The following is a 113,555-nucleotide window of genomic DNA, read 5'->3' as shown; positions in this document are numbered from 1 at the left end:
AAAAGCATTGAAACTTGCAGGTCTGACAATTGACGATATCGATGTTTGGGAATTAAACGAAGCATTCGCTTCACAATCTCTGCAAGTTATCCGTCATTTAGGACTTAATATGGATAAAGTGAACTTTAACGGCGGAGCGATTGCTCTTGGGCATCCGCTTGGTGCAACAGGTACGATTTTAACGATTCGTATGATGAGCGAACTAAAACGTCAAGGCAAGCAATTCGGCGTCGTTACAATGTGTATCGGCGGAGGAATGGGCGCGGCGGGTGTATTCGAACTTCTATAAAGAAAAGCGGAGAGCAACCTGCAGGCACAATTAAAAGGAGGAAACTATAATGACTGAAGTACAAACAAACGAATTGATCAAAGGTGGAGCTTTCCTAACAGAGGATATTGACGCAAATCGCGTATTTACACCGGAGGATTTTTCAGATGAACAGAAAATGATTGCCAAAACAACAGAAGACTATGTGAAAAACGAAGTGCTTCCTGTTGTAGAAAATCTAGAAAACCATGAGTTTGAGCACTCGGTCAGACTGCTTAAATCTGCTGGAGATCTTGGTCTTCTAGGTGCAGACGTACCAGAAGAATATGACGGTCTAGGTCTTGATAAAATCTCATCTGCTTTGATTGCTGAAAAAATGTCAGTTGCAGGTGGCTTCTCGATTACACATGGTGCACATGTGGGTATCGGAACGTTGCCAATCGTTCTGTTTGGTAATGAAGATCAAAAGAAAAAGTACTTGCCGAACTCTGTAACAGGCGACAAAATCTCTGCTTATGCATTGACTGAGCCAGGTTCTGGTTCGGATGCACTTGGCGCGAAAACAACTGCCAAGCTGAATGATGCAGGTACACATTATGTCCTAAATGGTGAAAAACAATGGATTACGAATGCTGGATTTGCGGATGTATTTGTTGTCTATGCAAAAATTGATGGCGACAAATTTACTGCGTTTATTGTAGAAAAAGAATTCGCAGGCGTATCAGTAGGCGCAGAAGAGAAAAAGATGGGTATTAAATCATCCTCAACACGCACGCTAATTCTTCAAGATGCACAAGTTCCAGTTGAGAACTTACTAGGTGAAATTGGCCGAGGTCATATTATTGCCTTTAACATTTTGAACATTGGTCGTTACAAATTGGGAGTAGGTACAATTGGTGGCTCAAAACGTGCACTTGAATTAGCAATCTCTTATGCGAACCAACGTCAACAGTTTAAAACACCTATTTCTTCATTCAACTTAACGAAACAAAAACTAGCGACAATGGCTGCTAAATTATATGCAACAGAAAGCCTAATCTATCGTACAGTTGGCTACTTCGAGGAACGTCAAAGCCAGTTGAGTGCTGAAGAACAAAAAGATGGTAAAGCAATTGCAGCAGCAATTGCCGAATATGCTATCGAGTGTTCAATTAATAAGGTTGTCGGTTCAGAGGTCCTAGATTATATTGCTGATGAAGCCGTTCAGCTCCATGGTGGATACGGCTTCATGCAGGAATACGAAGTGGAACGCATTTACCGTGATTCCCGTATTAACCGTATTTTTGAAGGGACAAATGAAATCAACCGTCTGATCGTACCAGGCACATTCCTGAAAAAAGCAATGAAAGGCGAATTGCCACTTCTGCAACAAGCGCAAGCATTGCAAGAAGAGTTGCTCATGATGATGCCAGAAGAAGTTGGTGACGAAGCATTGGCACAAGAGAAAGTACTTGTGAAAAATGCGAAGAAAATTGGTCTGTTGGTAGCAGGTCTTGCTGCACAACGTTTCGGTACGAAATTAGAAGCTGAGCAGGAAGTACTTGTGAACATCGCGGATATTGCCAACAATATCTTTGCTATGGAATCAGCATTGCTACGTGCAGAAAAAGCAGTAGCACGTAACGGTGAAGAAAAAGAGCAACAGAAGATTCTTTACACACAAATCTTCTGTCAAGAAGCATTTGAAGATATTGAAAGAGATGCAAAAGAAACACTATTTGCAGCAGTCGATGGCGACAACCAGCGCATGATGGTTTCTGCACTACGCAAATTGACACGCTCAAATCCATATAACATCATCGCGAAAAAACGTGAGGCTTCGGTGAAATTGATTGAAGCTGAAAAGTACATCGTTTAATCGTATACAAATCATCCAGGTGCCAATAGGTGTCTGGATGATTTTCTGTTATAATTGCGATAATGGAGGTGTTGGATATGGGACTTACATATTACGGATATCCGAAATGTAGCACGTGTAGAAAAGCAAAGGCTTGGCTTGCAGCGAACGATTTGAATTTTCAAGAGGTCAATATTGCTGAAGCTCCCCCTTCGGCAGAGGAACTAAGTAAAATCATTACAACGTCCGGACTAGAATTGAAGAAGTTTTTCAATGTCAGTGGGATGAAATACAGAGAACTTAATTTGAAAGACAAACTACCGGAAATGTCAGATGATGAGAAAATTAGTTTACTTGCATCAGATGGTATGTTGATAAAAAGGCCACTTGTTTTCGGCGATGATAAAGTGACAGTTGGATTCAAGGAAGAGGAATTTGAAAACGTTTGGACAAAGTGATTCCTTCCTTGTTTTTATGAACTAAATATGCGAATATTGAAGTGAATGAAATTATATATTTGGAGGGGTTACGGAATGAGCACACCAAAAGATCTGCGTTATTCTGAAGAGCATGAATGGGTAAAAGAAGAAGGCGGTAACTACCGTATTGGAATTACACATTTTGCACAATCTGAACTTGGCGATATCGTTTTCGTTGAACTTCCATCTGTAGGTGACGACATCAAAGCAGACGAGCCTTTCGGAAGCGTTGAATCCGTTAAGACAGTATCGGAACTTTATGCACCAATTAGCGGTAAAGTAATTGAAGTAAACGAAGGTCTAGAAGATAGCCCTGAATTCGTGAATGAATCTCCATACGAAAATGCATGGATGATTGTTGTTGAACCATCTGATGCATCTGAATTGGATGCATTAATGTCCGCTGAAGCATACGAAAAAATGACAGTCGGAGAATAATGTAATCTAACTAAACGCCGGTCTTATCACGGCGTTTTTTTGAACCATAAAAAATGAAGCGTGGGAGGATCCTTTGTGCTATATGACAGAGTGATTGTTGTTGAAGGGGGCCAAGATAGAAAACGTCTTGCACGAATTCTGGCTGAGTCCGTTGATATCATTTGTACGAACGGGACAGTTAGCTCCTATCGGCTGGAAGAATTACTGGAACCTTATGAACAACATGAGCTGTATGTCTTTGTCGATGCGGATGAATCAGGTGAGCAGATTCGAACATTAGTCAAAAGGGGATTCCCTAACGCGATTCATTTATATACAGAAAAAGTTTATAAGGAAGTGGAAACGACTCCATACAAAGTGCTTGCAACAATATTACTGGATGCAAATTTTAACATACACCCCGAATTTTTGACTTGATTCGGCAGGAAGCCCAAATTCCCTGCCGAATCAAGTCAAGCCTCCGGTGGATGTCACAAATTTTGAAGGGAGTTAATTGCAGGCAGTCTAAGTTCGCGACGTCCTGTCGCAACGACTGCATACCCACGTCCTGTGGGCACAATTCAAAATTTGGACGCAATTACGCCGAGGCGTAATTGATTATAAAAGGATGGTTTATAAACAATGGAAACATGGACACGTGAACAATGGGAAGCAACTGTGAAAGAGTCAGACGTTGCGGTATATTATCTCTATACACCGATGTGTGGGACCTGTGCTGTCGCATCGAAAATGATGGAAGTTGTGTCAGTAATGAAGCCAGACTTACCAATTGGGAAAGCGGATTTGAATTACGTACAAGACTTGGCGATGGATTATGAAATCGAAAGTGTTCCTTGCTTACTCATTCAAAAGGATGGCGTTGTGCAGCATAAAATCTATGCATTTCAGTCAGTTCCTTATCTACTTGAAAAAATAAGTTGACATAGTTTGAGAAGCTATGCTATACTTCGTTTTAACATTTAATTGAATAGGTCGCTCTTATTAAGAGAGGTGGAGGGATAGTGCCCTTTGAAGCCCGGCAACCGTCACGAAAGTGAAATGGTGCCAAATCACACAAAGCATTTGCTTTGGGAGATGAGAGATTGGACGAACGTTTATTTATGATAACGTCAAGCCTTTCTGCCCGTCTGCAGGAAGGCTTTTTTATATTTTCGGCTTTATATTATCAACATAGTGTAAAGAAAATGATCCAGAGGTGAAAGAAATGATTCATTTATCAAATATAAATAAACGATACGGTGATGGATCAGCTAGTATTACAGCTGTCAAAGATGTATCGCTTGAAATTGCTGATGGCGAGATTTTCGGAGTCATTGGTTATAGTGGGGCAGGAAAAAGTACGCTAATTCGCTTGCTGAATGGTCTTGAAATGCCTACATCTGGCACTGTGCAGATTGGGAAGTTAGAAATTTCAGCTATCAAGGGAAAAGAACTAAGGGAAGCACGACAAAAAGTAAGTATGATTTTCCAACATTTCAACTTACTATGGTCTAGAACTGTTAAAGAAAATATCGCTTTTCCGCTGGAAATCGCAGGAGTACGAAAAGTAGACCGTGAAAAGAAAGTGACAGAGCTGATTGAACTTGTAGGTTTGGCTGGTCGTGAAAATGCCTATCCATCCGAATTATCAGGCGGTCAAAAGCAGCGTGTGGGAATCGCCCGCGCGCTGGCAAATGACCCAGAAGTTCTGTTATGTGATGAAGCAACTTCAGCCCTTGATCCAGAGACAACAGATTCAATTCTCGATCTTCTAACGGGTATTAACGAACGATTAGGCTTGACGATTGTGTTGATCACACATGAAATGCACGTCATTCGTAAAATTTGCCATCGGGTTGCAGTCATGGAAGCGGGCGAAGTTGTCGAGTTGGGAGATGTCCTAGAAGTATTCCAATCACCGCAAGCGCCGATTACGAAACGATTTGTTTCTCAAATAACGGAGCCGGTAGAAGTGAAGCAGGCATTGGCGCATATTAAAGAAGAGGTATCTTCTGGTACGCTTATCAAGCTTGTATTTGTAGGGGAACGGACAGAACAGCCCGTTTTGGCAGGCCTGATACGTAAATTTGATGTAGATGTGAACATCGTTCAGGGGAATATTTCACATACGCATGGCGGGGCATACGGTTCGTTAATCCTTCAGCTTGTGGGAGATGAGGGGACCATTAAAGAAGCCATTCGTTATCTTCATGAAAAAGATGTGCAGACAGAGGTGATTAGTAATGATTGAAACCCTATTTCCGAATGTGGACTGGCCGAAAATGTGGGAAGCAACAGTTGAAACTATTTATATGACAGTATTATCTACATTTTTTACGTTAGTAATCGGATTAGTGCTAGGTGTCCTTCTGTTCCTTTCAAGCCCTGGACAGCTGTGGGCCAATAAGTTCGCCAATATTGTGACGGGGGCATTCGTCAATATTTTTAGGTCGATACCTTTTATTATATTAATTATTTTACTGATTCCCTTTACGAAGTTCCTACTAGGGACGATACGTGGACCTGATGCAGCATTGCCTGCACTTATTATTGGAGCAGCTCCTTTCTATGGAAGAATGGTATTAATTGCACTTCAGGAAATTGATAAAGGCGTCATCGAAGCTGCCAAGTCGATGGGAGCGAAAACGCGCACAATTATATTCAAAGTTCTATTACCTGAGTCGATGCCTGCGCTTGTTTCGGGCATTACTGTCACATCTATTGCACTCGTCGGCTATACGGCAATGGCGGGAATCATTGGAGCAGGTGGTCTTGGAACGCTAGCGTTTTTAGATGGATTCCAGCGCAACCGTGGAGACGTTACGCTTGCAGCAACGATTATCATCTTAATTATTGTTTTTATCATTCAATTCATTGGTGACTTCGCTGTGAAAAAATTAGACAAGCGGTAACTTACTATTGGGAACAACAGGCATTGCCTGTTTTATAAAACAACAAAGAAAAAGGGGAGTACACAACATGAAAAAGTTATTAACAGGTATTTTATTTGCAGTGCTTGTATTGGCGCTTGCGGCATGTGGAGCAAAAACAGTTGAGGACGATAAAACAACTGGAAGTGGTAGTGAAGATATAGGTGAAGTGGAAGTAACAACACTCAAAATTGGCGCGTCAAACGTACCGCATGTGATTATCCTTGAAGAGGCAGCACCATTGCTAAAGGAAAAAGGTATTGAACTCGAAATCGAACCATATCAAGATTATGTATTGCCTAATCAGGATTTAGCATCTGGTGAACTTGATGCAAACTATTTCCAACATATACCTTACTTTGAAAGTCAAATTGCAGATTTTGGTTATGAATTTGCGAATGCAGGAGCTATCCATATTGAACCAATTGGTCTTTATTCGAAAAAGTACACGTCCATTGACGAATTACCAAATGATGCAGTCATTCTAATTAGTAACTCAGTAGCTGACCACGGTCGTGTATTGGCGATGTTGGAAGCGAACGGACTTATTAAATTAGCTGACGGAGTCGAAAAGGTCAAAGCTGAAGTGAAAGATATCGTAGAAAATCCAAAGAACATCCAATTCGATGCGAATTATGAAGCTGCTCTTATGCCACAATTATATGCAAATGATGAAGGTGATGCGCTGTTGATTAACTCAAACTATGCAATCGATGCTGGTTTAAACCCACTTGAAGATTCAATTGCGATTGAATCTTCGGATTCACCTTATGTAAATATTATCGCTGTTCAAGAAGGCGATGAAAATAATCCAGCCATCCAAACGTTGGTTGAGGTATTGAAGTCACAGGAAATTCAAGATTTCATTCTAGCAGAATGGGGCGGCTCGGTCGTTCCAGTAAAATAAGTAATATGAACTCCGTCGACCAGAAAATGGTCGACGGTTTTTTGACTTGATTCCGTGAATATCAGAAATTATGAGATGGAATAGATTACGCGGTGTGATTGGTATTCTCAATAAAGAGAGGCAAATGAAAATGTGGATTGTCTAAAAGAATAGAGAACTGCAAGTATTGAATTCAGGGCAATCAAGTCTGAATCTTGTAGTTCTCAATGATTTGCAAGGCATTGCTTAATGGGGTAAGATTAGAATGATACTAAACAGAGGGCGGTATTCCGTTCATCTTTATTATATTGGAGGTATTTGAATGGCTACTTTGGAAATAAAAGGCCTTCACGTTGAAATTGAAGGCAAGGAAATATTGAAAGGCGTCGATTTGACGATCAACACAAACGAGATCCACGCAATTATGGGTCCAAACGGTACAGGAAAATCTACACTCGCGCAAGCGATTATGGGGCATCCCAAATATGAAGTGACAGCAGGTACAGTGACGCTTGATGGCGAAGATGTGCTTGATATGGAAGTTGACGAACGTGCTCGTGCAGGAATTTTCTTAGGTATGCAATATCCAAGTGAAATTACTGGTGTTACAAACGCTGATTTCCTACGTTCTGGTATTAATGCAAAGCGTGAAGAAGGCGATGAAATTTCCTTGATGAAATTCATCCGTGAATTAGATAAAAAAATGGACTTTCTTGAAATGGACCAAGATATGGCAACGCGTTACTTGAACGAAGGTTTCTCTGGTGGAGAGAAAAAACGTAACGAGATTCTTCAGTTACTTATGTTGAAACCAACATTTGCAATTCTAGATGAAATTGACTCAGGTCTTGATATAGATGCATTGAAAGTTGTTTCAAAAGGCATCAACGATATGCGCGGCGAAGAATTCGGTTGCCTTATTATCACACATTACCAACGTCTCCTTGACTATATTACGCCAGACCACGTTCACGTGATGATGCAAGGTAAAGTTGTTAAATCCGGTGGAGCTGAACTAGCACATAAACTTGAAGAACAAGGTTATGACTGGATTAAAGAAGAGCTTGGCATCGAAGACGAGACAGTCGGGCAGGAAGTTTAAGAGAGGAGGACGATTCAAAATGACGGTTGAAACTAAAGTGGCATTGACCGAACAGGACGTCCGCTCCTATTCAGCTCAAATGAATGAAGCCAATTGGATGGCAGATTTCCGTGCAGATGCATTAGCGAAAGTGGAACAGCTTGCAATGCCAAAACCAGATAAAACAAAAATTGACAAGTGGAATTTCACGGAATTCCCTGTCCATGTAGTAGAGTCTGCGACTTATGACTCGCTGGACAAGCTTCCAGAGGAGGCACTTGCTTTAATTGATAAAGAGCAGCAAAAAAATATTTATGTTCAGCATAATAACACGCCTGCTTACCTTTCATTATCAGATGAATTGAAAGAACAAGGTGTTATACTGACAGATATTTTCACAGCGTCACGTGAGCATAGTGACCTTGTGAAGAAATATTTCATGACAGATGGCGTAAAAGTAGATGAGCATAAGCTAACTGCACTTCATGCAGCGATGATGAATGGCGGCGTATTTGTTTATATTCCAAAAAATGTTGTTGTGGAAGAGCCACTTCAAGTGTTGTTCTTACATGATGATGCACAAACTTCTTTGTTTAACCACGTTCTTGTGGTAGCAGAGGCAAACAGCTCAGTGACGTATGTCGAAAACTATTTGTCTACTGTAGAAGAAGCGCAAGGATTGGCAAATATCGTTGCTGAAGTATTCACAGGCGATAACGCTCAAGTTACTTATGGTGCAGTGGACGTGCTTGCAAAAGGATTCACGACGTATGTGAATCGTCGTGGAGTAGCTGGACGCGATAGCCGTATCGATTGGGCACTTGGACTGATGAATGATAGTGATACGATTTCAGAAAATATTACACATCTTGTGGGCAATGGCTCACATTGTGATATGAAAACTGTTGTTGTTGGTCGCGGTACACAACGCCAAAACTTTACAACAGAAATTGTTCACTGGGGTATGGATACAGAAGGTTTCATCTTGAAGCACGGCGTTATGAAGGATGCTGCATCTTCTATCTTTAATGGAATTGGACGAATTGCTAAAGGTGCAACGCGATCGAATGCTGTTCAAGAATCACGTGTTTTGATGTTAAGTGAAAAAGCGCGCGGAGATGCAAACCCAATTTTGTTAATTGACGAAGATGATGTAACGGCAGGACACGCTGCTTCAGTTGGGCGTGTAGATCCATTGCAATTATTCTACCTAATGAGTCGAGGAATTACAAAACAAGAAGCAGAACGTCTTGTCATTCATGGTTTCCTTGCGCCGGTTGTCAGCAAATTGCCGATTGAAGGCGTTAAGAAACAATTGACGGAGGTTATTGAAAGGAAAGTGCGCTAATGCTCAGTAAAGAGATCCGCAACCATTTTCCCATATTGAACCAAGAAATAAATGGGCATCCGCTTGTTTATCTAGATAGTGCCGCGACTTCACAGAAGCCAAGGCAAGTCATTGAAGCATTAAGTAATTATTACAACCTCAATAATTCAAACGTCCATAGGGGTGTGCATACACTTGGTAATCGTGCGACTGATGAATATGAGGGTGCTCGTGAGAAAGTGCGTAAGTTCATCAACGCAAAGTCAACCGAGGAAGTTATTTTTCTCCGTGGGACGACAACTGCATTGAATACAGTCGCACAAAGTTACGGGCGGGCCAATGTTGAGGAAGGCGATGAAATCGTCATTACTTACATGGAGCACCATTCGAATATTATTCCTTGGCAGCAGCTTGCGAAGGAAAAAGGGGCAGTGTTGAAATACGTCGACCTTGAGGAAGACGGGACATTATCACTTGAAAAAGTGCGTGAAGTCATTACGGATCGGACAAAAATTGTATCAATTATGTACGTATCGAACGTGCTTGGTACAATGAATCCGATTAAAGAAATTACTGAAATAGCACATGCACATGGTGCTGTTATGGTCGTAGATGCTGCACAAGCCGCGCCGCATTTAAAAATAGATGTCCAGCTACTTAATTGTGATTTTTTAGCTTTCTCAGGGCATAAGATGTGTGGACCAACAGGTATTGGCGTCTTATACGGTAAAAAAGCGTTACTCAACAACATGGAGCCAGTCGAATTTGGTGGCGAAATGATTGACTTTGTCGGTCTATATGAATCTACGTGGAAAGAGCTCCCTTGGAAATTCGAAGGAGGCACGCCAATCATTGCTGGAGCAGTTGGTTTGGGTGCAGCTATCGACTTCTTAGAGGAAATTGGCCTTGATCATATTGAACGACATGAGCATGAATTGGCAGGTTATGCAATGGAACGAATGTCGGAAATCGACGGACTAACGATTTATGGTCCGCTGGATCCCGAGAAACGTGCAGGATTGGTGACATTCAATTTGAATGATGTCCATCCGCATGATGTCGCAACAGTGCTTGATATGAACGGTATTGCCGTTCGAGCAGGTCACCATTGTGCACAGCCGCTCATGAAGTGGCTGGATGTATCAGCCACGGCACGCGCTAGCTTCTATGTTTACAATACGGAAGCTGACGTAGATCGCCTCGTGGACGGACTCCGTATCGCAAAGGAGTATTTCAACGATGTCTACTAATAATCTAGATCAGTTATACCGATCAGTCATTATGGATCATTATAAAAACCCGAGGAACAAAGGTGTCCTTGCGGATAATACTGTTACGATTGATATGAATAACCCGACTTGTGGGGACGTTATTCATTTGACACTCCAAGTAGAAAACGACATCGTCCAAGATGCGAAGTTTGAGGGGGAAGGCTGCTCAATTTCTATGGCCTCCGCTTCGATGATGACGCAAATTGTTAAAGGGAAACACGTGGACGAAGCAGGTAAGCTCGCACATGTCTTTTCGGATTTAATGCTAGGGAAAGAACTCGATGATTCCATCGATTTAGGGGATATCGAAGCACTTGCGGGTGTAGCGAAATTCCCCGCGCGTATCAAGTGTGCAACACTTGCATGGAAAGCGATGGAAAAGGGAGTCGGAAATGACTCTGATACTACAGACTAAAGGAATGGAGGAATAGTAAATGGCTAAAAAAATGCCGGATATCGGTGATTATAAATATGGTTTTGCTGATAAAGACGTCTCTGTTTTCCGTTCTGAACGTGGTTTAACAAAAGAAATTGTTGAACAGATTTCAAATATGAAGGAAGAGCCGCAGTGGATGTTAGATTATCGTCTAAAGTCATTGGAATTGTTCTATAAAATGCCAATGCCTCAATGGGGTGGGGATCTAAGCCCACTTAAATTTGACGAAATCACTTATTACGTAAAACCATCTGAAGGAACAGAACGTTCTTGGGATGAAGTGCCAGAAGAAATTAAGCGTACGTTTGATAAACTCGGCATTCCTGAAGCAGAGCAGAAGTATCTTGCAGGTGTTTCTGCACAGTATGAATCAGAAGTTGTTTATCACAATATGAAAAAAGACCTTGAGGATCTTGGAATTGTTTTCAAGGATACAGATTCAGCTCTACGAGAAAATGAAGAGTTGTTCAAAAAGCATTGGGGAACAATTATTCCAAACTCCGATAACAAGTTTGCAGCACTGAACTCTGCTGTTTGGTCAGGTGGATCATTCATCTACGTACCACCAGGTATTAAAGTTGAAACCCCACTACAAGCCTATTTCCGCATTAACTCGGAAAACATGGGACAGTTCGAGCGTACACTTATCATCGTTGATGAAGGAGCGAGCGTACACTACGTCGAAGGATGTACAGCGCCTGTCTACACAACAAACTCACTGCATAGTGCAGTTGTTGAAATCATCATCAAAAAAGATGCGTATTGCCGCTATACAACTATCCAAAACTGGGCAAACAACGTTTACAACCTTGTAACGAAGCGTGCGGTTTGTGATGCAAACGCAACGATGGAATGGATTGATGGCAACATCGGTTCAAAACTAACGATGAAATACCCAGCAGTCATCCTTAAAGGTGAAGGCGCACGCGGTATGACATTATCAATTGCACTCGCAGGTAAAGGGCAACACCAAGATGCAGGAGCAAAAATGCATCACCTAGCACCAAACACATCTTCAACAATCGTTTCTAAGTCGATTTCACAACACGGTGGTAAAGTAACATACCGCGGAATCGTTCACTTCGGACGTAAAGCAGATGGCGCACGTGCGAATATCGAGTGCGATACGCTGATTATGGATGATAAGTCTACATCAGACACGATTCCATATAACGAAATCTTAAATGACAATGTATCACTTGAACACGAAGCAAAAGTATCGAAAGTTTCAGAGGAGCAGCTCTTCTACTTGATGAGCCGCGGAATTCCTGAGCTAGAAGCAACTGAAATGATCGTTATGGGCTTCATCGAGCCATTTACAAAAGAATTGCCGATGGAATATGCTGTAGAAATGAACCGTCTTATTAAATTCGAGATGGAAGGTTCAATCGGTTAAAAGATAACAAAACCCGTCACATCAATACTTGTGACGGGTTTTTCTTATAGTTGCCTTTGGATTGTTTTGGATTAAACGAATTCTATATGATCACCGTGATGTGTTTTATATGCCAGGATGCAACTTCGCCGCATCCTGGCATATTTTTTCGGTAATTGTATGGTAGTCGTTCATCCGACGCTCTCCAAGGGCATAGACACACGAATTGCAAATGCTTTCGGGAACGAGAAGAATAGACGGCTTCTTACTAGATAAAAGCAGCTAAAGACAAAATTTTGGCTGCTGAAGTCTTTGCTACTAGAATCATGTATAGAAAACATACTTTCCGAAAATAGGGGTATTATGTTTATTATGCAAAGGTAACCAATTTTCAATAAGATTAATCTTCTGCAAAGCGTCCATTTTACGGAATGAACTATGTTAAAATTGAATCAACTTAAAAGTGACAGGGAGGAGGGTCTATAATATGGGGTTAGCATTGGATATTGCGCGTACTGTATTGCCTCTTGTAATAGTGGGTGGGATTGCAGTATTTGTAATTCTAAGAATGAAACATAAATATGAGAAAGGCACCCTGGCTAAGAAAAAAACAAAAGGTGCTCAAAATTTATTGGATAGTTTAATACCATTCGGAATGATGATTGGTTTTGCTGTTGCTGTACTTTTAAGCATATTTTCACCAATTTCCTTACTATCTGCAATGACCTGGGGACCTGGGATAGGTTTTTTATTTGGATATTTTGCTTATGAAATTTATAGCAAGAGGGAAGAAAGTTATTCATAATAACTTTCCTACAGAAAAGGGCGCATTTGTGGAAGATCATAAGCCTAATTCCTCGTTTAAGATACGAGGAGTTAGGCTTTCTTTATCTTTCAAAATCCTTAACGTTGAAATTTGTATTTTTTTGACGTTACCACATTGGCAACGGGTGGTATATCTTGCGGCAATCGCTGGTGAAAAACGTGGTAGAAGTGTACGTTCTTCCAGTGGTAATTAACCCTTTTGATATTCTGGTTCATCTAAAAAATAAACGTTCATAATATAAATTATCACTTGAACTTCATCCTGCACATCATAGAAATTTTATAGTGCTTTTCAACTCATAAGTACTTATCACATACTGACAGTAACGCTTTCTTAAAATAAAGATAGAGATACTATTAGAGAAATCCTCAGCGTCCAAAATTGAATCTTTGGACGCTTATCTCTAGTTAGGAAGCCTTCTATTCCCTACATATCATGACATCTTGATCATCGTATAGAAGTCGTTCAATCCAAAGCGATCAAAAGGCAATTGAACACGAAACGGTTTTACTAGATGCACTGTTTGTCGTTTGCAATAAAATTTTCATCAGCATATGTTAGAATAATACTAACGTTGTATTTGAAAGGGGCGAGGTGGATGATTCAAATCGGATTGACAGGCTGGGGGGACCATCCCACCATCTATGATCCATCTTCAACGGCAAAAGAAAAGCTACTTGATTATAGTGCTCACTTTCCGATTGTTGAGCTGGACTCTACGTTTTACGCTATCCAACCTGAAAGGAATATCCGTAAATGGATTGCCGAAACACCGGATAATTTTCGTTTCGTGGTGAAGGCATATCAGGGAATGACTGGACATAATCGTGAACCACTGCCCTATACTTCGATTGACGAAATGTATGAGTTATTCAGATTATCCGTGACACCGTTACAAGAAGCGGGTAAACTCGCAATGATTCTCGTGCAGTTTCCACCTTGGTTTGATTGTACAAAGGAAAATGTCGAAGAAATTAGCTTCGTTTGTGAAAAATTGCATGGTTTTGATATTGCCATCGAATTCAGGCATCAGTCGTGGTATTCATCGGAATACATTGATGGAACATTAAAATTTTTACGTGATTTTAATCTAATCCACTCCGTTTGTGATGAACCGCAAGCAGGTGATGGAAGTATACCGCTTGTATCAAATTCAACGAGACCCGATAAAGTACTCGTTCGACTCCACGGTCGTAATATCCATGGCTGGCGTAATACGACTGGAGACGATCAAGCATGGCGTAAAGTGAGATACCTGTATAATTATAATGAGGCTGAGTTGAAAGAAATTCAGCAAGCAGTCGCAACATTAACAGCCGAAACGAAGGAAGTATTCGTTATTTTTAATAATAATTCCGGCGGACATGCAGCACGAAATGCGCAGCAATTTCAAAAAATGCTCGACATCAACTATGAAAGTCTGACGCCCAAACAGCTCAACTTTTTTGAGGGAGATTGGTAATTGTAATGGAATATTTACTATTGGCCGTAATTGGTCTAGCTGCAGGAGTAATTGGGGCGCTCGTTGGCCTTGGAGGCGGTATTATACTTGTGCCAGCAACACTTTTTGTCGGTATTAATCTAGGAATGATTAGTGGGATTACACCGCAAACGGTCGTTGGTTTGTCAGTCATCATGATGATTTTTACAGGACTCGCATCGACGTTATCGTATATGAAAACAAAAACGATTGACTATAGAAGTGGTCTTATATTTTTCGCCGGAAGTGTTCCGGGGACGCTTGTCGGAGCCTTTGTCAATAAAGGGCTCGATTTACCATCATTCAATTTATATTTTGGCATTTTACTTATTCTTCTATCAACATTGCTACTTGTACGAAAATATTTAAAGCCAGTCAATTGGTTCGTTAATCATGGCAAAAAGAGAACATTTGAGGATAATATGGGACAGACTTTTGTTTTTGGCTATCCTGTTTGGTTTGCGTTACTTTTAACATTTGGCGTTGGGTTTGCTTCAGGGCTATTTGGGATTGGGGGAGGCTCTATCATCGTTCCAGCTATGATTCTCCTGTTCCTATTCCCACCACATGTCGCAGTGGGTACGTCGATGTTCATGGTCTTTTTATCGGCTATGGTTAATTCAGTTACACATATATCACTTGGCAATGTGCCATGGCTTTACACAATACCCGTCGTTCCGGCTGCTTATATCGGGGCAAAATTAGGGGCAATGCTGAATCAAAAGATGAAATCAGAGACACTAGTCATTGCTCTACGAATTATTCTATTCATATTAGGGGTTCGGGCCATTATTGAAGGAATAGCGGGGTGAATTCCGATAAGTAAAATAGAAACGCTTTACTTTTATCATACGAATGATATCCATAGTCACTTTGAAAATTGGCCGCAAATCAGTCGTCTGTTACGTGAGAAAAAACGAATGCATCATGCTAAAAGTGAAGCTTGCTATGTATTCGATATCGGGGATCACGTTGATCGTTCGCATCCTTTTACGGAAGGGACGCAAGGTCAAGGGAATGTTCGTTTATTGAATGAAGCGGGATTCGATGCGGTTACGATTGGTAACAATGAAGGCATTACGATGTCGAAAGAAGCGCTTACTTTACTTTATAAAGAAGCGGAATTCAACGTGATTGTCTGTAATTTATTTGATCAAGGGCGTCCAGCATGGGCTTTGCCCTATACGATTTACGTAACGGAGCAAGGGACGAGAATTGGCGTGGTTGGTGCGACGGCAGAGTATACGACGTTCTATTCAAAGCTAGGATGGGAAGTGACATCACCTAGTGCTGAATTGCAACGTATTGTAGAGGAGATTGAGGAACAAACGGATGTCATCGTTTGTCTATCACATTTGGGAATAAAAGAAGATGAGAAATTGGCGCGTGACTGTCCTGCAATCGACGTTATTTTCGGTGCGCATACCCATCATCTGTTTCATGAAGGCAAGCTCATCGGAAATACGATGCTAGCTGCAACAGGAAAATATGGTGAATATGTAGGGCAAGTGATGGTGGAAATCGATGTCGACACAAAGAAAGTGGTCGAGATGGCTGCGAAGCTGTATAGAGCGGATCAGCTGACACGTACTGAGGATGACGTCAGACAGGTGACTGGACTTATTGAATCGGGGAAGCAGGCAATGAAGGAAAGGGTTTTTTATAATCCAACAGCTTTACCGCAAAATTTATTTGGAGAGAGTCCGTTAGCCTCTTTTTTCGGTCGAGCGTTAATTGCCTATACAAAAGCGGATTGTGCATTGTTTAATGCGGGTATTTTTCTTGGCAGCTTAGACAAAGGATGGGTAACGAAAGAAAGCCTACACACACTACTTCCACATCCAATAAACCCATGTATTATCACGTTAGACGGAGCGGAGCTGCAAGAAGTGTATGAGCTATCAATGAATGAAGAATGGCCACAGATTGAGATTAAAGGACTCGGCTTCCGTGGTACGCTGATGGGGGCGATGATACATGAAAGATTGTATGAAAATCGTCATGGTAAGCTCTACGTGGGGAATCGAGAGGTCATCAAAGGACAGTCTTATACGCTTGCGACATTAGATATGTTCACATTTGGATTTTTCTTTCCAACCCTTAAAGAGGCGAAAAAAGACTATTGTATGCCAGAGCTGATCAGAGATGTGTTGGGCTGGTATGGCACTGAAATGAACTGAATAAACGGCTCCTTTTCTGCATATTGTAACAGCAGGAGGAGTCGTTTTGAGATTTCAAAGTCATATTACTCGAAAATCTAGGAAAAAGAAACGAAGATTGTTACCGCTCCTTATTCCAGCGTTTCTAATTGCGATTGCCCTATCTCTATACATTGTCAATATGAGATTGACACCTATCTATGTTCGATATGCAGAGGCACAAACACGTATTATCTCTGCGCATGTCATTAACAAAGCGATTACATCACAGGACCTTACATTTCCTAGTGTTGAAGAAATGTTTCCTACCAGTTCAAATGAGTCTACTGGAGTAATAAAGATTAATGCGGAAGCCGCCAACCGTGTAGTGGGAGAGATACACGCGCTCGTTGCTACTCATCTTAAGCAGGCAGAAGCCGGTAATTTTGACGTGTTGCCAGTGCGCGATAATATCGAATACGATTCAAAGGCGATGGAAAACCAAGAAGGAATTGTCTTTTTTGTGCCAGTTGGTCAGGCGCTCAATATTCCTTTGCTTGGAAATCTAGGACCTAAAATACCTATCCGATTTCATGTCATTGGAGAAGTACACACTGATATAGAACCAACCATCAAGGAATTTGGAATAAACAGTGCATCTGTCGAAGTAAATGTTATTTTGACAGTGAACGTTCAGATTATCGTGCCGCTAGCTACGCGAGAAAGTAAAGTGGAACAAAGAATTTTGGTTGCAATGGGGATTATTTCGGGGACGGTCCCTCCAGTTTACAGTGGTGGTGGAGGAGCAGCGCCTAATGTCGAAATTCCAGTTCAACTCCCAAAATAAGAATAAGAAAAGCGCAAGATACCTAGAACATAGACATTATTTTAGGAAAAAAATAAATACTTTTATCCTTTTGGAAAAAGACTTGAAAGTACTGTGGTTTATTGTTACGCTAGTATAGTTAATAAAATACCGATTGGGTAGAGGCTGCATTGCTTATGAGTCGCATACGAGAGATTGACATCTATGACCGTGTGTAAAAGGAAGCTTTGCCGAAGTTTGTTGGGGTTGTCAAGTTCAGCAGGCTGGGGTTATTCCGAATAGGGATAACACTGTCATGCATCATTGTGATGTATGATGAGCTACAAGTCGTAAGTTAGATAAGCCAATTCATTTATCAAACAAACGCAATGTAGATAAGGTCGACTCCCATTACACTTAGCAAAGTGTCGATAGGAGTCGGTTTTTTTATTCCCCCATGACGGGCCTCGACCCAACAATATGGAGGATTTTTAGAATGATTGGAACTTGGGTATCAATTTTGCCGCCACTAATTGCCATTGTGATGGTATTGGCGACGAAACGTGTTTTGCTATCACTTGGATCGGGGATTGTCGCTGCCGCTATACTAGCCGCATCCTTTTCGCCGGGTGAATCTGTAAAGTATATATGGAATGGAATGATTGTCTCCTTCTGGGACGGAGGGGCATTGAATACGTATAATATTTATATCATGTTATTCATTCTTTTACTTGGAGTGATTACAGCATTCGTTAGTTTGTCTGGTGGCAGCCGAGCGTTTGCAGGGTGGGCTGAACGCCGCATCAAGACAGCACGCGGCGCGAAAATGCTAACGACTCTTTTAGGAATCGCTATTTTTGTAGATGATTATTTTAATGCATTAGCCGTTGGACAAATTGCTCGTCCGATTACAGATCAGCATAAAATTTCACGTGCGAAATTAGCTTATTTTATCGATTCAACATCAGCACCTATTTGTTCGATTTCTCCTATTTCAAGCTGGGGGGCATTTTTAATTGGGCAAATGGCTCTTATTTTTGCAGGGTCTACTGCTATCAGTTATTCGCCGTTATCTGCATTTATCATGATGGCGCCAATGAATTTTTACGTTGTCGCCACATTAGCAATGGTCTTCTTCTTTGCATGGACGGATATTGATTTGTTCACGATGAAGAAGCATGAAAAACTGGCAAAAGAAGATGGCCAATTATTTGATCCGAACAAAGAGATTCCTGGTCAATTAAAAGAGGATTTTCCTGTACATGCATATGGCCGGGTACGCGATCTTGTGGCACCCATTGTGTCGCTCGTAGTTGTCACGTTTACCATGATGTTTTGGACAGGTTATGTAATTGGTGGTTCGCCGAGTATATGGTCTATATTTGAAAATACGAATGTGCCTTTGTCCTTGCTGGCAGGTGGAGTCGTTGGGGCTTTAGTTGCCGCAATTCTATATGGAGTACAGATGAAACATAATGAAACAGCCACTATGCAGCTAATGGGTCGCGCCTTTGTTAGTGGCGTACAATCAATGATGCCTGCGGTGCTGATACTCATTTTTGCATGGGCATTAACAGACTTGATTGCTATTTTGGATACGGGTACTTATTTATCAGAGGTCGTGATGAAAGCAAATATGTCAGTTGCATTTTTACCAGCTATTATCTTTATATTAGCAGGTCTGATGGCATTTGCTACGGGGACATCATGGGGATCTTTCGGGATTTTGATGCCGATTGCGGGGACGATTATGATTGACGCTGCGCCTGAACTATTATTACCGGCACTTGCAGCTGTTCTAGCAGGTTCTGTGTTTGGTGATCATTGTTCGCCAATATCGGATACAACGATTTTGTCTTCAACGGGTGCAGGTAGTAACTTGATGGACCACGTTACGACGCAATTACCTTACGCGCTCATTAGTGCTATTGTCGCAGCTATAGGCTATTTTGTATTAGGGGTAACAGGCTCTGTGTGGGTAGGTCTGGTTGCTGTAATTATCATTCTCATCGTATTATTTACGGTTTGGACGATAGGGGCAAGAAAAGAAATAGCTAAGCAAGCCGCATAATCATAGGTTGTAACAGGGGAGCGATGAAATTTCATCGCTCCTTTTATTATATTGAAACAATTTTTGAATAAAAAAATGTTTTGACAATAGTCAGTTAGGTATATATACTAATCAATAAGATTACAAAGATAATCTGAAAGTAGTAATCACTCAATTCTTAGTTTTAAAAATACTATGAAGGAGAAAAACTGGGGGATCTGATATCTACGTTTAGAATTATTGGAATTTTAAATCACAGGGGGGATTTCAATTGAAATTAAAAAAATTCGCAGGTATATTCGCCACAGCAACTCTTGCAGTTGGACTATTGGCAGGGTGCGGCGCAGGTGAAAAGGCAGATGGAGACAGTTCAAGCAGTAAGGGTGGCGACACGATTAAAATCGGCGTTAACCTAGAATTGTCTGGAGCAGTTGCTTCATACGGAACATCAGAGCTATCCGGGATTGAATTAGCTGTTGAAGAAATTAATGCAGCAGGTGGCGTGGATGGCAAGGATATTGAACTAGTCAAGGTCGATAACAAGTCTGACCCTGCAGAAGCAACAAGTGCAGCGCTTAAATTGATTACACAAGATAAAGTTGTAGCGATTATTGGTGCAGCGACAAGTGGTGCTACAGTTGCACAGGCAGAAATTGCTAACGGTAATGAAGTACCACTTATTAGTCCATCTGGTACAAGCCCAACGGTAACAGTGAAAGATGATGGAAGCGTCAACGAATTTGTCTTCCGTACATCATTCATCGATCCTTTCCAAGGAACAGTTGCAGCCAACTTTGCAGCAAATGACCTAGGTGTGAAAAACGTTGCGATTTACTCAGATAACTCAAGTGACTATTCAAAAGGTCTTGCAGCTTCATTCAAAAAAGATTTTGAAGCAGCGGGCGGTACGGTTGTAGCGGAAGAATCATATGTTGGTAAAGACACAGATTTCCGTTCTACATTAACGCGTATCAAAGCAGCAAACCCAGAATTTATTCTGATCCCAGGCTACTATGAAGAAGTCGGGCTAATTGTTAAACAAGCACGTGAAATGGGTATCGATGTTCCACTAATGGGCGCAGATGGCTGGGACTCTCCGGTTCTAATGGATCTAGCTGGTGCAGAGGCGTTGAACAATACGTTCACGACAAATCACTACTCTTCTGAAGACCCAGATGGTATCATCCAAGACTTCAATGATAAATTCGAAGCAAAATATAGCAAAGCGCCAGATGCATTTAACGCACTTGGTTATGACACAGTTTACCTACTAGCTGACGCTATTAAACGCGCAGGTGGAGCAGATTCAGTTAAAATTAAAGACGCTTTAGCTGCAACAAGTGGACTTGAACTTGTTACGGGTCTGTATTCAGTAGATGAAAATCATCACCCAGTTAAATCAGCAACAATTCTTGAATACAAAGACGGCGAACAAATCTTTAAAACTAAAGTAAATCCTTAATTCAAAAACCTGGAATGGGGGGAGGTCATCCTCTCATTCCTTTTCTATGTAGAAAAATGAAAATAGCGAGGGTGTCTTTCAAGGCACGTAATCAGGACGTATCGAAATTAGACTGGCTTCCCTTGAAGGCTCGGCAATCGATGAGTTTTCTAATGAAAACAAAGGAGTGAAAATTGCATGGAATGGTTACAACAGCTGGTAAATGGTATTTCACTCGGAAGTATATATGCGTTAATAGCTTTAGGCTATACGATGGTTTATGGAATCATAAAGCTTATTAACTTTGCGCACGGGGAAGTTTTTATGATTGGGGCATTCATCGGCTATTTCTGTATAGCAGGATGGGGACTTGGCCTTTTTCCAGCATTGGTCATTGCAATGACAAGCTGTGCAATCATAGGAGTTGTCATTGAGCGTATTGCTTATAAAAGATTGCGAAATGCCACGAGAATTGCAGTATTGATAACGGCGATTGGGGTATCTCTTCTGATTCAAAATGGTGTCATTTATATGCGTGGGGCACAACCAGAAGCCTATCCAGCAGTATTAGCCAACAAATCATTTGACTTTTTGGGTGTTCAAATTAGTAGTCAATCAATCTTGATCCTTTCAGTTTCTGTGGGGCTAATGATTATACTTCAATTTATTGTACATAAAACAAAAATTGGAAAAGCGATGAGAGCGGTTTCTTATGATAGCGAAGCGGCAAAATTGATGGGTATCAATGTAGATAACACAATCTCGGCTACGTTTGCGATTGGTTCAGCACTAGCTGGAGCTGCGGGCGTTATTTTCGGTATTTATTATACAAAGATCGATCCGTTAATGGGTGTTATTCCAGGTTTGAAAGCATTTGTTGCGGCAGTTCTTGGTGGAATTGGTATTATTCCGGGAGCGATGGTCGGTGGACTTGTGCTTGGAGTTGTTGAAACGTTTGTAAGTGCACTCGGTTTCTCACTATGGAGAGATGCTGCGGCATTTATCATTTTGATCTTAATACTCATTTTCAAACCATCAGGCATCTTTGGTAAAAATACACGTGAGAAAGTGTAGGTGACAGACATTATGAAAAAGCTGAAAAAGTCGAAACAGTTCTGGATATTTATCAGTTCATCTATTGCGGCTTATGCAATTGTTCAAGCTCTCATCATGGTGGGAATATTGGATGATTTTTATATTAATACAATTGTTTTCATGTCCATCAATATTATGTTGGCGGTCAGCTTGCATTTGGTCATTGGGATTACTGGGCAGTTCTCACTTGGACATGCCGGATTTTTAGCAGTCGGTGCATATGTATCGGCCATTGTCACGATGAAATTGAATCTACCATTTCCAGTTGCCATTTTGGCTGCCGGTGTGATGGCAACCATTGCAGGTTTAATTATCGGAATTCCGAGTTTACGCCTAAGAGGGGATTACCTGGCGATTGCTACACTGGGATTCGCGGAAATCATTCGAATTATCTTCTTAAATATTGAGTATGTTGGTGGAGCGGCAGGTATGCAAGTCGACCATTTAACAAATTGGACCTACACATTTATTTGCTTGTTCGCTACAATTGTGATCATTGTTAACTTTACGAATTCACGACATGGTCGTGCATGTATATCGATTCGGGAGAATGAAATTGCAGCAGACGCTATGGGGATTAACACAACTTACTATAAGGTGTTAGCGTTCGCAATAGGTGCCTTCTTTGCTGGTATTGCTGGTGCATTGTATGCGCATAATTTCTATATTATACAGCCTGTCAACTTCGGGTTTTTAAAATCAATTGATATTTTAATTTATGTTGTATTGGGTGGATTAGGAAGTTTGTCCGGTGCGATTGTCGCTACAATTTTACTGACGATTGTTTCTACATTCCTACAAAGTTATCCTGAAACGCGCATGATTATTTATAGCCTTGTACTAATCATTGTGATGCTTTATCGTCCTAAGGGGTTAATGGGTACGATGGAAATCACAGATTATTTCAAGCTTTGGAGAGGTTCGAAAGGAGGCAGCAAACATGGCCAGTGAACCGTTGCTAAAAGTTACAGATGTCGGTATACAGTTTGGTGGACTAAAGGCTGTTGCGAATTTCAATATGGAAATCAACCAAGGAGAGCTTGTTGGATTGATTGGCCCCAATGGTGCGGGTAAAACAACTAGTTTTAACTTGTTAACAGGTGTTTATGTGCCAACGGAAGGTGATATTTTACTAAATGGGGAGCGCATTAACGGTATGGCCCCTTATCAAGTAACGCGCAAAGGCATAAGTCGGACGTTCCAGAATATCCGGTTATTCAATGAATTATCGGTATTGGATAATGTAAAAGTTGCGTACCATTCGTTAGCGAAACATTCCGTACTCAGTTCGATGCTACGCTTGCCTGCACACTTTTCCGGAGAAAAAGAAATGGAAGAGAAAGCAATGGAGTTTTTGAAAATCTTTAAGTTAGATCAATATAAAGATGAAGATGCAAAAAACTTGGCGTATGGGAAACAGCGGAGGCTGGAAATTGCGAGGGCTTTAGCGGCAGGACCCCAGCTATTATTGTTAGATGAACCGGCTGCTGGTATGAACCCGCAGGAAACGAAAGAATTGATGGAGTTAATCGCTTTTGTGCGTGAAAAATTCAATTTAACGATTTTATTAATTGAACATGATATGAACTTAGTTATGGGGATTTGTGAGCGTATTTATGTATTGGATCATGGTGTACTTCTTGCTGAAGGAACTCCTGAGGAAATCCGTAATAATCCAAAAGTAATCGAGGCTTATTTAGGGGAGGAAGTTCATGATGAGCATGTTGAAGATTGAAAATATCAATGTCTATTATGGCAGTATCCATGCTCTAAAAGGTGTTTCACTGGAAGTAAATGAAGGTGAGATTGTTACGCTAATTGGTGCTAACGGGGCAGGAAAAAGTACATTGTTAAAAACGTTATCCGGTTTATTGAAACCGAAAGAGGGCTCCATCCACTATTTGGACTCTTCAATAGCGGGCAAGCAGGCTCAAGCAATCGTAAAAGCGGGAATCTCTCATGTGCCAGAGGGAAGACGTGTATTTGCGGATATGAGTGTGGAAGAAAATATTGAATTAGGTGCATTTTTACGTAAAGATAAAGCTGCGATTCAACAGGATCTTCAAAAGGTCTATGGGATTTTTCCACGCTTACTTGAACGACGCAAGCAATCCGCTGGGACATTATCGGGTGGAGAGCAGCAGATGCTAGCAATGGGCAGAGCGATTATGGCGAGGCCAAAGTTGTTATTATTGGATGAGCCATCTATGGGCTTGGCTCCACTGATGGTAAAAACAATTTTTGAGGTTGTCAAGGAAATTAATAAGGAGGGCACAACGATACTACTCGTTGAGCAGAATGCCAATATGGCTTTGTCAATAGCGGATCGAGCGTATGTCATTGAAACAGGTAGGGTTATTCTATCTGGGACTGCGGCAGAGTTGCAGGCAAGTGAAGAAATTAAAAATGCTTATCTTGGCGGCCATTGACAATCATTGGAGTCTAGGATTAGATTGGAAAATAGAGCGGCTGACCCATCAGTGAAAGGGTTAGTCGCTCTTACTTCTGGTTGTTTGAAGTCTGAATATATGATACATTGACAATAGTGCTGGAAACAATTGAACTTCAGCTTCCGGCAGATAGGAAGTATTCTTTATATGAACGTATATAGATTGCAGGAATGGAGTAGATCGTTGTGACGTGCAAACCAGAACAAGGTACGAGAGACGAACATATTAAGAAACCAGATTGGCTAAAAATTAAGCTGAATACGAATGATAATTATGTGGAACTCAAGAAAATGATGCGAGAGAATAATTTGAATACCGTATGTGAAGAAGCACGCTGTCCGAACATCCATGAATGTTGGGGAGAGCGGCGCACAGCAACGTTCATGATTCTCGGAGCAGTTTGTACGCGTGCTTGTCGCTTTTGTGCAGTTAAAACTGGATTGCCAAATGAACTAGATATAGCAGAACCAGAACGCGTTGCAGATTCGGTCGCACTTATGAATTTAAAGCATACCGTTGTAACGGCAGTTGCACGCGACGACCAGAAGGATGGTGGATCTGCAATTTTTGCGGAAACGATTCGTGCTATTCGCAGAAAAAACCCGTTCACGACTGTAGAAGTATTACCATCGGATATGGGGGGCGACTTTGACAACTTGAAGCGTCTGATGGATGCAAAGCCGGATATACTCAACCATAATATAGAAACAGTTCGACGTCTCACGCCAAGAGTTCGTGCTCGCGCAACCTATGACCGTTCACTTGAACTACTACTGCGTGCAAAGGAAATGCAGCCAACAATTCCGACAAAATCTTCTTTAATGCTGGGTCTTGGTGAAACGCATGAGGAAATTTTGGAAACGATGGATGATCTTCGTGCGCATAAAGTGGATATTATGACAATCGGTCAGTATTTACAGCCGACAAAAAAACATTTAAAAGTACAGAAATACTATTCGCCCCAGGAATTCGGCGAGTTAAGAAAAATTGCAATGTCCAAAGGATTCTCACATTGTCAGGCTGGTCCATTAGTACGTTCGAGTTACCATGCTGATGAGCAAGTTAATGCGGCCGCTAAGGAAGTCCAGCGTCGTGGTGAGATGTCACTACAAAGTTAATAAGGGTGTAATCGATTAAGTGGCGGTGAAATGAATGATAAAGTTAGATGATTGGCAGTTTGAAATCGTGAAGAATTATCGTGATGGCTTCAACGAAGAAGCACTTCTTGCACGATATAGTGATGTCCTTCTTAAGTATGATTATATACTTGGTGATTGGGGCTACGGACAACTCCGCCTTAAAGGGTTCTTCGATGACTCGAATCAGAAGGCAACGTACGAAACTAAAATTGGTACGTTACAGGATTATCTTTATGAATACTGTAACTTTGGCTGTGCTTATTTTGTAATGAAAAAAGTGGAGCGTGTTAAACAAGATATGCCTATAAAAGAAGTGGCTGAATGACAAGACTCGCGTGTGGATGAAATATAATCCACATGCGAGTTTTTTGATGTTCTTGCGTGTTTATCTACCTTCTCTGAATGTAGTGTGAGGCATCCTCTAGCGCAGAAGCGTTATTCAATGGAATCATTAATTCTAATTAGATATGGTATTATAGAGAATATACATATTCATAACAATCAGGAGGGAACGTCTGTGTATTTTGTAGACAGAAATCAAATTAATAAAGCGCTGGATCATATGGAAAATTTACTTGAGATATATAAAGGTGGAAGTAGATGGGCAGAGGATGAGGTCCGTTCACTAGCACTTGAACGAATTGCACAAGTGATTATCGAGTCAATTATTGATGTTGGCAACTCGATGATTGACGGTTTCATCATGCGTGATCCGGGAAGTTACGAGGATATCATAGATATTATGGAAGACGAGCGTGTTGTTACACCAGAAATGGCCGCACCACTTAAACGTGTCATTGATTTGAGAAAAATGATTGTTCGCGAATTTACTGAAGTGGATGCAGGAGAAATTAATAAAGTCCTATATGATACGCTAGGGGAACTGGAAGAGTTTCCGGATAAAGTCCGTCATTATCTTGAAAACGAGCTAGGTCCAGTATCGGCATTTTTACCTGAGGATAACTGAAGATGGATCACTATAAAGCGATTTGTCTCGACTTAGATGGGACGGTATACCGTGGAGTTGAACCGATTCCAGAAGCGGTGTCTTTCATTGCAAGTACTCAAGCACGTGGCGTCGAACCTTATTTTATAACAAATAATTCGTCGATGACACGTCAACAGCTGCAAGAAAAATTGGCTTCATTTGGTATCCGAACAGATACTGCTCATATTATGACTTCTGCTATTGCGGTGGCGAAATATTGCGAGGCAAATTATCCAGGTGCGTCTGTTATGATGATTGGTGAAAAAGGGCTTGAGGAAGCCTTATTATTGGAGGGCATTGAGCTGACGGATGATAATCCAGATGTGGTCGTCATGGGGATTGATCGTGCTATCACGTATGCGAAGTTGGCGAATGCTTGTCTTGCGATACGTGCCGGTGCTCATTTCGTCGCAACAAATAGTGATCAGGCTTTTCCAACGGAGAAAGGGCTTGTTCCAGGCAATGGTTCCTTCGTGAAATTAATGGAGAGCGCAACTGGAAAAACGCCTGTTTTTGTCGGAAAACCAGAATCGGATATGTTAGGTTTTATTCAGCAGGAAAAAGGTTATCGTAAGGAAGAGATGATCATGGTTGGAGATAACTATGATACCGATATTCAGGCCGGAATCCGCTTCGGCATTGACACGCTACATGTAGCAGGCGGCGTCTCATCTACTAAGGATGTACTACTGAAAGAGCAGCCGCCGACGTATCACCTACAATCATTAATGGAATGGAATGGAATATAATCAATCAGGCTAAGGCGTGATTGCGTCCGGATTTTGAATCGAGCAAGCTCGATTAACTCCTTTCAAAATCCGTGACATCCGCCGGAGGCTTTATTTGAATTCAGCCGAATTCAAATAAAAAGCTAACCGCCTTAGATGGGCGGTTAGCCAAAATGCTCAAAAGAGCGGATTGTCTTCGATGAATTGATAGATACGTTTAGTCAGTTCCTCGGGTGTGTCGGCTTCGACAACTTCACCATTAACAACTGCGTAAAGTGTTTCCATACATTTTGTACAATAGCTTAAACAGCCGTATTCAAGAACGTCTAGATTTGGATCTTTTTCCAATGTCTCGAAAGTTTCTTGTGAACCATTTGCAATATTGCTTATACAAAACTCGACAATCGGATTCATGACGATCACCTCACTCACTTGGAATCCTACTCCTTTTTTCCGCACACGTCAATTTCCCCGTTTTACTTCGAACAACTGAAGTTTACTTTCCAATGACTCATTGTGAAGCTTGTCACAAACTGATATAATCAAATTGAGAAAGTAGCGGATTAATGTATTATGAAGGAGAAAAGTTATGAGAAAACTTGTACTACTTGGTGCTGGATACGGTAATATGCGTATTATGCTGCGTTTATTGACGAAGGATCTTCCAGATGATATTGAAATTACACTTGTCGATCGGACCCCTTTCCACAGTTTAAAAACGGAATTTTATGGACTTGCGGCTGGGACAGTGTCGGATTCTGAGGTCCGCGTTGCATTGCCTATCCACGACAGATTGAAAGTGGTTGGTGGTGAAATTATTGAAATTAGACCAGATGAAAAATGTGTCTATCTCGATGATGGCGTACAGATTAAGTATGATGAGCTCGTCATTGGACTTGGATGTGAGGACAATTATCATGATGTACCAGGGGCCGCTGAGTACACGTATAGTATCCAAACAATTGGCAAGTCAAGAATCGCACATGAAAGAATTCTTGGTTTTGGATCAGGTGCTACAATCGGAATTGTTGGTGCTGGTTTAAGCGGTATTGAACTAGCTAGTGAATTACGTGAAAGTAGACCTGACTTGAACATTAAATTATTTGATCGTAGCCCACGAATTTTGCGTGATTTCCCTGAGCGACTTAGTAATTATGTCAAAGGCTGGTTTGACGATCACAATGTAGACGTTGTGTCGAATTCTAATATTACAAGAGTAGAGCCAAACGCGTTGTATAATCATGAAGAAACAATTCCGGTCGATGCGGTTGTGTGGACAGCGGGTATTCGTCCCGTTGCAGCTGTCAAAAACATTGACACTGAAAAAGATAGTTCAGGTCGTGTGGTGCTTAATATGTATCACCAGTTGCCTGCGTTTAACGATGTTTATATCGTAGGGGACTGTGCTTCATTGCCTTACGCTCCTAGTGCTCAGGTTGCTGAGGAGCAGGCTGAACAAATCGTCAAAGTATTACGCTTAGTATGGAGTGGCGAAGCATTGCCGGACAAGATGCCAGAGATCAAGCTAAAAGGCTTCCTCGGCTCTTTAGGAAAGAAACAAGGCTTTGCCTATCTTGCGGATCGCACCGTCACAGGACGTATTGCAAGGCTATTAAAATCGGGCGTGCTGTGGATGTATAAATGGCATAATGGTTAAGCGACCATAAAAACGTTGTTGCATCAACGTTTGCGAGGTCTTACGTGTGATAGAAATGTCGGAATATCACATATCTATCACATTTCCCTTGGGAACAGTTAAATTTAAGATGTCACCGTAGCGATTTTTAATCTTCGCGGTGGCATCTTCTTTCATATTCTCTGTAACGTGCGTGTAGATGTCCATCGTCGTTTTCGAGTCCTCGTGACCAACCCTGTCCATAATCGTTTTTAAATCCACTTTAGCTTCTGTGAGCATCGTTATATGGGTATGGCGCAATATGTGTGGCCCTTCAATTTTCGTAATGCTTGTCTTTTTGATAAGTCGGATAATCCGATCGTAAATAAAGCGACTAGAATACGGATATCCATTTTGTCGACAAAACACAAAATTACCCTCGTGATAGTCCTCTATACCTTTTCGTGTACTAAGTTTAATTTTCGCTTGCAGTACTTTATGAGTTTTTAGCATCGCTAGGATACTTTCATCCACATCGATCGTGCGAATGGCGGCCATTGTTTTTGGAGGTGTTAATTTAAACTTCCTCATATTATGGTCTGGCATATCTAATGTCTTGGTAATTCGAATTGTATTTTCATCAAAATTAATGTCTGTCCATTTTAAAGCGCAAAGTTCTCCAACCCGTAATCCGGTAAACGCGAGCAAATAAAACCATTCTTTATCGTTTGGCAATCCCTCAGTTAAAGTCATCTGCAAAAACTCCTCTAATTCATAGCGTTCAAAGAATTTTTCTTCAACTGTCGAATTTTCAATTTCCTCAACCGTCAATTTCTTTCTCGGGATAACAACAGCTGGTACTGGATTATCCACCCTAATTTTATGTTCAACCGCATACTTGAAAATAGAATTTGCGGTCACCTTTGCATTCTCCATCAAAGATGGCGATAGGTTTTTCTTAAATAAATCAACAAAAATCCCTTGCAGTTGTCGAGTTTCGATATTCGCTACATTTATACTAGCGATGTATCTTAACAACACTTTAACGGACGACCTACGGTTCCTGATAGTGCTATCTTTCACGCCAGTCAAGGCGTATACTTCAAACCATTCCCACGCGACATGCTCAAACGTAGCGTTCTTGTTGGTCTTGCTGTTAACACCGTGATCCTCTTGCTTTTTAATCTCTTCCTCGACCTTCTTTTTAGCGACCCCTTTCGATTTTCCGCGCCTACGAACCTGGTTTCTTTTATTCGTCACAGGATCCCTAGGACCATCAGCAACGCATTCCCAAACACCGCTATCCAACTGTACGCATTTCATGTTACCCCTCCTCGAAAATATTTCAGCAAACTATATTCATCGCATCACCCCTTTAATCACTTATGAAAGCATTGCATACGCATGCTGTTGCGTAAACTTCTCCAGTCGAATTTCTGCGAACTCATATGACACATTGAATGCCTTTTGAATCTCCCAAATCGCCTTTTTTCGATTACGTGGTAAATCCAAATCACGTAGCATAAATGTTGGTACGCAAAAATGATACATAAAACTTTCTGCCTGCCACTCTTGTAGTCTCATAAACAACGGATGCATATTCAGCTGGTTACCGCTGTGTCGTAAAAAATGGCAGATTTCATGTCCAAATTCCATCCATTCTTCTCTTGCTGTACCCCTTACAAGGATTATTTCATTATCAAACCTAAACGAGTTTTCTTTATAGACAATCTCGACGTTTAACTCTTTAGCTATTAGCAGCATGTTCATTTCCGACGGTTTTGTTATTCCGATAGACTTATATAAATCATAAATATAATCTTCTAGAAGTGAGTACAAGTGATAACCTCCTTGTAGAGAATGTATGTTTGGTGTATTGGGTAAAAGAGTAGGTGTACATAAATGCACACCTTGAAAGATAACTTTGCGTTCTCTTCGAAAAATTACTCTTTATCAAAATTAATAATCATTCCGACTGATGTTATCCCAGATGATCCTGGATAAGTGAAAGACACTTTGTAACCATTTTCAATGTATAGACCTCTTCCTTCACTTAAAGCAGTCCCGTATCCTCTAACATAGTCCCCTGCATCTAACCCTAGTGTTTTAATAATTGATAAACCCGCTTTATAACCTTCTCCTTCAAATTCTTCAAATGGCTCACTTTTATCTATAACCAAATGATACCCCGATAGCTTTTCACCGTCTTTGTATTTAGCATCAATATAATAACTATCCGATTCGTAAAGTTGTTGCCAACCCATATTTTCCACTTCTTCTATTTCAATATCTCCGAATTCATCCATTACCAATTCCGGAACATCGTCCTTGAGTGCTCTTTGATTGAATTCCTTCGTGAACTCTTCTAATTCATCGACCCCGCATGCAACTAAAAATAACATCGACATTACCAATACAAATATAAGTCGTTTCAACTTTATCACCTCATTTTTATTTTTTATTTTGACTTACCTTAAATTTAATATAATCATACACTTCTTTCATTCCTTCAGCATCCAGCGATTCTAGGTCCTTAAACATTAGATCAATGTCAGGGAATTCAGTTGCAATCCTACTCATATAAAAAGATTTATCCTCTTTAAGAGTTTCTGGGTAATTGACAACCGTTTGACCTAATATGTAATCGGTTGTCACTTCGAAAAAGTCGGCGAACTTTCTTACTTGATCAATGTCTGGTTTTCTAGTTCCGTTTTCGTAGCCAGAAATAGTTGATTCGGCAAGATTAAACCTTTCTCCGAATTCCTTCATCGTCATTTTCTTACTTTTTCTTAATTCTCTCAATCTAGATCCGAACACCATAATCACCTACCTAATACTTTTATTATACTTTGCGTTGTGCGAATTTCAAATAAAAATCAAAAACTTTGCAATATGCGTTGACACTTTGCGTTATGCATTGTATTATATGTATAACAACTCGAAACGAGAAGTTGAAAGGAGTGAATTTACATGAGTTTATTGAGAAAAGCGCGACTAGCGACAGGTCTTAGTTTAGAAGATTCAGCAAAAATGGTAGGGATACCGGCTGGTTATCTTTCGCAAATAGAAAACGGCAAGAGACAAGTTAGTTCTGAAAGAGCTTCGCAAATCGCGTCGGTTTACCAAGTGGTAAGAGAGGAAATTTTTTTACCTAGTCGCTACGCGGTACGCGAAGTTTCAGAAAATTGTAAAGAAGTCGTCTAAAAATAAATACCTCACATCCAGCAACGAAAGTTCGAACGAGCGGAGTACGCCACGACCTTCAATATGAAGCGAGCGACAGCAATAGCCAACGCGAAGACGTCGAACTTTGATTGGTGGGTGTGAAGGCTAAGAAAGGAGAGGGGTAAATGCTAACTGTAGAGTTCGACTATGAAAAGCTTGCAGAAGCAATGCGTCCAGTAGTGCGCGAAGAAATACAAGAAATGATGAAGAGTAAATCCGAATCGCAAGAGTGGCCTCCACTGTTGACAGTCACGCAACTGAAAGAACTCTTTCACATTAAATCGTGGAAAGCATCTGAGTTGATGGGGCGTCCAGATTTTCCGGTAATACGAGAGGCGGGTGTGCTGATTCACAGGGACAAGCTGTTCGAATGGATTGACCGGCACACAAAGTGGGTGGACGACAATACAAGTTATTTCAAGGTTGGTTAAGCGGCGTTGCTAATCTACTAACTATTAATAGGAGTTGAGAGATGTGGATGCAAAAAACAGAGTTGAGGAATTAGAAAGACGAGTCAATGATCTTGAAAGGAAAGCCACCGCTGTAACGGCGGCTCCTAAAATAACTATTAACATACCTGAAAACTTAAGCGCGAGAGAAACGATAAAACAACTTGAAGATTTCCAAAAAAAATTCGTAAGATCTTTACCAATCAATTTTTGAGTGAGCCATTTTTGTAACCCTCAATCAACGTTTTGAACGTTTCGACACCTTCAATGTACTGGTTGAAGACTTCGCCAATTGACTTGTCTTGTTTTTCGGCAAAAACACTTTGCAACCTAAACATGGCGAGGTCGTGAGCCAGTTGTTCATGAGAAACAGGAATCGAATCCAATTTTTCTTTCATATGTATCACCTCCCTCTATTGTCATTATTCGACAGTGAGGAACGAAATACCTACCAAAAGGAGGAAGTTCAATGAATCAATTAAAAGTAGTTTCTATTAATGGGCAACTAGTTACAGATAGTCGCGATGTTGCAACGATGGTGGATGTTCAACATAAGCATTTATTGGCAGACATTCGTAAGTATAGCGAGATTCTTCACGGACGAGATCTCGGCAGCGAGAAATTCTTCATTGAAAGTACTTATCTAAACAGCAGAAACCAATTACAACCTTGTTACTTACTCACTCGGGTCGGATGCGACATGGTAGCCAACAAAATGACTGGTGAAAAAGGCGTCCTATTTACAGCTGCATATGTTACTAGATTCGAAGATATGGAGAAGTCGTTAAACGCTCCAAAGCCACTTACTGAAAAAGAACAACTTAGAGCGTCGTTGAGATTAAGCCTTGAAACGTCGGAGGATGTTGAGGTCCTTAAAGAAGATGTGGCAGTACTGAAAGACAAGGTGGAGAATCAGATCACACTGGATTACGGGGAGCAACGGGGATTACAAAAGGCTGTTGCGAGAAAGGTGTACGAGCTAGAAGTGCATGAGCAGCTGAGGCCGAAACTGTTCCGTGAAATCTACAGAGAAATCAAGGACAGGTTCGGGGTTGCTTCTTATAAAGATGTGAAGCGGAAGGATCTTCGAGCTGCAGTGAATTATGTGAATGCTTGGATACCACGTAAAGTTTCGTAAAGCGGAGAGGGGCGGGCATGCCCCTTGCACGAAGCGATTTGTAGCGAGGTTGTCGGAGGGGTCGTTCCAACAAGTTAACTTCATTAATTATATTACTAGATTCGAATCGAGAATGTCGGCTCGTTTTGGAACATGTCCGAAAATGGAACATTTGAGAGGGTGAATGACTATGGATATCAGTTTTCTTCGGGAGACCAGAAAAAGAGCTAAATTATCGCAAGAAGATATAGCTCCACTTATGGACCTACCGAGAACAGCTATTACCAAATTAGAAAAAGGGGAAAGGGCGCTTAAGTTTGATGAGGGTGTCAAGTGGATGCAGATAGTGGGAGCACGAATACAAGCGACTGGTACTACCTCTTTGGAATTGGGTGTGGCGATGGTAAATGGTGTGGACATATTAGCGCTGGCGCAGACGTTAACTCAATTCGTTGGCGGCATTATCAAATTCATTTAGGAGGTAACTATGAAACAGACAAACTATCGACGTGATGATATAGCGGACGCACTAGAAACAAAGAGAATGATCCTGCACCAGCTAGAAAAGATTGAAGTGAACTTATGGACGGACGATATTGACGCGGCTATACAACGAACAGCGGACATGCACTTAGCACTCGTAAAGCTTACTCGGATGAAGTCATCAAAACGGGTTGAAAACATCTGTAGCATACTCAATGCACACAATTATGGCGTTCAAATCATAAATTTTAAGCGAAAAAAAGCCGACTGACGTTACCGCGCCAGCCGACAAGAATCTCTCGATACAAACATTATAACACATTGTAGGAGCTTTGGCTCCTATCAAACAATTCGTGAACGAAGATTTCCTCCATCTTCCACGGCAACGTTTGCGGATTGTTTGATGGGATTCAATCATCAGAAAGGATGTGAAATGCGATGTCTATCAAGGTGAAAGATTGGAAACGTCTATCAACCAAGCAAAAACTAGTATTGCTACACTTCGCTTCGCAAAAATAAAAAGGGGTGAGCTAGATGGGTGAATACGCTGAAATGACGTTAGACGGTGAGTTTTGCGAATCCTGCGGCGAATACATGGGTGATGGTCACGGTTACCCCCAAAGATGTGATGGTTGTCACGACGAAATCACAAAGGCTGAACTCGAAAAGGAAATTGAATAAAAATAAACCCACTGCGACAACAGTGGATTCGGGGTTCTTGCTAATACAGTTACCAAGATTATAGTACGGAACCCCTCAAATGACAAGGAGGAGAACACATTGACGGAATTGGAACTATACAAGTTTTGTCAAGATAAAGAAATTGGTTGGCGTGGAGAAAGTTTGATTATGTGGATTAGTCCATCAGAAGTACAAGAGTTTGCTGACTTAATTGATAGATGTAGCGCGGATGACGGAGGACTCGATTGCAAAATTCAGCAGGACGGCACTGTGTGCGTTGATTTGATTGAGTTGTGCGAGGAATACGATATTGATCCAGAAAACATTTTACCTAAGGAGGAACAATGATGAAAGAAATTAAATTGATGAAACTAACTCTTAAGAACTTCAAAGGAGTAAAGGATTTCTCGCTAGAGGTCAACGGTAACGACGTGAGTGTCTATGGTGACAACGCAACAGGTAAAACGACTTTGTACGATGCATTCCTTTGGCTTTTGTTTAATAAAAACAGCCGAAACCAAGCGAAGTTTTCCATCAAGACCATTACGCCGGAAGGTCAAGAAATGAACAACTTGGAACACGAGGTTGAAGCTTCATTTCTAGTAGATGGACAACCCCTCACTTTGAAAAAGGTTCTTTTCGAGGATTGGACTCAAAAGCGTGGGGCGCTAGAAAAAACGTTTAAAGGCAATACAAACGACTATTTCATTGATGATGTGCCGACGCCGGAAAAACAGTACAATACAGCGATTAAAAATCTAGTTGATGAAGAGGTTTTCAAACTTCTGACATCACCTACTTATTTCAACGAACAATTCAAATGGGAAAAGCGCCGTGAAATACTACTAGAAATCACTGGCGACTTAACAGACCAAGAAGTCATTGACGCCAACAAAACACTTCAAGAACTGACTGGCATACTGAACGGCAAAAAAATCGAGGACCATAAAAAGATCATTGCTGCTAAAAAGAAAAAAATCAATGATGAAATCAAAAGCATACCTACACGAATTAGCGAGATTAACAACTTGCTACCAGCAGGAAACATTGACGTTCCTTCTATAGAAAAAGAAATTGCGGGTATCGAGAAAGAAATTGATGGCCATACGGCACAAATTAGCAATATCAAGAACGGTTCAGCCATTGTCGGTAAGCAACAGGAACTACAGCAAGTTGCTTTGGACCTCGAATCCATTAAGCGAGAGCTAGAAGCTGACTCAATCGAAAAAGCGAATAAAGTTAATGCAAAAATCCAAGAGGAACAATCAAACATCTCTATTCTCAAACGCAAGAAAGAGGATGAGGAATACCAGGTTAAACGCAATAATGAAGAATTTGAATCAATCGAAAATAAACTTGTTCCTCTTCGTGAGGAATATAGCGTACTTGAAGCATCTAAATTCACTCATGAAATAGAATGCGTTTGTCCAACTTGCGAACAAGACTTGCCGGCGGATCAAGTGGCAGTGGCGAAAGAAAAGGCGTTGACTGCCTTCAATCTTAAAAAATCACATCGATTAGAAGAAATTCAGGAGTTAGGGAAAGCGGGAGCTGAGAAGAAAGCTGAACTACTTGCCCAGAATAAGAAGTTAGCTAATACAGCGACATCTACGCAGTCCGAAATCGACGCGAAGCAGATTGTCATTGCGAAACTTGAAGCTGAACTAGAAACGCTGAGAGAAGATGTTAAGGGCGCTCGTCAAGATGCTCGATACCAAGAAAATATTCAAAGGCAGACTAAGTTGAATGAGGAAATTAAGGCGCTACAAGAAAACGCCGAGAATGCTGTCGTGGGCATCGAAAACGAAGTTGCTACTCTTCGTGCCAAGCGCTCTGAACTCAATCAGCAAATTGCGCAACAGGCCCATTTCGAGTCATCTATCAAGCGAATTGCCGAACTGGAAGCAAAGCAAGAACAACTCGCAAAAGACTTCGAGAATGTTGAAAAAGAATTGTTCCTTGTTGAGGAGTTCACTCGTATCAAAGTAGAAATGTTGGATGAAAAAATCAATAGCAAGTTCAAATATGCACGGTTCAAACTGACTCATAAACAGGTGGATGGAACGTTAGTCGATGTATGCGAAACGACTTACAACGGCGTGCCTTATGGCTCTGGTCTTAACAATGCGGCGAAGATTAATGTCGGCTTAGACATCATCCAGACGCTTTCCGAGCATTACGGATTCAGAGTGCCAGTGTTTATTGATAACGCAGAAGCTGTTACTCGCTTAACTGATATGGATGCACAGGTTATCAGTCTGGTTGTTTCAGAGAAGGACAAGCAGTTACGGATTGAAACGCTGACCAACGACATGAAGGAGGCTATCTAATATGACAAATCAAATACAGCAAACGCAAAGCCAAGCGCCAGCCGAAACGAACAAACAAAACGCACTCGTGACCAAGGTTGCCGAAAAAGTCCAAAGCATGGTTGAAAACAACCAAATCAACATTCCGGAAAACTACTCAATCGTCAATGCGGTTCAAGCAGCATATTTCAAATTAACGGAAGTGGATTTCAAAAAGAAAACATCATTAATCGACAGCGCAACACCCGATAGTGTCGCTTTCTCTTTGCAAGACATGGCAATCCAAGCATTGAGTGTCGCAAAGAATCAAGGTTACTTCATCGTTTACGGCGACAAAATGCAATTCACTCGATCTTATCACGGAACACAAGCAGTCATTAAGCGAATGAGTGGCGTTAAAGACATCTGGGCGAACGTCATTTGGAAGGGTGAAACGTTTGACGTTGAATACAACGAGCGTGGACAACTAGCCTTTAAAGCTCACCAAGTAGATTGGAAGGCGGCTACAGGCAACAAGGATGATATCGAAGGCGCTTACTGCATCATCGAACGGGACGACGGCGTACAGTTCCTAACAGTTATGACGATGGATGAAATTAAAACATCATGGTCGCAATCAAGCATGGCAACAGTACAAAACAAATACCCGCAGGAAATGGCGAAGAGAACTGTCATTAACCGGGCATCCAAGGCATTCATAAACACTTCGGACGATAGCGATCTGTTTATCGGTGCAATTAATCGTACTACTGAAAATGAGTTCGAGAATGAGCGTAAAGAGGTTAACCCTGAGTACGAAATTCGACAGAATGCTAATACCGAGGAGTTAGATATTCAGCCAGAACCACAGGTTATCGAAATGCCAGTTAAAAATCCTAAAAAGGAACCGGTGCAGAAGCAGGAAGAATCAGAACAACAAACTATATTCGAACAGCCAACACAACCAACAACAAACGGACCAGGCTTCTGATGAACATCCGAACAATCGCTACAGGATCCACAGGAAACTGCTACTTAATTGACGATGGACAAACCCGGCTCTTAATTGAGCTGGGGATCCAGTTTAAAAAGATTCAACGGGCATTAAACTATGAAACTACGAAAATAGCAGCATCTTTAATCAGTCACAGTCACCAAGACCATTGTAAAGGTGTGCAGGGTGCACTTGATGCTTCGATGGATGTTTACGTGTCAGAGGCAACTAAGAACGAAATAGGGATAGAGCATAACCGAATTAGGCGGTTTGAAAACAAGAAGCAGTTCAGAGTTGGAACGTTTACTATTTTACCTTTTGATGTGAAGCACGATGTCGAGAATCACGGCTTTCTGATTCAAAGTGATGCAGGCGCTCGCTTACTCTTCGCTACTGACACTTATTACGTCAAGTATAGGTTCAAAAACGTCACTCATTTGATGATTGAGTGCAACTATTCCGATGCTCTTCTCGAGCGGAACGTGTCGAGCGGTCGAGTACATGAGTTCCTAAGCAGACGAATAAGAGCTTCACATTTCAGCTTAGAAAACGTTTTGGAATTTCTGAAAGCTAACGATTTATCGCGAGTCCAAGAGATTCATTTGCTTCACTTAAGTGACACCAACAGCGATGAAGAACTATTCAAAAGAACGGTGCAACAAGCGACTGGAAAGCTTGTAATAGTACCTTAACACTAGTCATGCAAAAGGATGTGAGGTGAGTGGCAAGCCCGCAAAAAGAAAATGGTTTTACAGGAATAGCTAATGAAATATTGGAAGCGGTTCAGAAGTACAAATTTTCGTTAAATGAAATGAAAATAATTATGTGCGTATGGAGATTCACATATGGATTCAATCGTAAATCCCATGCAATGTCACTATCTTTTCTTGAAAATCATACAGGTTTGAGTAGGAGTCGGATAAATGCTTCTTTAAAGAAATTAATTGAGGATAATGTGCTTAAAAAAGTGGAATACGGGGATGCGAAGCGTACCAATTCTTACAAATTCAACAAACACTATAACACTTGGGGAATCGAAAAATATGCATCGTTTACTAGTGTACAAGACGTTACTGTCACTAGTGTACAAATTGATACTAGTAATGGTGTACAAAATGAAACTACCACTAGTGTACAAGACGTTACTGTCACTAGTGTACAAATTGATACCCAAGAAAGAAAGGTTAAAGAAATACTAAATAAAGATATAAAGACAGAGGAAAAGAAAGACGCCGTTGAAGATGATTCATCAGAAAATTATCTTCGTAAGTTATTAAATCGTTTTGTAGAATTGCGTGCATTCGGATTTGATTTCAAACCCGCTGACTTGAATGCCGCAAAAGAAATTCAAGCTGCAGGCGTTCCGCTCTTGGAAGCTATTAGCAGCTTGGAAGAATCGTTCAGGAATTACAACCCTCGACACGCAAGGGATCGGATTCACTCGTTGTCGTATTGCGTTGGATTTATTCTTGACCGACATTTCCCTGCGCAGAACAAATCAAGAAAATCTACACGAGAAGAAATTACACCCGAATGGTTCGGGAAAGAGGAACGCGCCGTCCCTGTTGCGCGAGTATCAGACATTGACATCGAACGTGAACGACAGCAACTACTACAGGAGTTGAGAGGAGAGAAAACGGTATGAAAATGCGAGAAATATTATATAACCATCACGAATTAATAACGGTGCATGGCGTCACGGAGGGACCTAACGGCGATTCGTTTATCGACATGGACTATCAATCTCTTGTCAGTTTTCTAGCGGTTAAAAGGGCGGTGGCGGAATGACGAAAAATCAAACATGCCCTTATTGCGGTCATGTAGAGGAACCGAACAACAGTATTTGGGATGAGGAAGGAGATTCTCACCATTGCACAAACAGATTGTGCGGCAGAAAGTACTACGTACGACCACAATATCAATTTCTTGGTTTCGAAGTGGACAAGTATTGCAATAAATGCGAGGAATTCGAAGAACATGGCGCATGTTATTGCGATGATGAGGATCCGCGAGAAGTTGTTGAGGGGTTAGCGTTGGAGGGATTGGTATGACTGAAAGCTTTTACGTTTACGAAACACAACATAAACCGGTCAATACGCTCGAACGTGCGACAAGTGCGGAAAAGGCATGAATGAGGGTTACTTACACGATATAGGGGACGACACATATTGTTCCTCCGATTGCTTGTTTGATGACGTTGGACTTGGAATTGCTAGTGAAATGTTGGAGTCTGGGGTTGTTTTCTGGACTACCTGGTATGACGAAGTGGAGGGAATGGCGTGAGGGAGAGTAATTTTCGTGGGAAGGCAATCATGACACCAACCGAATTGGATTACTTAGGGATTCGTCACAACAAAGGCTGGGTGTATGGAAATTTGATAGCCAACAGCGGAAAACCTTATATTGTCGGTGATATCGAAGAAGCAACAGATGAATATTTAAATCATGAATTTTGGGTTGCTGTTGAACCAGAATCAGTCGGGCAATTCATTGGTTTAAAGGACAGGAACGGTCGCGGGATTTACGAGAAGGACATTGTTAAGTTTAGTGGCAGTCGTCATCGAGTCGCTTGGTCGGATAGATATTGTGGATACAGATTATTCGGCTCTCACGCGAGTTACGGGATGAATAATTACCACAAGCTTGATTACGTGGTCGTGGGAGATCATTTCGAAAATCCAGAGTTGCTGGAGGTGGCGGAATGAAGATGAGCAAACTCAACGTTGGTGACGTATTCGTGAAAGGGAATAACGAAAGGTTGTTCAGGGGATTATCCAGTGACGGCATCATAGTTTTTTACCAAACCAAAACAGACATCAGAAGGAAAAGGGTAACAGGTGTCCGTATAGATGTTTTTGAAGAGTGGCTTGATGGGGCGAAGTTGAAAGAAGAGGTGACGACATGATTAACCGTGTCGTTTTAGTTGGCAGAATCACCAAGGACTTAGAACTCAAATATTCGCAATCTGGCGTTGCGGTTTGCCGTTTCAATCTAGCGGTCAATCGAACTTTCAAAAATGCGAATGGAGAGCAAGAAGCCGACTTCCCTAGCATTCTAACGTTTCGCAAGACGGCGGAAAACGTAGCAAATCATCTTCATAAAGGTTCATTGGTTGGAATCGACGGGAGAATTCAAACAGGAAGTTATGAAAAAGATGGTGTTCGGGTTTATACCACGGAAATTCTAGCAGACTCGGTCCAATTTCTCGAACCGAGAAATAGTAATACAGGGAATACGCCTACCAATCAATCTAACGGCGGTCAACAGTACGGGAATACGAATACACCAAACTATCAGCAGGGCGGTCAGAATCGACAGGAAACAACGCAGAATGACCCATTTGATACACCACCAAGCTACGGGGACGATTCATTACCGTTTTAATCTATGAAACTTTGAAAGTGAGGGGTCAAAGTGGATAACGACGAATGGCAATGGCAGCAGGAAAACGCGAAGTTACGGAAAGAAAATGCGGAATTGAAAAGGAAACTAGCAACCTGCTTAGTGGGTGAAATAGGCGAGAGAAAAGCGTCGGATAAACAAATATTCACCAAGCAGCAGACGGCATTTATGAAAGATAACGGGCTGAATTACCACAAAGTTTACAAGCTGACTCATCGGTACAACTCGGTTGAGGATGCGCTTATTGAAGTATTGGAGGGGACGATATGAACTTAGGGAAATTGTTTGAAATGCAGGAGACGTTCGATGCTCGAGTTATCGCTAGAAAGCGACTCGAGGGGCGTAATCTGTTGCCGGAAAAGTTTTTGGCTTTGCGTACCGAATTAGGAGAGTTTGCAAATGAGATGCCTCAAACGTTTAAATTCTGGTCCAACAAGAAAAATGATAATGAAAAAGCGCTGGTTGAATATGTCGATTGTCTGCATTTCATCTTGTCAATTGGCTTGGAATTACAAGTAAGCATCAAAGATTTAGAAGTGGCAACTAAGGAATTCGGATGCGTCGCCAGGACGGATGTGCAAACGATTAACAACGTATTTACGCATGTAAATGATCTTGAATTAAACGTAATTCACAACAGATATACGGCGGCATGCGAAGAGTACACGGATTTGTTCTTACGTTTCCTTCTACTCGGAACCCACTTCGACTTTTCTTGGGAGCAAGTTGAAGAAAGTTATTATGAGAAAAATGCAATCAACCACGTCAGACAAGCGGAGGGATACTGATGAACGCATGTAATCGTTGTGGACGAGAACTCAAAACGCAGCAATCGATTAAGAATGGATTCGGTCCAGTATGCCAAAAGAAACACGAAGAGGCCGAAGCGGAATTTCTGAAAAAGCAAGTGACAATTGACGAGGAAATCGCTTATCAGGAGAAGGTGGCGAGATGAGGAAAACTTACAGCCGATCACACGCTAACCGTGGGGCGGTTCTTGAAAGATTAATAGACATGACGAATCAGCAGTATCGCAATAAGGGGGTTGCGGACATTCGCAAAATCCCGACGCCGGTGCAGATTACCAAACACAATGGTCGGACAGTCACGGGATACACGACAAAAGGTGAATGGGTTGATTATGTAGGTGTTCGCGACGGAAAAACAATCGTATTCGATGCCAAGGAAACGTCCAATAGAACAAGTTTCCCATTAGATAATATTTCAGAGCATCAGTATGAAATATTGAATTCGTGGCATGAGAAAGGTGCACAATCGTTCCTACTCGTTTCTTTTACTAAATTGGATGAAGTATACCTGTTGCCTGCAAAGCTCCTACAACTCTACTGGGAGGATGCTAGAAATGGCGGCAGGAAGTCAATTCCTTATGTTGTTTTTGTTACAGAGTGCGACTTAATCAAATCGGACAAGGGATACGTTCTGCATTATCTTAAATCAGTTTAAGGGGATGAGGAGATGGGCGAGTATTTTACAACGAGGGTAAAGCGTGGGAGCAAGGAAGATCTCGACAAACGAGTCGCGGAGCTTGTAGCAGACGGTTTCGAAGTAGTAGGCGTTCATAACGAATCTGAAACGCGGAAAATGTTTGATTTGAATCCAGATTCGCGAGGCCCAAAGAAAAAGTTCGCTAATGATTTCACGACACATAAATACGTAGCTGTTTTACGCAGAAAGAACACGAGGGTCCACGCATGAACGCTGTCATTGTTGACAGTCGCACGCCTTGGATGATTAAAGAGGACGAGCAGATGGCTTGTATGACCAGATGTCGGTTGTACAAGCATTGTGAAAGTCGGATGGGTAGTAAGTGCAAGAAGCTCGGTGGAAGCGAGATACCCAAGTTAAGAGAGCGTGAAAGCAAATGACGGAAATCACGTTGTTTGAAGGGTTTACATTTATATTTACGGCAGGATTGATCGCGGTAGGGTGTTATTGGCTGGGGCTGAAGGCTGGGCAGAGTCGGGAGTAAGTCGTATAAGACACATAAAGCGAAGGAGTGATATTTATGGAAAAGCTTAAAAGGATAAATGAATTATGGCATGAGATTGATGTTAAAGAGAGCGAACTTGCCGATTTAATGGCAGAGTTTGAGGGCGAAGAAGTCGAGTGCAAAGGGAAAAAGGGGGTCGTTATCTATATTGACCCACCGAACGAAGTCGCAAAAGTAGACTACATTGACGGAGAAAATGAACTTGTAGATTTTAAAGATATTAAATTAATTTAATATGCAGTACGACTCATTAAGCAATACAGAGAGGGTGAACATAAATGGCATATGTAGCTGTCAATTTAATAACCGGGAAGACGATAGCAGAAGGTGAAACGGTCCCTAGTATTACTCGTCAATTAACTGATGAACAAGCAAGTGGTGAAACGTATATTGGGAAAAGAATTGAATTAGTTCCTACTGTCAAAAATCCAGACTTTTTTTGGATATTTATGAAAGAAAGTACAACTGAATATATGGCCTTTCCCGAAACTCAAATGACAGAAGAACTGAGATGGCAATTAGAAGGACAAGGCTATGATTTAATTGCCGATAGCGTGTTAAAAGGCACTGTGGACACTTATATGAAAGAAATGTATCCATGTTCTGAAAAGCTATATTACAAAGTAAAGCCTATTTCATTCAAATCGGCCAAAGAGTTTGTTACTAAACATCATAGACATCATAAAGCGCCACAAGGACATAAATATTCAATAGCTTTAACAGATGGTGATTCAGTCATAGGAGTAGCAATAGCAGGTCGTCCTGTAAGTCGTCATCTCGACGATGGTATTACGATAGAGGTCACTAGATGCTGTGTGCTACCTGGATTTAAAAATGCTGTTTCAAAGCTATACGCTGCAATCGTTAATGCAGCTAAAGCAATGGGTTACAGTAAAGTAATCACATATACATTGTGCGAAGAAAACGGCGTCTCAATGAAAGGTGCAGGCTTTAAACGTGAAGCAAGATCTCCAGGAGGTACATGGGATAGTCATAGTCGCCCTAGAATCGATAAGCACCCAACTGTACCTAAATATAGATGGTCCAAGGTATTAAATTAATTCACATTCCGATCATAAATAGACATAAAAAAGATCATCATAAAAGATGATCTGCGACGTAAGCGACTGCGAATAGAAATAATGCGCCACAAGCTAACGCAATAACTGGCGCTCCTATGTCATTCCAAATGCCTTTGATAAAGTTTTCCATTTTAACCTCCGAAAATAATTTATTTGTTATTAATACGAATTGAAGCGATAAGAAGTTTCATTTATTCGAAAATATTTTAGATATCGATTTATACGAGAGTGAGTTGTTGAACAGCTCGTTTGTTAGGTGCTGACTTTCAGACACACAAGGAGGAAGAGGTATGACTTTAAGCCAAGAACAGATAAACGTTGATTTGTTTGACGAGGTTAAGAGGTTGCAAAAAGAAATTGAAACGCTAGCGATGGTGGCTGGTGATAGCGAGAATGAATTGGTTAAGTTGAGGGATAAATATAAGCGATTGATTGAAGTCCACAAGGAATTGGTCATCCAAGAAAATGCTATGCAGGCCCATTATCAACTAGCATTTAAAAGCATGCAAAAGTACAAGAAGTGTTGCGACGATATCACGGCAGCCATGAACACGGAGCGCCCAGCCGAGGAAAAAACTAAAGAAGTGCGGCGGATATTGGAGCAATCAAAATGATAGCGGCGCAGGAAAATAAATACGTGCTGTTTGAAAACGCCGCGGTTAAATGGGTGTGGAAAGAGTGGGAGTTAATCCGATTCAGAGACATGTGGAATGCGGGCGAACCAATTAATGTGATTGCTAAAGCGTTGAAGACGAATCAGCGGAGTATTGGCTTGCTCATACAAGATCAGGCGGAAGAAGATTTTATCAAGCAACGGCGGATGGGATTGGGGGTGTGAACGTGGAATTGAAAAACACTTATGTAATACGTACTGATGATAACGATTTTAGGCGGGCGTTAGATGAGTTTTTGTCCAATCACTGCAAAGAACATGATGCAAATGCAGCGGTATTCGAATTAAGCGAAAAAGGCGCTAATGAAGTTATGGAAATTGTTTTTGAGTAAGAAAAAAAGAACCGGATTCCTCCAGTCCTCTAGGCAAGGATATTATACCACATAGGAGGGGTCCTGTTGGATAACGAAAAGAAGATTGAGCAGTTGCTCAAAGATTATCATTGGATGATCAACAGCGTGGCAATGATGCGTGAGGGGTTAAAAGAAGTCGGTGGTAGTTTTACAGCTCAATACGGATTGGAAGCAGCTATGCCAAAAGCGGCGGGCGGGCATAGTGATCCAATCTACCAGGAGTTTAACAGAAGGGAAAAACGGTGGAAGAAGATTAGCGACTACGAACGGAAAATTAAGATGGTGCAGGATAAGATCCATTTGATTACGATTGATAGAGAAATTGAAGTGCTCCACTGGTTACTTGAAGGAAAAAGCATGCGTTGGATTGGTAGTCACATGGGATTATCGGACAGGCATATCGGGAGAATCAAGGATACGGTAATACGCAGGATGTCGTAAATGTCGCATATGTCGGATAGGTCGGAGAAATGACGGATATATATTCCATTCTGTATACTTAAAGGCAGGTTCGGGGAGTTGGGTGGTCTTTGGGTGCGAGAGTACACTTTGGCTACTGGCTCCCTGAATACGGGTAGTAAGGACGTGTTGGCACTGGTGGCTAATCTATAGTTAAGGATTAGCGTAAGATGTGATTGGCGCGCATGTTCTCGACATGAAGGAAAGCATCTGGTGAGCCGTGGAAAGCTTGTCAGATGTTTTTTTATACTTTGAAAACTATGCATCATACAGTCATAAAAAAATCGAGCACTGATAGGTAAACGGCTACCTACAGAATGCATAAGGACTGGATATGGTGTGTAGTTTTGAGAATATAAAGGATTTACACCTTTCTTGGCGAATGATGTCATGAAGGAGTTGAGTGGAATGAATAAAAATGAAGTTGAAACTATGATCCGAGATATCGAAAGGAAGACGCTGACAGCGATGAATAGCGGATTTCATTTCAAGCAAGATCAGGGTGGAGAGTTTACCAGGATTTTCGAATTCTATAAGTCGCAGATAAAGTCGATTGAATCTAGCGGAAAAGCCGAGGGCGAAGCGGCAAGATTGTTAGAATCATTAATGTCTCATCCAGACTTTCTGAATGATGAACCAATTTTGTTTAGTCATGAATTCAGCGGGAGAATCGGGAGTATGGCAAGGGTTGTTGATAAGTATCTCGAAAGATAAGCACCCTACGGGGTGCTTTTTTCACGCCTAAAAATAACGGAGGTGGACGGTGATGTGATGTGTCTAACTGGGAAGAGATTCAGAGAGAATGGGAAACGACAAAAATAACGCTTGCTGCATTGGCTGAAAAGCATGATGTGAAACTTGGTACGTTGAAGAGTAGGAAAAGTCGTGACAAGTGGTCGAAGGATGCCATTAAAAAAGATGCAACCAAACAACCGAAAAAAGATGCATCCGTAAAGAAGGTTGCAACCATAAAAGAAGTCTTTGTAGAGTCGGATGATTTAACCGATAAGCAGAGGCTTTTTTGTATTTACTACATTAAGTACTTCAATGCTACTAAGGCTTACCAGAAGGCTTACGAGTGCGACTACGTATCTGCGATGTCCAACGGGAACAGGATGATTAGAAATGATAAGGTTTCTGCTGAAATAGACAGGATGCGCAACGAAGCACTAAGTGAGAAGAAGATAAGTGCTGATGACATTTTGCAGAAGTACATCGACATCGCCTTTGCTGACATTACTAACTTTGTTGAGTTTGGTTCAGAAGAAAGAAATGAATTGGATGAAGACGGAAACGTTCTCCTCGATGAAAACGGTAAACCTATAACTTATTTGTATTCATATGTGAATTTTAATGAATCGGATGATGTTGATGGAACCATCATTACAGAGGTTAAAAAAGGCAAAGATGGCGTGTCCGTTAAGTTAGCTGACAAGATGAAGGCTTTAGAAATGTTGGCTAAGTTCACCGACCTTCTATCTGATGGCGATAAGAAGCGCTTGCAGGAAGAGAAGTTGAAAGCAGATACAGCGAAATCCAAAGCGGAAGTCCACAAGATTACTAACGAAAACAAACAAGTCGCTCCACCAACAATCACGATCGTTGACGCTTGGAGTGATGACGATGAGTAAGGTTACGATTGATATACAGAAGAATGTCAATCCTCACTTTAAGCCTGTGTGGAAGACGAAGAAGCCATACAACATATTACGCGGTGGTCGTAACTCATTTAAGTCATCTGTTATTGCATTGCAGCTTGTTTACATGATGTTGGGGTATATTCGAAAAGGCGAAAAGGCTAATGTCGTTGTTATCCGTAAGGTAGGGAACACGATACGTGATTCGGTCTATCTAAAGATGCAATGGGCGTTGGGTAAGTTCGATATACTGAATCAATTCAAATGCACTGTGGCTCCATTCAAGATTACTCACATTGGTACAGGTTCGACATTTTATTTCTACGGCTCAGATGACTTCGCAAAGCTGAAATCAAACGACATCGGCAACATCATTGCTGTCTGGTATGAAGAAGCGGCAGAGTTCGGCGGTCCAGAAGAGTTTGACCAGACGAATGTTACATTTATGAGGCAGAAACACGAATTAGCCAGCTTTGTTGCTATTTTCTGGTCATATAACCCACCAAGGAATCCATACCACTGGATCAATGAGTGGTCTGACGGAATGGTTGGTGAAGATGATTATCTGGTGCATCACTCAAGTTATAAAGATGATGAACTCGGATTCGTTACTGAACAGATGCTTGCAGACATTGAGCGGATAAAGAAGAATGACTTTGATTATTACCGTTATATCTATCTGGGCGAGCCTGTAGGACTCGGAAACAACGTTTATAACATTAATCTTTTCAAGCCATTGAAGGAATTGCCGAGCGACGACAGGATCATCGGGCTTTATTATTCGATTGATGGTGGTCATGCGCAGTCAGCAACGACTTATGGCTTTTATGGACTAACTGCCAAAGGTAACGTTATTTTGCTAAACACTTATTATTATAGTCCTGCTGGTAAGGCTAATAAAAAGGCGCCTAGTGTATTGTCCAAAGACTTGAACGAATTTATAACCAAAACGTCTACGCAACAGTTCTGGAAAGGTTCACGTATCATGAAGCGAACGATTGACAGTGCGGAAGCAGCGCTACGTAATCAGTATTATGCAGATTATGGACAACATCTAATGCCAGTAGCAAAGAAAAATAAAGTAGATATGATTGACTATCCTACGGACTTGTTAGCGCAAGGCCGTTTTTATTATCTTGAAAATCCATATCCAATAAATATGCCGCATGCTGACAGTAATGAAATATTTATAGAGGAACATAAAAAGTTTTCATGGGACGAAAAGACGTTGCACACAGATAACCCGAAAGTCATTGAGGTTGATGATCATACGTGTGACCAATTCATATACCTATGTTTGTCGAATGCAAGAGACTTCAGATTGAAAGTCTAGGAGGTGCGAAAGTGACTGATGCCGACTTAAATTTAGCTAATGAAATCAAAAAGGATATAAGGGAATTAGAGAGATTTCTCTTATCCGCTGAAAAAGTATGGACAGGAAAATTAATAAAGAAAACTTCTAAATACATCTTTAGGTCGAGCGCTTACGGCATGTTTCATGAAGCGGATTATTTCATGAATACAGAAATAAAAAACAAAGTGTTGGACGTGTTAAGAGACGAGTTGACCGAATTGAGAAATCGACTAAAGGAAATTTAATTACGAGATCCCGCATTTGTAAAAAGGTCTAGGAGGTGAATCCGTGAGCATTATACAAAGCATCAAAAATCTATTTAAGAGGGGAGGATATGCATTGTCAGGGCAAACACTGAAATCTATTAATGACCATCCTAAAATCAATATAGATCCTATGGAATTGGCTAGGATTGAATCAAACTTTAATATTTACAAAGGGAATTATCCGCAAGTAGAGTACATCAACTCGGCTGGAGACAAGAAAGAGCGGGACTACATGAGTCTTAACATGATGAAGTTGAGTTCAAGTCTGTTGTCTGGACTCGCCTTTAATGAGCAGTGTGAAATCGTTGTATCGGATGCAAAGGACGAAGATGACGCGACAAATACTTTTGAATCAGCTAACGACTTCATTCAACATGTGTTCGAACATAACGACTTCAAAAAGAATTTAGCGAAGTATCTGGAACCGATGTATGCGACTGGCGGATTGACAGCTAGACCGTATGTAGATATGGCTAGTGGGCAAGTGGAATTCTCATGGGCATTGGCAAATGCATTCTATCCTCTTAGAAATAACAGTAGCGGAATCAGTGAAGGTGTTATGAAGTCGGTAACCATGAAGATGGTCGGTGGTAAGGCGGTCTATTACACGTTGCTAGAGTTTCATGAGTGGCGAGAAGGTAACTATGTTATCACCAACGAACTGTACAAGTCTGATAACAAAGGCGAAGTTGGTAAGCAAGTGCCACTGAGTGACATATACGGTGATTTAAAAGAGACAGCGACCATTACGGGATTGACTAGACCGTTATTTAATTACGTCACGCCGAATGGATTTAACAACATCAATCCTCATTCGCCGTTAGGGTTAGGGATTGCTGATAACTCCAAGTCGACGCTCAGAAAGATTAACGACACCTACGACCAATTCTGGTGGGAGATTAAGATGGGGCAGCGCACGGTGTTCGTGAGTGATTTCATGTTGCAAACATTGCCGTCAGAGGATGGAATGCCACCTAAACAGATATTTGATGCGGATACTAACGTATATAAATCTATGAGGATGGCGCAGGACGAGGAAATGGTCAAGGATGTTACGAGTGATATTCGAACGGATCAATATGTTTCAGCTATTAATCAATCATTGAGAACGCTTGAAATGGAATTAAAGTTGTCGGTCGGCACATTTTCATTTGATGGTCGGTCGATGAAGACGGCTACTGAGATTGTGAGCGAGAACGATTTAACTTTTAGGACTCGCAACGATCATGTGAATGAGGTAGAGAAGTTTATTAAAGGACTGATAGTATCGGTACTTGAACTGGCAAAGGCTACTACCTTCAACGGTAAGAAGCTGTTTGATGGTGAAATACCGACGTTTGAGCATATCGGCGTTGATTTTGACGATGGAGTGTTTCAAGATCGTTCGGCATTGTTGAAATTCTATGGACAAGCCAAGGCATTCGGATTAATTCCTACTGTAGAGGTCATACAGCGTGTGTTTAAGGTGCCGAAAGCAACAGCTGAGGAATGGTTGAAGGTTATTCAATCGGAACAGGTGGAGATGGACCCGATGATGATTAGTAATCGTAAATCAGAGGAGTTATTCGGGAAGGAGGAGTGATTGAATGAAACCCAAAATCACTCCGCATCAACTCGATTTATGGTCCGGCAACATGTCAGACCTATATCAATCTCTTGAAGGTGATATCATCCGTATCATTATCAAGCGTCTGAACACTGGTTATCGTGATATAGCATACTGGCAAGCTGAGAAACTAGCGGACTTGCATCTGTTTAACAATGACGTCACCAGGCTATTAGCAGAGGTTACTAACGTTGCTGAACCAGAGATCAGACGCATGTTTGAAGAGGTTGGACGGGGCATTGTAGAGGATATTGACAACGCTATGCCGTATCCTACTAAGCCTGTGCCAACTAATCTCGATAACGTCATGAGAGCCTATCACAATCAAGCGTGGGGCGAGATTGACAACTATGTTAATCAGACACTTGTTACAACTCAATATGGAGCAGGAACAGCGCAGAGGGCTTATGTGGATGTGCTTAATAAGACATCGGCGGCGTTTAATACAGGGTTATATACGATGGAACAGTCGGTTGAACGTGCTATCACTGATTTAGCGCAGAAGGGTATCAAGAGCACATTCGTAGACAAAGGCGGCAATCATTGGAGTCTTGAAGGCTATATGAGAACAGTCATGAAATCTACACTCGGTAATACGTACGATACTTTGCGAAAAGATCGCATGGACGAATATGGGGTGCATACTGTAGTCGTTACTAGCATGATAGGCTCAGCAAGTCGTTGTGTAAGGATACAAGGTAATGTTGTGGATTTACGAGAGACAAGTGAATTGCCACCAGATAGCGAATACAAGAGCATCTATGACTCTATTTGGCAAGCTGATTACGGAGAGGCGGGAGGACACAGAGGTGTTAACTGCCGGCATCTACATGTTCCGTTTATCCCAGGAGTCAATACCAACAATCAACCTAAGATTGACCCGAAATCGAATGAAGAAATAGCAAACGCGCGTGATACTCAACGTCGAATTGAACGCGAGATACTGAAATACAAAAAGAACCTCATAGTTGCTGAAGCGATGAAAAGTGATACTGCTGCTCATTGGAGAATGATGGTTAGTCGTAGACAAATGGCTATGCGTTCACATTTAGCGGCTAATCCAGAGTATTTGAGGCGTAACTATAAGCGAGAAAAGGTTTATACGCCTTTGAAAACGCTGTTAGGCGACTTTTCTTATGATAACTGAAAGGGGTGATTGTACAATGCCTAAATACCGAAAGAAACCAGTAGAAATTGAGGCTGTTCAGTATAACGGAACGGTTGAAGAGATAGTAGATTTTGCCGGATTTGAAAACACTGATATGAATTCAACTCAATCGAAGTTATACATCAAAACGCTTGAAGGTGACATGTTAGTTTCTCATGGCGATTATGTAATTAAAGGGATTAAAGGTGAGTTTTATCCATGTAAACCAGATATTTTTGAAGCTACCTATGAAATTGTTGAACACGACAATGACTGAAAGGAAGTGATCCATATCTAGGTTCGTGCATCCTTTATTGCACCTGACTTTGGCAATAGTCATTAAACAGGCTTATTTGTCGTTCGCGCAACGTAAATGCGCAAATCCATCGCAGACAAGACTGCGTAACCAAATGTAGGAGGAATGAAGATGAATAGAGAAGCGTTGAAAGAAATGGGATTGACCGATGAACAAATTGATAAAGTGATGGCTAGTCATGGTTCCGTGGTAAATGCAACAAAAGGCGAGCTTGCTGCAATGACGACCGAACGCGACGACTTAAAAGGGCAATTGACTGAACGTGATACGCAGTTAAATGACTTATCAGCCAAGGTTAAAGATAACGACGACTTAACCGCTGAAATCGACCGTCTGAAAGGCGAAAACGCCACTGCTACTACTGACCTACAAGCTAAATTGGATGGTCAAGCATTCGACTTCGCTCTTGAAAAAGCATTGACAGGTGCGAAGGTTCGCAATCCGAAAGCGCTCAAAGCGTTGCTGGACACTGAGAAAATCAAGCTAGACGGTGAAACGCTGTTGAACCTAGAAGATCAATTAACAACATTGAAAGAATCTGACTCGTATCTATTTGACACGGAAGAAGCACCACCCAATTCACCGGCAATCGTCACGCCGGGCAATCCGAATGGCGGAGAGAATACTCCGAGCGATCCGTTCGCGGCTAAACTGGCGAAATACAACTAATAGGAAGAGGTAATGTAAAATGGCAGGAGAAAACAATAATTTAGCGGTGCGTAGTTACCAGAAACAATTCAAAGAACTGTTGCAAGTAGTTTATAAGAAACAAGCTTACTTTTCGGAGTTTTTCGGCGGCGGAATCGAAGCACTAGACGGAGTTACGCACAACACGACAGCGTTTTCTATCAAAACAAGTGATATTCCAGTAGTTATCGGAGTGGAATACAACAAAGATCCTAATGTTGCATTCGGAACAGGCACAAGCAACACTAACCGTTTCGGCGAACGAAAAGAAATCATCTACACGGACACGGATGTGCTTTATGACTGGGAGTGGACTTGGCACGAGGGTATTGACAAGCACACGGTCAACAATAACTTCGATGCTACTGTTGCTGATCGTTCGGAGCTACAAGCGCAAGCTAAAGTCCAATTGTTCGACAACAAGGGTGGGTTGTTCATCTCTACTGTTGCTGACCAGACTCTTAACTTGGCGGACTTCTCAAACGACGCTGTGCTGAAGTTGTTCAACGACTTGTCTAACGCTTATGTAAACATGGAAGCAATTGGCACTAAAATGGCATGGGTTAAACCGGAGCTATACAACGCTATCGTCGACCACCCAATCACTTCATCAGCTAAACATTCTGGTGCAAACGTCGACACGAACGGAATCATCAGTTTCAAAGGATTCGCAATCAAAGAAGTTCCGGAGGCTAAATTCCAAACCGGTGAAGTAGCTTATACATCTATCGTTGGTGTTGGTAAACAATTTACAGGCATCAATACAGCACGCACAATTCCGTCAGAAGACTTCGATGGAGTGGCGTTCCAAGGTGCAGGTAAAGCCGGAGAGTTCATTTTGCCAGCTAACAAAAAAGCAGTCATTAAGGTGGTAACGCCCTAATGCGCCCCTACCAATCATCGGAAGCGTAACAGCTACGACTGATGGGGCTATTGTTAGTTTGACTTAAGGAGGGTTAGAATGGCTGAATCATTCAGAGTTTACAAAGGTGCTACATTGGTGGTCGAGGGGGATAGTCCCCTCTCCATCACTGGCGTGGCACCAAATACAGCGGTAGCAAATGGTGATTACCAAGCTACTAGAGTGGTAGACGGTAATGAATCTGTGAAGGTGGACATCCCTGCGTTTACCACTCTACCAATTACCGTCACAGGCGTGACCTTAACGCCGAAAACATCGAGTGCTGAAAGCGGTACGGCGGGGAGTCGTCAACTGGCGGCAGCTGTCGCGCCTGCTGATGCTACGAACAAAGCTGTAACGTATTCAATCGCACCGTCAACTACCGGGCTATCAGTGAGTGGTACTGGCTTAATCGAGTGGGATGACACGGTTGTTGATGGAGTATATACCACAACTGTGACAACCACTGATGGCAGCAAGACAGATACACATGTATTGACGTTAACGACACCATAAGAAAGTGGTGAGTATGTATGGCATATCTTACGCATGACGAGTACGAAGATTTAACGAAGAAAACAATTGAAGAAACTAAGTTTGATGAACTGTTAGTGAAATCGTCAGCGGTCTTGGACAACGTTACTAGTCATTTTTACAGTCGTCATGATATCGAAAAAGATAACACGTGGCGAGTGCGTCAATTCAAACTGGCTTTGTGTAGTCAAATTGATTATTTTAACGTTTTAGGCGCTTCGACTTTTGAAGAAATTAACAAAACGCCTCAGACGTTCTCGGCAGGTCGTACAAGCGTTAGCAATTCAAGTAGATACAATCCATCCGGCGCTAATGAAAGTAAGTCATTATTGGCGGAGGATGTGTTTATTTACCTCGAAGGGACAGGGTTGCTTTATGCAGGTGTTTCAACATGGTAATGCCAAAGCCACCAATTGACTTTCTTGTTGATTCATTCGTCTACAAGGAGTACACGGGTACAAATAGATATTCAGAACCGGAATACGCAAGTCCTATCACTATTGAACATTGTCGTATTGATAGAGGGGCGGCATACACATCCACAACGTCCGGAAAGCAGCTGCTATATAATGCGGTTGTTTTTTGTTATGAAGGTATGACAACGCCGTTGCCTGTATTTAAAGCACAATCCGTACTTGTATACGATGAGCAGGAACATGTAGTAACGAAGGTTATTACTATCTGCGAAGCCTACAGTACGACCATCTACTCATACGAATTAGAGGTGGTCTGATGACGCGTGTGACTATAAATCTTGAAGGCGCTAAGAGAAAATTGAGTGCCGAAGCGGTAAGACGCGGTAAATATGCATTAGCCAATCAAGCGCTGGCCGATATGAATCAATTTGTACCGATGGATGAAGGTATATTGCGATTATCGGCAAGCATCGACATTGACGGTAGCGCGATTAATTACAACATGCCGTACGCTGGTAGGATGTTTTACATGTATATGTACAATTACACGACACCTGGTACGGGACCACGTTGGGATTTAAAAGCGAAGTCTGCGTTTATGTCCGATTGGATTCGGGCGTTCACGAAAGGGGCTGAATGGTAATGGATTTCATGGAACGATTGTGCGATGCAATAAACGCTATTCCTGGAAACGCGGAAACCTGTAAGTTGGGTTATTTAGGCGTGGGAGAATCATTCGTGTTGTATCCGTTACCAGGTTCCCGAGTGACGCAAGAGTACATGGATGGCACGTCAGACCAACAGTTGAATTATGAAATTGCCCTAAAATCCAAATCACAAAGCAAAGTAAACGGCACACTATGGTCGGTGCAGACGGAGCTAGAAAAGTTAAAAGTATTAACAAGCGATAACAGATCATTTGAATTTGATGAATTAATCATAACGAACAAACCATTTATCAACCAGATTGATGAACAAGGGTGGTTCGTTTTTTTATTGAACGTTCAAGCAAAAATTACTGTATTCAAGGAGGAAAAATAGATGGCTAGAGAAAAGAACGCACTACGAGGGCATTATGTTCAAGCTTATGTACCAGGGGTTGATACGCCGGTAGACACTGATTGGTTGGAGTTGGCTAAATACATTTCGTCAATCAGTGATGACACACAGGAAGAAACGGAAGATACTGCGTTCTATGATGGTGACGGGACACCGGAAACGTCTGTAATTTCAGTCGCTGGTGCTTATTCCGTTGAAGGTCAATACGACCCAACAGACGAAGCACAGGAACTTATCGCAGGGCTGAAATACAAGACTGGCGAAGGACGTAAAGTCTATCACAAGATTGTATCTGCTGATGGAACGAAAGAATGGATGGCTCGCGCGACTGTGACGGCAATCGTCGCTGGTTCTGGTGACGCATCTGCTTATGAAACGTTCTCTTGTAATATTCGCTTTGATACAATCCCGACAGAGGGAGTACCTACGCCCTAATGTGCCCCAACCAACAGACATCAGCGTAACGCCGACGACTGACGGGGCTATTATCACAATAATTTAAAGTGGGAGGATGTCTTAATTGACATCCTTTTTCATTTGTACAAGGAGGAATTGCAATGACAAATGCATTAAACATCGATATTCAGCGCACTGGTTTCCCAATCAAAATTGGGACAGTGGAACTTTGGTTTGATAGTTCGCTAGAGAATCTAAGACGGTTTTTCAAGGTTGAAGAATTAGCACAGGAAAAGCTGAAAGAAGCACAAGAAAAGGCAGACAAGCTAGTGTTTCCGGAGAAAGTAGATATCGAAACGTTGGATGTAAATATGGTGGATGCAGCAATGGACGTGAATAAAGATTTTATCGCAGCACAATATGACATCGTGTTCGGAGACGGTACATTCGCGAAAGTTTACAAGAAATACCCGGATATTTTGGCACTGGAACAAACACTGGAAATTGTCGGCGTCGCCATTGGTAAGAAGTTAGAAGAACTAGAAGCGGAACGCTCCAAGCAAACGAACGCCAAGAAAGCGGAATACTTAACTAAAAAACTATTAAAGAAGTAGGTGACTAACATGAGGTTGAATGACCCGTTAGTTACCTCTTTTTCATTCGAAGAAGAAACATATTCGATAGATTTGGCGTTTGACAACGTTCTCGATGTATTCGATGTGTTTGAGGATGAAAGTTTAAGGAGTTATGAAAAGGCGGAAATATGCTTGGCGCTGCTATTAGGCGCGGAGGTCATCCCCACGCTCGAACTATGGAATCACGTCTACTCGGAGTTTATCCACGTCGAAAATAAACAGTCGATTGAATATGACCGTAAAGGAAACCCGATGCCTGTCCAAAAGGAAAATAAGAAGTCTATCGACTTTGAAAAAGATGCCGAATATATTTTCGCTTCATTCCAACAGGCCTATGGAATGAATCTTTTTCAGATGCAAGGAAAGTTGCAATGGTCGGAATTTAAGGCTCTTTTAAGCGGTTTGCCAAGCGATACCATCATGCAGAGGATCATTCAGATAAGACTGTGGGAACCATCAAAAGGCGAATCCAGCGAATACAAGCAAGCTATGCGAGATTTACAGAAAACATACTCACTAGACGAGGAGGTGGAATAATAATATGGCGAATGATGGTCAGATTAGTATTGGAGTAGAGGTCGATGGTAGACAGGTGACGGCAGCATCCACAAGCTTAGACCGCATGGCTAGTAGCGCTAGAAGTGTTGGTGGACAAACTGAAGCAATGGGGCAACAGACCGCGAGAGCGTCTATGAGCATTAAAGATTTAGCAATGTCGCTCGGACTTGTCGAAATAGCGTCAGCAGCACTCAAAACACTGAAAGCATCATTGGACGGTGCTATATCGCGTTTTGACACGTTGAGAGGTTTCCCAGTGGTCATGGAGCGAATGGGATTCAGTAGTGAACAGGCGCATGATTCCATTTCCAAATTGTCAGCCGGCATCCAAGGGTTACCAACGACACTAGACGGAATCGTAGCTAGTACACAAAGAATTGCCGTGTTAACGGGTGACTTGGATACAGCTACAGATACGGCGCTATCGTTAAACAATGCTTTCTTGGCATCGGGAGCAAGTGCTAGTGACGCCGAACGCGGACTCACTCAGTACGTCCAAATGTTATCAAAAGGCTCGGTCGACATCATGTCGTGGCGTACGTTGCAAGAAACCATGGGTTATGCGCTTAAAGAAACAGCGGCGGAGTTCGGATTTACCGGACGCTCAGCGCAAAACGATTTGTACGATGCACTAAAAGGTGGCGAGATTGTTTTTGATGAATTTAACGCAAAATTGATCGAGCTAAACGAGGGTGTAGGCGGCTTTGCTGATATGGCGGCAACAGGTAGCGCTGGTATTAAGACATCATTCGGAAATTTAAAGAACGCCGTGGTCGTTGGTGTAGCTAATATTGTCACGTCATTCGATAACTTGTCCCAAGCAACAACAGGAAAAACCATCGCCCAAAATTTAGATGGATTGAAAGTCGTTGTAGGTTCGGCATTTAAAGTCATTGGTAAGGTCATTGAAGGTGCGGTTCCGGTAGTCATTGCATTCGCGGGTGCCGTTGATTCGGCTATTCCAGTAGTTAAGGCACTATCGCCTGCGATTATCGGGCTTGTGGCTGCATTCGCTGCTTATACGGTCTACAGCAAAGCGTCAGCAGCTATTAGTGCGGCGAAAATAGCAATCGATGCAGCAAGGGCAACTACACTAACGCTCACGATTGCAACTAACGCGCGCGTAGCATCTCAAGTAGTAGCGAACACCACAGATAGAACAGGGGCAGCGATAACGGTTGCGCAAACGAGCGCTATCACATTAAAGACATTCGCGCTCGGAGTGATGACTGGAGCTATTAAGTTATCGACCGCAGCACAGATCATAGCTGCAACAGCAACAAGTGCATGGGGCGCGGCAATAAAACTCTTTGCAGGTCCGATTGGTTGGGTGACGTTAGCCGTCGGAGCATTAGTCACGGGCATTATCGCGATGGTCAAGTGGTTCAAAAAGTCCTCCGAAGAAGGAGAACGGTTAAATAAGCAAAACGAAGAGTTGGCGAGTTCGACAGACACGTTAAATTCCGCTGTCAAAGATTCTACTAAGGCGTATGAAAAGCAACAGGAAAAACTAACAACTAACGCGGAAGTTTACGCGGAATCAATCGCTAAAATCGAAGAATTGGCAGCAATAGAAAAGCTATCCGGCGAGCAGAAGAAAGAACTCAACTCTTATATTGACCAATTGAACAAAAATGTCACCGGAATGAATCTGGTTTATGGCGAAGAATCGAAAGCGTTAAGCATGACTTCCGAGCAGATGTTGAACCGAATCAATCTCATGAAAGAGGAAGAAAAACTCCAGGTTGCTCAAACACGAATGACTGAAATAATGAAAGAGCAAAATGAAGTACAAAAACAACTAGTAGAGGTCAATGCGCTTCGTGAAGAGTGGAATCAGAAGTTGGCTGATGGCACAGTGAAAAGCGGCGAACATAAAACAGCACTTGAAGAGTTAGAAGCGCAAGAGAACGCACTCAAAGAAGCTGGAAAAGTAGCCGGAGACGCGCGTGTAGAAGTTGATAACCAAATAATCGAGTCATCCGCGGCAGTAGCAGCGGCAACAGAACAAGACACAGGTAGACAAGCGAAAATGTTCGATGAGTTAAAAGACCACCAAAAAGAAGCGGTAGAAGGCATGAAATCATCTTGGGATGACTATGCAAGTTCAGCGACTGATATGTTCGACACTCTAAGCGAAAAGTCGAAAGTATCCGTTGGAGATATGACGAAAAATCTCGAAGAAAACCAACGCATCATTGGCGAATGGGCAGACAACGTAGCTACGCTTGCTGAACGTGGCATTGATGAAGGTTTACTAGACACGCTAAGAAGTGCGGGTCCAGAAGCGGCGGGGCTTGTAAACAACCTTGTATCATCTTCTGATGCAGAGTTAGCTAAGCTAAGTGAAGCGTTCGCGAACGGTGGCGATGTGGCGACACAAGCGTTAGTTAAGTCGATGGGCATTGAGGATTCAGGAGTCATGGGAGCCGTAGGTCATCTGGTAGTTGATACTGAACAGGCTTTATCGCAAGCTATCCAAAGTGCTGATTTTGGCGCATTAGGTCAAGCAGTACCAGAAGGCACAGTAAAAGGTATCGAATCCGGCACAAAAGATGTTGCGGAAGCGGCTGAAAAAATGGCTGGCGAAACCGAAAAGGCTTTCAAGGGTGCATTGGACATCAATAGCCCGTCCGGCGTATTCGAAAAGTTCGGCATTAATATTACAGAAGGCGCAGACAAAGGAATCAAGAACGGCACACCTCCTATAATCTTGACAATGCAGAATCTTGTTAAATCCATGAAGGATCAATTCAAAGACATCTATTCCGACTTTGTGAAAATTGGTAACGATACAACGGCAGGGTTGAATCAAGGGTTGATAGCTGGTCAAGTCAAGGTGATGGCGACCGCTAGAGGGCTTGCTAACAATGTCGCGGCGACTATGCGCAAGGAGTTAGATATTCATTCCCCTTCTCGTGTTACGACTAAGATTGGTAGTCAGACTGGCGCTGGATTCTTAAAGGGCTTGAAAGGCGCGGAAAAAGAAATAGAGAAGGCTTCTAAGAAGTCGGCTAAAGCGGCAGTTTCGGGGACTAAAACAGCGATAGGAGAAGCTAAGAAAGCGGGACAAGCAGCGGCGGCAAGGTACAAAGAGGCCTTGGATGTATCTAAGTATAAATTTAAAATGGGTGAAATTGATTCGGCGGCATATATCGTGTCACTTGAAAAGGTTAGAAAAGCATATGCAAAAACACCAGAACAGGTAAGAAAAGTAAATCTGGAAATCGCCAATGTTCAAAAGGCATCTGCTAAAGCCGAGCAACAAGTGATTAAAGATAGTTACGAGCATTCGAAGAACTTCATCGAGAAGAGGAAACGCGACGGTGAAATATCATTAAGCGCTGAACTCAATGCTTGGTTAAGAGTGCAGGATCGTTACAAGGCAGGTACGAAAGAGCGGATTGACGCCGAGAAAAATGTTGCTAAGGTTCGCATCGAACTTGCAAAAGCTGAGTTTGACGCTGCGAAAGACGCAATAGATACAAGGAAATATTACAACCAATTGTCCCTAACCGAAGAATTGGCGGCTTGGGAAAAGATTCAAGCAAAATATCTCGATGGCACCAAAGAACGTGAAGAAGCAGACAGAAATGTCTATCGTGTGAAGAAAGAGATTAACGATCAACTCATTGCATTGAACGAGTCATACAGCAAGAAAATGAGCGACATTAGCAAGAAATTGGTTGCTGACGAGTTGAAAGTAAACGAAGATCTTGCTAAAGGTATTGCGTCCATTAAAGACAATGCGAATAAAGAAATACTGAAAGCGGAAGAGAATCTTGCCAGCAAGACCAAAGATATCAACGAAAAGCTACTTGCTGACCAACAACGTGAAATGGACAACTATCTGAAATCTGTTGAAGAAGGCTATAACCGACTGAACAATTTCAACGGCGGTTTGTTTAATTACTTCGAAATGTTACCAGCAGAAAGTGGCGATGATTTAACCACTATTCTTGAATCTCAACTTAACGGACTCAAAGAGTGGGAGAAACAGATGGAGGAGCTATCTGGTAAAGCTATCGACGAAGGGTTGCTCGAAGAACTTCGCAAGATGGGTCCAGAGGCATTGCCTGAACTCATGGCATTCAACAACATGACGGAAGATCAACTCGAAACGTATTCTGCCATTTACCAAGAGAAGTCCGCTAAAGCTAGGGAGCTTGCCGAGAAGGAAAACGAAGGTCTTAAAGCCGATACCGAGAAACGTCTGCAAGAAATGAGAGCAATCGCTAATGCAGAACTATCTCAACTGCAATATGATACTCAAATTCACATATCCGCAATGAGGCAAGCGGCTGATATGGAAATCGCTCAAATGCAGGTAGATGCACATATGCGAATCAACGAGATGCGCGTTACTGCAAACGAAGAACTAGAAGTGTTAAAAGATGAATGGGTAAAGAGTGTTGAGTCTATCAAGAAGGCGACTGACGATGAATTGAAGGGCTTGAAAGAGATTGGTAGGAACGCTGGTAAAGGTTTAATGGACGGGTTATCTAGCATGGAGGGGGCTTTAGTTGCTAAAGCTACATCTATTGCGAACGCGGTTAAAGCAGCTATGGCTTCTGCACTTGACATCAACAGCCCATCACGTTGGATGCGCGATTATATCGCAGGGAATATGGCACTTGGGTTTATCGATGGTGTTGACGCCAATCAGTCGAAGGTCGTTAATGCAGCTGATAGATTCGCAGAATTCATGAAGCCTAAAATGGTCGATGTAATAGTGCCTAATGTTAATTTTAAAACTTTCAATCCTAATTTCGCCGGAGGACAAGGTGTTTCGTCATCCAATGATAATAGAAAATCGTACTCACACCAAATCACGAATCATTTTACGCCTGCGCAATCAACACCATCCGAACATGCTAGACAACAAAGTAGAATGCTTGTTGAACTTGGTATGCATCTATGAGGAGGGGACACAATGTTATTCAAATTACAGTTTGAAAATTCAAGAGGTCAAAAAATAGAATTGTATGACCGTCCCTTCCGGCTTTCGACGGTTGAAGGGCTCGGTGATGTTGGTGCTGATATTCAAATGCAGAAAGCGCCGTATCAAGATGGTTCAACTCTAATTGATACAACGCTAGAATCAAGGCAAATGACAATAGAGCTTAAAATTCACGGGAAAGACGCGGCAGATACTGAATCTAAACGGCGTTTGTTTGCGTCTATTTTCAATCCGAAATTGGGAATAGGAACACTGAAATATATCCGTGATAACGAAGTGAAGATAATCAATGCGGTAGCTGAATCTGTACCATTCTTTCCAGATGGCCAGACAAATAGAAAAGATACGTTTCAAAAGGCGTTACTATATTTAATATGTCCAAGTCCACATTGGCGTTCCCCATCAATCACGGAAGAACCTGCATTCGAACCGAGGTTCAGGTTTCCAACGCGTGGACCATTTATCATGGGAATACAAAGAGATAGGCGGGTAATCATAAACGATGGCGATGCGCCTGCTCCGGTTCAAGTTGAATTTTTTGGTCCTGCTTTGAATCCCAAAATAATCAATCAGACGACTGGCGAATACATCAAGATCAACCAAGAACTGCTCGAAGACGAGCGGATGATAATAGATACCACTGACTCAACGGTATATTTCATTGACCCGGCAGGTACTAAACGTAATGTATTCCCTTGGATTGATTTATCATCAACATTCTTCTATTTACAAATTGGAGAGAATGATATCGAATATACAGCGGACTCAGACATTCAAGGGACTATCGTCAATATCAGCTATAGCAAGCTTTACACAGCAATATAGGAAAGGGGCTAAAATTTATGGCCGAACGCTCATTATTTTTTAACGCTGTCGAAACTTCGCCAGGAGTATTTGATCGTGAATATCTAGAGTCGGATTTTGCGATTTACTTTGGCTCAGTATTATCATCGGGGATAATTAATTCGGATGAAAGCCCCGGGGTGGTCGTCAGTGTGGAAAACGGCACACTGAATACTGTTGTCAGTATGGGAAAGGCGCTGTTAAAAGGGCATTTCTATGAAAACACAACGCCGTTGACCCTAACACATTCCATTCCAGAAGCGACTCTGGACCGCATCGACCGCATCGTGTTGCGTCTTGATGTACGTAATCAATCAAGATACATCAAAGCTATTGTCAAAGAAGGTGACCCAGCAGCTACACCTGTTGCTCCTGTATTGCAGCGAGACAATTTTATCCATGAAATTTCTTTGGCTCAAATTAGGGTTCGTCAAAACACTGTCCAACTGCTTCCTGCCGATTTAATCGACGAAAGACTCATTGACGACCTGTGCGGACTCGTGACATGGACACCAAAAGTTCCAACGTCGCAATTCCAAGAACAATGGGATGAATTTATGGAGTCAATAGAGGATGAAGGGTTTGCGACAGTCGCATCTGTTGAGGCGGTCGATGCTCGAGTTACGATACATGAGGCGGATGATGTAAGGCATACCACTGCGGTAGAAAAAGCAAAATGGAACAATAGCGTAAACTCAATTAATATTGGCGCGACTACTGTAGACCCTAACACTACGGAAGAAGCATATATCCTTACTAATCACGCTAATAGTCCGGGCGGGGGTTTATATTGGCACATCCAAACATTTTTTTATTCTAGTAAAACAAGCAATCGCGCACAACAAGCCATTTCATACAGTGGTAGTGTGCCTCAATTCCGGGTGCGTCATTTTTATCAAGGTGTTTGGGTTCCCTGGAGCGTAGACCCTTTTCAGTCAGTCGTTGACGGCAAGAATAGCGTAAAATCGGCTATCTTGGCAAAAGGTGGTACTGTCGGCGGCGGGAACCCACCGGATTTTTCACATCTCGTAACAGGTGTAAACGGGATTAGCACGGGTGTGAGGCGGGTGAGTGGTCAGATTTACGCTCCCCTTTTGAGAAAATCATTCCCTCGTGGATGGGCAAGTGACGGTACGGTTCTTTCCGACTATGTAAATTTTGATTTTTCTCAACTACCCTTTATTCCCGAAATAATTACTTTTTTCCGTTCTGATAAAGTTCATGGCACGTATGCAGGCGGTCTATGGAAATATGATTTCATACAAACAACTGGTGATGGGGCTAACGCATACAATGGTCAATATTATCTTAGAGTTCCCTACTCCAATGGTGTGGTATCATTGCCTATTGCTTCTATCGCCACCGATACTACTTTAGATTGGGTAGCTTATGAAAGGAAGTGATAGCATGGAATTAGGAAGATGTTTATTTTACGACATAGCAACGGGAAGCGTTATCATAGATACGGGAGAGTGGAGCGACGCCGTACGAAAAAAGACCATAGATGAACACGTATCAACTTATTCTGCACTCTCCGAAAGAAACCGTGATTCGTTTGATGCGATAGAGTTAGAATACGGCGAGTATCGACAAGACTTTGCTGAAATGACAGGGGTAAAAGTTGACGTGGATACAGGAACATTGTTATTTAGTTATCCAGACCCGAATGAACCGGAAACAGAGCCGGAATTTAGACCACCACTGTCTATTGAAGTGGATGAACTCAAACAAGAAAACATGCTACTAAAAGCACAAAATAACGCATTATCCGAAAGAGCGGATTTCATTGAAGACGTAATTGCCGAAATGGCTGTACAGGTCTATCAATGATTACCCGCTTTTTGTTTTGGCTTTTATTGAAATTGGGGGGAGGTGATACTATGATGGCGATGTTTTTTGCACAGCGTGTAATCCTTGGGAAGACAGAGTGGAATGAAGTACCTTCTACGCTTCAACCGGGAGTTAAGGAGATTCTTGATGACAGTGGGCTTGGTTTTTTGGTTGATGGTGAGTAAACGCAGCATAAGCTAGCGTTATTTTTTATGCCTGAAATAAGTAAATAGAAGGACTCCTTTTCTCTTATGTAGTATGGTAAGGAAAAGGGGATGAGTAAATGAAAATATCATTACGAGATGTTACTAATCGAAGAAGAAAAGAAAAATGCTACTTAATTGAACACGAAGACGGAGATTATTTCGTGATATATGGTTCGAAATACCGCGAGGTTATTGGCGGTGATCTGTGGGATTCTATTTCATCCTTTATAAAAGGTGACGTGGGTTGGAATTTTGTCGATAAACGATTGAGATTCAATCGCGATGACGAATACCGAGAAGGTCATAAGCATAATTGGCAAGATTTCAACGAGGAAGTTAAAGCTAAAGTGTTGGATGTCGATAGTTTGTACATCGATGGAGAAAAACAGGTAATTGATTCAGTGAAGTCAAACGAATAATATTTATTGAGAACGTCCTGTCATCGGGCGTTTTTTAATGCCTTACCTTTGGACCATTAGGTGTCGTAGTGAAAATCAAATATTAATGTAGAGAGCATCCAATCCGGGTGCTCTTTTTCATTTGAAAGAAGGTGACTAAATGACATTGCCAATCCGAATCATGACACGAGATTTTCAGTTAGTATGCGAAATTAAAAAGTATTCCAGTTTGCAAATCACAAACTCCTGGCATGGTATAGGAATCATGGAACTGCACATCAATCGGTATATAGAAAATGCCGACAAATTAAAGTCTGGGTACATTATATTTCCACATAACCGACTTAATAAAGGCTGTGAAATAAAAGAACGAAAAGTCGCTGTCGATGAAAATGGTAAGGCTACAGAGGATTGGATAATCACCGCATTACCGTTAAAGTCTTGGTTTGGACAAAATATAACTATGCCACCAGAAGACTTTGCTGAAGACTCATTTTCGGGTGACGCCGAGTCTGTAATGCACCATTATGCTGTATCGCAAGCTATTAACCCTGCGGACCCAAATAACAAGTTGCCAATCGTTGAAGGTTCAAATTTGGGGAGAGGAATGCAGGTGGAATGGCAGTCACGATACAAAAACCTAGCGGGAGAAATGACAGAAGTCAGCACGCTAAGCGGCATCGGTTGGAATATTGATATCGACACAGAAAATGAAGAATTTGTGTTCAACACTTACGAAGGTCGGGATCTAACGGCAAATCAAGACATCTATCCTCCTGCAATATTTAGCACGGATTTCAAAACACTGAAAGAGTTGTCATTTGTCGAATCCTCTCTGAACTATAAGAACGTTGCGGTGGTCGCAGGACAGGGCGAAGGAATTGATAGACGTATTGTATTGGCAGGGGATTTGGACGCCGCAGGACTCGATAGGCATGTCCTATTTGTGGATGCTCGCGATATTTCCGAGAAGACTGATGGTAGAAACCCAGTCCCTTTACCGCCAGAGGTAATCGAGGAAAAGTTGCGTAATCGGGGTTTACAAAAACTCGCTGAACATCGACAAGAGCTATATCTAGAGGGTCAAGTGTTGTCGAAGTCTAAATTGGTATACGGTATTGATTACGATTTAGGCGACTTGGTGACTTTGCAAAAACGTGACTGGGGCGTGACGACTGATGTAAGAATCACGGAAGTCAAAGAAATCTATGAGCCTGGCAATACAGGTATTGAATTGACCTTCGGAAATAGTCGTCCAACGTTGATTTCGAAAATCAAGGAACAATTAAGTGGTATGCGTACAGAAATGACACGTTGAATGTCCGTATGGGGCGTTCTTTTTCTTTACCCAAAAATAAAAAATAGGAGTGATCATGTGGCGGAAGACGATATGAAAATGATCATCGAAATGAAAGAAGATATTGCTAGCATCAAGACTTTGCTGTCAACGATGAACAAGACGAATGACACAGCGATGGAAGCATCTCAATCTGCCAAGTCAGCGCATCACCGTATTGATAAGCTAGACAGGATTGTATTTTGGGCAGGGACAACAATTGTCGGCACGGTCATTATTGCGCTTATCGCGCTACTATGGAAAGGGAGTAATTAAATCATGAATGCAGACAAACTAAAACAATACATCGGGTTATTTGGAGGATGGCTATCAGCTGTCCTTTTATTTTTGGGTACGCTGAATGTGAAATTTGACTGGTTTAATCAGGAGTCAATCGGAGCGTTCGAAGTTGTGTTGATGGCATCAGTACCGTTTGCAGTCGCAATCTACGGCGTATACAAGAACTCGTATCGATTGAGTGAAAGGGCGAAGAAGCAAGAAGCGGAGCTGAAGAAGAAAGGATTGAAATGATATGGTCAACATCAAAGATTTAAGGTCAATCACACCACGTACAAACGGTACACGTGCATTATCAGCGATTAAGAATATCGCACGTCACCACTCGGCTACTTCTAGCGGCAATTGGGCATCCTTTTGGAAGTATTGGAAGGGAACGAAAGGCTGGGGAACAGGTGGATACCATGAAATCATCTTGCGTGATGGGACTGTAGAGCTTTGCTATGATCCAACTGAAATTACGAATGGCGTGGGCGGTCAAAACTCGTATATCTACAATATCTGTCTGGTTGGCAATGGCTCGTTTACAGCGGAGCAGGAGCGTGTCTTTGATGAGAGAGCGCGTTACTGGATGGACAAGCTAGGTTTACCTGCAAGTGCTGTTAAAGGGCATAACGAGTTTCCCGAGCAGTCTACTAATTGCCCAGGCGTAAATATGGCTGCTGTACGTGCTAGATTGAGTAAGCCTTCCACAGATAAGATTGTGGAGGACAAAGGATTGAAGTTTAGCAGTCCAACTTTGCAAAAAGAAACCGAAACATCTTTATTAAGCAAAGCGCATCGTCAAATTGTAGTGGATGCAGCTGTTAAAGCAGGAGCACATGCATCGTGGCTCGACAAGTTGGCTAATAAGACACTCACAGATGCTGATGTGCTGGGATTAGCGGTTAAGTATACTGTTGCGACAAACAAATAAGTTGGCAAAAAGGTGTCTACTCTTAATTGAGTGGGCGCCTTTTTTATTTACTTGCAATAAGAACAATCGTTCGATATACTTATAAAAAAAGGAGGGAACGAGTGTGCGTGCTAACCTATTGAAATCGGTCGAGCGTAATCAAGTCTTGGATATGATGTATGTGGATGGCAAGGGTAAAGTAAGTAAACGACGTATTAAAGTATTAATGGTGGGTGATAAATCATTTCGCGCTTACTGTCATCTAAGAAGTACCAGACGGACGTTTACTATTGATAATGTGCTGGCACTCGTTCCTGTCGTCCACAGAGAGAGGTCTGTAATCTAATGCCACTAATACCTGATGAGGCATTGCCGATGTTTGAAAATGCGATTTACTTTCCCATGATGATAACTATCTTAGAAAACGATAGAAAAATAATTGAGAGTGGCCCATTCAAACTGAAAGCTCCATATTTAAAAATAATTGAAGATGCATTGAAGCTCATCCGTGTAGAATCAAAGCAAACAAATATCTATTTAACAAGAAACAGGATGAAAGTTATCAAAAGGCAGAACGATGGTACATTCACGGAGTATACATTCATGCATGGCGGCTATGAGGAACACAGGCGTTATATGAACCTTCGTTTGCGAAACCGTACAGAAGAATTAATCAGTGTATACTTTGCGATGGTGGAATGTTGAGAAAAGGAGCTATGTTGAATGTTAGATAAAGTGCGTGATAGAGGTAAGAAGAAATGGTCTATGGCAATGATGCTCACAGAACATGTAGAAAAATTGAAGAGTTGGTATGCTGAGGATGGATATGAGGAACGACCAGAACTAGACGACTTTGATTTACAATCCATCCAAGAAGAAATTGAAGTTGCATACAAGCGGAAATGTTTAATACTCATTGCGACATGGAAAGACGGAAAAATCATACCGAAAGGCGGAGTCATAAAAGAAATCAATGTGCAGTCTATGTTCATCTTTCTTGATGATCCGTTCGGAGGGAACAAGATTGATATAAATGATATTATCGGTTCTCAAATCAGAGAATGAAAAATAGGGAGGGTGTTTATAATGACAGCAGTACCAAAGCCGAAGAAAGTGCATAAGAGTTCGGATGCACCAAAACTGACCGAAGAAGACTTTGAGGAAATCGGAGAGAAAATAAACGAAGCACTGGAATTTAGTAACGAGGTCGAGATCACAACGTATCACCAAAAGCAGTTTGATTCTGCGAAAGGTGTTGTAACGAACGCGGATGGCCAAACAGGTAAATTAACTATGCGAGTGGGTTATGAAGAGATTAAAATCAACATTAATTCTATAGTGAGCATTAAATGAAAAAACAGCCACCTTCTATATTAATAGAGGAGTGGCTGTTTTAGTGAAAATTGTCACACGAAATGTCACTTTAGATTCACATGACACCAAAACCAAACACTATAAACTTCGAAATCTGCAAGTAATCACCTACGTCACATCCGCATTATGAGTCGGTTCAATCAAGGACAAAACACATCGCATTTTAGGACTCTTACAAATGGCATAACGGTTAATAACAATTACGCCTTGGCGTAATTGCGTCGGGATTTTGAATTGAGCTTGCTCAATTGACTCCTTTCAAAATCCCTGACATCCGCCGGAGGCTTTATCTGATTTCAGCCGGGGTTTTCGGCTGAAATCAGATAAAAAAATCCTTTATTCACAAGTGACTTGTGAACTGACCCAATAAAGTTAGACAAATATTTTAAGCAGCTTCTAAGATCTGAGTTCGGTATTCTACCGGACTCAGGTCTTTTAGTTTTGCCTTCATTCGCTTGTGATTATAATACTCTAGGTATTCTTCTAATTCCTTTTCAAAATGCACCATGCTCTCAAACTCTTGTAAATAAAGCAGTTCTGATTTTAATAAGCCAAAGAAATTTTCGATGACTGCGTTATCCAAGCAGTTGCCCTTACGGGACATACTTTGCGTTATCTGGTGTTCTTGCAATGTTTTTTGATACTTTCTCATCTGATAATGCCAGCCTTGATCAGAATGAAGAATGACTTCGTCTCCTGGTTGAAGGCGCTGAACAGCTTCGTCTAACATATCACCTACAAGTAGATAGAGGGGTCGATTCATGACCTTATATGCGATAATTTCACCGTTACACAAGTCAAGAACAGGTGACAAATAACGTTTTTCCCCAAAGAGATGGAATTCGGTTACGTCTGTTACCCATTTTTGATTCATTTTATCTGCCTTAAAATCACGCTGTAATACATTAGGAGCGATATTTCCAACGTTTCCTTTATAAGAGCGATACTTTTTCATACGGACCATACATTTTAAGCCGATTTCATTCATCAAGCGATTGATGGTCTTTGGGTCATGCCTAAAGCCATATTTCCTTAGTTCTTTTGTGATGCGACGATAACCATATCGCCCTTTATGTTCGTGAAAAATGTGTTTAATCGCTTCTTTAACTGATTCATATTTATCGACTGGATCCAATCGGTTTTCCCAGTAGTAGTATGTGCTGCGTGGAATGCCTGCGACTTTGACTAAATCCACGACCTCGTATTGTTCCTTTAGTTCAAAAATTACTTGCGCTTTGATTTTGTTTGTAATTTTTCTTGTTCCAGAACTAAAGCGTTCAACTTTTTTAAATAAGCATTCTCCATTTCTAAAAGTTCGATTTTCGCCTGTAAGGCTTCTACCGAGCCTTCGGATGAGATTGTTTTTTTAGATTCAACTTTCTTTACTTCTTTTTTCATGGATGGACGCCCCTTTTTCTTTGATTCTAGCGCGTCCAATCCTTTCGTAATAAGCAACTGCTTCCACTGATAAACAATACTAGGGGAAGAAATGTTAAATGTGCTTGCCGTTTCTCGAAGAGACGCACCCGTTTCGTTCATAAAATTGAGTACGTCTAGTTTAAACCTCACAGAGTAGCTTGTATAGCTTTTCTTAAAACCATTTTCATCTTGTGCTTCAAATAGTTTTACCCAAGTAATAACAAGTGATTTATCTGCAGCAATACTTTCAGCAATGACTTTATAGCTTTCGTTTCCAGTTAAATAGCGTTCGACGGCTTGTAATTTAACTTCTACTGTATATTTAGACATGAAAACACCCCGTAAATGTTAGTTGGTGTCTAACATTTACGGGGCAGTTCATTGTGAATAAAGGATTTTTTTAAGCTTGTGCTACAAAGCCATGCTCTTCAAGTTTAGCGAAGACTGGTTTTAATTGAATATACCCTTCACCAATCATTTCATCTTCAATCATGACGAGCGGATAGAAAAATTCGTCATTGCGCACTTGCTCTGCAAGTTCACTTTGTTTAGCATCTACAATGTTCTCCGCATCGATGTCGATATAATGGATGTCATATGGCTGATTCGGGTACTTTCTGTCGATGGCAGCCTGTAACCATTCATAGGTATCTTTGGATGAAGGGGCGTTGACACAGCTGGCGCAAATGACCTCAGCTCCATAAATTTCAATGCTAAGTTTGTCTTTTTTCAATTTTATGATCTCCTCTCGGCGCATTCATTGGATTTTTTCCTGATTGCAGTTTATAATAAGTATAATGAAAGGGGAGTTTAAAAACAATGACAGATACAATGTTAACTGAACCGGTACAAGAAGTATTAGATAAATTACGCCCATTCCTATTACGTGATGGAGGCGACTGTGAATTGGTTGATATTGAAGACGGCATCGTGAAACTTCGCCTTCTTGGTGCTTGTGGAACATGCCCAAGCTCAACAATCACATTAAAAGCAGGTATTGAACGTGCTCTTCTTGAAGAAGTTCCAGGTGTTGTCGAAGTGGAGCAAGTATTCTGATTTAGTAAATACCACGAAAGCGGACCGAACTTGGGTCCGCTTTTGTATTACACTTCTCGAATATCCTGCCAACGATCTTTGGCCATTTGAATAATATGTGGTTCGGTCGAGCTACGTTGTCCTTCAATCACGCGAGAGAAGTGACGAATGGCTTCTTCCTTATCCCCGATTTTCCAAGAAAGTTCTGCAATGATATAAAGAACCCTCGATTCAGACATTTGGGTGCCTGCATAATCACCTTCAGAATATGAATTAATATATAAGTCTCTAGCAATTTTCATAAAGCGCTGTTCTTTATCCTTTTCACCTTTGTCACGGTATAACCAAGCAATTCGCAAAGTGAGTCCTGCAATGGAAAGTGCTTTTTCTTTTTTCAACATAGCACTTAGGTAAGCAAGTTTATACGCTTCAATGGCTTCATCGATATCACGTTCAGCCCCATATGAGCGTCCATTCCATTGTGCTGTAATTTTTTTGTCTATATCTTCCTTAGTTCCAGGAGCAAAGTAAGGAGCAAAATCATCTGTGAACGAAAAGCCGCAATGAGGGCAGACCGCAACATTATAAAGGAGTGGCTTGATCTCAGGATTTGAATAAACGGGTTTAAAATCGCTTTCATGGGATGTGACTCGAACAAATCTTGAACGGACTCTTGTTGTTACAAAACTTTTTTTACAATTGATACATGCCATTTTTTTATCATAATAAGGGGTAATTTCCATCTGAATCATCCTTTCGTACTATCAATCTCATTATAGCGTAAATCCTCTGATAGACGAGTAATTATGATTGCGTTATGTATAAAATTCTTGCTATGATAGATAATAGAAAACAAAGGGAAGGTGAACATATATGACACAGGTTGTTGAAGTTACTGAGGCGGCGGCATTTCATGTAAAAGAAATGATGCAACATAATGGGGAAGAGGGTTCATTCTTACGTGTTGCTGTCAATGGTGGCGGCTGTAGCGGATTGACGTACGGTATGGGCTTTGAGGCTGAAAAGTCAGAAGAAGACCAGCTGTTAGTCCAGCATGGCTTACAAATTCTTGTTTCAAGCGAAGATGCCGGAATTCTTAATGGCACGCAAGTCGATTATAAAGAGTCCCTCATGGGGGGCGGATTTACCATAACAAATCCCAATGCGATTGCTTCATGTGGGTGTGGAACTTCATTTAGAACGGCTAAGAAAGCTGGAACACCAGCAGATTGCTAATACATCTTTAAGCCTCTTACGACAATGTGTAAGAGGCTATTTTTTCTTTATGTACTATTCTATGTTTTCGAACATTTCCTATTTCAATTATAGTATTGAAATACCGTATCAAAAGGGCTACTATAGGAGATAGAAGTTTGTCGAAAAAATGACAAAGGCCGGGACTGTGTAAATCGTCGGTGTATTTGATTTCACGAGGGCCGGGCACATAAAAATTCAAAGGTGGTTTCGATCTTCGTGAAAAGACCGACAATTTTGGTGTTAGGTGCAGGGTACGGCGGTTTATCAACAGTCGTTAATTTGCAAAAATCACTTGGAACAGACGAGGCAGATGTTGTCCTCATTAACAAAAATGATTATCACTATGAATCCACATGGCTTCATGAGGCAGCTGCTGGAACATTGTCTCCTGAACAAGTTCGTTATGATATTAAAAGTGTTATTAACAGTCAAAAAGTGGAGTTTATCAAAGCAGAAGTACAAGCAATCGATGTTGCTGGCAAAGTTGTAACGACAAACGTTGGTACACATACATACGATTATCTTGTCATTTCTCTTGGTTTCGAAGGTGAAACGTTCGGAATTCCTGGACTTGACAAGTATGCGCTATCAATGGCAAACGTCAAAGCGGCTCGTCAAATTCGTGAGCATATCGAATACCAATTCGCTACATGGTCACTTGAAGAAGAGAAAGATGATAGCCGCCTAACAATCGTTGTTGGTGGAGCAGGATTCTCTGGTATCGAGTTACTTGGTGAACTTGGAAACCGTGTGCCTGAACTTTGTAAAGAGTTCGATGTGCCAGCTGACAAAGTACGCGTACTTTGTGTAGAAGCGGCTCCAATGGTCCTTCCAGGATTCGATCCAGAGCTTGTCCAATATGCTGTGGCTAAATTGGAATCTAAAGGTATTGAGTTCTCTATCGGTACGCCGGTTGTAGAAGCGACTGAAGAAGGTGTCAATATTAAAAAAGGCGAAGATGAATTTGAATTCATCAAAGCGGGTACAGTCATTTGGGCTGCAGGTGTCCGTGGTAACCGTCTAATCGAATCTTCTGGCATCGAAAATATGCGTGCGCGTGTTAAAGTTGACAAAGATCTTCGTGCCCCAGGTCATGATGACGTGTTTATCGTTGGAGACTGTGCGTTGATGATTAACGAAGAAGCTAATCGTCCATACCCACCAACAGCACAAATTGCGATGCAACAAGGTGATATGTGTGCAAACAATATCATCGCACTTATGAAGGGTAACCAAACTTCTGAGTTCGTACCTGACTTGAAAGGTAGCGTTTGTTCTCTTGGTGAGGACGATGCAATCGGTCTAGTATTCGGTAAGAAAATGACAGGAGCAAAAGCTTCATTCATGAAAAAAGTGGTTGATAACCGCTCCCTATTCCTTATTGGTGGAGTAGGTCTTACGATTAAAAAAGGGAAATTCAATTTCCTGTAAGTCGATTTTAATTTTAAAAAATAAAAAGCATCTGCCTGTCTACCGACAGCAGGTGCTTTTTATCTGAGAGCGATTTACTTGTCAAATATGATAAATTACCAAACTGGTTGTGATTTGTTGAAAGCGATCTCTCATTCATGTAAAATAATGAGTGGAAAACGGAGGTAATTACTTTGGGAACCATTTCACTGACGCACGTCGTCTTATCCGTACTGATTTTCATGGTGATGTTTTTTGGTATTGGATTTCTATTAAATATGCTTCTTCGCATGACGTGGTTAATGGCTATCATTTATCCAATCGTCGTCGTATTGATTATTGATGAAGTAAAGGTCTATGAATACTTTACAAAGCCAAATTATGCATTTCAGCTTCTTGGCGAGAAATTAGTGGCACTGCACACAGCGGATATTATTATATTGGCAAGTGGTTTAGTAGGTGCTATTATTTCAGGATTCGTTATGAAGATTTTGAGAAAACAAGGTTATCAAATGTTCTAACAACAGAATCCGTTTTGAATCAAATTCATTAAAAACCACTTGTTCCCCTATGAAACTTCGGGGAAGCAAGTGGTTTTTTAGTCATACAATAAATGAATAAATAATAACGGAGATGAGGATACCTGTTAGGGCGCCCATAAATACTTCACTCGGTTTGTGACCAAGCAATGTTTTAAGCTCTTGAATTTTTTGCTGGCCATCTTTTTGTTGCCAGCCTTTTGCTTCTTGCACAAATGTTTGGAAGTCTAATCGCATTTGGTTGATAATCAAGGCTTGCTGCCCTGCCTGGTAACGGATTCCTGTCGCATCAAACATCACGATAACGGCGAAAATAGCAGAAACCGCAAAAAGAGGGGAATCGAGTCCAGATTCGTAGGCAATTGCCGTCGTCAATGCTGTTACTGCCGCTGAGTGAGAGCTAGGCATACCACCTGTTGATGTCATCAGTTTCCAGTCGAGCTTTCCGCTAAGTAGAAAATAAATAGGGATTTTTACGATTTGTGCAAAGATAATCCCGAATAATGCCGCGAGGAGCGGAATGTTTTGGAATATGGCCATTGGGGGGTTCCACTCCTTTAACTTGATTCAGCAGAAGTCCTCCACTTCTATAAGTGGAGGGATGAATGCCAGAAAAGTATTTGAATCAACTCCCTGCTGATTCAAGTTAAGCCTCCGGCGGATGTCAGAGATTTTGAAAGGAGTTAATTGAGCAAGCTCAATTCAAAATCTCGACGCAATTACGCCTAGGCGTAATTGATAATTTGAAAATTGTATTATTAGTATACCACAAAGCCTCGTTATAAAAACAACATACTACGGATACCGAACGAATTAATGTAAGCGGTTGAAAACTTGGTATATAATAATAGATGTATGAAAAATTGGAGGTTAATTAAATGAAAACAATTATTATGGAACCAGATTTCAACCAAGTAGAAGCAGATGTCCTAGTCATTGGTGTCCCGGAACATCCAGAAAATACTGTAGGATGGGATGGATTCGTTAGAACTTTTAGTTCACGTTTACCAGAATGGCTTAAATCAGGAGATGTTAAAACAGCATTTAATAAAATCGTTTCAATGCCAGCAATCGAAGAGCATGGCTATAAGCGTGTATTCTTTATTGGACTCGGTGCGCAGAAGGCGTTGACGGAAGATTTACTGCGTCAAGCATTTGCGGCAATCGGTAAAGAACTTGCCAGTGTCAAAGCGGTTTCTGTCGCTGTTTGGACAGCTCCTTTTACGAATGACAAGCTAACATGTGAGGATGTCGCGTTTGCAGCAGCAGAGGGCATTGGCATGGGAACGTATAAGTTTGCAGGCTACCGTACTGACTCTAATGAGCGTGATGTGGCCATTGAAGCGCTGACTATTTTATCTTCATCAGATGAGGATGAATTGAAAGCGGCGTGTGAAGTGGGTAAAGTGTATGCGGATTCAGTAAATGAAGCACGTAATTTAGTCAATATGCCTCCAAATATTTTAACGGCAACTAAAATGGCGGAATACGCACGCGAGCTCGCGGAAAAATATGATTTTGATATCGAAGTACTTGGTAAAAAAGAAATGGAAGAACTCGGCATGGGAGCTATCCTAGCGGTCAATCAAGGATCAGTTGAAGAGCCAAGGCTCATTGTTCTAAAATATGCAGCGACAGAGCAATGGGAGGATGTCATCGGCCTAGTTGGTAAGGGTGTTACGTATGATACAGGCGGCTATTCATTGAAACCGAAAGATGGAATGGTCGGTATGAAGGGCGATATGGGTGGTGCAGCTGCTGTTCTTGGTGCCATGGCTATCATTGGTGAGTTACGCCCGCAGAAAAATGTCATTGCGGTTATTGGTTCAACGGATAATATGGTGTCAGGAGACGCCTTTAAGCCGGATGATGTCATTACGTCATTGAGTGGTAAAACAATTGAAGTGCTCAATACGGATGCGGAAGGGCGACTTGTGCTAGCAGATGCTGTGACTTACGCGAAACAAGCGGGGGCAGATTATCTGATTGACGTTGCAACACTAACAGGAGGCGTTATCATCGCACTCGGTAACGATAAAACGGGAGCACTCACAAATGATGAAGCGTTCTTCGAAGAATTCATGCAAGCCTCTATAGAGACAGGTGAATTTGTTTGGAGATTGCCGCTAACGGAAAGTGATAAAAAAAGAATTCGTAAAAGTGATGTAGCTGACTTGAACAATTCTCCAGGTCGTGATGGTCACATGATCTTCGGTGGCGGCTTTGTAGGGGAATTCGCGGGAACGACTCCTTGGATCCACTTAGACATCGCAGGAACGTCAGACGCGGCTGCTGCGCATGATTTGGGACCAAAAGGGGCAACCGGTGTAATGGTACGAACGTTAGCTACGTTGGTCGAACGATTAGCGGATACTGAACTAGAGGACTAATAGGCAATTGTCTCTTTCCCAGTCACCCTATTTGAATAGGATAGGTGGGAAGGGGGATGGAAATGTCTAGAGGTTTTGATGGTGGTCGCGGCGGATTTGGTCGCGGTTTTGACGGTGGAAGACGTGGTGGTTTTGGACGTGGCTTTGATGGCTTTGGTGGGTTTGGGGTACCCTTTCTCGGGGGCCTTGCTGGAGGTCTGTTAGGGTCGGCGCTAACTCCAGGGTATGGCGGTGGATATGGTGGTTATCCACCCTACGGTTACCCTCCCTATGGCTATCCTCCATATGGTTACCCGCCGTATGGTTATGGTTATCCACCCTACGGGGCATTTTATTAATAAAACACGCATGACAGTCGGACAGTCCGATTGCCATGCGTGTTTTTTAAACTTCCTCCTGCTTATTCTTTGCATTCTTTACAACTTTAGCTAAATCATCCCCAACCGTGAGCTGAGTCGGCTTGACACCAGACATATAAGCAGCACGGCTCATAAGGTGTCCTCCAATAGGAGAAGTGATGAACATGAAGGCGATCGCAAGAATAAGTTGAATGCTAAAGACGCCTTTGATTAACCAAAAGTGAAGAAATACGCCTAATAAAATACTGAGTACACCGAGCGTGGCACTTTTAGAAGCAGCATGTGCTCGTGTATAGACGTCAGGTAAGCGTAAGATGCCGATGACTGTCACAATCGTGAAAATGATACCGACAACAATCGTAGAAACAATAAGTATATTAGCGATTACGGTCACGTTCGATGATCTCTCCTTTCTCTATGAATTTGGAGAATGATACAGTCCCGATAAATGACAGGATCGCAATGAGTAAAATGACTTCGATAAAGAATCCAGTATCGAATAAAATCGATAACAAGGCAATAGCAGAAATCAACATGACGCCAATCGCATCGAGTGCAATTAGCCGATCCGGTGTAGATGGACCAAAGTACACGCGATACAGTAAGCCGAAAATAGACAAGATGACAAGTATGAGACAAATCCAAATGAAAGTCATCATGGTCGGCTTACCTCCTTAATTGCTTTTTCAAAAGTATTTTTTATGGAATCAATGGCATCATCGACATCATCCACGTCGATTGCATGAATATAGAGTGTGCGTTGATCATCTGAAACGTTCAACACAATCGTTCCAGGTGTTAATGTAATCAAACTGGATAACAACGTAATTTCCCAATCATGCTCAAGATCTGTTGGTAATGCGAAAATCATTGGTTGGATAGCTAACTTTGGACGCAAGACAACCCGGAGAACGGAAATATTCGATAGTATTAACTCTTTGAAAAACAATAGCGCCAATTTAAAAGTTGCCCATAGTCGCCAAATATACAGTCTATCCTTGAAAAATCGTCTCATCATAATGATTAAAATCAGACCAATCAAGTAGCCGATGATGAATGTTGAGGCTGTTAGTGAAGTGCTCATAAACATCCAGACAAAGGCGATGAAAACGTTCAATAATAGTTGGAAAGCCATCTCTCATCTACTCCTTTAACACCGCATCAATATAGATGGACGGTTGTAGTAATACGTTCGAGGCATCCGTCATGTATGGCATCAGCCATTCAGTACCCACACCGTATAATACCGACAGGACGACCAATGCGACCGCTGGAATCATCATGTTTCGGTATGGACGATGAGTGGTTTTTGGCAATTCAACAGGCTCACCCCAGAATGCGTAAACGAAAATCCGGATAACGGACAACAGAACGACCAGGCTCGATAACAGAAGAATAATACTTCCCCAAACATGACCTGCTTCAAATGCCCCTTGCACAATAAGCATTTTACCAATGAAACCACTAAGAGGTGGAATACCTGCCAGCCCAAACGCAGCAATAATATAGAACCAACCAAGTGGGGCATGTGTTTTCATCAGCCCACCCATTTTACGTAAGTTCGATGTGCCCGTGACGTAGATGATAATGCCGATGAGTAAGAACAATGCTCCCTTAATGAGCATGTCGTGAATGAGATAGAAAATGGCACCTGTTAAGCCAGCTTCATTCATCTGCGCTGCGCCAAATAAAATGACGCCAACAGCAATCACGATGTTATAAATGATAATTTGTTTCAAATCAAAGTAGGCAAGAGCTCCGATACAGCCTGCAATAATCGTCAAAATCGCCAATACAGACAAAATTTCATGTGTAAAGCCGATATCATGGACGAAAAACAATGTGTACGTCCTCATGATGGCATAGACCCCGACCTTCGTCAGTAGTGCCCCAAAGAGTGCGAGGACCGGGATTGGTGGAGCTGCATAAGAGCCAGGTAACCAGAAGTACAGTGGGAAAATGGACCCTTTAACACCAAAGACAACGAGCATCAAAATCGCAATGACGGTAATGATACCGGGTTGTCCAATTTCTGCAATCTTCACTGAAATATCCGCCATATTCAATGTCCCGATGACCGAGTATAAAAAGGCAACCGTAATGACAAACAATGCCGATGAAATAACGTTGACAAGTACATATTTGATCGATTCGCGAAGCTGTTTTTTCTCTCCTCCTAATACGATTAACACGTAAGAGGCGATGAGTAGCACTTCGAAGAAGACAAACATATTGAAAATATCGCCTGTCGTAAAGGCACCATTGACGCCGGTTATCATGAATAAAATGGCTGGATAGTAGAAGTAACGTTCTCGTTCTTTACCAATGGCTGTGAAGCTATAAATGACAACGCATAGTGTCAGTATAATCGTTGTGGTCACAAGCACCGCGGAAAACATGTCAGACACCATTGAAATGCCGAAGGGTGCCGGCCAGCTACCTAATGTTAGGGCTTGAATACCGTCAGTTTTCACCTTCGCCACTAGGAATAAGGCGGCAACTAAGCTGACAACGAGCCCAATAGCAGTTAATGCGCGTTGCACACGAATATTCTCTTTAAAAAACAGGAGGATAATCGCGAACAGGAATGGCAAGAGGATCGGAAATAAGGGTAAGTTAATCATGTTCGTCATTTCCTCTCATCAAATTCATATTATCTGTTTGATGTTCAGCATACGTCCGGTAAGCTAATACCAAAATGAAGGCTGTCACACCAAAACTAATCACGATGGCCGTCAAAATAAGCGCTTGCGGCAATGGGTCTGCATAGTTAGTTACTCCATCAGCAATAACCGGCGGCGAAATACCACCTAGTCCACCCATCGTCAAAATGAGCAAATGCGCACCGTGACTCAGTAAACCAGTCCCCAAAATAATTTTAAGGATACTTCTAGAAAGGATTAGGTAGGTAGCCGCCATGAATAGAATTCCGATGACAATTATCATAATCAGTTCCATTTAGGCATCTCCTCCAATCGATTGAATCATCGTAATTGCCGCACCAACAACGACCAGATAGACACCTGCATCGAAAATCATCGCCGTATGCAAGGAAGTTGTCCCGAACAAAGGCAAGGTGAAATCATCGAACGCATGTGTAAAGAACGGTACATTGAAGAAAATAGAACCGGCTGCTGTGCCAAGTGCTAGCAGTAAGCCAATGCCTGTCACAATGGTGAAGTTGAAAGGCAATGCTTTTTGAACTGTTTTCAAATCAAAGGCCAACAATAAAAGGACAATGGCACCCGTTGTCAGCAAGCCCCCGACGAAGCCGCCGCCGGGTGTATAGTGACCCGCAAAGAAAATATGGATGGAAAAAAGGAAGATGATGAAAAATACAATTTTGGTGGTCGTTTGTAAAATCACATCATTTGTTTTCATCCGTATCCTCCTTTCTTGCTAGTCGCAGTTTAATCATCGCAAGTACACCGATACCTGCAATCGACAGTACAGCAATTTCAAATAGCGTATCAAAGCCACGGTAATCGACTAGAATCACGTTGACGATATTACCGCCGCCTGCTTCCGTCGCAACTGTATCTTTGTAATATTGTGAGATAGATGGAATCAGTTTTTGTGAGTGCGCTGATATCGCAACGAGCATCACAGTAATGCCGACACCAGCTGAAATAATCAAGTTCATCAGCTTATTAGGCTTTGTTTCACCATGATTGTTCAACTTTGGTAAACGCTGAAATGCTAATAGGAACAATGCAACGGAAATGGTTTCAATGACCAGCTGCGTAAGCGCTAAGTCTGGAGCCTTGAAAATCACAAAGAACAAAGCGACTGAATAACCAACAGCACCTAGCGCAATAATGGCCGACAAGCGCGTTTTCGCTAACAAAATCATCGCCACAGCAATGACGAGAATAATCGCTGTCAACACACCATAAACACTGACCGCTGAAAAACTGGCCATATCGACAATAAAAGCTTCTTTGATGAAAAGCGCAGCCGTTGTAATGGCAGCAATGAAAGCAAACATATACAGCAAATACGTCCGGATTAACCCGGTCATATAAAAACGAGATAGACGATTCATGCCGGATTCTCCAAACAGCATTGCTGAATCATACAAGGCATTCAACGACAAATATTGGGGCTGAATATCGTATAACTTCTGCCATCTTTTCATCGTCACGTACAAAATTGCACCGACCCCAACAATGGCAATCGTCATCCATAATGCTGGTGAATCAAAACCATGCCAAGCAGCAACGTGTACGTCGACCTCGGATGGATGGTTGTATAATCCAGGCTGAACCGCCAAAACTGCCGGCTTGACCAACCATTTTCCTATCAAATTAGGAATGAAGAAAATCCCGACAACAAGTGTTGCTAAAATGACTGGAGATAGTAGCATCCCAATCGGTGCTTCATGCGGCGCATTCGGAAGCGGTTCACTTTTCCGTTTTCCAATAAACGTTTTGAAGACAAAGTAAAAGCTATAAACGAATGTAAAGACACTTGCAATCCATGCAACAACTGGGAAGATAATGCCCCATGTGCCAAAGTTGAATAACTCAAAATGGCGCAAGGCTAGCATAGATTCCAGGAACATTTCTTTACTGAGGAAGCCGTTAAATGGCGGCAACCCTGCCATAGACATCGAGCCGATGAACGCCACAGTAAAGCTGATCGGCATAATGCTCATCAAGCCACCAAGTTTGCGAATATCTCGCGTCCCCGTTTCATGATCCACAATGCCCGCAATCATGAACAAACTACCTTTAAAGGTCGCATGGTTAATCAAATGAAAGATCGCTGCAAATGCCGCAAATTTAAAAATCGCATCATTTGTATGATAAGCAACTGCACTCGCACCGAGCAGCGACATGATGAGGCCTAGCTGACTGACGGTTGAAAAGGCGAGAATCGCTTTCAAGTCCGTTTGTTTCACGGCGAAGAATGAGCCCCAGAACAGCGTTAGTAACCCAATGCCGGTAACGAGCCACACCCATACTTCCGAAACGGCAAAAATAGGTGTAAAGCGTGCAACTAGATAAAGTCCGGCTTTTACCATTGTTGCTGAGTGGAGATACGCACTAACCGGTGTAGGCGCTTCCATAGCATCTGGCAACCAAACGTAAAACGGGAACTGGGCAGACTTTGTAAATGCACCGAGTAGAACAAGAACAAGCGCTAGTACAAAGAATTCATGTCCAACAAAAGTGGAACCGTTTGCAATCAGTTCACGGATGGAGAATGAATTACCCATAATGCCAAGTAAGACAAATCCACCGAGCATCATTAAACCACCAAATACCGTAATCATCATGGATTTTAACGCACCAAAGCGTGAGCGATCCCGCGTATGCCAGTAACCAATGAGTAGGAATGAAGAAATAGATGTTAATTCCCAGAATAAATACAGGGTAATGACATTATCCGACTGTACGACACCTAGCATGGCTGTCATGAATAGCAGTAGATAGACGTAAAAATTGCCGAGCTTTTCCTTATCTTTATCGAGATAAAAGATGGAGTACAGTACGACAAGTGCACCAATACCTGTGATAAGCAATGTAAATAATAGGCTTAGACCATCAATATAGGAAACAAATGAGATCCCAAGGGATGGAACCCATTGTAACTCCGAAACGGCATATCCACCATCCATTGTCGTGGCGATAAAGCCAATGTAGAAAATGAATAAAGACAATGGGACAAGTAACACGAACCATCCTGTATGTATACTTTTTACACGCTTAAACAGCAGCGGAACAACAAGGGCAGCTAAGATTGGTAGAAAAATCAATAAAACAAATTCCAAGTAAATCCTCCTTTTTAACGAAAAGGAGTCCGTCACAAAAGGGTATAGGTACCCCTTGTTGACAGACTCCTCCAAGTACGTTCGGTTATTTGATTGTCGTTACTATACCATAGGACACGAGCCTTGCACAAGGGGAAAAGGTGGAAATTTAATAGACAATGTTGCTAACTGAGACATACTTCCGATATCATGAAATGTATGCAATTAAAGTAATTTGAAATTATAGAGGTGTCTTATGAAAAATCCATACATATTTGGTTATTTACCTTTTGTGACAATTGTCTTATTCAGCTTGACGTTTGGTGTGTATACAGTCGGTTTGTCTGTAGAACTGTTTAAGGAAATTGGTTTGTATGCAGGGATGCGTGAGTTTTTAACAGATATGCAACTTCGTATATTCTTACTAGTTATTTATGCACTTCTATTTTTCATGGTCTTTTCCGCGTTGAAATTAATCGCCGGAACGATTCACGAAACGGCGATGTTATTCTTTTCAAAGGATGTGAAAGGAGAGTCATATAGCGAGGCAAGGGGCGGTAATGTCATTTACTTTTTCGGTTCTCTTGTTTCAGCAGGAGGGATTAGTTCGATAAATGTGCTGGCGGTTATATTTCTGCTGACAACATTTATTTATTTCGTTTATGTTGTGTATAAGTTGAGTAAGTTCATGACAATTAGTAGGACTGTAGGGTTGATTATTTTTGAAATCATCGTTTGGAGCGTGCTCATTTCCACAATTGTCTATGTCTTACTCAAGCTTTATAACGGCGTGATAGCGAGTTTGCCGTTTTTGGCGTGAAAAAGACTAGCCCTATAAAAAGGCTAGTCTTTAAGTAGTGTGGAAAAGAGTCGCAAATGGATTTTCTGGTCACTCAAACGCTTCATAGGCTGAGGCTTGTCATATCCTACCCAAACAGCCGTTGTATAGTGTTCGTTTAGACCACCTACCCATAAATCTTTGTAATAGTCTGTAGTACCTGTTTTTGCCCCTGTATACGCTGTCGTATAAGGAATTCCGCGTCCGCTCCCATTTGTCACAACATCTGATAGTAAGCTTCTCATTGTCGCAACTGTAGTTGGTGACCATACCTCTATTTTTTGATTTGCCCATTCATATAAAATGTTACCCTTTGTATCCTTCACGGTACGAATCGCATGGACGGGCATATAGGTCCCGTTGATGAATCCTGTATATGCCCCCGCAAGCTCAAGGGGTGTCATCCCTTTGGACAGACCTCCAAGCGCGGCTGCATAGCTGTGATCCTGCTGTGTAAGCGATTTGAAGTGAAAAGGCTCGATAAAGGAAAATGCCTTGTCGATACTAACAGTCTGTAATAATCGGACAGCTGCCGTATTATGGCTATGTCGAAACGCTTCTTTCACAGTGGTTGTCCCGTACACATAACCACCGACATTAGTTGGGCAATAGGAGCCGATGCAAATGTTACCGCTATTGACGCGACTATTCGCCGTGTACGGTCCACTTTCAAAATAAGGAGCATAGACTAAAATTGGTTTGATGGCAGATCCCGGCTGTCGAACGGCTTGGAAGGCTCTATGGAAATCTGCTTTTTTATAGTTTTTTCCGGCAAATAGACTAATGATTTCCCGGGTTTCATTGTCGATAACGGCGGCGCCAGCCTGCAATCCTTCAGGTTTTAAGAGCGCAGTAACCGCCTGTTCGTCTTGTTGTTGCTTCCGAGGATCTAGTGCGGTTTCAATGACAAGACCTGTTGCCAGTACTTCCGCTGTTCGTTGCTGAACTTGTACCTTAAGGGCTAACTTAGCAGCTTCATCCGTTGCTTCGGCAATCTGATCCGCTAAGCCTTCCGATTGAGCAATGAGTTCCGACAGCTCTGAAAGGACATATGTGCTGTACGCTGGGAAATTACTTTCTTTCTTTTTTAGCTGTAATGTAATCGGTATATTTTTATATGTTTCGGCTTCCTCCATAGTGATCACGTTGTTTTTGGCAAGGATGTCTAGTAAACGCTCCTGTCTTTTTTTCGTTTGATCGAAATGGACTAATGGATCGTACAATGAAGGGTTGTTCGGAATCGCCGCAATGAACGCCTGCTGTGCTTCATTCAACTCATAAATAGGTTTGCTGAAGTAATAGGAAGCAGCTGCGCCAATCCCATACACTTGATTGCCGAAATACATTTCATTCAAATATATTTCTAAAATATCATCTTTTGTCGTTTGCTTCTCCAGCTCAGTCGCATAAAAAAGCTCTGTCAGCTTACGTTCATACGTTTTTTCTGTCGATAAAAAGCGCATACGCACGACTTGTTGTGTAATCGTCGATGCACCTTGCTTCAAATCGTCTGTTGCTGTGTTGATAGCAAACGCACGGACGATCGCCGCTACATCATAGCCACGGTGTTCAAAAAAACTCTGATCTTCACTTTCAAGAAACAGTTGACGAACGAATGTAGGAATAGAGTCAAGTGCAAGTGGATCACGCCACTCTACATACTCTTCCGCAAAAATAGCGCCGTTACGATCCACCAGCGAAACAGGAACATTGATGGACGGAGCGGATAGCTCGATGGAGTGAGTCATTTGCTCATTGAACGTGTTAGCCGTCGTTAATTCAACAGCAATCGCCTCTTGAACAATGATTAAAATAGGTATGAAGAAAAGAATAATGACTATGCCGATGAACCGTTTCAACACCGGACCTCCGTTCAAAAATAAGTACTGACAAAAGAATAGCATAATTTCATGATTGTTGTTCTTTTAGTGCTAGGAAATCTTCAAAATCTTGACCAGGTTTTCTTTTCGCATAATAAAGAAAGGCAAAGCCGACAAGGAATAATACACCTGTTAAAAGAAAAACGGACGAGATGCCGATAAAACCACTAATGATTCCGCCGAACATGGGGCCGATAATATTGCCTAGAAAGCGGAAGCTGGTGTTATACCCCATAACCTCGCCTTGGATATCCACAGGAGCTTCGCGCCTAACAAGCGCGGTTGTAATAGGAATCATTCCCCCAATTGCAATACCGAAGAGTAGTCGACAAATAATGAGTTGCCATAACTCAGTGACAAACGCTTGTGGGATGATGAACACAAAGGATAGCAACAGTAACATTGATAATACCTTTTCGTAACCGATATCATCACCAAGCTTTCCCCAATGACGGGCAAATAATAGATTACCTAAGCCAGCTGCACTAAAGGTGATACCTGCGAGGAAAGCGACATCCTTGGCATCAGATAATTGAGCAACATAAAGTGACAATAGTGGTTGGATGCTGAAATTACCAATTTGAATAAGTGCAGTGACAATCATTACATTCAACATGAGTCGATGGTGCAGTAGTCCGCTTAAAATGGCTTTGCGAGAATAGCGATTCGTCCGGTCACTTTTCGCACGTCGTTGCTCTTGAATGCCGAAAAGTACGATGATCGCAGCTATTACGACAGAAATTGAAGTGATGATAAAGGTATATTGAAATCCGAATGTATCCGCGAGTAATCCACCTAAAGCAGGGCCAAACAAAGTCCCCGTCACGCTCCCCATTTGTAAAGTGCCGAGCATTTTACCTGCTTCTTCTTTGGAGGTTTGTGAGGATACAAATGCAAGTGACGTGGGAATAAATCCTGTGACAACACCGTTGAGTAAGCGTAAGAGGAAAAATACTTCTACTGAATCAACGAAGCCCATTAGAAAGACGGATGTCGCAATCCCGAAACCGTTAATGAGCAAAATCGGCTTGAAGCCATATTTGTCAGCGACACGTCCCCAAATAGGCGACATAATGAAAGCTGTTACAAAGGATGCACCAAAAATAAGACCTGACCATTTTTGAACGTAAGCATCGGAATGGTCTCCGAAAGTTTCAATATAGAGGGAAAGGAAAGGCATAATCATCGTCATTGTGCCAGCGACGAGGAAGTTAGAAATTAAGATAATGATAAAATTTCGTTTTTGCACGTTCATATAAAGACCCACTTTCTGCATCGTGCTCTTCCGTTAGTATAAAACACTTCGAGATACGAAGGAAGTAACGTGCTTATTCGTCGAAAAAAATGTTTCGATATGGTAAACTAGTTCGGGGTGAACGTGAAAATGAAAAAATATTATTTCTCTCTACTATCAATCCTTGTCATTGTTCTGTTAACTGCTTGCGGAACAGCTGCTGATAAAGAACCAGTCTTAGAGAAAGAAAAACCCGCTGACCAAGTGCCAGCTGAAGGAAATAGTGCAAAAGATCAAGAGGAGGCAACAATTATGTATCCACAGTTATCAAAAGAAGTAGCAGCAAACGAGGCGCTTGTCGTCATGAACACAACACTCGGTCCGATTAAAATCAAGCTTTTCCCAGAACAGGCTCCAAAAACAGTCGAAAACTTTTTGACACACGCTGAGAATGGCTATTATGATGGTATCATTTTCCACCGTGTTATTAAAGATTTCATGATTCAAGGTGGAGACCCAACAGGTACTGGAATGGGTGGAGAAAGCATCTATGGTGATACGTTTGAAGATGAATTCACAATGAATCTATTCAACATCAATGGTGCATTGTCAATGGCAAATGCTGGACCTGGAACAAATGGTAGCCAGTTCTTCATCGTTCAGAAACCACAAGCACCTGCAACAGCTAAGCAAATGGAAGAAGGCGGCTGGCCAGCAGAAATTGCAAAAGCTTATGAAGAAACAGGCGGTACACCACATCTTGACCAAAAGCATACAGTATTCGGACAAGTGATCGAAGGCATGGACGTTGTTAACAAAATTGCCGACGTGAAAAAAGGTGCACAAGATAAGCCTGTTGAAGACGTTTCTATCGAATCTATTGAAATTCTTCAAAAATAAGACTAGTCATGTGAAATAACTAAAGTGAGGAAGTGTAGCAAGTGAACGTTTTATTAATGCCGTTCCTTTACTTTCCAGAAGATAAATCAGAATACATTCCGGCGGCATTTTCGTTTCTATTCTTCATGATTCTCATGTATTTTGCTTTACGCTGGATTCGAAACAATTCGAAGAAGCAAGAGCTCGAAACAAAAGAATTAGAAGAACGTATTTTACGCGAACGCCGCGAAGCAAAAGAAAAACAGCACTCTCAACATTGAGGTGCTGTTTTTCTTTTGTTTATCAGTCAGTCAGTGCAGTCACAAATCGGTTAACGCCTTCTTCGACAAGTGAACGTGGTGTCGCGACATTCATCCGTAGGAAGCCGCGTCCTGCCTCTCCGTATTTTGTCCCTGGTTCAAGTGCAAGCTTCCCTTTATTCAACAACCTGTCCATCATTTCATCTTCAGTTAACCCCGTACCACGATAGTCAATCCAAAGTAGATACGTACCATGTGGCTTCGCAATTTTTAAGCCAGAGATTGCTGACGTCAGCTCATGAATGACATAGTCCATATTCGAAGAAATGATTTCGAGTAATTCGTCTAACCATGGGCCGCCTTCTTTATAGGCAGCAGTTAGTGCGGCAGCTGCAAATGGACTCAAATCCATCTGGCCGTGAGCCATCGCATTCAACGTCAGTTTCTCCCGTACACCTTCGTCTGTCGCGATCATTAACGCCGCTTGGACACCTGCGATGTTAAAGGTTTTTGTAGGTGCGACACAAGTGATGATACGGTCAGCTTCTTCGCCCGCCAATGTGACTAGTGGAATATGTTTATGTCCCGGGAAGACGAGATCAGCGTGAATTTCATCCGCTAAAATAAGAACATCATATTTTGTACAAAGTCTTAGCATTTCTTTTAACTCGCTTTCTTTCCAGACGATGCCTCCAGGGTTATGCGGATTACATAAGATAAACAGTTTTACATTTTGCTGTAGGCATTTTTCGAATTCTTCAAAGTCGATGGAATAAGCTCCATTTTCTTCAAGCATAACGCATTCAACGATGTTTCGTTGTTGTCGTTGTGGAATTTGAAAAAATGGTGGATAGACAGGAGAGGTGACAAGAATTCCGTCACCCGCCGTCGTGAATGTTTCAACAACGGAGGCAATTGCAGGGACAACTCCCTGATGAAATAGCATCCATTCGTTTTTAGTTTCCCATTCATGACGCTCAGATAACCATGTCCGAACAGCATTTTTACAGCCTTCACAAGCATACGAGTAGCCGAAGACAGGGTGGTCAAGCCGTTCCTTCATCGCTTGAATGACGGCTTCAGGTGCAGCAAAATCCATATCAGCGACCCACATCGGTAAAATATCTGATGCGTCTTCAATATTATAAATTTTCTCCATCATGTCCCATTTTACAGAACGGGTTTCTCGTCGTTCAATGACTTTTTCAAATACACTCATGAGTATCCCTACTTTCCTTTTTTCTCTACTATGCTATCATAAATAAGACTAAAGAAAAATAAGGTGGCTTATCGTGGAATCAATCGAAATTAATAAAAAGGCTATTGCGCTTCTAGAACAATGGGATCCGTTTGAAGCGGGAGCTAAAGCATATGAACTCGAAATTGTTGATGTTATCTCAGAATTGCATCGCCTCGATCACCCGACAGACCTTGCTAAACGCATTCGTGAGATTTATGAACACTCCTATAAACTATGGATTCCAATTGAAAAATGCATGAAAATTTCTTACAAGTTATTAGCAATTAAATATGAGGCGAAATGTATCGTCTAAAAAGAAAAAACGCATCCCTTAAAAAAATAAGGATGTGTTTTTTGATGTTGGAAATTAGTAATAATTGGAAGATCAAAATATTACTATTATCTCAAATCAGTGCTAATATATGAGAATAAGACTACTCGGGCAATTTTGTAATGAAAAGCGCTATAGATTTACCAAAGGGGATAAGAGACGATGAAAAAGTATCTAAAAAAAAGACTGTGGTATCAGATATGAAAGAGGATTTATTATTTTTGCAAAGATTACAGGATTCATATGCCAGCTGGACTGGGTTAGCGATTATTATTTATAGCCTGGAAGGTGAATTTCTTACCGAAATATCTTGGGGAAATCGACAAACGGAAGAATTATATAGGAAATATATAACAAAAGAAAATCTCGAAAGCTTTATTCAGCCCTTACATTCGATCAATAAAACAATCTTACTCGACACTGAGCTGGGAAATAAGGTAATCATATCGCCTGTACTTTTGAATAAGAGAGCGACTTATTTTATTATTTCTGGTTATATTATTGACGAGAAAACAAATGAAATGATTGATAATTATTTTGCAATGAATAGTTATTTATCTAAGGAAGTCGTTGAATTCGAGGCACTCTCAGAAAGTGAAGTATTCAATAAAGTTGAGCATATAAAAAATATGACAGAGGTTATCGCTTCATATGTAGCAAGACGTGAAGAATATAATAACACCCAAAAATTTTCGAGCCTTGTGTCAGAACAAATAACCTCGATTAATAACAAAACGGCAACGGTTGAATCAATTTTACAAACAGCAATTTTTTTGAATGATGTCGATTTTATAGCACTTGCTTTCCACTCAACAGGCGATCTGTATAGGGTTAAAACGAGTGTTGGCGAATACTCAGAGGCTTTGAGAGATTATACATTTTCAGTTGGAGAAGGTTTACTGGGCTATTCAATTGCTACAAAACAACCTCAGTTTTATGAGAATATTGAAAATGATGCACGACTCTGGTTATTTACTAAATTGAATATGGATGTGAAAAGCTTATTTTGTTTCCCTCTTGTGGGGGACAATCAAGTAATTGGATTGTTATTTGGAGGAAGCACTGAGCGAGAAATTGATGAAATATCAATTTATGACAAACTTTCTACGTGTGCTTCTCTTATGATGAATCACTTAAATACGCTGGATTTGGTCGACAAAATTAAAAATCAATCAATGGAAATCGCTACCTTCGAAGAGATTATTAAGGTGCTGATGACAGTAAAGGATCTTGAAAAGGTATTATTAATTTTGATTGATATTAGTATGAACTTTACACGGGAAACCTTCACTTCAATTGTCTATAGAAGTGATGTAACTGAAAATAATGCGAAGCTGCTGTCAAAGGGGATTTTGGAAGAGGTCGTCTATAACCACCTTCAGGAAGCAGCACAGAAGCTCTTTTCTTCAACTCTTGTCGTCAAGAAATGGAGAAATCCTTTAATGAATGAAACCCCGTGTGGAATAAGAATCATGGAATTTCCGCTCGTTTTTGATGATTATGTATATGGCTCACTTTCTGTTGGGATTCGTTCAAAGACAGAAATGGATAAGTATATAACTGTTATTTCCAATTTGGCCATAGCAGGCGGAATAGCAATTCACTTTCTTAAGACCCAGGATAGATTTCGTGGGAATTTAAATATGATGGAATTGCCACGCAAGCTCTTGCAAGTTTATGAGCCCGAAAAATATAAATTGGCAGAAGATATAAAAGAAACTGCCTTAGAGTTTGCACTGGAAGTTGGCATTAGTGATTCGATTATGATTGAAAGACTAAGCTTTTTTTCAGTTATTGACCCTATTTTGGTGGAAGGAATAATAGACGATCAAGAATTGATTTCGTTATTGGGAAAAATAGGGGAAGTACTTGATGGGAAAAGTGATGGCAATTTATTGGCTGAGTTCATAGCAATCATTCAGACCTATCATTCCGATAATAGCTCAATCAAATCGATTGCTACATTGAAAATTGAAAACGAGAATATGCGAAAACGATTTATTTTATTCGTCAATCAAAGGGAAATAAATGTGAGAGAAATTGTACTTGAGGGAAGTTTGAATCGAAGACAATCTGTAGCTACTGAAATTCAAGAAGAAACATTTCTTAGTCTGAATTTATCAACGAGAGAAAAAGAAGTTCTGAATCACGTTATTCAAGGCTGCAGCAATAAAGAGATTGCTCAACTTCTCTATATTAGTGAGCACACTGTTAAAAACCATATGACGCATATCTTAAGTAAATTGGACGTTTCAGACCGTTCTCAGGCAATTGCTAAAATATATCAAATGGGGTATAGCCCAGTAAAGTAAGAACTTGCATATTAAAATGTACCCTTTGTAAAGGACAATTAAAAAAAGCCCTATATAAGTTGAACTGAAGAATGTAACTAACCGTTGATTTCCGTTCCGAGCGGACGCTTTCCGCGGGCACAGCCTCAGCCTCCTCGTCACTTCGTTCCTGCGGGGTCTTCGGCTTGTGCTGTTCCCGCTGGAGTCGCCGCTCTGCACTCCAATCAGCTGAAGTGAGTAAGAATTATACATTCAACATATTTAGGAAACTTGAAGAAGATGATGTCTGTATTCTACAGGCGTCATCCTTTTTAAATTCCACTGACCACGATAATGATTGTAATAAGTCATATAGCTCTTTATCTCTCGTTTTACATCTTCCAAAGCTTCACATGATTTCATATCTATTTCATCTTTAAAATGACCAAAGAATGATTCTTGGGGAGCGTTATCCCAACAGTTCCCACGACGTGACATGGACTGACCTAAACCCATTTTCTTCACAAGCTTTTGGAAGTGGGGACTGGTATAGTGAACCCCTTGATCCGAGTGAATGAAAGCACCTTCAGCTAGTTTTTTACCATTCTTCTTTAATTTCTTTACTGTACTTAGAGCGATATCTAGCGTTATTTTATCGGATGTTTCATAGGCTAGAATTTCATTGGTTTCCGCATCTTTAATGGTCGATAGATAGGCACGTTTTCCTTTTCCATAACTTAAATAGGTAATGTCCGTCAATAATACTTTTCCGGAAATCCCTTGCTTAAACTCGCGATTTAAAAGGTTTGGTAATGTGCGATGTTCTTTTGTTGCTTTTGCCATTCTACGATAAGGATTCGCTTTTCGAATCGGACATACGATTTCAAACTTTTTCATAATGCGACGAATTCGTTTTAAATTATACGTAATTTGATAATGGCGTTCCAATGTCATTTTTATCTGACGAGCCCCCTTGGTAGGACGACGCCGAAAATGAATAGCCTTTAAAATGATGTCCTTGACTGTTTCATCTGCTTGATGATCTGTTTGTCGTTTTGCCACTGCCTCATCTGAAAAATAGCGATAATATCCCGAACGGGATACCCCTATTAATCGACAAAGGTAGCGTACCATTTGTTTTAAATCATGCATTTCGATGACGGTGTGTATCAATTGGAATTGTCGTGCCTCTGTGAGTTTTACTTGTTCTTCCCCAACATCCTTTCTGCTAGCCCTATCTTTTTTAGTAGTTCATTTTGCGCTTCTAATCTGGCATACTTTTCATCTACGCTTAATTGACGCTTTAATGGGCGTCCTGAATGATATTTACGTGTATCTTCTAGCCCAGACACGCCATTCTCTTTATAGGCTGCACGCCAGCGTTTTAAAGCCGAAAGCGCCCGTTGAATCCCCACGATATCAATATCGAACCCTGCATCTTCAAAGATTTCCCGTGAACTTTTACCATCTTCATATCCCTTAATAGCTATTGCTTTAAATTCATCTGTATATGTAATTCCCTTTTCACTAACAGCTTTTACATAAGGATGTTTCACCAGTATTTTTTGTTCTTGATCAGTAAATAATTTCTTTGACATAAATTCTGCTCCGCTCTATCTATATATGTTGGATTTATATTTTCCTTGTAATAATCTCCAGCGTAGGCGCCTTACTGGGGTAGCCGAAGCGATGAGACTAATAGTGGTCTTCTATTAGGCTTATCGCGGGAGGCATCCCCAAGCGCCAAGCGTTGTTGATAAGGTTCTTCATGCCAACATATAATCGTTGTTCTTTCATTATAAAGAAAAGTACCCCATAAGAGAGACTTTTTTAAAGTGTCTATCTCATAGGGTACATTTTATATCGTTGCAGGTTCTTTTTTTGTAGAGATAAGGCTAGAGTAGGATATGATTCCTATACTTAAGTCTTTTATACCTTAAACATCAATGAATAATAAGAACTATTGGTGATTGTCGTTTAATGTCGAATTGTAGATAATAAAGCTAGCTGGTTTAGTTTATTAGTACGAGGGAGGAAGTTATGAATCATTCTAAAGTGCTTGAAACGGATTTGCTGAAAGCAATTGAGCGTAATGAGTTATTCTTGCATTTTCAACCAAAGGTGAACTTGAAAACTGAGAAAGTAGTGGGCGTCGAAGCTTTAATCAGATGGCAGCATCCCGAAATTGGGCTAATTGCACCAGGTGATTTTATACCTATAGCGGAGGAAATAGGTGAAATTACTCGAATTGGAAAATGGGTATTATACAATGCATGTAAACAAAATAAGAAATGGCAAGACGATGGTTTTTCTCCGATTATCATGTCCGTTAATCTTTCTCCTTGTCAACTACTCGAGCAGGACCTCTTTAAGACTGTTTCTCAAGTATTAAAGGAAACAGGTCTTTCCCCGTGCTATCTAGAGCTTGAAATTACTGAAGGGATAACAATCGATATTCCCAAGGCGATTAGTATGATGAAGCAATTGAGAGAACTTGGCATTTTAATAAGTCTCGATGATTTCGGGACGGGCTATAATACGTTGACCTATTTAAAGGAATTTCCTGTAGATATTATTAAAATCGATAGGTCATTTGTGAATGATTTAGTGCATAGTTCAAAAGACAGGGAAATCGTAAAAATGATTATTACCCTAGCTCATAGTTTGAATATACGCGTGATAGCTGAAGGGATTGAGACAGAGGAGCATCTTCAATTTTTAAAGCTGCATCACTGTAATGAGGGGCAGGGGTATCTTTTCAGCAAGCCTGTAACAGGAGAAAACCTAATTATTAAATTCAGGTTAACCGAGAAAATGGAAAAAAGTCACGCTTAGGAATATAAAACAGATGGAGAAAATGCAAATTATGATTGGCATTTTCACTCGCTATTTTGTGGTCATTCTATTGGTTGTATATAGTATTTCCGTAATCATGAAGAGTGAATCAATTCTATCCACAATGTGTGCGATAAGTGACTAGATCATCGCGCAGTAAATTATTGAACCAGTAGTGCAGCATGTTCGTATAAACAAAGAGAAGAAAGTCGAGGAGTTTTATTATGAGATGGACAATTAACAAAAAGTTATTAGGTGGATTCACTGCCGTTTTATTATTACTAATCATATCAATTGGCATAAGTTTTACCCAAATTACAAGTTTGAGAGATTCATATACTGATTTAATAGACGATAAGGCAATGAAAGCGGTGGAAATCAAAGAATTACAAGTGGCGGTAAAACAAGAAATGATTACAATGAGGGGATATTTATTATCTGGGGATAGTAAGTCACTTCAAGCCCATACTGACGCTGCTTCGAAGTATAGAGAAGTCTATGATGCCTTACATCCAAAATTCAAAGGACCAGAATTTATTAAGATGTTGGAAGAAGTTAACGAAATAGAAGCTGAGTATGCTCGATTCACAGAAAAAGTATTTGATTTAAAAAAGAAGAATAGAAATGCAGAATACCAAGCGCTCGTTTCTTCAGAAGGAATAGGTATCGTACTCAGACTAGATGAAGCAGTAAAAGAGCTCTCAGATAGTCAGCATAATTTGTTGGTTACAGGTAGTACGCAAAATGCTAAAAAGGTACAAAGTACAGTTATACTTGTCCTAGCAGTAGGAATTGTTGCCGTTTTAGTTGGAATTGTTATCGCGCTTATTATGGGACGACTTATTTCAACACCGGTAATTGCTTTAGCTAATTCGGCTATAAAAATGGCAGAAGGGGATCTTTCTGTTAAACCTGTAAAAGTGAAAAACAAAGATGAGATTGGAGATTTGGTCAATTCATTCAATCTGATGGCTAAAAACCTTCGGATAGTAATTGAAAAAGTTAGTATTAACTCAAGCCATACAGCATCCTCTGCAGAAGAGTTAACTGCAAGTGCGGAACAAACAGCCCGAGCGACGGAGCAGATTGCAACATCTATTCAGGAAATTGCAAGTGGTACGGAGACGCAAGTTGATTCAGCCAATGATTCCTCTACAGCCATGAATGAAATGGCAATTGGCATACAACAAATAGCTGAAACATCTTCTTCTGTTTCAGAATCAGCAATTGAAACAAACAAGGAAGCTAACTTGGGGAATGAATCTCTTCAAAAAATGATTCATCAAATGAACACCATTCATGATGCAGTAGCGGATTCTGCTTTGGGTATCAAAAAATTAGGAGAGCTATCCAATGAGATTGGTAATATTATTGGAGTCATAACTGGAATAGCTGATCAAACTAATTTATTGGCTTTAAATGCAGCGATTGAAGCTGCTCGTGCAGGTGAGCATGGAAAAGGGTTTGCTGTCGTAGCAGATGAAGTTAGAAAACTTGCAGAACAATCCAGAGAATCAGCTGGTCAAATAGCTGGATTAATCACTCAAATACAAGATGATACGAATGAAGCGGTACATGTTATGGAAGTCGGTACGACAGAAGTTGCAACTGGTAAACTAATCATAGATGAAACAGGAAAACGATTTGAAAAGATATTAATCTCAATTGAACAAGTTACTGCCCAAATTCAAGAAGTTACGGCTATTTCTGAAGAAATGTCCGCAAGTACAGAAGAGGTTAACGCTTCTATTGGAGAAATGGCAAATATTGCGCAACATTCTGCTGATAATACACAAAATGTTGCTTCTGCATCAGAAGAACAACTTGCTTCTATGGAAGAAATCACAGCATCTGCTACTACTTTATCCAAAATGGCAGAGGATCTACAAGAGACAGTGAAGCAATTTAAATTGAACTAGCTTCCGAGTGTCTGTAATCTTTTTGTATTAATTTTCTATGCGTTAGTACAAGCCTTGAATAGAGCGCAATGGTGCCACTCAGCTACTGAAAATAATAAAACGTCCGATTGATTCCATAGGGAATTCATCGGACGTTTTTGTTAAGCGGAAAGTTCAATAATCCATGTAATAAAAATAACAATAATCGCAGCAGGTACTACAAATCGAACAAGGAATTTCCACAGTGCATTCATGATAGGATGCATACGTAGTTCCGCGTCTGTTTGTGCTTTCGTAAGGACAAAACCTGCGAACAGTGAAATACAAAGTGCGCCGAGTGGCATCCCAATTTTACTTGTCAATGTGTCAGCAAAGTCGAAAATGGATCCGCCAAAAATTTGTACATCAGACAGTGCGCCGAATGACAAAGCGCTCGGTATACCGACGATGAAGATCAGAATACCGAATACCCAAGCAGCACTTTTTCTACGCTCATGCCTCTGGCGAATACCCGTAGATACAACAATTTCTAGCATGGAAATTGATGATGTTAGTGTCGCAAACAGCATTAAGATGAAGAATACAATCATGAACACATTGCCAAATGGGATTTGGCTAAAAATCGCAGGCAGGATGACAAAAATAAGTCCTGGTCCTTCAGCGGGTGATTGCCCAAGTGCGAACACCGCTGGGAAAATGACAAGTCCGGCTAATAACGAAATGACAATATTTAAGATGGAAACGTTGACGGCAGATTGCCCCAACTGTTCTTCTTTTGGCAAATAAGATGCATATGTCATCATGGCAGTTACCCCGACACTCAAAGAGAAGAACGCTTGCCCAAGTGCCAGTAACAGTGTGGTGCCTGTAAAGTAAGACCAATCCGGTACAAACAAGAAGCGGACACCTTCCATAGCCCCGTCTAATGTCAATGAACGAATCGCTAGGATGATGAAGAATATGAATAATAGCGGCATCATCCATCTACTCGCCCGCTCAATGCCACCTCGAATACCACTTTGTACAATCCAAATCGTTAGTCCCATAAAGACCGCCTGAGCGAGTAGAACCTCCAGTGGATTGGAAATGATAGAATTGAAGTATTCACTATGATCAGCGACATCGAGTCGTAAGGTTATAGCGCGTGCCAAGTATGATAGAATCCATCCACCAACAACGCTGTAAAACGATAACAGAATAAAAGATACTGCAAGTCCCATCCAGCCAAGCATATACCATAGGCGACCAGGCGCTAGTTTTTTTAGAGAAGTAACGACATCTGCCTGACCTTTCCGTCCGATGACGAATTCTGCAAGCAAGATTGGCAGCCCAATTGCAACTGTACAAATAATGAATAGCAGGACGAAGACACTACCACCATTCGTTCCTACCATATAAGGGAATTTCCAAATGGCACCAAGTCCAATCGCACTACCAGCGGCAGCGAGAACGAAGCCAATTTTCGACGTCCATTGATCACGTTGTTTCATAAAATAACCACTCTTTCGTATATAAGAACGTATTAATTGTACACGAATTAACTTGAATGCCAAAGCAGTTTTACATAAGTATACAAGTCCAGAATCTTTCTATTTTTGCGACGGCTGATAAATTAAGTGAAACAATTTACATGAAAGTTTCGTATCATCTACAGAAGCAAGAGGGCGAGGGGGAAGTATGAACAATATCGACTTAATTGCAAAAGCGCAGCAAGGAGATCAGGCTGCTTACGGAAAGTTGATGAAGCTTTATTATCGGACGGTAGAGAAATTCGCCTACCAATGTGGTGTCAGGCTAGATGATATACCAGACGTGACGCAGGAAGTATTCATCAAATTGCACAGGTTTTTACATCAATTCAATCAAGAACGCTTTACGACATGGCTGTATAAAATTACGTTAAACACAGCACGTGATTATTACCGGAAAGAAAATCGAGAGCGAGATAAGAAACAAAAAGTGGGCAATGATACACAAATGACCGTACAGCATTCCGTGGAGGCGCAAGTTCTTTTATTCGAAGAAGACCGCGAACTGCATGTAGCCATTATGCAATTAGATGAAAAATATCGATTGCCACTGATTCTGTATTATTTCCAAGACTTATCCTATCAGCAAATTGCCGACGTCTTAAACATCACACTCTCAGTTGTTAAAACACGTCTACACCGAGCGAAAGATAGTTTGAAAAAAGCAATGGACAATAATGGAGGTGTGCGTCATGGCGAATAATGATTTCGACAAGCGAATGGAATTTCTTAAAAAGTCCTATGACCGTCTGCCAACTTCATTTAATCCAGAGGAGGTGCTTCAGAAAATTGAAGGGGAAACGAATAAACCAGAACAGAAGGAGTCTACTGTCAGGAGAAAAAGAACGTTTCGGTATAAGGTAACTGTTTTGGCTGTTAGTGTTGCCAGCATATTTTTGTTCGGTTTCATTACGGCTTTGTTTATCACAGAACATAAAGAAAAACTAGCGAGTGACGAATATGTTGAAAAACTCCAACATGACTATGCGGTTGAACGTGAGAAGCAGCGCGATGTCTTGAAATTGGAGGAGGACAAATTCAGCAAGCTGGTGTTCGTCGCTGAGGCGGATAGGATTATTGAAAACATTGCTGACGATAGGGAGCAAGCAGAAGTGAATTATAAACGCGCGCTGTCGAGCCTAAGATTACCATCCGATCTGATGCAGGTTATCGCAGACCAATCTTTAGTTGAGGATGAGCAGGCGAGTATTGATTATCTTGATACGTTTTTTGAGAAAATTAAAAGCCTTATTATCGTCTATGATGAAATATTGGTGGAAAATCAACAGGTGATAGAAGATTTTAAAATGGACCCATCCATTGATAAAGCGGCAGTGATGATGCTAAGTCCGGATACATTTCCCAAGGGGCTCCAAAATATGATTGATACGATGAGCGAGCAGTATATCGAGCTGACTATGAATAGGGATACTGGGGAGATAATGGTGCACTATTATGCGCCAAGGCTTGCTGAGAAGGTAAAGTCTAATTTTCATCCAGATACGCGCGGTTATGTCATATTGGCACTGACGAGAACTGGGCAGCCAATAGTGAATGACTTTGACGGAAGGGCAGAAGTAACCGACAAGACCATCACATTGCCGAATCATGATTTTGAACAACAAGTAAAATCTTTGTATGAGCAATTCAAAGTAGCGCATGATAAAACCATTTTTAAAGGATACTCACTCGTTTATATTGTCGGCGTCTTTCATTATGCCAATGATATGGAAGATCCTGAAACGATTTACTATTTAACTCATAGTGATGATATGACCATTAACATTCAGCAAGGCAGAGACTATACGGTAGAGGAATATGTTGCAGATTGGCGAAAAGGCGTGTCGCTTTTTGATAATGCGCAGCAAATTGTGTTTTCCGCAGACTCGGTCAAACATATTGTTGCTAATGCAGTTTCCGCTACCGTTCAAGTTGTTCGAGAAGATGGAACTTCCGAGGATGCTTATTTTATATGGGAAGACAGTCGTGAATGGCAATTATTTACGGATTGGCTAGAGCCATTGCCATAGGGCGCGTAGAAGAAGGTTATCCTGTCCCCGGGATAACCTTCTTTTTATTTGTTTGGTATACTTGGAAGTGGTGGGATATGTTGTGTTAGGGGGAGCTGGGATGAAGGAAGAGAGTACTGAATTTGAAGAATGGATTGACCTATATGCACATCAGATCGAACGTTACGCATTTCAATACGGATATTCACCAGAACAAGCTGCACAACTGACGGTGGAAACATTCCGTGAAATTTATACTGATTTAGAAAATATGGATGAAAGAAAACAATTTATTTATAAAGTTGCGCTACATAAGTTTCGGCATGCACAGCAGACGAGTCTCGGGCAAGATACAGTTTTGCCATTTGAAGAGGATCAACAATTGCATGAAAAGATTAGTAGACTAGAAGAAAAAGCAAAGCTGGCCTTAATCCTTTCACAATTTCATAATATGAGTGAGGCAGAGATTGCGATGGTTTTGGGGATTTCCGAGGAGGCTGTCGGAGAGGCTATCAGACATGCAATCCAGCAACTCACTATTGAAATCGATAATGCTCATTTGGATAAAAGGTTAGAGTTTCTACAAAAATCGTATGGAAGAATCAGTTCTTCATTCCGGAAAGATCAAGTCTTTGCAACGGTGAAAGAAGAAATAAGGCAGTCGGATATAAAGAAACAACCGATCTCGAAGAAGGTCCTAATTCCATGGATTGTTGGGATACTGACTTTGGCTGTTCTTGTAATCGTTCCGGTCTTTACAGGTGAAGAGGATCAAAAGAATTCAGCAGTAGACTTTATGGAGCAACTGAAAATATCTTTTGAAGAAGAACTAGCGAGTCGTTATGCACAATTGGGGTTGAAAGAAAGTACTGAAGAAGATCAGCAAAATTATTACTACTTTACCCCGTACGGCAAACAAGCACGAGAGGATTTCGAAACAATGTTCCAAGAGGAAGAAAAAAGTATTGAGAACAATGGGGAAATCAACAAAAAAACGATTAAAAATAACTATGACGTAATTATAAACTCGATGGAGTTACCGTCTGAAATGGTTGAGCAACTCATTAAACGTCCACTAGCAAATGATAAAGAAAAAAGTAGGGAATTTATTAGTAAATATGTAAAGCAAATCAATGACATTCAGCAATCCTACATGGCATCTATTTATCAGCACCAACAGCTTATTGAAGCTGCGATGGCTGACGGGCTATTTCAAATCGAAAAATTTCTTGAAAAGAAAGAAACGTATCCTGAAGAATTACAAATTGCGCTAAATAGTATGGAGAAACAAAACTTGTATCTTGATTCTGTTTCAGAATGGGCAGCATTGGTTCCTTCTTTCGAAAGGAATGAGTTAAGTGCCAAGGTTAAAGCTTCGATCCACGAGGATTTTGCTGGTTATATAGCACTGCTAGAATCTTCATCGTATATCGCTCAACCGAAGTTGTTTAATGCTTATGATGAACCCGTTGATAATCTACTAGAAATAGAAAGGACGTTATTGGCGGAGGGGGATATTCAACTTGAAATACCTTACTTATCGCTCAGAGACTATTACTCTACTCTCTTTTATGTACTCATCACTGACTCTGAAACGAATCGGATATTCGGTTCCGACGGAAAAATAACAGAAGAGGTAAAGTCGTCTTGGAAGAAAATCGCGTCAGGTGGCAAGGAGTCTCCATCAGCTCATATTATGAGAACCATTATTCGCGAAATGGAGGCGAGTGAGTGGACAGAATCAGACATGCAAAGTCGTTTTACCTACTATCATTTGAATTATGCAATAGGATTGGCTAAAGCAGGTAAGCTCCATTCATTTGAAATGAATGGCATTTTACAACCAGATCAAGGATTTGATATTGTCACTTTCCCTGATCCCTCTTTTGAGAAGTTAGTGGATGAAACGTATAATCTCTACTCATCAAACCATGATGCGACTGTGTTGAATGATGTGCATCCCTTCGTTACTTTCGCCATGTATTATTTAGCAAATGACAATGATGATCCGGTAACGATGTGGCATTTATCTACACAAAGGGATAATCCGCAAACACTGGAAGATTATCTTATGAATTGGCAACAAGAGGATTTTCATCTTAATGAAGTGGATGGACTTTTTTTCGATGCAAGGGAATCATTAGGCGGCTCTATTATCCTTCAAAAGGGGGATATTGGTCGTTATGCGGCTGAAATGTTAGTGGATGAAACTACTAATTGGAAAATAAGTTTTATTAATTCAGATATGCTGAAATTTGAATAAGGTAATTGTTGTGTGATTGATAAGGAGTGTTTTCGTTGCATTCGAGAACTGGATGGACGTTACTGTTATAACGTCTGGATGACTTACGCGGAAGATGAAGTGTGGCAAGTAGAATCAATCATTATCGAAGAAGGAAGCTTATGAATCGCCAAACGATTTTGCCCACCCCCTCTAAATATGGTATAATTTTGATGGCCCTTGTGGCGGCAGATATACTATAAAAATAGATGGGAGCTGTTTCAAATGGCGAGAAAATATGAAGCTGGAGAAGAGCTTTCCGGCAAAGTAACAGGAATTCAACCGTATGGTGCATTTGTTGCACTTGACGAAGAAACACAAGGACTTGTCCACATTTCTGAAATAACATATGGCTTTGTGAAGGATATTAATGAATTTCTAACTGTAGGTCAGGAAGTTAATGTGAAAGTGCTAGAAGTAGATGAAGATGCCGGGAAAATTAGTCTATCAATTCGTGCGTTACTAGAAGCACCGCCATCTACACGGAGGGACGACAATCCGCGTAAATCATTACAAGCACGCGTCAATGAACGTGACGCAGATGGATTTAACTCATTGAAAGACAAACTTCAAGATTGGATTGAGAAATCGGGTCACTAAAAAAATGAGGAACAGGCAGCCAAGCCTAGTTCCTCATTTTTTTATTTTCTTTAAACGATATTGCAAGTTTTGCCGGCTCATACCAAGTGCGCTCGCAGTTTTTGTAATGTTTTCCTCATTGAGCTTCATGGCCTTTTGTAAGTAATACACTTCCGCCTCACGTAAAAATTGGTCAAGGGGTAGCAGTTCTTTATTTGGTTGAACAATAAAATCCGTAGCTTGCACGGGTTCATCCGCAATGGCATTGCTCTTCATTCGGAAATGAAGCGGTAGCATATCGAATGTGACAACCGTTTCTAGTGTAGCGAGCGAGGAAATCTCATCAAGAAGAAACTCAAGCTCACGCATATTACCTGGCCAATCATAACCATGGAAAAGCTGTTCTACTTCAGATTCAACACCTTGGAGTGTGGAACCATAACGTTCACTACGCCGCATAAAATAAGCGGAAATGAATGGCACGATATCTTCTTTACGCTTCCGCAGCGGCGGAATACGAATCGTAAATGAAGCAAAGAAATAATATAAATCCTTCAAAAGAGCTCCCGAAGCAATCAATTCTACCGGGTCATCGCCGATACTAGCGATGAATTGGCGGTTGCCGGCGGGTGTTTTTCTAAGAAGTGCCAATAATTTTTGCTGCAATGCAATTGAAAGCAGATCAATACGCTCACAGAATAGCGTGAAAGGCTCCGGATCATTCAAGTCCTCGTTCAAGCGTTCAATCAAAATCGGATCTGAACTATGGCAAAAGAGGGTATAGAATAGGCCGTTGGAAGGCGACAATTCATTATGTATGCTTTCTGCGATAAGATCTTTGCCTGTCCCGGATTCTCCAATCAACAAAACAGGCAACTTTGTACGAACAGCTTTTTTAGCCGTTGAAATGACGGCTTTCATTGGAGGGGAGACAGCGATGACCTGATTGAATGTAACGGGATCACTATTTTTTCGAAAGGGCTGCAGGACAAATTTCTCAAGAGCTGTCACATCACGGACAAGTTCAATGGCACCAATGAGATTTGTCCCATTGTAAACCGGGTATGTATCATTGATGGTTGTAATTTCTGTACCATTTCTGTTCCAATATGTCTGTTTGACATTCAACTGTTCCTTGCCGCTTTGTAATACTTTCAGCAACGTACTCTCCTGCTGATTAAAATTGAATAGCTCTAAAATAGAACGGTCGCCCACATCTTCAAGGGCAAGACCTTCAATTTCTTTCATCTTATTATTATAAATGACAGTACGGCCATTTTGGTCAACAGCATGGATGCCAACACCGGCATGACCGACTGCAAACGTATAAAAGGGAAGGAGTGATTTATCAATATTTTTCAAAATAATCACCGTCCAATAAATTTTTTGTGAACAAATAATGAATAACACTTGAAATCTGCAACAATCTTTTGCATTATTATATATGTAATCAATTAATAAGTGCAAATAATTTTTGCGTTTCACTACAATAAAGGAGGAACAACATGATTCCATATAAACACGAACCATTCACAGATTTTACCGTAGAAGAGAACAAACAAGCTTTTCTTGAGGGACTAAAAACAGTTGAAGGCTATCTTGGTCAAGACTATCCACTTATTATTGGTGGAGAGCGCATCATGACGGAAGAAAAATTAGTTTCAACAAACCCTGCAAATAAAGCAGAAATCATTGGATCAGTTTCTAAAGCAAGCAGAGAGCTAGCTGAAAAAGCAATGTCAGTTGCTGATGAAACATTCAACACTTGGAAAAAAGTAAAACCTGAATTCCGTGCAGATGTCCTATTCAAAGCAGCTGCAATCATTCGTCGTCGTAAACACGAATTCTCAGCGCTACTAACAAAAGAAGCTGGAAAGCCTTGGAATGAAGCGGATGCGGATACAGCTGAAGCGATTGACTTCCTAGAATTCTATGCGCGTCAAATGCTTAAATTGAAAGATGGTATTCCTGTTGAAAGCCGTCCAGGCGAGTACAACCGTTTTGACTACATTCCACTTGGTGTAGGTGTTGTCATCTCTCCTTGGAACTTCGCATTTGCAATCATGGCTGGAACAGCAGTGGCAGCGCTTGTAACAGGTAACACAGTTCTTCTGAAACCGGCATCGACAACACCAGTTGTTGCTTATAAATTCATCGAAGTACTTGAAGAGGCGGGTATGCCTGCTGGAGTTGTGAACTATATTCCAGGATCCGGCGCTGAAGTGGGTGACTATCTTGTTGATCACCCAAGAACGCGTTTCATCTCATTCACGGGTTCACGTGAAGTTGGAACACGCATTTACGAACGTGCAGCAATTGTTAATGAAGGCCAAATCTGGTTGAAACGTGTTATCGCTGAAATGGGCGGTAAAGATACGATTGTTGTTGATAACGAAGCAGATCTTGAGCTTGCAGCACAATCTATCGTTAAATCTGCATTCGGCTTTAGCGGACAGAAATGTTCAGCTTGTTCACGTGCAGTGATTCACGAAGACGTCTACGACCAAGTTGTAGCACGTGTTGAGGAATTGACAAAAGAATTGACATACGGTGACCCAGCGGATCAGTCAAACTTTACTGGTCCAGTTATCGACCAAGCTTCATTCGATAAAGTTATGAGCTACATTGAAATTGGTAAACAAGAAGGACGTGTAATCGCGGGTGGAACAGGCGATAATTCAAAAGGATTCTTCGTTGCACCAACAGTTATTGCGGATCTTGATCCAAAAGCACGCGTGATGCAAGAAGAAATCTTTGGCCCAGTTGTCGGCTTAACAAAAGCGAAAAACTTCACAGAAGCGCTTGAAATTGCGAACAACACAGACTACGGTCTAACAGGTGCGGTCATTACAAATAACCGTTTCCATATCGAACAAGCACGTGAAGATTTCCATGTAGGAAATCTGTATTTCAATCGTAATTGCACAGGTGCAATCGTTGGTTACCAACCATTTGGTGGCTTCAACATGTCCGGTACAGACTCAAAAGCGGGCGGACCAGATTACTTGCAACTTCATATGCAAGGTAAAACAACATCAGAAACATTTTAATTTGAAACAGCAGAAGTACCTGCCGTTTCAAATTAAAAGCCTCCGGCGGATGTCACAGATTTAATTTCATAAAAAAACCAGACCTATCCATGCGGTAGGTCTGGCAATTACATAGCTAAACAAAGGGAGGAAAATGTATGTCAGTATCAGAAAAAGTGATTGTACAGACGGATAAATTTGGGGCGAATAACTATCATCCGCTACCAATCGTTATTTCAGAAGCACAAGGGGTTTGGGTGAAAGATCCAGAAGGTAATAAATATATGGATATGCTATCTGCTTATTCAGCTGTTAACCAAGGCCATCGACATCCGAAAATTATTCAAGCATTAAAAGACCAAGCGGATAAAGTAACACTCACATCACGCGCTTTCCATAACGACCAGCTTGGTCCATGGTATGAAAAAATTTGTCAACTATCCGGTAAAGAAATGGCCCTTCCAATGAACACTGGTGCGGAAGCTGTTGAAACCGCTGTCAAAGCGGCACGCCGTTGGGCTTATGATGTCAAAGGAGTTGCAGATGGGCAGGCAGAAATCATTGCTTGTATCGGTAACTTCCATGGTCGTACAATGACGGCTGTATCACTTTCTTCTGAAGCTGAATACAAGCGTGGATTTGGTCCGATGCTTCCGGGCATTGATTTGATTCCATACGGTGATATCGCGGCACTTGAGGCAGCAATCACTCCGAACACAGCGGCATTCTTAATCGAACCGATTCAAGGGGAAGCGGGAATCATTATTCCTCCAGCGGGCTTCATGAAAGCTGCACGCGAACTTTGTAAACAACATAATGTTTTATTCATTGCAGACGAAATTCAGGCGGGTCTATGCCGTACTGGGAAAATGTTTGCTTGTGAATGGGAAGACATAGAGCCAGATATGTACATCCTTGGTAAAGCTTTGGGGGGCGGCGTATTCCCGATTTCTTGTGTAGTAGCAGACAAAGAGATTCTTGGCGTCTTCAATCCTGGATCGCACGGATCGACATTCGGTGGTAACCCAATGGCATGTGCCGTATCTATCGCTTCTTTAGAAGTACTAGAAGATGAGGAATTAGCTAAGAATTCACTTGATCTAGGAAACTATTTCATGGAAGAGCTAAAGAAAATTGCTCATCCGTCGATTAAAGAAGTAAGAGGACGCGGATTATTTATTGGTGTTGAACTAACGGAAGAGGCACGTCCATACTGTGAGGCGCTCAAAGAACTTGGCCTACTTTGTAAAGAAACACATGACACAGTAATCCGTTTTGCACCACCACTGGTTATTGCAAAGGAAGAATTGGATTGGGCACTCGAAAGAATCAAAAAAGTTTTTGCATAAAATCAGTGATATCCTACTGAGGCTTTAATTTACTTCAGCTTTACTGAAGTAAATTAAAATAATATCTGCAAACTTTATGTCTAATATGTTACAATGTATACGAAGAAAACACATTATGAATCAAAGAGGCGAACCATTAAAATGACTGAAAACCTGAATCTATTTACGTCTACACAAGATGTCATTAAGGATGCACTTGAGAAATTAGGCTATGATGAAGGAATGTACGAACTTTTAAAAGAACCACTTCGTATGGTTGAGGTCCGTATTCCAATCCGTATGGATGATGGCAAAATAAAAGTTTTCACGGGTTACCGTGGACAACATAATGATGCTGTAGGACCAACAAAAGGTGGCGTTCGATACCACCCAGAAGTTACAGCTGAGGAAGTAAAAGCACTTTCTATGTGGATGACTTTGAAAGCGGGTATCGTTGACCTACCATACGGCGGCGGTAAAGGTGCAATCATCTGTGACCCGCGCGAAATGTCGATGGGCGAACTTGAGCGTCTAAGCCGCGGATATGTCCGTGCGCTAAGCCAAGTAATGGGGCCGAACAAAGATATTCCAGCTCCAGACGTCTTCACAAATGCGCAAATTATGGCATGGATGATGGATGAATATAGTCGAATTGATGAGTTCAATTCACCTGGCTTCATTACAGGAAAACCGATTGTTCTTGGTGGATCACAAGGACGTGACCGTGCTACTGCGGAAGGTGTTACAATCATTATCGAAGAAGCGGCAAAACGTCGTGGAATTGATATGAAAGGTGCGCGTATCGTGATTCAAGGGTTTGGTAATGCGGGAAGCTTCCTGTCTAAGTTCTTGAATGATGCAGGTGCAAAAGTAATTGGAATTTCCGATGCTTATGGTGCTTTGCATGATCCTGCTGGACTAGATATCGATTATCTTCTAGATCGTCGTGATAGCTTCGGAACAGTAACAACACTGTTCGATAATACAATTACGAATCAAGAATTGCTTGAGCTTGATTGTGATATTCTTGTGCCGGCAGCAATTGCAAACCAAATTACTGAGAAAAACGCACATAATGTCAAAGCTAAGATTGTTGTTGAGGCAGCTAATGGGCCAACGACTACTGAAGGGACAAGAATCCTTACTGAACGCGGTATTCTTCTCGTTCCGGATGTTCTTGCTAGCGCAGGTGGAGTAACAGTTTCTTACTTCGAATGGGTTCAAAATAACATGGGTTATTACTGGACTGAAGAAGAAGTTCGTGAAAAAATGACGAAAAAAATGGTAGAGGCATTTGATAATGTTTATACAGTCGCTGAAACGCGTAATATTGATATGCGCCTTGCAGCTTATATGATTGGTGTACGTAAAACAGCGGAAGCATCACGTTTCCGTGGTTGGGCGTAATCGAACCAACAAAAAGGCATCTCCCGTTACTCGCGGGAGATGCCTTTTATATTTCTTTAGGTGTAGGCACGTGAACCTCGTGTCGACTTCGTTGATAATCAAACAGTATTCCAAGATTGATAAGTCCCGAAACACCAATGACTAGGTAAACAAAGCGTGCGAGCGGTTCGGCAGAGCCACCGGCCATTTGTGCGACAACATCGAACCGGAAAATCCCTGCGACACCCCAGTTAAGTGCACCGATAATTGTGATGGCTAATGCTATTTTTTGTACAACTCCCATCTATTCACACCTCCTAAAATTACTATTCCCAGTAGTCTTTTTTTCATACGTGCTCCTTTATTTTTGCAAAACAGGCTCTTGTTTCGGATAATGAAAAGACCAAGGAGGAGGAATAGTATTTATGAATAAATTTGAATTTTATAATCCAGTAAAGCTGATTTTTGGAAAAGATCAATTGCAAAAACTACCGACGGAACTTTCGAACTATGGAAAAAAGGTGCTCGTCGTATATGGCGGTGGTAGCATTAAGCATAATGGTTTGTACGATGAGGTTATGGCGATGCTGAAAGATAATGATATGGAAGTACATGAACTATCGGGAGTGGAACCTAATCCACGTGTGTCAACGGCTCGGAAAGGGGCAGCGATTTGTAAGGAACATGGAATTGAGGTTATCTTGGCTGTTGGAGGCGGATCGGTCATTGATTGTACAAAGCTGATTGCAGTTGCGGCTAAATACGACGGGGATCCTTGGGATTTCGTTGCAAAAAAAGCTACTCCCACAGATGGTCTCCCATTCGGTACAATTTTGACACTTGCAGCAACAGGATCTGAAATGAATAAAGGCTCGGTCATTACAAATGAGGAAACGCAGGAAAAGTATGGCTGGGGTAGTTTATTTAGTTATCCTAAGTTTTCTATTTTAGATCCAACTTATACCCTTTCAGTACCGAGAAATCACACGGTTTATGGAATTGTGGATATGATGTCTCATGTATTTGAGCAATATTTTAATAACGCTACTAATACACCTGTTCAAGATGAACTATGTGAAGGTGTTTTGCGTGCAGTTATTGAGGCAGGACCAAAGCTTGTTGAAAACCTGGATGATTATGATCTGCGGGAAACGATTTTATTCGCAGGGACATGGGGGTTGAACGGTTTTCTTCAGATGGGCTATAACGGTGACTGGGCATCACATGATATCGAGCATGCGGTATCTGCAGTCTATGATATCCCGCATGCGGGGGGGCTTGCGATACTATTCCCTCACTGGATGCGCCATAATGTTAAAGTCAACCCAGCACGATTTGTTAAACTGGCAGTCAATGTCTTTGGTGTGAACCCAGATGGTAAGACTGAGGAGGAAATTGCGCTCGAAGGGATTGATAACCTGAGAACATTCTGGACATCTATTGGGGCGCCAGAAACACTTGGGGATTATAACATTGATGATTCGAAGTTGGATCTCATGGCTGAAAAAGCAACCGTAAACGGTGCGTTAGGTAATTTTGCACGTTTAGATAAAAAAGATGTGTTAACGATTTTGAAAGCGTCGTTATAAGAGAAATGAAAACGCCACGTCTGAGGATCTCCTTGACCGTGGCGTTTCTTGTTATTCTGGTAGCTTAGAACTGAATTGTTGAATTGTTTCAGATGAATTGGCTTTTTTCCAAGTCGATACGCCATCGTCTTCATCAAAAGAAATAAGAACCTCTCGCACTCCTTTTTGCTGGAGGATAAGGTCTAACAATCGATCACGTACATCATCGACATATGCGACAGTGTGGGAAGAGTCAACTTCTGCAACCACTTCAACATGGAGAAATTCCCCTTCTTTCAAGACCTCAACGCGTTGAATATCCTTCACATCGGGGTCTTGCGCGACAAGGTGAGCGATGTGATTGAGCATTTCTTCGTCGGTTTCTCCGATTGCCCCCTTTGCGTTTTCCAAAAATACTTTGCCGACCACGTAAAACATCATGAGTCCGATAAGGATAGAAGCGATTCCTTCGGCGACAAGTAATCCGAGAAAATGGGCCAATAGCACAGCGACAAATGCGAGGATCCCGCCCATTGTTGCAACTAAGTCTTCCATGAATACAAGTTTTGTCGCTGGTTTAGCACGATTGAGATGCCTGAAACTTACCGTAATAGGTGCGGCGAGTCCACCATTTTGAATCCCGGCCTCATGAAGAACTTCCTTTCCAGCCTTGTATAAAACAAAAAATTCAAGAGCGATTGCAATTCCGAGAACAGAAAGATTGAGTACAAATCCGCCCGATTCAACTGGATTTAAAATATGATGCCATCCGCCGATAATCGCTTCGTATGACATAATGGCAACAACGATGACAGCGCCAAGACAAACTAAGTTGACAACTCGACCAAATCCGTTCGGAAATTTAGGTGTGGGTGCTTTTTTTGATAAAGCCGACCCGATGTAGACAAAAAATTGGTTGGCCGCATCGCCGAGCGAATGTAACATTTCTGCAAACATTGCAATGTTGCCAGTTAGCAAGAATGCAATAGCTTTCAGAATGGCGATGACGGTATTGACGATAGCCGCAAGTAAGGAAGGTTTGTTACCTTCTTTTATAAGTGTCAGTATTTCTTTCATGATATTCCTCCATTATGGAAAGATTTCTATTTCAACCGATTCGATATAAGAAAGTGTAGTGAGTTCGATATACAATTTTGTTGTCGTTTTTTTGGGCAGTGCAGAAAGTCGAAAATCAAGTTCATGATGCAACTGTTTGCTACTGGTCGTGACTTGTCGAATCCGTAAATTTTCAATCATCATGCCTTCTGATTTCAAATAGGCAATGAGATCGTCAATCTTTGATTTGTCCGATAAAACAAAAATGAATGCAGCCTCCTTCGTTCTAAGTCTTTTAGGTCCGAATTTGCCAAGAGCAGGTGCAATTACTTCAATAACAAACATCACACTTAGGACTGTAAATGCGGCTTCAATATAAAAACCAGCGCCGACTGCAATCCCAATACTCGCAGCGCCCCAAATCATTGCAGCTGTAGTTAGCCCGGTAATATTATCGTTATCCCTACGTAATATAGCACCGGCTCCAAGGAAACCAATCCCACTTACGATTTGTGCAGCAAGACGAAGAGGGTCCATCGTCACGTTAATATCATTGCGTGCAGGCACTAGATAAGCGGCTTCGATAGAAACAACTGTTAGAAGACAGCTAAAAGTTGCGATAACTGCACTCGTCTTCAAACCAATAGGCTTCTTCTTTATTTCCCTTTCTACACCGATGACTAAACTTAATGCGAGTGCAAGAAGGATTTTAATCAATACTTCGGGATACATCGCTTCATTCGCAATCCATTCCATTAACCTTCCTCCCCAAACATCATAATGTTCTTTCTATTCAACCATGTTATACTAACTACTATTCTTATTGCCATAAACACTAAAAATATAACCTATATATATCATTCCTTTTGAAAGAGATGTGTTCTAAAATGGAAAAACCCGCAATTCATCCTTATATCCCAATCATTATTGGTGTAATATCCGTAGCCCTTTCTGCCATCTTCGTCAAACTCGCAACAGCTGATGCAGGAGTGATTGCTTTTTATCGAATGTTTTTCTCTGTCTTACTGATG

137 protein-coding genes and 2 riboswitches (2 of these 139 only partly in view) are annotated in these 113,555 nt (G+C 41.4%); of the genes, 111 read left to right on the top strand and 26 right to left on the bottom strand.

The window, feature by feature from the left end; all coding sequences use genetic code 11:
- From MKZ10_RS16135 to MKZ10_RS15995, 29 genes are all read left to right on the top strand, one after another.
- Nucleotides 1-289 carry the 3' portion of an acetyl-CoA C-acetyltransferase gene (locus tag MKZ10_RS16135; protein ID WP_342505937.1) on the top strand. It extends 887 nt beyond the left edge of the window, so 289 of the gene's 1,176 nt are visible here — the last part of the coding sequence; the start codon falls outside the window, past its left edge; its stop codon occupies nt 287-289.
- 49 nt (nt 290-338) lie between these two features.
- Nucleotides 339-2,126 carry an acyl-CoA dehydrogenase family protein gene (locus MKZ10_RS16130; protein ID WP_342505936.1) on the top strand — a complete coding sequence of 596 codons (1,788 nt, stop codon included), beginning with the start codon at nt 339-341 and terminating at the stop codon, nt 2,124-2,126.
- Between the two features lie 77 nt (nt 2,127-2,203).
- Nucleotides 2,204-2,563 (top strand): arsenate reductase family protein, encoded by a 360-nt coding sequence (locus tag MKZ10_RS16125; protein WP_342505935.1) that lies wholly within the window; start codon nt 2,204-2,206, stop codon nt 2,561-2,563.
- 75 nt (nt 2,564-2,638) lie between these two features.
- Entirely contained in the window at nt 2,639-3,022 is a 384-nt protein-coding gene (gene gcvH, locus MKZ10_RS16120) for a glycine cleavage system protein GcvH (protein ID WP_342505934.1), read from the top strand.
- Between the two features lie 75 nt (nt 3,023-3,097).
- Nucleotides 3,098-3,439 carry a toprim domain-containing protein gene (locus MKZ10_RS16115; protein ID WP_342505933.1) on the top strand — a complete coding sequence of 114 codons (342 nt, stop codon included), beginning with the start codon at nt 3,098-3,100 and terminating at the stop codon, nt 3,437-3,439.
- Nucleotides 3,440-3,643: 204 nt separating this feature from the next.
- Nucleotides 3,644-3,943, top strand: a complete 300-nt coding sequence (locus MKZ10_RS16110) for a thioredoxin family protein (protein ID WP_342505932.1) — start codon at nt 3,644-3,646, stop codon at nt 3,941-3,943.
- 54 nt (nt 3,944-3,997) lie between these two features.
- Nucleotides 3,998-4,103, top strand: a riboswitch (SAM riboswitch).
- Between the two features lie 123 nt (nt 4,104-4,226).
- The gene (locus MKZ10_RS16105) at nt 4,227-5,252 is read left to right on the top strand and encodes a methionine ABC transporter ATP-binding protein (protein WP_342505931.1); all 1,026 of its coding nucleotides are present in this window, start codon (nt 4,227-4,229) and stop codon (nt 5,250-5,252) included.
- Nucleotides 5,245-5,913 carry a methionine ABC transporter permease gene (locus MKZ10_RS16100; protein WP_342505930.1) on the top strand — a complete coding sequence of 223 codons (669 nt, stop codon included), beginning with the start codon at nt 5,245-5,247 and terminating at the stop codon, nt 5,911-5,913. Before MKZ10_RS16105 ends, MKZ10_RS16100 begins: the two co-directional genes overlap by 8 nt.
- A 67-nt stretch (nt 5,914-5,980) precedes the next feature.
- The gene (locus MKZ10_RS16095) at nt 5,981-6,838 is read left to right on the top strand and encodes a MetQ/NlpA family ABC transporter substrate-binding protein (protein WP_342505929.1); all 858 of its coding nucleotides are present in this window, start codon (nt 5,981-5,983) and stop codon (nt 6,836-6,838) included.
- A gap of 301 nt (nt 6,839-7,139) precedes the next feature.
- Nucleotides 7,140-7,919: a Fe-S cluster assembly ATPase SufC gene (gene sufC / locus MKZ10_RS16090; protein WP_342505928.1), complete on the top strand. Its 780-nt coding sequence runs from the start codon at nt 7,140-7,142 to the stop codon at nt 7,917-7,919.
- A 19-nt stretch (nt 7,920-7,938) separates the two neighbouring features.
- Nucleotides 7,939-9,246, top strand: a complete 1,308-nt coding sequence (gene sufD / locus MKZ10_RS16085; RefSeq protein ID WP_342505927.1) for a Fe-S cluster assembly protein SufD — start codon at nt 7,939-7,941, stop codon at nt 9,244-9,246.
- The gene (locus MKZ10_RS16080) at nt 9,246-10,475 is read left to right on the top strand and encodes a cysteine desulfurase (protein ID WP_342505926.1); all 1,230 of its coding nucleotides are present in this window, start codon (nt 9,246-9,248) and stop codon (nt 10,473-10,475) included. Before sufD ends, MKZ10_RS16080 begins: the two co-directional genes overlap by 1 nt.
- Complete coding sequence (sufU, locus tag MKZ10_RS16075; RefSeq protein ID WP_342505925.1) at nt 10,465-10,911, top strand: Fe-S cluster assembly sulfur transfer protein SufU; 447 nt, start codon at nt 10,465-10,467, stop codon at nt 10,909-10,911. Before MKZ10_RS16080 ends, sufU begins: the two co-directional genes overlap by 11 nt.
- A gap of 19 nt (nt 10,912-10,930) precedes the next feature.
- Nucleotides 10,931-12,328, top strand: coding sequence for a Fe-S cluster assembly protein SufB (gene sufB / locus MKZ10_RS16070; protein ID WP_342505924.1), 1,398 nt, complete (start codon nt 10,931-10,933; stop codon nt 12,326-12,328).
- Nucleotides 12,329-12,794: 466 nt separating this feature from the next.
- On the top strand, nt 12,795-13,112 hold the full coding sequence (locus MKZ10_RS16065) for a hypothetical protein (RefSeq protein WP_342505923.1): 318 nt from the start codon (nt 12,795-12,797) through the stop codon (nt 13,110-13,112).
- A gap of 619 nt (nt 13,113-13,731) precedes the next feature.
- On the top strand, nt 13,732-14,595 hold the full coding sequence (locus tag MKZ10_RS16060; RefSeq protein WP_342505922.1) for a DUF72 domain-containing protein: 864 nt from the start codon (nt 13,732-13,734) through the stop codon (nt 14,593-14,595).
- A gap of 5 nt (nt 14,596-14,600) precedes the next feature.
- The gene (locus tag MKZ10_RS16055; RefSeq protein ID WP_342505921.1) at nt 14,601-15,425 is read left to right on the top strand and encodes a sulfite exporter TauE/SafE family protein; all 825 of its coding nucleotides are present in this window, start codon (nt 14,601-14,603) and stop codon (nt 15,423-15,425) included.
- Nucleotides 15,426-16,793: a metallophosphoesterase gene (locus MKZ10_RS16050; RefSeq protein ID WP_342510249.1), complete on the top strand. Its 1,368-nt coding sequence runs from the start codon at nt 15,426-15,428 to the stop codon at nt 16,791-16,793.
- 46 nt (nt 16,794-16,839) lie between these two features.
- On the top strand, nt 16,840-17,598 hold the full coding sequence (yunB, locus tag MKZ10_RS16045; RefSeq protein WP_342505920.1) for a sporulation protein YunB: 759 nt from the start codon (nt 16,840-16,842) through the stop codon (nt 17,596-17,598).
- A gap of 130 nt (nt 17,599-17,728) precedes the next feature.
- A riboswitch (Lysine riboswitch) is annotated at nt 17,729-17,908 on the top strand.
- Between the two features lie 144 nt (nt 17,909-18,052).
- Nucleotides 18,053-19,627 (top strand): Na+/H+ antiporter NhaC family protein, encoded by a 1,575-nt coding sequence (locus tag MKZ10_RS16040; protein ID WP_342505919.1) that lies wholly within the window; start codon nt 18,053-18,055, stop codon nt 19,625-19,627.
- Between the two features lie 250 nt (nt 19,628-19,877).
- A complete protein-coding gene (locus MKZ10_RS16035) occupies nt 19,878-21,068 on the top strand; it encodes an ABC transporter substrate-binding protein (RefSeq protein WP_342505918.1) in 1,191 nt (396 codons plus the stop codon).
- Between the two features lie 177 nt (nt 21,069-21,245).
- A complete protein-coding gene (locus tag MKZ10_RS16030; protein WP_342505917.1) occupies nt 21,246-22,121 on the top strand; it encodes a branched-chain amino acid ABC transporter permease in 876 nt (291 codons plus the stop codon).
- Between the two features lie 12 nt (nt 22,122-22,133).
- Nucleotides 22,134-23,093, top strand: coding sequence for a branched-chain amino acid ABC transporter permease (locus MKZ10_RS16025; protein WP_342505916.1), 960 nt, complete (start codon nt 22,134-22,136; stop codon nt 23,091-23,093).
- Nucleotides 23,083-23,877, top strand: coding sequence for an ABC transporter ATP-binding protein (locus MKZ10_RS16020; protein WP_342505915.1), 795 nt, complete (start codon nt 23,083-23,085; stop codon nt 23,875-23,877). Before MKZ10_RS16025 ends, MKZ10_RS16020 begins: the two co-directional genes overlap by 11 nt.
- Nucleotides 23,864-24,571 carry an ABC transporter ATP-binding protein gene (locus MKZ10_RS16015; RefSeq protein WP_342510247.1) on the top strand — a complete coding sequence of 236 codons (708 nt, stop codon included), beginning with the start codon at nt 23,864-23,866 and terminating at the stop codon, nt 24,569-24,571. The genes MKZ10_RS16020 and MKZ10_RS16015 overlap by 14 nt, the downstream gene beginning before the upstream one ends.
- Before the next feature lie 200 nt (nt 24,572-24,771).
- Nucleotides 24,772-25,710, top strand: coding sequence for a lipoyl synthase (gene lipA / locus MKZ10_RS16010; protein ID WP_342510245.1), 939 nt, complete (start codon nt 24,772-24,774; stop codon nt 25,708-25,710).
- 34 nt (nt 25,711-25,744) lie between these two features.
- Nucleotides 25,745-26,056 carry a YutD-like domain-containing protein gene (locus MKZ10_RS16005; protein ID WP_342505914.1) on the top strand — a complete coding sequence of 104 codons (312 nt, stop codon included), beginning with the start codon at nt 25,745-25,747 and terminating at the stop codon, nt 26,054-26,056.
- A gap of 192 nt (nt 26,057-26,248) precedes the next feature.
- Entirely contained in the window at nt 26,249-26,698 is a 450-nt protein-coding gene (locus MKZ10_RS16000) for a DUF86 domain-containing protein (RefSeq protein ID WP_342505913.1), read from the top strand.
- 2 nt (nt 26,699-26,700) lie between these two features.
- Complete coding sequence (locus tag MKZ10_RS15995) at nt 26,701-27,468, top strand: TIGR01457 family HAD-type hydrolase (RefSeq protein ID WP_342505912.1); 768 nt, start codon at nt 26,701-26,703, stop codon at nt 27,466-27,468.
- A gap of 156 nt (nt 27,469-27,624) precedes the next feature.
- Here the strand turns inward: MKZ10_RS15995 and MKZ10_RS15990 are convergent, their stop codons facing one another.
- A complete protein-coding gene (locus tag MKZ10_RS15990; RefSeq protein ID WP_342510244.1) occupies nt 27,625-27,861 on the bottom strand; it encodes a YuzB family protein in 237 nt (78 codons plus the stop codon).
- Nucleotides 27,862-28,036: 175 nt separating this feature from the next.
- Here MKZ10_RS15990 and MKZ10_RS15985 point away from each other — a divergent pair, with 175 nt between their 5' ends.
- Entirely contained in the window at nt 28,037-29,104 is a 1,068-nt protein-coding gene (locus tag MKZ10_RS15985; protein ID WP_342505911.1) for an NAD(P)/FAD-dependent oxidoreductase, read from the top strand.
- A gap of 66 nt (nt 29,105-29,170) precedes the next feature.
- On the opposite strand, the gene MKZ10_RS15980 is transcribed toward MKZ10_RS15985, so the two are convergent.
- The 4 genes from MKZ10_RS15980 to MKZ10_RS15965 form a co-directional block, all read right to left on the bottom strand.
- A complete protein-coding gene (locus tag MKZ10_RS15980) occupies nt 29,171-30,385 on the bottom strand; it encodes a tyrosine-type recombinase/integrase (protein ID WP_342505910.1) in 1,215 nt (404 codons plus the stop codon).
- Nucleotides 30,386-30,445: 60 nt separating this feature from the next.
- Nucleotides 30,446-30,901, bottom strand: coding sequence for an ImmA/IrrE family metallo-endopeptidase (locus tag MKZ10_RS15975; RefSeq protein WP_342505909.1), 456 nt, complete (start codon nt 30,899-30,901; stop codon nt 30,446-30,448).
- Between the two features lie 104 nt (nt 30,902-31,005).
- A complete protein-coding gene (locus MKZ10_RS15970) occupies nt 31,006-31,497 on the bottom strand; it encodes a hypothetical protein (RefSeq protein WP_342505908.1) in 492 nt (163 codons plus the stop codon).
- Between the two features lie 16 nt (nt 31,498-31,513).
- Complete coding sequence (locus MKZ10_RS15965; RefSeq protein ID WP_342505907.1) at nt 31,514-31,864, bottom strand: helix-turn-helix transcriptional regulator; 351 nt, start codon at nt 31,862-31,864, stop codon at nt 31,514-31,516.
- A gap of 168 nt (nt 31,865-32,032) precedes the next feature.
- Between MKZ10_RS15965 and MKZ10_RS15960 the strand changes: the two genes are divergently transcribed.
- The 3 genes from MKZ10_RS15960 to MKZ10_RS15950 all read left to right on the top strand — a co-directional run bounded on the left by MKZ10_RS15960 (nt 32,033) and on the right by MKZ10_RS15950 (nt 32,950).
- Nucleotides 32,033-32,266, top strand: coding sequence for a helix-turn-helix transcriptional regulator (locus tag MKZ10_RS15960; protein WP_342505906.1), 234 nt, complete (start codon nt 32,033-32,035; stop codon nt 32,264-32,266).
- Between the two features lie 146 nt (nt 32,267-32,412).
- Nucleotides 32,413-32,718, top strand: a complete 306-nt coding sequence (locus tag MKZ10_RS15955) for a DNA-binding protein (protein WP_342505905.1) — start codon at nt 32,413-32,415, stop codon at nt 32,716-32,718.
- Nucleotides 32,719-32,761: 43 nt separating this feature from the next.
- Nucleotides 32,762-32,950, top strand: a complete 189-nt coding sequence (locus tag MKZ10_RS15950; RefSeq protein WP_342505904.1) for a hypothetical protein — start codon at nt 32,762-32,764, stop codon at nt 32,948-32,950.
- Here the strand turns inward: MKZ10_RS15950 and MKZ10_RS15945 are convergent.
- Entirely contained in the window at nt 32,940-33,134 is a 195-nt protein-coding gene (locus MKZ10_RS15945) for a hypothetical protein (protein WP_342505903.1), read from the bottom strand. The genes MKZ10_RS15950 and MKZ10_RS15945 overlap by 11 nt on opposite strands.
- A 71-nt stretch (nt 33,135-33,205) precedes the next feature.
- Between MKZ10_RS15945 and MKZ10_RS15940 the strand changes: the two genes are divergently transcribed.
- The 56 genes from MKZ10_RS15940 (at nt 33,206) to MKZ10_RS15665 (ending at nt 69,909) form a co-directional block, all read left to right on the top strand.
- Complete coding sequence (locus tag MKZ10_RS15940; protein ID WP_342505902.1) at nt 33,206-33,874, top strand: Rha family transcriptional regulator; 669 nt, start codon at nt 33,206-33,208, stop codon at nt 33,872-33,874.
- Nucleotides 33,875-34,043: 169 nt separating this feature from the next.
- A complete protein-coding gene (locus tag MKZ10_RS15935; protein WP_342505901.1) occupies nt 34,044-34,331 on the top strand; it encodes a helix-turn-helix transcriptional regulator in 288 nt (95 codons plus the stop codon).
- A 9-nt stretch (nt 34,332-34,340) separates the two neighbouring features.
- Nucleotides 34,341-34,607 carry a hypothetical protein gene (locus MKZ10_RS15930; protein ID WP_342505900.1) on the top strand — a complete coding sequence of 89 codons (267 nt, stop codon included), beginning with the start codon at nt 34,341-34,343 and terminating at the stop codon, nt 34,605-34,607.
- A gap of 263 nt (nt 34,608-34,870) precedes the next feature.
- Nucleotides 34,871-35,017 (top strand): hypothetical protein, encoded by a 147-nt coding sequence (locus MKZ10_RS15925; protein WP_342505899.1) that lies wholly within the window; start codon nt 34,871-34,873, stop codon nt 35,015-35,017.
- Nucleotides 35,018-35,116: 99 nt separating this feature from the next.
- Entirely contained in the window at nt 35,117-35,365 is a 249-nt protein-coding gene (locus MKZ10_RS15920; protein ID WP_342505898.1) for a hypothetical protein, read from the top strand.
- Entirely contained in the window at nt 35,362-37,347 is a 1,986-nt protein-coding gene (locus MKZ10_RS15915) for an AAA family ATPase (RefSeq protein ID WP_342505897.1), read from the top strand. Before MKZ10_RS15920 ends, MKZ10_RS15915 begins: the two co-directional genes overlap by 4 nt.
- A gap of 1 nt (nt 37,348) precedes the next feature.
- Complete coding sequence (locus tag MKZ10_RS15910; protein ID WP_342505896.1) at nt 37,349-38,296, top strand: recombinase RecT; 948 nt, start codon at nt 37,349-37,351, stop codon at nt 38,294-38,296.
- Entirely contained in the window at nt 38,293-38,991 is a 699-nt protein-coding gene (locus MKZ10_RS15905) for an MBL fold metallo-hydrolase (RefSeq protein ID WP_342510242.1), read from the top strand. The genes MKZ10_RS15910 and MKZ10_RS15905 overlap by 4 nt, the downstream gene beginning before the upstream one ends.
- A 29-nt stretch (nt 38,992-39,020) precedes the next feature.
- Nucleotides 39,021-39,944, top strand: coding sequence for a replication protein (locus tag MKZ10_RS15900; protein WP_342505895.1), 924 nt, complete (start codon nt 39,021-39,023; stop codon nt 39,942-39,944).
- Nucleotides 39,941-40,087, top strand: a complete 147-nt coding sequence (locus tag MKZ10_RS15895) for a hypothetical protein (RefSeq protein WP_342505894.1) — start codon at nt 39,941-39,943, stop codon at nt 40,085-40,087. Before MKZ10_RS15900 ends, MKZ10_RS15895 begins: the two co-directional genes overlap by 4 nt.
- Nucleotides 40,084-40,350 carry a hypothetical protein gene (locus MKZ10_RS15890; protein ID WP_342505893.1) on the top strand — a complete coding sequence of 89 codons (267 nt, stop codon included), beginning with the start codon at nt 40,084-40,086 and terminating at the stop codon, nt 40,348-40,350. The genes MKZ10_RS15895 and MKZ10_RS15890 overlap by 4 nt, the downstream gene beginning before the upstream one ends.
- 228 nt (nt 40,351-40,578) lie before the next feature.
- Nucleotides 40,579-41,004, top strand: coding sequence for a YopX family protein (locus tag MKZ10_RS15885; protein WP_342505892.1), 426 nt, complete (start codon nt 40,579-40,581; stop codon nt 41,002-41,004).
- Nucleotides 41,001-41,204, top strand: a complete 204-nt coding sequence (locus tag MKZ10_RS15880; protein WP_342505891.1) for a hypothetical protein — start codon at nt 41,001-41,003, stop codon at nt 41,202-41,204. Before MKZ10_RS15885 ends, MKZ10_RS15880 begins: the two co-directional genes overlap by 4 nt.
- Nucleotides 41,201-41,683 carry a single-stranded DNA-binding protein gene (gene ssb / locus MKZ10_RS15875; RefSeq protein WP_342505890.1) on the top strand — a complete coding sequence of 161 codons (483 nt, stop codon included), beginning with the start codon at nt 41,201-41,203 and terminating at the stop codon, nt 41,681-41,683. Before MKZ10_RS15880 ends, ssb begins: the two co-directional genes overlap by 4 nt.
- 30 nt (nt 41,684-41,713) lie before the next feature.
- Nucleotides 41,714-41,971, top strand: a complete 258-nt coding sequence (locus MKZ10_RS15870) for a hypothetical protein (RefSeq protein WP_342505889.1) — start codon at nt 41,714-41,716, stop codon at nt 41,969-41,971.
- On the top strand, nt 41,968-42,489 hold the full coding sequence (locus MKZ10_RS15865; RefSeq protein WP_342505888.1) for a dUTP diphosphatase: 522 nt from the start codon (nt 41,968-41,970) through the stop codon (nt 42,487-42,489). Before MKZ10_RS15870 ends, MKZ10_RS15865 begins: the two co-directional genes overlap by 4 nt.
- Nucleotides 42,489-42,656: a DUF6011 domain-containing protein gene (locus MKZ10_RS15860; RefSeq protein WP_342505887.1), complete on the top strand. Its 168-nt coding sequence runs from the start codon at nt 42,489-42,491 to the stop codon at nt 42,654-42,656. Before MKZ10_RS15865 ends, MKZ10_RS15860 begins: the two co-directional genes overlap by 1 nt.
- Entirely contained in the window at nt 42,653-43,165 is a 513-nt protein-coding gene (locus tag MKZ10_RS15855) for a Holliday junction resolvase RecU (RefSeq protein WP_342505886.1), read from the top strand. Before MKZ10_RS15860 ends, MKZ10_RS15855 begins: the two co-directional genes overlap by 4 nt.
- Before the next feature lie 12 nt (nt 43,166-43,177).
- Entirely contained in the window at nt 43,178-43,417 is a 240-nt protein-coding gene (locus MKZ10_RS15850; RefSeq protein WP_342505655.1) for a hypothetical protein, read from the top strand.
- A gap of 310 nt (nt 43,418-43,727) precedes the next feature.
- Nucleotides 43,728-43,946, top strand: a complete 219-nt coding sequence (locus MKZ10_RS15845; RefSeq protein ID WP_342505885.1) for a hypothetical protein — start codon at nt 43,728-43,730, stop codon at nt 43,944-43,946.
- 44 nt (nt 43,947-43,990) lie between these two features.
- Nucleotides 43,991-44,773: an XF1762 family protein gene (locus tag MKZ10_RS15840; protein ID WP_342505884.1), complete on the top strand. Its 783-nt coding sequence runs from the start codon at nt 43,991-43,993 to the stop codon at nt 44,771-44,773.
- A gap of 311 nt (nt 44,774-45,084) precedes the next feature.
- Nucleotides 45,085-45,408 (top strand): hypothetical protein, encoded by a 324-nt coding sequence (locus tag MKZ10_RS15835; protein ID WP_342505883.1) that lies wholly within the window; start codon nt 45,085-45,087, stop codon nt 45,406-45,408.
- A complete protein-coding gene (locus MKZ10_RS15830; protein ID WP_342505882.1) occupies nt 45,405-45,632 on the top strand; it encodes a helix-turn-helix domain containing protein in 228 nt (75 codons plus the stop codon). The genes MKZ10_RS15835 and MKZ10_RS15830 overlap by 4 nt, the downstream gene beginning before the upstream one ends.
- A gap of 2 nt (nt 45,633-45,634) precedes the next feature.
- Nucleotides 45,635-45,799: a hypothetical protein gene (locus MKZ10_RS15825; RefSeq protein ID WP_342505881.1), complete on the top strand. Its 165-nt coding sequence runs from the start codon at nt 45,635-45,637 to the stop codon at nt 45,797-45,799.
- Between the two features lie 66 nt (nt 45,800-45,865).
- A complete protein-coding gene (locus tag MKZ10_RS15820; protein ID WP_342505880.1) occupies nt 45,866-46,261 on the top strand; it encodes a DNA-binding response regulator in 396 nt (131 codons plus the stop codon).
- Between the two features lie 426 nt (nt 46,262-46,687).
- The gene (locus MKZ10_RS15815; RefSeq protein ID WP_342505879.1) at nt 46,688-46,993 is read left to right on the top strand and encodes a hypothetical protein; all 306 of its coding nucleotides are present in this window, start codon (nt 46,688-46,690) and stop codon (nt 46,991-46,993) included.
- 59 nt (nt 46,994-47,052) lie between these two features.
- Complete coding sequence (locus MKZ10_RS15810) at nt 47,053-47,910, top strand: terminase small subunit (protein WP_342505878.1); 858 nt, start codon at nt 47,053-47,055, stop codon at nt 47,908-47,910.
- Nucleotides 47,903-49,249 carry a PBSX family phage terminase large subunit gene (locus MKZ10_RS15805; RefSeq protein ID WP_342505877.1) on the top strand — a complete coding sequence of 449 codons (1,347 nt, stop codon included), beginning with the start codon at nt 47,903-47,905 and terminating at the stop codon, nt 49,247-49,249. Before MKZ10_RS15810 ends, MKZ10_RS15805 begins: the two co-directional genes overlap by 8 nt.
- An 11-nt stretch (nt 49,250-49,260) precedes the next feature.
- On the top strand, nt 49,261-49,515 hold the full coding sequence (locus tag MKZ10_RS15800) for a hypothetical protein (RefSeq protein ID WP_342505876.1): 255 nt from the start codon (nt 49,261-49,263) through the stop codon (nt 49,513-49,515).
- A gap of 43 nt (nt 49,516-49,558) precedes the next feature.
- Nucleotides 49,559-51,118, top strand: a complete 1,560-nt coding sequence (locus tag MKZ10_RS15795) for a phage portal protein (RefSeq protein ID WP_342505875.1) — start codon at nt 49,559-49,561, stop codon at nt 51,116-51,118.
- Nucleotides 51,119-51,122: 4 nt separating this feature from the next.
- Nucleotides 51,123-52,289, top strand: a complete 1,167-nt coding sequence (locus MKZ10_RS15790) for a phage minor capsid protein (RefSeq protein ID WP_342505874.1) — start codon at nt 51,123-51,125, stop codon at nt 52,287-52,289.
- 16 nt (nt 52,290-52,305) lie between these two features.
- A complete protein-coding gene (locus MKZ10_RS15785) occupies nt 52,306-52,566 on the top strand; it encodes a hypothetical protein (protein WP_342505873.1) in 261 nt (86 codons plus the stop codon).
- Nucleotides 52,567-52,716: 150 nt separating this feature from the next.
- The gene (locus MKZ10_RS15780; RefSeq protein WP_342505872.1) at nt 52,717-53,274 is read left to right on the top strand and encodes a phage scaffolding protein; all 558 of its coding nucleotides are present in this window, start codon (nt 52,717-52,719) and stop codon (nt 53,272-53,274) included.
- Nucleotides 53,275-53,293: 19 nt separating this feature from the next.
- A complete protein-coding gene (locus tag MKZ10_RS15775; RefSeq protein ID WP_342505871.1) occupies nt 53,294-54,175 on the top strand; it encodes a phage capsid protein in 882 nt (293 codons plus the stop codon).
- A gap of 78 nt (nt 54,176-54,253) precedes the next feature.
- Nucleotides 54,254-54,709: a putative Ig domain-containing protein gene (locus tag MKZ10_RS15770; protein ID WP_342505870.1), complete on the top strand. Its 456-nt coding sequence runs from the start codon at nt 54,254-54,256 to the stop codon at nt 54,707-54,709.
- Nucleotides 54,710-54,726: 17 nt separating this feature from the next.
- On the top strand, nt 54,727-55,125 hold the full coding sequence (locus MKZ10_RS15765; RefSeq protein ID WP_342505869.1) for a hypothetical protein: 399 nt from the start codon (nt 54,727-54,729) through the stop codon (nt 55,123-55,125).
- The gene (locus MKZ10_RS15760; protein ID WP_342505868.1) at nt 55,119-55,460 is read left to right on the top strand and encodes a putative minor capsid protein; all 342 of its coding nucleotides are present in this window, start codon (nt 55,119-55,121) and stop codon (nt 55,458-55,460) included. The genes MKZ10_RS15765 and MKZ10_RS15760 overlap by 7 nt, the downstream gene beginning before the upstream one ends.
- Nucleotides 55,460-55,786: a minor capsid protein gene (locus tag MKZ10_RS15755; RefSeq protein ID WP_342505867.1), complete on the top strand. Its 327-nt coding sequence runs from the start codon at nt 55,460-55,462 to the stop codon at nt 55,784-55,786. Before MKZ10_RS15760 ends, MKZ10_RS15755 begins: the two co-directional genes overlap by 1 nt.
- Nucleotides 55,786-56,184, top strand: a complete 399-nt coding sequence (locus tag MKZ10_RS15750) for a minor capsid protein (protein ID WP_342505866.1) — start codon at nt 55,786-55,788, stop codon at nt 56,182-56,184. Before MKZ10_RS15755 ends, MKZ10_RS15750 begins: the two co-directional genes overlap by 1 nt.
- A complete protein-coding gene (locus tag MKZ10_RS15745; protein ID WP_342505865.1) occupies nt 56,185-56,637 on the top strand; it encodes a phage tail protein in 453 nt (150 codons plus the stop codon).
- 122 nt (nt 56,638-56,759) lie between these two features.
- On the top strand, nt 56,760-57,212 hold the full coding sequence (locus MKZ10_RS15740; protein ID WP_342505864.1) for a hypothetical protein: 453 nt from the start codon (nt 56,760-56,762) through the stop codon (nt 57,210-57,212).
- 9 nt (nt 57,213-57,221) lie between these two features.
- Nucleotides 57,222-57,770, top strand: coding sequence for a Gp15 family bacteriophage protein (locus tag MKZ10_RS15735; protein WP_342505863.1), 549 nt, complete (start codon nt 57,222-57,224; stop codon nt 57,768-57,770).
- Between the two features lie 4 nt (nt 57,771-57,774).
- Nucleotides 57,775-62,712 (top strand): tape measure protein, encoded by a 4,938-nt coding sequence (locus MKZ10_RS15730; RefSeq protein ID WP_342505862.1) that lies wholly within the window; start codon nt 57,775-57,777, stop codon nt 62,710-62,712.
- Between the two features lie 12 nt (nt 62,713-62,724).
- On the top strand, nt 62,725-63,576 hold the full coding sequence (locus tag MKZ10_RS15725; protein ID WP_342505861.1) for a phage tail domain-containing protein: 852 nt from the start codon (nt 62,725-62,727) through the stop codon (nt 63,574-63,576).
- 17 nt (nt 63,577-63,593) lie between these two features.
- Entirely contained in the window at nt 63,594-64,997 is a 1,404-nt protein-coding gene (locus tag MKZ10_RS15720) for a pyocin knob domain-containing protein (RefSeq protein WP_342505860.1), read from the top strand.
- Nucleotides 64,998-65,001: 4 nt separating this feature from the next.
- On the top strand, nt 65,002-65,424 hold the full coding sequence (locus MKZ10_RS15715; protein WP_342505859.1) for a hypothetical protein: 423 nt from the start codon (nt 65,002-65,004) through the stop codon (nt 65,422-65,424).
- Nucleotides 65,425-65,474: 50 nt separating this feature from the next.
- Nucleotides 65,475-65,609 carry a hypothetical protein gene (locus MKZ10_RS15710; RefSeq protein ID WP_342505858.1) on the top strand — a complete coding sequence of 45 codons (135 nt, stop codon included), beginning with the start codon at nt 65,475-65,477 and terminating at the stop codon, nt 65,607-65,609.
- A gap of 98 nt (nt 65,610-65,707) precedes the next feature.
- On the top strand, nt 65,708-66,049 hold the full coding sequence (locus MKZ10_RS15705; protein ID WP_342505857.1) for a hypothetical protein: 342 nt from the start codon (nt 65,708-65,710) through the stop codon (nt 66,047-66,049).
- 139 nt (nt 66,050-66,188) lie between these two features.
- Complete coding sequence (locus tag MKZ10_RS15700; protein ID WP_342505856.1) at nt 66,189-67,346, top strand: siphovirus ReqiPepy6 Gp37-like family protein; 1,158 nt, start codon at nt 66,189-66,191, stop codon at nt 67,344-67,346.
- 57 nt (nt 67,347-67,403) lie between these two features.
- Entirely contained in the window at nt 67,404-67,640 is a 237-nt protein-coding gene (locus MKZ10_RS15695; RefSeq protein WP_342505855.1) for a hemolysin XhlA family protein, read from the top strand.
- Nucleotides 67,641-67,643: 3 nt separating this feature from the next.
- A complete protein-coding gene (locus tag MKZ10_RS15690; RefSeq protein ID WP_342505854.1) occupies nt 67,644-67,895 on the top strand; it encodes a phage holin in 252 nt (83 codons plus the stop codon).
- A gap of 1 nt (nt 67,896) precedes the next feature.
- Complete coding sequence (locus MKZ10_RS15685; RefSeq protein WP_342505853.1) at nt 67,897-68,577, top strand: N-acetylmuramoyl-L-alanine amidase; 681 nt, start codon at nt 67,897-67,899, stop codon at nt 68,575-68,577.
- A 103-nt stretch (nt 68,578-68,680) separates the two neighbouring features.
- Nucleotides 68,681-68,902: a transcriptional regulator gene (locus MKZ10_RS15680; protein ID WP_342505852.1), complete on the top strand. Its 222-nt coding sequence runs from the start codon at nt 68,681-68,683 to the stop codon at nt 68,900-68,902.
- Nucleotides 68,902-69,261, top strand: coding sequence for a hypothetical protein (locus tag MKZ10_RS15675; RefSeq protein WP_342505851.1), 360 nt, complete (start codon nt 68,902-68,904; stop codon nt 69,259-69,261). Before MKZ10_RS15680 ends, MKZ10_RS15675 begins: the two co-directional genes overlap by 1 nt.
- 18 nt (nt 69,262-69,279) lie before the next feature.
- Nucleotides 69,280-69,621 carry a YolD-like family protein gene (locus MKZ10_RS15670; protein ID WP_342505850.1) on the top strand — a complete coding sequence of 114 codons (342 nt, stop codon included), beginning with the start codon at nt 69,280-69,282 and terminating at the stop codon, nt 69,619-69,621.
- A gap of 21 nt (nt 69,622-69,642) precedes the next feature.
- Nucleotides 69,643-69,909, top strand: a complete 267-nt coding sequence (locus tag MKZ10_RS15665; protein WP_342505849.1) for a YolD-like family protein — start codon at nt 69,643-69,645, stop codon at nt 69,907-69,909.
- Between the two features lie 406 nt (nt 69,910-70,315).
- Here the strand turns inward: MKZ10_RS15665 and MKZ10_RS15660 are convergent.
- Nucleotides 70,316-71,679 (bottom strand): IS3 family transposase gene (locus MKZ10_RS15660; RefSeq protein WP_342505848.1). Its coding sequence is split into 2 segments (ribosomal slippage): nt 70,316-71,220 and nt 71,220-71,679, totalling 1,365 coding nucleotides; the frame shifts between segments, so codons are not numbered across the junction.
- Between the two features lie 70 nt (nt 71,680-71,749).
- Nucleotides 71,750-72,106 (bottom strand): YuzD family protein, encoded by a 357-nt coding sequence (locus tag MKZ10_RS15655; RefSeq protein ID WP_342505847.1) that lies wholly within the window; start codon nt 72,104-72,106, stop codon nt 71,750-71,752.
- A 62-nt stretch (nt 72,107-72,168) separates the two neighbouring features.
- On the opposite strand from MKZ10_RS15655, the gene MKZ10_RS15650 reads away from it, so the two are divergent.
- On the top strand, nt 72,169-72,405 hold the full coding sequence (locus MKZ10_RS15650; protein WP_203247966.1) for a NifU family protein: 237 nt from the start codon (nt 72,169-72,171) through the stop codon (nt 72,403-72,405).
- A 47-nt stretch (nt 72,406-72,452) separates the two neighbouring features.
- Here the strand turns inward: MKZ10_RS15650 and MKZ10_RS15645 are convergent, their stop codons facing one another.
- Nucleotides 72,453-73,127, bottom strand: a complete 675-nt coding sequence (locus tag MKZ10_RS15645; RefSeq protein ID WP_342505846.1) for a DUF2225 domain-containing protein — start codon at nt 73,125-73,127, stop codon at nt 72,453-72,455.
- Between the two features lie 130 nt (nt 73,128-73,257).
- On the opposite strand from MKZ10_RS15645, the gene MKZ10_RS15640 reads away from it, so the two are divergent.
- The 3 genes from MKZ10_RS15640 to MKZ10_RS15630 all read left to right on the top strand — a co-directional run bounded on the left by MKZ10_RS15640 (nt 73,258) and on the right by MKZ10_RS15630 (nt 75,572).
- The gene (locus MKZ10_RS15640; RefSeq protein WP_342505845.1) at nt 73,258-73,620 is read left to right on the top strand and encodes an iron-sulfur cluster assembly accessory protein; all 363 of its coding nucleotides are present in this window, start codon (nt 73,258-73,260) and stop codon (nt 73,618-73,620) included.
- Between the two features lie 237 nt (nt 73,621-73,857).
- Nucleotides 73,858-75,072, top strand: a complete 1,215-nt coding sequence (locus tag MKZ10_RS15635) for an NAD(P)/FAD-dependent oxidoreductase (protein WP_342505844.1) — start codon at nt 73,858-73,860, stop codon at nt 75,070-75,072.
- Nucleotides 75,073-75,245: 173 nt separating this feature from the next.
- Nucleotides 75,246-75,572, top strand: a complete 327-nt coding sequence (locus tag MKZ10_RS15630) for a YuiB family protein (RefSeq protein WP_342505843.1) — start codon at nt 75,246-75,248, stop codon at nt 75,570-75,572.
- An 81-nt stretch (nt 75,573-75,653) separates the two neighbouring features.
- Here MKZ10_RS15630 and MKZ10_RS15625 read toward each other — a convergent pair whose 3' ends face one another.
- A complete protein-coding gene (locus tag MKZ10_RS15625; protein ID WP_342505842.1) occupies nt 75,654-76,130 on the bottom strand; it encodes a divergent PAP2 family protein in 477 nt (158 codons plus the stop codon).
- Between the two features lie 338 nt (nt 76,131-76,468).
- On the opposite strand from MKZ10_RS15625, the gene MKZ10_RS15620 reads away from it, so the two are divergent.
- Together MKZ10_RS15620 and MKZ10_RS15615 are read left to right on the top strand one after the other, a co-directional pair.
- On the top strand, nt 76,469-77,980 hold the full coding sequence (locus MKZ10_RS15620) for a leucyl aminopeptidase (protein WP_342505841.1): 1,512 nt from the start codon (nt 76,469-76,471) through the stop codon (nt 77,978-77,980).
- Nucleotides 77,981-78,036: 56 nt separating this feature from the next.
- The gene (locus MKZ10_RS15615) at nt 78,037-78,318 is read left to right on the top strand and encodes a hypothetical protein (protein ID WP_342505840.1); all 282 of its coding nucleotides are present in this window, start codon (nt 78,037-78,039) and stop codon (nt 78,316-78,318) included.
- A gap of 46 nt (nt 78,319-78,364) precedes the next feature.
- On the opposite strand, the gene mnhG is transcribed toward MKZ10_RS15615, so the two are convergent.
- The 7 genes from mnhG to MKZ10_RS15580 are packed head-to-tail and all read right to left on the bottom strand — an operon-like array spanning nt 78,365 to nt 84,115.
- The gene (mnhG, locus tag MKZ10_RS15610; RefSeq protein ID WP_342505839.1) at nt 78,365-78,733 is read right to left on the bottom strand and encodes a monovalent cation/H(+) antiporter subunit G; all 369 of its coding nucleotides are present in this window, start codon (nt 78,731-78,733) and stop codon (nt 78,365-78,367) included.
- Nucleotides 78,717-78,998, bottom strand: coding sequence for a Na(+)/H(+) antiporter subunit F1 (locus MKZ10_RS15605; RefSeq protein ID WP_342505838.1), 282 nt, complete (start codon nt 78,996-78,998; stop codon nt 78,717-78,719). The genes mnhG and MKZ10_RS15605 overlap by 17 nt, the downstream gene beginning before the upstream one ends.
- Nucleotides 78,995-79,474 carry a Na+/H+ antiporter subunit E gene (locus MKZ10_RS15600; protein WP_342505837.1) on the bottom strand — a complete coding sequence of 160 codons (480 nt, stop codon included), beginning with the start codon at nt 79,472-79,474 and terminating at the stop codon, nt 78,995-78,997. The genes MKZ10_RS15605 and MKZ10_RS15600 overlap by 4 nt, the downstream gene beginning before the upstream one ends.
- 7 nt (nt 79,475-79,481) lie before the next feature.
- Nucleotides 79,482-80,963, bottom strand: a complete 1,482-nt coding sequence (locus MKZ10_RS15595) for a Na+/H+ antiporter subunit D (RefSeq protein WP_342505836.1) — start codon at nt 80,961-80,963, stop codon at nt 79,482-79,484.
- Entirely contained in the window at nt 80,956-81,297 is a 342-nt protein-coding gene (locus tag MKZ10_RS15590) for a Na(+)/H(+) antiporter subunit C (RefSeq protein WP_342505835.1), read from the bottom strand. Before MKZ10_RS15590 ends, MKZ10_RS15595 begins: the two co-directional genes overlap by 8 nt.
- Nucleotides 81,298-81,720, bottom strand: coding sequence for a Na(+)/H(+) antiporter subunit B (locus MKZ10_RS15585; RefSeq protein WP_342505834.1), 423 nt, complete (start codon nt 81,718-81,720; stop codon nt 81,298-81,300). It abuts the gene before it with no gap.
- On the bottom strand, nt 81,707-84,115 hold the full coding sequence (locus MKZ10_RS15580; protein WP_342505833.1) for a Na+/H+ antiporter subunit A: 2,409 nt from the start codon (nt 84,113-84,115) through the stop codon (nt 81,707-81,709). Before MKZ10_RS15580 ends, MKZ10_RS15585 begins: the two co-directional genes overlap by 14 nt.
- A 235-nt stretch (nt 84,116-84,350) precedes the next feature.
- On the opposite strand from MKZ10_RS15580, the gene MKZ10_RS15575 reads away from it, so the two are divergent.
- Complete coding sequence (locus MKZ10_RS15575; protein WP_342505832.1) at nt 84,351-84,914, top strand: YufK family protein; 564 nt, start codon at nt 84,351-84,353, stop codon at nt 84,912-84,914.
- A 23-nt stretch (nt 84,915-84,937) separates the two neighbouring features.
- On the opposite strand, the gene MKZ10_RS15570 is transcribed toward MKZ10_RS15575, so the two are convergent.
- Both MKZ10_RS15570 and MKZ10_RS15565 read right to left on the bottom strand, forming a co-directional pair.
- Nucleotides 84,938-86,794: a transglycosylase domain-containing protein gene (locus MKZ10_RS15570; RefSeq protein ID WP_342505831.1), complete on the bottom strand. Its 1,857-nt coding sequence runs from the start codon at nt 86,792-86,794 to the stop codon at nt 84,938-84,940.
- Between the two features lie 46 nt (nt 86,795-86,840).
- Nucleotides 86,841-88,067, bottom strand: coding sequence for an MFS transporter (locus MKZ10_RS15565; protein WP_342505830.1), 1,227 nt, complete (start codon nt 88,065-88,067; stop codon nt 86,841-86,843).
- Between the two features lie 129 nt (nt 88,068-88,196).
- Here MKZ10_RS15565 and MKZ10_RS15560 point away from each other — a divergent pair, with 129 nt between their 5' ends.
- Nucleotides 88,197-88,946 carry a peptidylprolyl isomerase gene (locus MKZ10_RS15560; protein WP_342505829.1) on the top strand — a complete coding sequence of 250 codons (750 nt, stop codon included), beginning with the start codon at nt 88,197-88,199 and terminating at the stop codon, nt 88,944-88,946.
- A 41-nt stretch (nt 88,947-88,987) separates the two neighbouring features.
- Nucleotides 88,988-89,206, top strand: a complete 219-nt coding sequence (locus MKZ10_RS15555) for a hypothetical protein (RefSeq protein WP_342505828.1) — start codon at nt 88,988-88,990, stop codon at nt 89,204-89,206.
- Between the two features lie 22 nt (nt 89,207-89,228).
- Here the strand turns inward: MKZ10_RS15555 and MKZ10_RS15550 are convergent, their stop codons facing one another.
- Entirely contained in the window at nt 89,229-90,404 is a 1,176-nt protein-coding gene (locus MKZ10_RS15550) for a MalY/PatB family protein (protein WP_342505827.1), read from the bottom strand.
- 73 nt (nt 90,405-90,477) lie between these two features.
- Here MKZ10_RS15550 and MKZ10_RS15545 point away from each other — a divergent pair, with 73 nt between their 5' ends.
- Nucleotides 90,478-90,738: a DUF1871 family protein gene (locus tag MKZ10_RS15545; RefSeq protein WP_342505826.1), complete on the top strand. Its 261-nt coding sequence runs from the start codon at nt 90,478-90,480 to the stop codon at nt 90,736-90,738.
- Nucleotides 90,739-90,878: 140 nt separating this feature from the next.
- A complete protein-coding gene (locus tag MKZ10_RS15540; RefSeq protein ID WP_342505825.1) occupies nt 90,879-93,068 on the top strand; it encodes a LuxR C-terminal-related transcriptional regulator in 2,190 nt (729 codons plus the stop codon).
- 240 nt (nt 93,069-93,308) lie between these two features.
- Here MKZ10_RS15540 and MKZ10_RS15535 read toward each other — a convergent pair.
- Nucleotides 93,309-94,624 (bottom strand): IS3 family transposase gene (locus MKZ10_RS15535; RefSeq protein WP_342505824.1). Its coding sequence is split into 2 segments (ribosomal slippage): nt 93,309-94,258 and nt 94,258-94,624, totalling 1,317 coding nucleotides; the frame shifts between segments, so codons are not numbered across the junction.
- Nucleotides 94,625-95,066: 442 nt separating this feature from the next.
- On the opposite strand from MKZ10_RS15535, the gene MKZ10_RS15530 reads away from it, so the two are divergent.
- The gene (locus MKZ10_RS15530; RefSeq protein WP_342505823.1) at nt 95,067-95,861 is read left to right on the top strand and encodes an EAL domain-containing protein; all 795 of its coding nucleotides are present in this window, start codon (nt 95,067-95,069) and stop codon (nt 95,859-95,861) included.
- A 224-nt stretch (nt 95,862-96,085) separates the two neighbouring features.
- Entirely contained in the window at nt 96,086-97,780 is a 1,695-nt protein-coding gene (locus MKZ10_RS15525) for a methyl-accepting chemotaxis protein (RefSeq protein ID WP_342505822.1), read from the top strand.
- A 140-nt stretch (nt 97,781-97,920) separates the two neighbouring features.
- On the opposite strand, the gene MKZ10_RS15520 is transcribed toward MKZ10_RS15525, so the two are convergent.
- Entirely contained in the window at nt 97,921-99,249 is a 1,329-nt protein-coding gene (locus MKZ10_RS15520; protein WP_342505821.1) for a sodium-dependent transporter, read from the bottom strand.
- A gap of 187 nt (nt 99,250-99,436) precedes the next feature.
- Here MKZ10_RS15520 and MKZ10_RS15515 point away from each other — a divergent pair, with 187 nt between their 5' ends.
- The 4 genes from MKZ10_RS15515 (at nt 99,437) to yugI (ending at nt 104,178) form a co-directional block, all read left to right on the top strand.
- Entirely contained in the window at nt 99,437-99,991 is a 555-nt protein-coding gene (locus MKZ10_RS15515) for an RNA polymerase sigma factor (protein WP_342505820.1), read from the top strand.
- Nucleotides 99,981-101,318, top strand: a complete 1,338-nt coding sequence (locus MKZ10_RS15510; protein ID WP_342505819.1) for a hypothetical protein — start codon at nt 99,981-99,983, stop codon at nt 101,316-101,318. Before MKZ10_RS15515 ends, MKZ10_RS15510 begins: the two co-directional genes overlap by 11 nt.
- Before the next feature lie 100 nt (nt 101,319-101,418).
- Nucleotides 101,419-103,560: a sigma-70 family RNA polymerase sigma factor gene (locus tag MKZ10_RS15505; protein ID WP_342505818.1), complete on the top strand. Its 2,142-nt coding sequence runs from the start codon at nt 101,419-101,421 to the stop codon at nt 103,558-103,560.
- 243 nt (nt 103,561-103,803) lie between these two features.
- The gene (yugI, locus tag MKZ10_RS15500; RefSeq protein WP_342505817.1) at nt 103,804-104,178 is read left to right on the top strand and encodes a S1 domain-containing post-transcriptional regulator GSP13; all 375 of its coding nucleotides are present in this window, start codon (nt 103,804-103,806) and stop codon (nt 104,176-104,178) included.
- Nucleotides 104,179-104,211: 33 nt separating this feature from the next.
- Here the strand turns inward: yugI and MKZ10_RS15495 are convergent, their stop codons facing one another.
- Complete coding sequence (locus tag MKZ10_RS15495; protein ID WP_342505816.1) at nt 104,212-105,519, bottom strand: sigma 54-interacting transcriptional regulator; 1,308 nt, start codon at nt 105,517-105,519, stop codon at nt 104,212-104,214.
- 143 nt (nt 105,520-105,662) lie between these two features.
- Here MKZ10_RS15495 and pruA point away from each other — a divergent pair, with 143 nt between their 5' ends.
- The 3 genes from pruA (at nt 105,663) to MKZ10_RS15480 (ending at nt 109,921) form a co-directional block, all read left to right on the top strand.
- Entirely contained in the window at nt 105,663-107,207 is a 1,545-nt protein-coding gene (gene pruA / locus MKZ10_RS15490; RefSeq protein WP_342505815.1) for an L-glutamate gamma-semialdehyde dehydrogenase, read from the top strand.
- 137 nt (nt 107,208-107,344) lie between these two features.
- On the top strand, nt 107,345-108,535 hold the full coding sequence (locus MKZ10_RS15485; RefSeq protein ID WP_342505814.1) for an ornithine--oxo-acid transaminase: 1,191 nt from the start codon (nt 107,345-107,347) through the stop codon (nt 108,533-108,535).
- 141 nt (nt 108,536-108,676) lie between these two features.
- A complete protein-coding gene (locus MKZ10_RS15480; RefSeq protein WP_342505813.1) occupies nt 108,677-109,921 on the top strand; it encodes a Glu/Leu/Phe/Val dehydrogenase in 1,245 nt (414 codons plus the stop codon).
- A gap of 46 nt (nt 109,922-109,967) precedes the next feature.
- Here the strand turns inward: MKZ10_RS15480 and MKZ10_RS15475 are convergent, their stop codons facing one another.
- Nucleotides 109,968-110,204, bottom strand: a complete 237-nt coding sequence (locus MKZ10_RS15475; protein ID WP_342505812.1) for a DUF378 domain-containing protein — start codon at nt 110,202-110,204, stop codon at nt 109,968-109,970.
- Between the two features lie 121 nt (nt 110,205-110,325).
- Here MKZ10_RS15475 and MKZ10_RS15470 point away from each other — a divergent pair, with 121 nt between their 5' ends.
- Nucleotides 110,326-111,489: an iron-containing alcohol dehydrogenase gene (locus MKZ10_RS15470; protein ID WP_342505811.1), complete on the top strand. Its 1,164-nt coding sequence runs from the start codon at nt 110,326-110,328 to the stop codon at nt 111,487-111,489.
- Nucleotides 111,490-111,540: 51 nt separating this feature from the next.
- Here the strand turns inward: MKZ10_RS15470 and MKZ10_RS15465 are convergent, their stop codons facing one another.
- Both MKZ10_RS15465 and MKZ10_RS15460 read right to left on the bottom strand, forming a co-directional pair.
- A complete protein-coding gene (locus MKZ10_RS15465) occupies nt 111,541-112,545 on the bottom strand; it encodes a cation diffusion facilitator family transporter (RefSeq protein ID WP_342505810.1) in 1,005 nt (334 codons plus the stop codon).
- A 12-nt stretch (nt 112,546-112,557) separates the two neighbouring features.
- Nucleotides 112,558-113,280 carry an MgtC/SapB family protein gene (locus MKZ10_RS15460; protein ID WP_342505809.1) on the bottom strand — a complete coding sequence of 241 codons (723 nt, stop codon included), beginning with the start codon at nt 113,278-113,280 and terminating at the stop codon, nt 112,558-112,560.
- Nucleotides 113,281-113,411: 131 nt separating this feature from the next.
- On the opposite strand from MKZ10_RS15460, the gene MKZ10_RS15455 reads away from it, so the two are divergent.
- On the top strand, nt 113,412-113,555 hold the 5' end (the start) of the coding sequence (locus tag MKZ10_RS15455; protein WP_342505808.1) for a DMT family transporter. Its footprint extends 759 nt past the window's final position; the window shows 144 of its 903 coding nt (coding positions 1-144); it begins with the start codon at nt 113,412-113,414; its stop codon lies beyond the right edge, outside the window.

The sequence above is a fragment of the Sporosarcina sp. FSL K6-2383 genome (genome assembly GCF_038618305.1).
Lineage (GTDB): Bacteria > Bacillota > Bacilli > Bacillales_A > Planococcaceae > Sporosarcina.
Note: the sequence above shows the minus strand (reverse complement) of the source record. Positions and strands in the feature narration are given on the sequence as shown.

What these genes read in the sequence shown, in the direction of transcription:
- MKZ10_RS16130 (WP_342505936.1), top strand. Translation starts at nt 339, where the DNA reads ATGACTGAAGTACAAACAAACGAATTGATCAAAGGTGGAGCTTTCCTA.
- MKZ10_RS16125 (WP_342505935.1), top strand. Translation starts at nt 2,204, where the DNA reads ATGGGACTTACATATTACGGATATCCGAAATGTAGCACGTGTAGAAAA.
- gcvH (WP_342505934.1), top strand. Translation starts at nt 2,639, where the DNA reads ATGAGCACACCAAAAGATCTGCGTTATTCTGAAGAGCATGAATGGGTA.
- MKZ10_RS16110 (WP_342505932.1), top strand. Translation starts at nt 3,644, where the DNA reads ATGGAAACATGGACACGTGAACAATGGGAAGCAACTGTGAAAGAGTCA.
- MKZ10_RS16105 (WP_342505931.1), top strand. Translation starts at nt 4,227, where the DNA reads ATGATTCATTTATCAAATATAAATAAACGATACGGTGATGGATCAGCT.
- MKZ10_RS16100 (WP_342505930.1), top strand. Translation starts at nt 5,245, where the DNA reads ATGATTGAAACCCTATTTCCGAATGTGGACTGGCCGAAAATGTGGGAA.
- MKZ10_RS16095 (WP_342505929.1), top strand. Translation starts at nt 5,981, where the DNA reads ATGAAAAAGTTATTAACAGGTATTTTATTTGCAGTGCTTGTATTGGCG.
- sufC (WP_342505928.1), top strand. Translation starts at nt 7,140, where the DNA reads ATGGCTACTTTGGAAATAAAAGGCCTTCACGTTGAAATTGAAGGCAAG.
- sufD (WP_342505927.1), top strand. Translation starts at nt 7,939, where the DNA reads ATGACGGTTGAAACTAAAGTGGCATTGACCGAACAGGACGTCCGCTCC.
- MKZ10_RS16080 (WP_342505926.1), top strand. Translation starts at nt 9,246, where the DNA reads ATGCTCAGTAAAGAGATCCGCAACCATTTTCCCATATTGAACCAAGAA.
- sufU (WP_342505925.1), top strand. Translation starts at nt 10,465, where the DNA reads ATGTCTACTAATAATCTAGATCAGTTATACCGATCAGTCATTATGGAT.
- sufB (WP_342505924.1), top strand. Translation starts at nt 10,931, where the DNA reads ATGGCTAAAAAAATGCCGGATATCGGTGATTATAAATATGGTTTTGCT.
- MKZ10_RS16065 (WP_342505923.1), top strand. Translation starts at nt 12,795, where the DNA reads ATGGGGTTAGCATTGGATATTGCGCGTACTGTATTGCCTCTTGTAATA.
- MKZ10_RS16060 (WP_342505922.1), top strand. Translation starts at nt 13,732, where the DNA reads ATGATTCAAATCGGATTGACAGGCTGGGGGGACCATCCCACCATCTAT.
- MKZ10_RS16055 (WP_342505921.1), top strand. Translation starts at nt 14,601, where the DNA reads ATGGAATATTTACTATTGGCCGTAATTGGTCTAGCTGCAGGAGTAATT.
- MKZ10_RS16040 (WP_342505919.1), top strand. Translation starts at nt 18,053, where the DNA reads ATGATTGGAACTTGGGTATCAATTTTGCCGCCACTAATTGCCATTGTG.
- MKZ10_RS16030 (WP_342505917.1), top strand. Translation starts at nt 21,246, where the DNA reads ATGGAATGGTTACAACAGCTGGTAAATGGTATTTCACTCGGAAGTATA.
- MKZ10_RS16025 (WP_342505916.1), top strand. Translation starts at nt 22,134, where the DNA reads ATGAAAAAGCTGAAAAAGTCGAAACAGTTCTGGATATTTATCAGTTCA.
- MKZ10_RS16020 (WP_342505915.1), top strand. Translation starts at nt 23,083, where the DNA reads ATGGCCAGTGAACCGTTGCTAAAAGTTACAGATGTCGGTATACAGTTT.
- MKZ10_RS16015 (WP_342510247.1), top strand. Translation starts at nt 23,864, where the DNA reads ATGTTGAAGATTGAAAATATCAATGTCTATTATGGCAGTATCCATGCT.
- MKZ10_RS16005 (WP_342505914.1), top strand. Translation starts at nt 25,745, where the DNA reads ATGATAAAGTTAGATGATTGGCAGTTTGAAATCGTGAAGAATTATCGT.
- MKZ10_RS15995 (WP_342505912.1), top strand. Translation starts at nt 26,701, where the DNA reads ATGGATCACTATAAAGCGATTTGTCTCGACTTAGATGGGACGGTATAC.
- MKZ10_RS15990 (WP_342510244.1), bottom strand. Translation starts at nt 27,861, where the DNA reads ATGAATCCGATTGTCGAGTTTTGTATAAGCAATATTGCAAATGGTTCA.
- MKZ10_RS15985 (WP_342505911.1), top strand. Translation starts at nt 28,037, where the DNA reads ATGAGAAAACTTGTACTACTTGGTGCTGGATACGGTAATATGCGTATT.
- MKZ10_RS15980 (WP_342505910.1), bottom strand. Translation starts at nt 30,385, where the DNA reads ATGAAATGCGTACAGTTGGATAGCGGTGTTTGGGAATGCGTTGCTGAT.
- MKZ10_RS15960 (WP_342505906.1), top strand. Translation starts at nt 32,033, where the DNA reads ATGAGTTTATTGAGAAAAGCGCGACTAGCGACAGGTCTTAGTTTAGAA.
- MKZ10_RS15955 (WP_342505905.1), top strand. Translation starts at nt 32,413, where the DNA reads ATGCTAACTGTAGAGTTCGACTATGAAAAGCTTGCAGAAGCAATGCGT.
- MKZ10_RS15945 (WP_342505903.1), bottom strand. Translation starts at nt 33,134, where the DNA reads ATGAAAGAAAAATTGGATTCGATTCCTGTTTCTCATGAACAACTGGCT.
- MKZ10_RS15940 (WP_342505902.1), top strand. Translation starts at nt 33,206, where the DNA reads ATGAATCAATTAAAAGTAGTTTCTATTAATGGGCAACTAGTTACAGAT.
- MKZ10_RS15935 (WP_342505901.1), top strand. Translation starts at nt 34,044, where the DNA reads ATGGATATCAGTTTTCTTCGGGAGACCAGAAAAAGAGCTAAATTATCG.
- MKZ10_RS15930 (WP_342505900.1), top strand. Translation starts at nt 34,341, where the DNA reads ATGAAACAGACAAACTATCGACGTGATGATATAGCGGACGCACTAGAA.
- MKZ10_RS15925 (WP_342505899.1), top strand. Translation starts at nt 34,871, where the DNA reads ATGGGTGAATACGCTGAAATGACGTTAGACGGTGAGTTTTGCGAATCC.
- MKZ10_RS15915 (WP_342505897.1), top strand. Translation starts at nt 35,362, where the DNA reads ATGATGAAAGAAATTAAATTGATGAAACTAACTCTTAAGAACTTCAAA.
- MKZ10_RS15910 (WP_342505896.1), top strand. Translation starts at nt 37,349, where the DNA reads ATGACAAATCAAATACAGCAAACGCAAAGCCAAGCGCCAGCCGAAACG.
- MKZ10_RS15895 (WP_342505894.1), top strand. Translation starts at nt 39,941, where the DNA reads ATGAAAATGCGAGAAATATTATATAACCATCACGAATTAATAACGGTG.
- MKZ10_RS15890 (WP_342505893.1), top strand. Translation starts at nt 40,084, where the DNA reads ATGACGAAAAATCAAACATGCCCTTATTGCGGTCATGTAGAGGAACCG.
- MKZ10_RS15880 (WP_342505891.1), top strand. Translation starts at nt 41,001, where the DNA reads ATGAAGATGAGCAAACTCAACGTTGGTGACGTATTCGTGAAAGGGAAT.
- ssb (WP_342505890.1), top strand. Translation starts at nt 41,201, where the DNA reads ATGATTAACCGTGTCGTTTTAGTTGGCAGAATCACCAAGGACTTAGAA.
- MKZ10_RS15865 (WP_342505888.1), top strand. Translation starts at nt 41,968, where the DNA reads ATGAACTTAGGGAAATTGTTTGAAATGCAGGAGACGTTCGATGCTCGA.
- MKZ10_RS15860 (WP_342505887.1), top strand. Translation starts at nt 42,489, where the DNA reads ATGAACGCATGTAATCGTTGTGGACGAGAACTCAAAACGCAGCAATCG.
- MKZ10_RS15855 (WP_342505886.1), top strand. Translation starts at nt 42,653, where the DNA reads ATGAGGAAAACTTACAGCCGATCACACGCTAACCGTGGGGCGGTTCTT.
- MKZ10_RS15850 (WP_342505655.1), top strand. Translation starts at nt 43,178, where the DNA reads ATGGGCGAGTATTTTACAACGAGGGTAAAGCGTGGGAGCAAGGAAGAT.
- MKZ10_RS15845 (WP_342505885.1), top strand. Translation starts at nt 43,728, where the DNA reads ATGGAAAAGCTTAAAAGGATAAATGAATTATGGCATGAGATTGATGTT.
- MKZ10_RS15840 (WP_342505884.1), top strand. Translation starts at nt 43,991, where the DNA reads ATGGCATATGTAGCTGTCAATTTAATAACCGGGAAGACGATAGCAGAA.
- MKZ10_RS15835 (WP_342505883.1), top strand. Translation starts at nt 45,085, where the DNA reads ATGACTTTAAGCCAAGAACAGATAAACGTTGATTTGTTTGACGAGGTT.
- MKZ10_RS15830 (WP_342505882.1), top strand. Translation starts at nt 45,405, where the DNA reads ATGATAGCGGCGCAGGAAAATAAATACGTGCTGTTTGAAAACGCCGCG.
- MKZ10_RS15815 (WP_342505879.1), top strand. Translation starts at nt 46,688, where the DNA reads ATGAATAAAAATGAAGTTGAAACTATGATCCGAGATATCGAAAGGAAG.
- MKZ10_RS15805 (WP_342505877.1), top strand. Translation starts at nt 47,903, where the DNA reads ATGAGTAAGGTTACGATTGATATACAGAAGAATGTCAATCCTCACTTT.
- MKZ10_RS15790 (WP_342505874.1), top strand. Translation starts at nt 51,123, where the DNA reads ATGAAACCCAAAATCACTCCGCATCAACTCGATTTATGGTCCGGCAAC.
- MKZ10_RS15785 (WP_342505873.1), top strand. Translation starts at nt 52,306, where the DNA reads ATGCCTAAATACCGAAAGAAACCAGTAGAAATTGAGGCTGTTCAGTAT.
- MKZ10_RS15780 (WP_342505872.1), top strand. Translation starts at nt 52,717, where the DNA reads ATGAATAGAGAAGCGTTGAAAGAAATGGGATTGACCGATGAACAAATT.
- MKZ10_RS15775 (WP_342505871.1), top strand. Translation starts at nt 53,294, where the DNA reads ATGGCAGGAGAAAACAATAATTTAGCGGTGCGTAGTTACCAGAAACAA.
- MKZ10_RS15770 (WP_342505870.1), top strand. Translation starts at nt 54,254, where the DNA reads ATGGCTGAATCATTCAGAGTTTACAAAGGTGCTACATTGGTGGTCGAG.
- MKZ10_RS15765 (WP_342505869.1), top strand. Translation starts at nt 54,727, where the DNA reads ATGGCATATCTTACGCATGACGAGTACGAAGATTTAACGAAGAAAACA.
- MKZ10_RS15760 (WP_342505868.1), top strand. Translation starts at nt 55,119, where the DNA reads ATGGTAATGCCAAAGCCACCAATTGACTTTCTTGTTGATTCATTCGTC.
- MKZ10_RS15755 (WP_342505867.1), top strand. Translation starts at nt 55,460, where the DNA reads ATGACGCGTGTGACTATAAATCTTGAAGGCGCTAAGAGAAAATTGAGT.
- MKZ10_RS15750 (WP_342505866.1), top strand. Translation starts at nt 55,786, where the DNA reads ATGGATTTCATGGAACGATTGTGCGATGCAATAAACGCTATTCCTGGA.
- MKZ10_RS15745 (WP_342505865.1), top strand. Translation starts at nt 56,185, where the DNA reads ATGGCTAGAGAAAAGAACGCACTACGAGGGCATTATGTTCAAGCTTAT.
- MKZ10_RS15740 (WP_342505864.1), top strand. Translation starts at nt 56,760, where the DNA reads ATGACAAATGCATTAAACATCGATATTCAGCGCACTGGTTTCCCAATC.
- MKZ10_RS15735 (WP_342505863.1), top strand. Translation starts at nt 57,222, where the DNA reads ATGAGGTTGAATGACCCGTTAGTTACCTCTTTTTCATTCGAAGAAGAA.
- MKZ10_RS15730 (WP_342505862.1), top strand. Translation starts at nt 57,775, where the DNA reads ATGGCGAATGATGGTCAGATTAGTATTGGAGTAGAGGTCGATGGTAGA.
- MKZ10_RS15725 (WP_342505861.1), top strand. Translation starts at nt 62,725, where the DNA reads ATGTTATTCAAATTACAGTTTGAAAATTCAAGAGGTCAAAAAATAGAA.
- MKZ10_RS15720 (WP_342505860.1), top strand. Translation starts at nt 63,594, where the DNA reads ATGGCCGAACGCTCATTATTTTTTAACGCTGTCGAAACTTCGCCAGGA.
- MKZ10_RS15715 (WP_342505859.1), top strand. Translation starts at nt 65,002, where the DNA reads ATGGAATTAGGAAGATGTTTATTTTACGACATAGCAACGGGAAGCGTT.
- MKZ10_RS15710 (WP_342505858.1), top strand. Translation starts at nt 65,475, where the DNA reads ATGATGGCGATGTTTTTTGCACAGCGTGTAATCCTTGGGAAGACAGAG.
- MKZ10_RS15705 (WP_342505857.1), top strand. Translation starts at nt 65,708, where the DNA reads ATGAAAATATCATTACGAGATGTTACTAATCGAAGAAGAAAAGAAAAA.
- MKZ10_RS15700 (WP_342505856.1), top strand. Translation starts at nt 66,189, where the DNA reads ATGACATTGCCAATCCGAATCATGACACGAGATTTTCAGTTAGTATGC.
- MKZ10_RS15690 (WP_342505854.1), top strand. Translation starts at nt 67,644, where the DNA reads ATGAATGCAGACAAACTAAAACAATACATCGGGTTATTTGGAGGATGG.
- MKZ10_RS15685 (WP_342505853.1), top strand. Translation starts at nt 67,897, where the DNA reads ATGGTCAACATCAAAGATTTAAGGTCAATCACACCACGTACAAACGGT.
- MKZ10_RS15675 (WP_342505851.1), top strand. Translation starts at nt 68,902, where the DNA reads ATGCCACTAATACCTGATGAGGCATTGCCGATGTTTGAAAATGCGATT.
- MKZ10_RS15670 (WP_342505850.1), top strand. Translation starts at nt 69,280, where the DNA reads ATGTTAGATAAAGTGCGTGATAGAGGTAAGAAGAAATGGTCTATGGCA.
- MKZ10_RS15665 (WP_342505849.1), top strand. Translation starts at nt 69,643, where the DNA reads ATGACAGCAGTACCAAAGCCGAAGAAAGTGCATAAGAGTTCGGATGCA.
- MKZ10_RS15655 (WP_342505847.1), bottom strand. Translation starts at nt 72,106, where the DNA reads ATGCGCCGAGAGGAGATCATAAAATTGAAAAAAGACAAACTTAGCATT.
- MKZ10_RS15650 (WP_203247966.1), top strand. Translation starts at nt 72,169, where the DNA reads ATGACAGATACAATGTTAACTGAACCGGTACAAGAAGTATTAGATAAA.
- MKZ10_RS15645 (WP_342505846.1), bottom strand. Translation starts at nt 73,127, where the DNA reads ATGGAAATTACCCCTTATTATGATAAAAAAATGGCATGTATCAATTGT.
- MKZ10_RS15640 (WP_342505845.1), top strand. Translation starts at nt 73,258, where the DNA reads ATGACACAGGTTGTTGAAGTTACTGAGGCGGCGGCATTTCATGTAAAA.
- MKZ10_RS15625 (WP_342505842.1), bottom strand. Translation starts at nt 76,130, where the DNA reads ATGGCCATATTCCAAAACATTCCGCTCCTCGCGGCATTATTCGGGATT.
- MKZ10_RS15620 (WP_342505841.1), top strand. Translation starts at nt 76,469, where the DNA reads ATGAAAACAATTATTATGGAACCAGATTTCAACCAAGTAGAAGCAGAT.
- MKZ10_RS15615 (WP_342505840.1), top strand. Translation starts at nt 78,037, where the DNA reads ATGGAAATGTCTAGAGGTTTTGATGGTGGTCGCGGCGGATTTGGTCGC.
- MKZ10_RS15605 (WP_342505838.1), bottom strand. Translation starts at nt 78,998, where the DNA reads ATGATGACTTTCATTTGGATTTGTCTCATACTTGTCATCTTGTCTATT.
- MKZ10_RS15600 (WP_342505837.1), bottom strand. Translation starts at nt 79,474, where the DNA reads ATGGCTTTCCAACTATTATTGAACGTTTTCATCGCCTTTGTCTGGATG.
- MKZ10_RS15595 (WP_342505836.1), bottom strand. Translation starts at nt 80,963, where the DNA reads ATGATTAACTTACCCTTATTTCCGATCCTCTTGCCATTCCTGTTCGCG.
- MKZ10_RS15590 (WP_342505835.1), bottom strand. Translation starts at nt 81,297, where the DNA reads ATGGAACTGATTATGATAATTGTCATCGGAATTCTATTCATGGCGGCT.
- MKZ10_RS15585 (WP_342505834.1), bottom strand. Translation starts at nt 81,720, where the DNA reads ATGAAAACAAATGATGTGATTTTACAAACGACCACCAAAATTGTATTT.
- MKZ10_RS15575 (WP_342505832.1), top strand. Translation starts at nt 84,351, where the DNA reads ATGAAAAATCCATACATATTTGGTTATTTACCTTTTGTGACAATTGTC.
- MKZ10_RS15565 (WP_342505830.1), bottom strand. Translation starts at nt 88,067, where the DNA reads ATGAACGTGCAAAAACGAAATTTTATCATTATCTTAATTTCTAACTTC.
- MKZ10_RS15560 (WP_342505829.1), top strand. Translation starts at nt 88,197, where the DNA reads ATGAAAAAATATTATTTCTCTCTACTATCAATCCTTGTCATTGTTCTG.
- MKZ10_RS15550 (WP_342505827.1), bottom strand. Translation starts at nt 90,404, where the DNA reads ATGAGTGTATTTGAAAAAGTCATTGAACGACGAGAAACCCGTTCTGTA.
- MKZ10_RS15540 (WP_342505825.1), top strand. Translation starts at nt 90,879, where the DNA reads ATGAAAAGCGCTATAGATTTACCAAAGGGGATAAGAGACGATGAAAAA.
- MKZ10_RS15530 (WP_342505823.1), top strand. Translation starts at nt 95,067, where the DNA reads ATGAATCATTCTAAAGTGCTTGAAACGGATTTGCTGAAAGCAATTGAG.
- MKZ10_RS15525 (WP_342505822.1), top strand. Translation starts at nt 96,086, where the DNA reads ATGAGATGGACAATTAACAAAAAGTTATTAGGTGGATTCACTGCCGTT.
- MKZ10_RS15520 (WP_342505821.1), bottom strand. Translation starts at nt 99,249, where the DNA reads ATGAAACAACGTGATCAATGGACGTCGAAAATTGGCTTCGTTCTCGCT.
- MKZ10_RS15515 (WP_342505820.1), top strand. Translation starts at nt 99,437, where the DNA reads ATGAACAATATCGACTTAATTGCAAAAGCGCAGCAAGGAGATCAGGCT.
- MKZ10_RS15510 (WP_342505819.1), top strand. Translation starts at nt 99,981, where the DNA reads ATGGCGAATAATGATTTCGACAAGCGAATGGAATTTCTTAAAAAGTCC.
- MKZ10_RS15505 (WP_342505818.1), top strand. Translation starts at nt 101,419, where the DNA reads ATGAAGGAAGAGAGTACTGAATTTGAAGAATGGATTGACCTATATGCA.
- yugI (WP_342505817.1), top strand. Translation starts at nt 103,804, where the DNA reads ATGGCGAGAAAATATGAAGCTGGAGAAGAGCTTTCCGGCAAAGTAACA.
- pruA (WP_342505815.1), top strand. Translation starts at nt 105,663, where the DNA reads ATGATTCCATATAAACACGAACCATTCACAGATTTTACCGTAGAAGAG.
- MKZ10_RS15485 (WP_342505814.1), top strand. Translation starts at nt 107,345, where the DNA reads ATGTCAGTATCAGAAAAAGTGATTGTACAGACGGATAAATTTGGGGCG.
- MKZ10_RS15480 (WP_342505813.1), top strand. Translation starts at nt 108,677, where the DNA reads ATGACTGAAAACCTGAATCTATTTACGTCTACACAAGATGTCATTAAG.
- MKZ10_RS15475 (WP_342505812.1), bottom strand. Translation starts at nt 110,204, where the DNA reads ATGGGAGTTGTACAAAAAATAGCATTAGCCATCACAATTATCGGTGCA.
- MKZ10_RS15470 (WP_342505811.1), top strand. Translation starts at nt 110,326, where the DNA reads ATGAATAAATTTGAATTTTATAATCCAGTAAAGCTGATTTTTGGAAAA.
- MKZ10_RS15465 (WP_342505810.1), bottom strand. Translation starts at nt 112,545, where the DNA reads ATGAAAGAAATACTGACACTTATAAAAGAAGGTAACAAACCTTCCTTA.
- MKZ10_RS15460 (WP_342505809.1), bottom strand. Translation starts at nt 113,280, where the DNA reads ATGGAATGGATTGCGAATGAAGCGATGTATCCCGAAGTATTGATTAAA.